This is a genomic window from Streptomyces spiroverticillatus (assembly GCA_014650415.1).
GTDB lineage: Bacteria > Actinomycetota > Actinomycetes > Streptomycetales > Streptomycetaceae > Streptomyces > Streptomyces spiroverticillatus.
Genome location: BMUX01000016.1, coordinates 55289 through 169073 on the forward strand (window position 1 = coordinate 55289; position 113785 = coordinate 169073).

General features: G+C 71.3%; 103 protein-coding genes, 2 tRNA genes and 1 pseudogene (1 of these 106 only partly in view). 65 read left to right on the forward strand and 41 right to left on the reverse strand.

Annotated elements, in window-relative coordinates; translation table 11 throughout:
* The 4 genes from IE269_RS32570 to IE269_RS32585 all read left to right on the forward strand — a co-directional run.
* Positions 1-310, forward strand: partial view of a serine/threonine-protein kinase gene (locus IE269_RS32570; RefSeq protein WP_189826997.1) — the final stretch only. 1754 nt of this gene lie to the left of the window's left edge; only the last 310 of its 2064 coding nucleotides appear in the window; its start codon lies off the left edge, out of view; it ends in the stop codon at positions 308-310.
* A gap of 280 nt (positions 311-590) precedes the next feature.
* Positions 591-1952, forward strand: a complete 1362-nt coding sequence (locus tag IE269_RS32575; RefSeq protein WP_189826846.1) for an aspartate aminotransferase family protein — start codon at positions 591-593, stop codon at positions 1950-1952.
* A gap of 107 nt (positions 1953-2059) precedes the next feature.
* The gene (locus tag IE269_RS32580) at positions 2060-2791 is read left to right on the forward strand and encodes a GntR family transcriptional regulator (protein WP_189826847.1); all 732 of its coding nucleotides are present in this window, start codon (positions 2060-2062) and stop codon (positions 2789-2791) included.
* Positions 2792-2948: 157 nt separating this feature from the next.
* Complete coding sequence (locus IE269_RS32585; protein WP_189826848.1) at positions 2949-3596, forward strand: hypothetical protein; 648 nt, start codon at positions 2949-2951, stop codon at positions 3594-3596.
* 41 nt (positions 3597-3637) lie between these two features.
* Here the strand turns inward: IE269_RS32585 and IE269_RS32590 are convergent, their stop codons facing one another.
* Positions 3638-4417, reverse strand: coding sequence for an SLATT domain-containing protein (locus IE269_RS32590; RefSeq protein WP_189826849.1), 780 nt, complete (start codon positions 4415-4417; stop codon positions 3638-3640).
* A 346-nt stretch (positions 4418-4763) separates the two neighbouring features.
* Here IE269_RS32590 and IE269_RS32595 point away from each other — a divergent pair, with 346 nt between their 5' ends.
* The 3 genes from IE269_RS32595 (at position 4764) to IE269_RS32605 (ending at position 6441) form a co-directional block, all read left to right on the forward strand.
* Entirely contained in the window at positions 4764-5099 is a 336-nt protein-coding gene (locus IE269_RS32595; RefSeq protein ID WP_189826850.1) for a YbaB/EbfC family nucleoid-associated protein, read from the forward strand.
* A gap of 75 nt (positions 5100-5174) precedes the next feature.
* The gene (gene recR / locus IE269_RS32600) at positions 5175-5774 is read left to right on the forward strand and encodes a recombination mediator RecR (protein ID WP_161248166.1); all 600 of its coding nucleotides are present in this window, start codon (positions 5175-5177) and stop codon (positions 5772-5774) included.
* On the forward strand, positions 5767-6441 hold the full coding sequence (locus IE269_RS32605) for a DUF5063 domain-containing protein (protein ID WP_189826851.1): 675 nt from the start codon (positions 5767-5769) through the stop codon (positions 6439-6441). Before recR ends, IE269_RS32605 begins: the two co-directional genes overlap by 8 nt.
* Positions 6442-6535: 94 nt before the next feature.
* Here IE269_RS32605 and IE269_RS32610 read toward each other — a convergent pair whose 3' ends face one another.
* Positions 6536-7120 carry a hypothetical protein gene (locus tag IE269_RS32610; RefSeq protein ID WP_189826852.1) on the reverse strand — a complete coding sequence of 195 codons (585 nt, stop codon included), beginning with the start codon at positions 7118-7120 and terminating at the stop codon, positions 6536-6538.
* 276 nt (positions 7121-7396) lie between these two features.
* Here IE269_RS32610 and IE269_RS32615 point away from each other — a divergent pair, with 276 nt between their 5' ends.
* The 4 genes from IE269_RS32615 (at position 7397) to IE269_RS32630 (ending at position 12425) form a co-directional block, all read left to right on the forward strand.
* Positions 7397-8668, forward strand: a complete 1272-nt coding sequence (locus tag IE269_RS32615; RefSeq protein WP_189826853.1) for an aspartate kinase — start codon at positions 7397-7399, stop codon at positions 8666-8668.
* The gene (locus IE269_RS32620; protein ID WP_189826854.1) at positions 8665-9726 is read left to right on the forward strand and encodes an aspartate-semialdehyde dehydrogenase; all 1062 of its coding nucleotides are present in this window, start codon (positions 8665-8667) and stop codon (positions 9724-9726) included. The genes IE269_RS32615 and IE269_RS32620 overlap by 4 nt, the downstream gene beginning before the upstream one ends.
* A gap of 501 nt (positions 9727-10227) precedes the next feature.
* A complete protein-coding gene (locus tag IE269_RS32625) occupies positions 10228-10971 on the forward strand; it encodes a SigE family RNA polymerase sigma factor (protein WP_438817652.1) in 744 nt (247 codons plus the stop codon).
* Positions 10968-12425, forward strand: a complete 1458-nt coding sequence (locus IE269_RS32630; RefSeq protein ID WP_189826856.1) for a hypothetical protein — start codon at positions 10968-10970, stop codon at positions 12423-12425. Before IE269_RS32625 ends, IE269_RS32630 begins: the two co-directional genes overlap by 4 nt.
* Here the strand turns inward: IE269_RS32630 and IE269_RS32635 are convergent.
* Entirely contained in the window at positions 12395-13198 is an 804-nt protein-coding gene (locus IE269_RS32635; protein ID WP_189826857.1) for an SURF1 family protein, read from the reverse strand. The two genes, IE269_RS32630 and IE269_RS32635, sit on opposite strands and share 31 nt — an antisense overlap.
* A gap of 56 nt (positions 13199-13254) precedes the next feature.
* Positions 13255-15063 (reverse strand): S9 family peptidase, encoded by a 1809-nt coding sequence (locus IE269_RS32640; RefSeq protein ID WP_189826858.1) that lies wholly within the window; start codon positions 15061-15063, stop codon positions 13255-13257.
* A gap of 83 nt (positions 15064-15146) precedes the next feature.
* Here IE269_RS32640 and IE269_RS32645 point away from each other — a divergent pair, with 83 nt between their 5' ends.
* Positions 15147-15545, forward strand: coding sequence for a nuclear transport factor 2 family protein (locus IE269_RS32645; RefSeq protein ID WP_189826859.1), 399 nt, complete (start codon positions 15147-15149; stop codon positions 15543-15545).
* Here IE269_RS32645 and IE269_RS32650 read toward each other — a convergent pair.
* Positions 15539-15868: a DUF6191 domain-containing protein gene (locus IE269_RS32650; protein ID WP_189826860.1), complete on the reverse strand. Its 330-nt coding sequence runs from the start codon at positions 15866-15868 to the stop codon at positions 15539-15541. The genes IE269_RS32645 and IE269_RS32650 overlap by 7 nt on opposite strands.
* 317 nt (positions 15869-16185) lie before the next feature.
* Between IE269_RS32650 and IE269_RS32655 the strand changes: the two genes are divergently transcribed.
* On the forward strand, positions 16186-17148 hold the full coding sequence (locus IE269_RS32655; RefSeq protein ID WP_189826861.1) for a hypothetical protein: 963 nt from the start codon (positions 16186-16188) through the stop codon (positions 17146-17148).
* Between the two features lie 140 nt (positions 17149-17288).
* Here IE269_RS32655 and IE269_RS32660 read toward each other — a convergent pair.
* The 3 genes from IE269_RS32660 to IE269_RS32670 all read right to left on the reverse strand — a co-directional run bounded on the left by IE269_RS32660 (position 17289) and on the right by IE269_RS32670 (position 19190).
* Positions 17289-17362 (reverse strand) — tRNA-Pro (locus tag IE269_RS32660).
* A gap of 30 nt (positions 17363-17392) precedes the next feature.
* Positions 17393-18121: a Pr6Pr family membrane protein gene (locus IE269_RS32665; protein WP_189826862.1), complete on the reverse strand. Its 729-nt coding sequence runs from the start codon at positions 18119-18121 to the stop codon at positions 17393-17395.
* Between the two features lie 139 nt (positions 18122-18260).
* Positions 18261-19190 carry a metallophosphoesterase gene (locus IE269_RS32670; RefSeq protein ID WP_189826863.1) on the reverse strand — a complete coding sequence of 310 codons (930 nt, stop codon included), beginning with the start codon at positions 19188-19190 and terminating at the stop codon, positions 18261-18263.
* Between the two features lie 89 nt (positions 19191-19279).
* Here IE269_RS32670 and IE269_RS32675 point away from each other — a divergent pair, with 89 nt between their 5' ends.
* Positions 19280-19756, forward strand: coding sequence for a GatB/YqeY domain-containing protein (locus IE269_RS32675; protein WP_189826864.1), 477 nt, complete (start codon positions 19280-19282; stop codon positions 19754-19756).
* A gap of 332 nt (positions 19757-20088) precedes the next feature.
* Here IE269_RS32675 and IE269_RS32680 read toward each other — a convergent pair whose 3' ends face one another.
* Positions 20089-22386 carry a transglycosylase domain-containing protein gene (locus IE269_RS32680; protein WP_189826865.1) on the reverse strand — a complete coding sequence of 766 codons (2298 nt, stop codon included), beginning with the start codon at positions 22384-22386 and terminating at the stop codon, positions 20089-20091.
* 497 nt (positions 22387-22883) lie between these two features.
* On the opposite strand from IE269_RS32680, the gene IE269_RS32685 reads away from it, so the two are divergent.
* The gene (locus IE269_RS32685) at positions 22884-23231 is read left to right on the forward strand and encodes a WhiB family transcriptional regulator (RefSeq protein ID WP_189826866.1); all 348 of its coding nucleotides are present in this window, start codon (positions 22884-22886) and stop codon (positions 23229-23231) included.
* Between the two features lie 244 nt (positions 23232-23475).
* On the opposite strand, the gene bagB is transcribed toward IE269_RS32685, so the two are convergent.
* Together bagB and bagA are read right to left on the reverse strand one after the other, a co-directional pair.
* The gene (bagB, locus tag IE269_RS32690) at positions 23476-24843 is read right to left on the reverse strand and encodes an ATPase BagB (RefSeq protein WP_189826867.1); all 1368 of its coding nucleotides are present in this window, start codon (positions 24841-24843) and stop codon (positions 23476-23478) included.
* A complete protein-coding gene (bagA, locus tag IE269_RS32695) occupies positions 24840-25838 on the reverse strand; it encodes an ATPase BagA (protein WP_189826868.1) in 999 nt (332 codons plus the stop codon). Before bagA ends, bagB begins: the two co-directional genes overlap by 4 nt.
* Positions 25839-25953: 115 nt before the next feature.
* Between bagA and IE269_RS32700 the strand changes: the two genes are divergently transcribed.
* The 4 genes from IE269_RS32700 to IE269_RS32715 all read left to right on the forward strand — a co-directional run bounded on the left by IE269_RS32700 (position 25954) and on the right by IE269_RS32715 (position 28426).
* Complete coding sequence (locus tag IE269_RS32700; RefSeq protein WP_189826869.1) at positions 25954-26118, forward strand: Sp36 family protein; 165 nt, start codon at positions 25954-25956, stop codon at positions 26116-26118.
* Positions 26115-26582 carry a RidA family protein gene (locus IE269_RS32705; protein WP_189826870.1) on the forward strand — a complete coding sequence of 156 codons (468 nt, stop codon included), beginning with the start codon at positions 26115-26117 and terminating at the stop codon, positions 26580-26582. Before IE269_RS32700 ends, IE269_RS32705 begins: the two co-directional genes overlap by 4 nt.
* Positions 26583-26690: 108 nt before the next feature.
* Positions 26691-27599: an NUDIX hydrolase gene (locus IE269_RS32710; RefSeq protein WP_189826871.1), complete on the forward strand. Its 909-nt coding sequence runs from the start codon at positions 26691-26693 to the stop codon at positions 27597-27599.
* A complete protein-coding gene (locus tag IE269_RS32715; protein ID WP_189826872.1) occupies positions 27596-28426 on the forward strand; it encodes an MBL fold metallo-hydrolase in 831 nt (276 codons plus the stop codon). The genes IE269_RS32710 and IE269_RS32715 overlap by 4 nt, the downstream gene beginning before the upstream one ends.
* A 95-nt stretch (positions 28427-28521) precedes the next feature.
* On the opposite strand, the gene IE269_RS32720 is transcribed toward IE269_RS32715, so the two are convergent.
* Entirely contained in the window at positions 28522-29337 is an 816-nt protein-coding gene (locus IE269_RS32720; protein WP_189826998.1) for a nucleotidyltransferase domain-containing protein, read from the reverse strand.
* Between the two features lie 87 nt (positions 29338-29424).
* Here IE269_RS32720 and IE269_RS32725 point away from each other — a divergent pair, with 87 nt between their 5' ends.
* Positions 29425-30297 (forward strand): prohibitin family protein, encoded by an 873-nt coding sequence (locus tag IE269_RS32725; RefSeq protein ID WP_229898405.1) that lies wholly within the window; start codon positions 29425-29427, stop codon positions 30295-30297.
* A gap of 126 nt (positions 30298-30423) precedes the next feature.
* On the opposite strand, the gene IE269_RS32730 is transcribed toward IE269_RS32725, so the two are convergent.
* On the reverse strand, positions 30424-31098 hold the full coding sequence (locus IE269_RS32730; RefSeq protein ID WP_185033934.1) for a Crp/Fnr family transcriptional regulator: 675 nt from the start codon (positions 31096-31098) through the stop codon (positions 30424-30426).
* Between the two features lie 261 nt (positions 31099-31359).
* Here IE269_RS32730 and nth point away from each other — a divergent pair, with 261 nt between their 5' ends.
* The 4 genes from nth (at position 31360) to IE269_RS32750 (ending at position 35889) form a co-directional block, all read left to right on the forward strand.
* Complete coding sequence (gene nth, locus IE269_RS32735; RefSeq protein WP_229898406.1) at positions 31360-32331, forward strand: endonuclease III; 972 nt, start codon at positions 31360-31362, stop codon at positions 32329-32331.
* A 90-nt stretch (positions 32332-32421) separates the two neighbouring features.
* Positions 32422-33201 (forward strand): NUDIX hydrolase, encoded by a 780-nt coding sequence (locus IE269_RS32740; RefSeq protein WP_189826875.1) that lies wholly within the window; start codon positions 32422-32424, stop codon positions 33199-33201.
* 22 nt (positions 33202-33223) lie between these two features.
* Positions 33224-34429, forward strand: coding sequence for a MarP family serine protease (locus IE269_RS32745; RefSeq protein WP_189826876.1), 1206 nt, complete (start codon positions 33224-33226; stop codon positions 34427-34429).
* A gap of 47 nt (positions 34430-34476) precedes the next feature.
* Positions 34477-35889: a 6-phospho-beta-glucosidase gene (locus tag IE269_RS32750; protein ID WP_189826877.1), complete on the forward strand. Its 1413-nt coding sequence runs from the start codon at positions 34477-34479 to the stop codon at positions 35887-35889.
* Positions 35890-35925: 36 nt separating this feature from the next.
* Here IE269_RS32750 and IE269_RS43425 read toward each other — a convergent pair whose 3' ends face one another.
* From IE269_RS43425 to IE269_RS32775, 6 genes are all read right to left on the reverse strand, one after another.
* Entirely contained in the window at positions 35926-36114 is a 189-nt protein-coding gene (locus IE269_RS43425) for a hypothetical protein (RefSeq protein WP_229898407.1), read from the reverse strand.
* 167 nt (positions 36115-36281) lie between these two features.
* Positions 36282-37256 (reverse strand): alpha/beta fold hydrolase, encoded by a 975-nt coding sequence (locus tag IE269_RS32755; protein ID WP_189826878.1) that lies wholly within the window; start codon positions 37254-37256, stop codon positions 36282-36284.
* Complete coding sequence (locus tag IE269_RS32760) at positions 37253-37732, reverse strand: phage holin family protein (protein WP_189826879.1); 480 nt, start codon at positions 37730-37732, stop codon at positions 37253-37255. Before IE269_RS32760 ends, IE269_RS32755 begins: the two co-directional genes overlap by 4 nt.
* A gap of 75 nt (positions 37733-37807) precedes the next feature.
* A complete protein-coding gene (gene nhaA, locus IE269_RS32765; RefSeq protein ID WP_438817650.1) occupies positions 37808-39295 on the reverse strand; it encodes a Na+/H+ antiporter NhaA in 1488 nt (495 codons plus the stop codon).
* 185 nt (positions 39296-39480) lie between these two features.
* A complete protein-coding gene (gene acs, locus IE269_RS32770; protein ID WP_189826880.1) occupies positions 39481-41451 on the reverse strand; it encodes an acetate--CoA ligase in 1971 nt (656 codons plus the stop codon).
* 208 nt (positions 41452-41659) lie between these two features.
* Positions 41660-44050: a bifunctional SulP family inorganic anion transporter/carbonic anhydrase gene (locus IE269_RS32775; RefSeq protein WP_189826881.1), complete on the reverse strand. Its 2391-nt coding sequence runs from the start codon at positions 44048-44050 to the stop codon at positions 41660-41662.
* A gap of 324 nt (positions 44051-44374) precedes the next feature.
* On the opposite strand from IE269_RS32775, the gene IE269_RS32780 reads away from it, so the two are divergent.
* On the forward strand, positions 44375-45652 hold the full coding sequence (locus tag IE269_RS32780) for a polysaccharide deacetylase family protein (protein WP_189826882.1): 1278 nt from the start codon (positions 44375-44377) through the stop codon (positions 45650-45652).
* 194 nt (positions 45653-45846) lie between these two features.
* On the opposite strand, the gene IE269_RS32785 is transcribed toward IE269_RS32780, so the two are convergent.
* Positions 45847-46839, reverse strand: coding sequence for an ATP-binding protein (locus tag IE269_RS32785; protein ID WP_189826883.1), 993 nt, complete (start codon positions 46837-46839; stop codon positions 45847-45849).
* A 112-nt stretch (positions 46840-46951) separates the two neighbouring features.
* Here IE269_RS32785 and IE269_RS32790 point away from each other — a divergent pair, with 112 nt between their 5' ends.
* Positions 46952-47779, forward strand: a complete 828-nt coding sequence (locus IE269_RS32790) for a Fic family protein (protein WP_189826884.1) — start codon at positions 46952-46954, stop codon at positions 47777-47779.
* Between the two features lie 365 nt (positions 47780-48144).
* On the opposite strand, the gene IE269_RS32795 is transcribed toward IE269_RS32790, so the two are convergent.
* The gene (locus tag IE269_RS32795; protein WP_189826885.1) at positions 48145-48993 is read right to left on the reverse strand and encodes an HAD family hydrolase; all 849 of its coding nucleotides are present in this window, start codon (positions 48991-48993) and stop codon (positions 48145-48147) included.
* A gap of 464 nt (positions 48994-49457) precedes the next feature.
* Here IE269_RS32795 and ssd point away from each other — a divergent pair, with 464 nt between their 5' ends.
* The 7 genes and pseudogenes from ssd to IE269_RS43435 all read left to right on the forward strand — a co-directional run.
* Positions 49458-50561, forward strand: a complete 1104-nt coding sequence (ssd, locus tag IE269_RS32800; protein ID WP_189826886.1) for a septum site-determining protein Ssd — start codon at positions 49458-49460, stop codon at positions 50559-50561.
* The gene (locus tag IE269_RS32805; protein WP_189826887.1) at positions 50558-51709 is read left to right on the forward strand and encodes a TadA family conjugal transfer-associated ATPase; all 1152 of its coding nucleotides are present in this window, start codon (positions 50558-50560) and stop codon (positions 51707-51709) included. The genes ssd and IE269_RS32805 overlap by 4 nt, the downstream gene beginning before the upstream one ends.
* A gap of 29 nt (positions 51710-51738) precedes the next feature.
* Positions 51739-52569, forward strand: a complete 831-nt coding sequence (locus tag IE269_RS32810; RefSeq protein ID WP_189827000.1) for a type II secretion system F family protein — start codon at positions 51739-51741, stop codon at positions 52567-52569.
* Entirely contained in the window at positions 52566-53354 is a 789-nt protein-coding gene (locus IE269_RS32815; RefSeq protein WP_189826888.1) for a type II secretion system F family protein, read from the forward strand. Before IE269_RS32810 ends, IE269_RS32815 begins: the two co-directional genes overlap by 4 nt.
* A 40-nt stretch (positions 53355-53394) precedes the next feature.
* Positions 53395-53625, forward strand: coding sequence for a DUF4244 domain-containing protein (locus IE269_RS32820; RefSeq protein WP_189826889.1), 231 nt, complete (start codon positions 53395-53397; stop codon positions 53623-53625).
* 43 nt (positions 53626-53668) lie between these two features.
* Entirely contained in the window at positions 53669-53998 is a 330-nt protein-coding gene (locus IE269_RS43430; protein ID WP_438817651.1) for a TadE family type IV pilus minor pilin, read from the forward strand.
* A gap of 38 nt (positions 53999-54036) precedes the next feature.
* Positions 54037-54270, forward strand: a pseudogene (locus IE269_RS43435) (Rv3654c family TadE-like protein); the annotation flags it as partial.
* Positions 54271-54366: 96 nt separating this feature from the next.
* Here the strand turns inward: IE269_RS43435 and IE269_RS32830 are convergent.
* Positions 54367-56745: a DEAD/DEAH box helicase gene (locus IE269_RS32830; RefSeq protein ID WP_229898410.1), complete on the reverse strand. Its 2379-nt coding sequence runs from the start codon at positions 56743-56745 to the stop codon at positions 54367-54369.
* A 163-nt stretch (positions 56746-56908) separates the two neighbouring features.
* On the opposite strand from IE269_RS32830, the gene IE269_RS32835 reads away from it, so the two are divergent.
* From IE269_RS32835 to IE269_RS32880, 10 genes are all read left to right on the forward strand, one after another.
* The gene (locus tag IE269_RS32835; RefSeq protein WP_189826890.1) at positions 56909-57262 is read left to right on the forward strand and encodes an STAS domain-containing protein; all 354 of its coding nucleotides are present in this window, start codon (positions 56909-56911) and stop codon (positions 57260-57262) included.
* A 116-nt stretch (positions 57263-57378) separates the two neighbouring features.
* Positions 57379-57828 carry an ATP-binding protein gene (locus IE269_RS32840; RefSeq protein WP_189826891.1) on the forward strand — a complete coding sequence of 150 codons (450 nt, stop codon included), beginning with the start codon at positions 57379-57381 and terminating at the stop codon, positions 57826-57828.
* Positions 57829-58007: 179 nt separating this feature from the next.
* Positions 58008-60464 (forward strand): sodium-translocating pyrophosphatase, encoded by a 2457-nt coding sequence (locus IE269_RS32845; protein WP_189826892.1) that lies wholly within the window; start codon positions 58008-58010, stop codon positions 60462-60464.
* Between the two features lie 212 nt (positions 60465-60676).
* The gene (locus IE269_RS32850) at positions 60677-61198 is read left to right on the forward strand and encodes a hypothetical protein (RefSeq protein ID WP_189826893.1); all 522 of its coding nucleotides are present in this window, start codon (positions 60677-60679) and stop codon (positions 61196-61198) included.
* A gap of 73 nt (positions 61199-61271) precedes the next feature.
* Positions 61272-62804 carry a DUF7059 domain-containing protein gene (locus IE269_RS32855; RefSeq protein ID WP_189826894.1) on the forward strand — a complete coding sequence of 511 codons (1533 nt, stop codon included), beginning with the start codon at positions 61272-61274 and terminating at the stop codon, positions 62802-62804.
* 537 nt (positions 62805-63341) lie between these two features.
* Positions 63342-66173: a type I DNA topoisomerase gene (topA, locus tag IE269_RS32860; RefSeq protein ID WP_189826895.1), complete on the forward strand. Its 2832-nt coding sequence runs from the start codon at positions 63342-63344 to the stop codon at positions 66171-66173.
* 208 nt (positions 66174-66381) lie between these two features.
* Positions 66382-69471, forward strand: coding sequence for a dTMP kinase (gene tmk / locus IE269_RS32865; protein ID WP_189826896.1), 3090 nt, complete (start codon positions 66382-66384; stop codon positions 69469-69471).
* A gap of 314 nt (positions 69472-69785) precedes the next feature.
* On the forward strand, positions 69786-70991 hold the full coding sequence (locus IE269_RS32870; protein ID WP_189826897.1) for a DNA polymerase III subunit delta': 1206 nt from the start codon (positions 69786-69788) through the stop codon (positions 70989-70991).
* A 114-nt stretch (positions 70992-71105) separates the two neighbouring features.
* Positions 71106-72671, forward strand: a complete 1566-nt coding sequence (locus IE269_RS32875) for an alpha/beta hydrolase (RefSeq protein ID WP_189826898.1) — start codon at positions 71106-71108, stop codon at positions 72669-72671.
* 133 nt (positions 72672-72804) lie between these two features.
* Positions 72805-72878: transfer RNA gene (locus tag IE269_RS32880), tRNA-Thr, on the forward strand.
* A gap of 60 nt (positions 72879-72938) precedes the next feature.
* On the opposite strand, the gene IE269_RS32885 is transcribed toward IE269_RS32880, so the two are convergent.
* From IE269_RS32885 to IE269_RS32905, 5 genes are all read right to left on the reverse strand, one after another.
* Positions 72939-73520: a hypothetical protein gene (locus IE269_RS32885; protein ID WP_189826899.1), complete on the reverse strand. Its 582-nt coding sequence runs from the start codon at positions 73518-73520 to the stop codon at positions 72939-72941.
* Between the two features lie 60 nt (positions 73521-73580).
* On the reverse strand, positions 73581-73988 hold the full coding sequence (locus IE269_RS32890; RefSeq protein ID WP_189826900.1) for a VOC family protein: 408 nt from the start codon (positions 73986-73988) through the stop codon (positions 73581-73583).
* Positions 73989-74019: 31 nt separating this feature from the next.
* Positions 74020-74655, reverse strand: coding sequence for a GNAT family N-acetyltransferase (locus IE269_RS32895; protein ID WP_189826901.1), 636 nt, complete (start codon positions 74653-74655; stop codon positions 74020-74022).
* Between the two features lie 109 nt (positions 74656-74764).
* Positions 74765-75394 carry a DsbA family protein gene (locus IE269_RS32900; protein ID WP_189826902.1) on the reverse strand — a complete coding sequence of 210 codons (630 nt, stop codon included), beginning with the start codon at positions 75392-75394 and terminating at the stop codon, positions 74765-74767.
* A gap of 113 nt (positions 75395-75507) precedes the next feature.
* Positions 75508-75999 (reverse strand): Dps family protein, encoded by a 492-nt coding sequence (locus IE269_RS32905; RefSeq protein ID WP_189826903.1) that lies wholly within the window; start codon positions 75997-75999, stop codon positions 75508-75510.
* A 181-nt stretch (positions 76000-76180) separates the two neighbouring features.
* Here IE269_RS32905 and IE269_RS32910 point away from each other — a divergent pair, with 181 nt between their 5' ends.
* Together IE269_RS32910 and IE269_RS32915 are read left to right on the forward strand one after the other, a co-directional pair.
* Positions 76181-76693, forward strand: coding sequence for a SigE family RNA polymerase sigma factor (locus IE269_RS32910; RefSeq protein WP_189826904.1), 513 nt, complete (start codon positions 76181-76183; stop codon positions 76691-76693).
* A 72-nt stretch (positions 76694-76765) separates the two neighbouring features.
* Positions 76766-78082: a hypothetical protein gene (locus tag IE269_RS32915; RefSeq protein WP_189826905.1), complete on the forward strand. Its 1317-nt coding sequence runs from the start codon at positions 76766-76768 to the stop codon at positions 78080-78082.
* Positions 78083-78116: 34 nt separating this feature from the next.
* Here the strand turns inward: IE269_RS32915 and IE269_RS32920 are convergent, their stop codons facing one another.
* Positions 78117-79814 carry a bifunctional 3'-5' exonuclease/DNA polymerase gene (locus tag IE269_RS32920; protein WP_189826906.1) on the reverse strand — a complete coding sequence of 566 codons (1698 nt, stop codon included), beginning with the start codon at positions 79812-79814 and terminating at the stop codon, positions 78117-78119.
* 58 nt (positions 79815-79872) lie between these two features.
* Complete coding sequence (locus IE269_RS32925) at positions 79873-81183, reverse strand: helix-turn-helix transcriptional regulator (RefSeq protein WP_189826907.1); 1311 nt, start codon at positions 81181-81183, stop codon at positions 79873-79875.
* 141 nt (positions 81184-81324) lie between these two features.
* Between IE269_RS32925 and IE269_RS32930 the strand changes: the two genes are divergently transcribed.
* From IE269_RS32930 to IE269_RS32940, 3 genes are all read left to right on the forward strand, one after another.
* The gene (locus IE269_RS32930) at positions 81325-82236 is read left to right on the forward strand and encodes an NADP-dependent oxidoreductase (protein ID WP_189826908.1); all 912 of its coding nucleotides are present in this window, start codon (positions 81325-81327) and stop codon (positions 82234-82236) included.
* A 160-nt stretch (positions 82237-82396) separates the two neighbouring features.
* On the forward strand, positions 82397-83236 hold the full coding sequence (locus IE269_RS32935) for a nitrilase-related carbon-nitrogen hydrolase (protein ID WP_189826909.1): 840 nt from the start codon (positions 82397-82399) through the stop codon (positions 83234-83236).
* Between the two features lie 63 nt (positions 83237-83299).
* The gene (locus IE269_RS32940; RefSeq protein WP_189826910.1) at positions 83300-84514 is read left to right on the forward strand and encodes a DUF2786 domain-containing protein; all 1215 of its coding nucleotides are present in this window, start codon (positions 83300-83302) and stop codon (positions 84512-84514) included.
* Between the two features lie 13 nt (positions 84515-84527).
* Here the strand turns inward: IE269_RS32940 and IE269_RS32945 are convergent, their stop codons facing one another.
* The 3 genes from IE269_RS32945 to IE269_RS32955 are packed head-to-tail and all read right to left on the reverse strand — an operon-like array spanning position 84528 to position 87270.
* Positions 84528-85034 carry a hypothetical protein gene (locus tag IE269_RS32945; protein WP_189826911.1) on the reverse strand — a complete coding sequence of 169 codons (507 nt, stop codon included), beginning with the start codon at positions 85032-85034 and terminating at the stop codon, positions 84528-84530.
* Positions 85031-86542, reverse strand: a complete 1512-nt coding sequence (locus tag IE269_RS32950; protein WP_189826912.1) for a sensor histidine kinase — start codon at positions 86540-86542, stop codon at positions 85031-85033. Before IE269_RS32950 ends, IE269_RS32945 begins: the two co-directional genes overlap by 4 nt.
* A 35-nt stretch (positions 86543-86577) precedes the next feature.
* Positions 86578-87270 carry a response regulator transcription factor gene (locus IE269_RS32955; protein WP_189826913.1) on the reverse strand — a complete coding sequence of 231 codons (693 nt, stop codon included), beginning with the start codon at positions 87268-87270 and terminating at the stop codon, positions 86578-86580.
* A gap of 133 nt (positions 87271-87403) precedes the next feature.
* On the opposite strand from IE269_RS32955, the gene IE269_RS32960 reads away from it, so the two are divergent.
* The 5 genes from IE269_RS32960 (at position 87404) to IE269_RS32980 (ending at position 93447) form a co-directional block, all read left to right on the forward strand.
* Entirely contained in the window at positions 87404-88048 is a 645-nt protein-coding gene (locus IE269_RS32960) for a hypothetical protein (protein ID WP_189826914.1), read from the forward strand.
* A complete protein-coding gene (locus tag IE269_RS32965) occupies positions 88045-89127 on the forward strand; it encodes a peptidoglycan-binding protein (protein ID WP_189826915.1) in 1083 nt (360 codons plus the stop codon). The genes IE269_RS32960 and IE269_RS32965 overlap by 4 nt, the downstream gene beginning before the upstream one ends.
* On the forward strand, positions 89124-89855 hold the full coding sequence (locus tag IE269_RS32970) for an ABC transporter ATP-binding protein (protein ID WP_189826916.1): 732 nt from the start codon (positions 89124-89126) through the stop codon (positions 89853-89855). Before IE269_RS32965 ends, IE269_RS32970 begins: the two co-directional genes overlap by 4 nt.
* Positions 89856-89941: 86 nt before the next feature.
* Positions 89942-91135, forward strand: coding sequence for an ABC transporter permease (locus tag IE269_RS32975; protein ID WP_189827002.1), 1194 nt, complete (start codon positions 89942-89944; stop codon positions 91133-91135).
* Between the two features lie 104 nt (positions 91136-91239).
* The gene (locus IE269_RS32980; protein WP_189826917.1) at positions 91240-93447 is read left to right on the forward strand and encodes an FUSC family protein; all 2208 of its coding nucleotides are present in this window, start codon (positions 91240-91242) and stop codon (positions 93445-93447) included.
* A gap of 18 nt (positions 93448-93465) precedes the next feature.
* Here the strand turns inward: IE269_RS32980 and IE269_RS32985 are convergent, their stop codons facing one another.
* Complete coding sequence (locus tag IE269_RS32985; protein WP_189826918.1) at positions 93466-93978, reverse strand: hypothetical protein; 513 nt, start codon at positions 93976-93978, stop codon at positions 93466-93468.
* 284 nt (positions 93979-94262) lie between these two features.
* On the opposite strand from IE269_RS32985, the gene IE269_RS32990 reads away from it, so the two are divergent.
* Positions 94263-94502 carry a DUF397 domain-containing protein gene (locus tag IE269_RS32990; protein WP_189826919.1) on the forward strand — a complete coding sequence of 80 codons (240 nt, stop codon included), beginning with the start codon at positions 94263-94265 and terminating at the stop codon, positions 94500-94502.
* A gap of 72 nt (positions 94503-94574) precedes the next feature.
* Here the strand turns inward: IE269_RS32990 and IE269_RS32995 are convergent, their stop codons facing one another.
* Complete coding sequence (locus IE269_RS32995) at positions 94575-95066, reverse strand: ATP-binding protein (protein ID WP_189826920.1); 492 nt, start codon at positions 95064-95066, stop codon at positions 94575-94577.
* Between the two features lie 340 nt (positions 95067-95406).
* Between IE269_RS32995 and IE269_RS33000 the strand changes: the two genes are divergently transcribed.
* The 3 genes from IE269_RS33000 to IE269_RS33010 all read left to right on the forward strand — a co-directional run bounded on the left by IE269_RS33000 (position 95407) and on the right by IE269_RS33010 (position 98425).
* Positions 95407-96270 (forward strand): helix-turn-helix domain-containing protein, encoded by an 864-nt coding sequence (locus IE269_RS33000; RefSeq protein WP_189826921.1) that lies wholly within the window; start codon positions 95407-95409, stop codon positions 96268-96270.
* Positions 96271-96338: 68 nt separating this feature from the next.
* Positions 96339-97796 carry an aldehyde dehydrogenase family protein gene (locus IE269_RS33005; RefSeq protein ID WP_189826922.1) on the forward strand — a complete coding sequence of 486 codons (1458 nt, stop codon included), beginning with the start codon at positions 96339-96341 and terminating at the stop codon, positions 97794-97796.
* A gap of 104 nt (positions 97797-97900) precedes the next feature.
* Complete coding sequence (locus IE269_RS33010) at positions 97901-98425, forward strand: DinB family protein (protein ID WP_189826923.1); 525 nt, start codon at positions 97901-97903, stop codon at positions 98423-98425.
* Between the two features lie 28 nt (positions 98426-98453).
* Here IE269_RS33010 and IE269_RS33015 read toward each other — a convergent pair whose 3' ends face one another.
* On the reverse strand, positions 98454-99170 hold the full coding sequence (locus IE269_RS33015; protein ID WP_189826924.1) for a bleomycin resistance protein: 717 nt from the start codon (positions 99168-99170) through the stop codon (positions 98454-98456).
* Between the two features lie 162 nt (positions 99171-99332).
* On the opposite strand from IE269_RS33015, the gene IE269_RS33020 reads away from it, so the two are divergent.
* On the forward strand, positions 99333-100091 hold the full coding sequence (locus tag IE269_RS33020; protein ID WP_189826925.1) for a MerR family transcriptional regulator: 759 nt from the start codon (positions 99333-99335) through the stop codon (positions 100089-100091).
* Positions 100092-100184: 93 nt separating this feature from the next.
* Here the strand turns inward: IE269_RS33020 and IE269_RS33025 are convergent, their stop codons facing one another.
* Positions 100185-100550, reverse strand: a complete 366-nt coding sequence (locus IE269_RS33025) for a YbjQ family protein (RefSeq protein ID WP_189826926.1) — start codon at positions 100548-100550, stop codon at positions 100185-100187.
* Between the two features lie 175 nt (positions 100551-100725).
* Between IE269_RS33025 and IE269_RS33030 the strand changes: the two genes are divergently transcribed.
* Positions 100726-101544 (forward strand): DedA family protein, encoded by an 819-nt coding sequence (locus tag IE269_RS33030; RefSeq protein WP_189826927.1) that lies wholly within the window; start codon positions 100726-100728, stop codon positions 101542-101544.
* Between the two features lie 150 nt (positions 101545-101694).
* Here IE269_RS33030 and IE269_RS33035 read toward each other — a convergent pair whose 3' ends face one another.
* Entirely contained in the window at positions 101695-103416 is a 1722-nt protein-coding gene (locus IE269_RS33035) for a threonine/serine exporter family protein (protein ID WP_472941469.1), read from the reverse strand.
* Positions 103417-103983: 567 nt separating this feature from the next.
* Positions 103984-104478, reverse strand: coding sequence for an inorganic diphosphatase (locus IE269_RS33040; protein WP_185034151.1), 495 nt, complete (start codon positions 104476-104478; stop codon positions 103984-103986).
* A 180-nt stretch (positions 104479-104658) separates the two neighbouring features.
* Here IE269_RS33040 and dacB point away from each other — a divergent pair, with 180 nt between their 5' ends.
* From dacB to folE, 6 genes are all read left to right on the forward strand, one after another.
* Positions 104659-106071 carry a D-alanyl-D-alanine carboxypeptidase/D-alanyl-D-alanine endopeptidase gene (gene dacB / locus IE269_RS33045; RefSeq protein ID WP_189826928.1) on the forward strand — a complete coding sequence of 471 codons (1413 nt, stop codon included), beginning with the start codon at positions 104659-104661 and terminating at the stop codon, positions 106069-106071.
* A gap of 86 nt (positions 106072-106157) precedes the next feature.
* The gene (locus tag IE269_RS33050; protein ID WP_189826929.1) at positions 106158-107297 is read left to right on the forward strand and encodes a zinc-dependent metalloprotease; all 1140 of its coding nucleotides are present in this window, start codon (positions 106158-106160) and stop codon (positions 107295-107297) included.
* 187 nt (positions 107298-107484) lie between these two features.
* Positions 107485-108504 (forward strand): tRNA lysidine(34) synthetase TilS, encoded by a 1020-nt coding sequence (gene tilS / locus IE269_RS33055; protein WP_189826930.1) that lies wholly within the window; start codon positions 107485-107487, stop codon positions 108502-108504.
* A 29-nt stretch (positions 108505-108533) separates the two neighbouring features.
* Positions 108534-109094, forward strand: coding sequence for a hypoxanthine phosphoribosyltransferase (hpt, locus tag IE269_RS33060; RefSeq protein ID WP_189826931.1), 561 nt, complete (start codon positions 108534-108536; stop codon positions 109092-109094).
* A 230-nt stretch (positions 109095-109324) separates the two neighbouring features.
* A complete protein-coding gene (gene ftsH / locus IE269_RS33065; RefSeq protein ID WP_189826932.1) occupies positions 109325-111358 on the forward strand; it encodes an ATP-dependent zinc metalloprotease FtsH in 2034 nt (677 codons plus the stop codon).
* A 120-nt stretch (positions 111359-111478) separates the two neighbouring features.
* Positions 111479-112084 (forward strand): GTP cyclohydrolase I FolE, encoded by a 606-nt coding sequence (folE, locus tag IE269_RS33070; RefSeq protein ID WP_189827004.1) that lies wholly within the window; start codon positions 111479-111481, stop codon positions 112082-112084.
* A 26-nt stretch (positions 112085-112110) separates the two neighbouring features.
* Here folE and IE269_RS33075 read toward each other — a convergent pair whose 3' ends face one another.
* The 3 genes from IE269_RS33075 to folB all read right to left on the reverse strand — a co-directional run bounded on the left by IE269_RS33075 (position 112111) and on the right by folB (position 113639).
* Positions 112111-112596 carry a DUF3180 domain-containing protein gene (locus IE269_RS33075; protein ID WP_189826933.1) on the reverse strand — a complete coding sequence of 162 codons (486 nt, stop codon included), beginning with the start codon at positions 112594-112596 and terminating at the stop codon, positions 112111-112113.
* An 87-nt stretch (positions 112597-112683) separates the two neighbouring features.
* Positions 112684-113283, reverse strand: a complete 600-nt coding sequence (gene folK / locus IE269_RS33080) for a 2-amino-4-hydroxy-6-hydroxymethyldihydropteridine diphosphokinase (RefSeq protein ID WP_189826934.1) — start codon at positions 113281-113283, stop codon at positions 112684-112686.
* The gene (folB, locus tag IE269_RS33085; RefSeq protein ID WP_189826935.1) at positions 113280-113639 is read right to left on the reverse strand and encodes a dihydroneopterin aldolase; all 360 of its coding nucleotides are present in this window, start codon (positions 113637-113639) and stop codon (positions 113280-113282) included. Before folB ends, folK begins: the two co-directional genes overlap by 4 nt.
* Between the last annotated feature and the right edge of the window lie 146 nt (positions 113640-113785).

A 113785-nucleotide genomic window follows, 5' to 3' on the forward strand; every position in this document is an offset into this window, starting at 1 on the left:
GTGGCACGGGACGGTGAGCGGGGACTCGGGGTCGAGCACCCGGGACCTCACGCTGCGGCAGGGGCGGTCGGGGGAGACCGTGATGTCGCTCGTGGCCGAGGGCACCTCCTTCCGCTGCCTCTTCGAGGCGGAACTCGCGTCGGACCCGTCGCCGGACGGTCCGGTCCGGCTGGGCCCCTCCCGGGTGGTCACCGGCCCGGCCACGTCCTGCTCCCCGGGCAAGGCCTCGGAGGTGACCCTCCTGCCGGACGGCCGTCTGCGCCGCACGACGCCGGACAACAAGTCCGTGACCTATACCCGCTCGGGGTGACCCTGTGGGGCAATTGTGGGGTTCCGTGCGGGTGCGTCGTGGCTGGTCGCGCAGTTCCCCGCGCCCCTGAATGCCTGCCCTTCGGGCGGCATGTCAGGCTGGGCCAGGCATCTCAGCCCGTCCGGCGTTTGAGGACGCGCGGCGAAGCCGTGCAGGGGGCAAGGGGCGCAGCCCCGTCGGGAACGGCGACCCCACCGGTCGACACCCTGCCGACCCCCGCGCCCCATCCCGTACAGGATGGCCATATCCCCTCCCACCTGCACCGATCTACCCTGCCCCCATGACCCCTCACTTCACCCCCGACCCGGCCCAGGGCGCAGCCGTCAAGGCCGCCGACCGGGCGCACGTGTTCCACTCCTGGTCCGCGCAGGGCCTGATCGACCCCCTGGCCGTCGCCGGTGCCGAGGGCTCGTACTTCTGGGACTACGAAGGCAACCGCTTCCTCGACTTCACCAGCGGCCTCGTCTTCACCAACATCGGCTACCAGCACCCCACGGTCGTCCAGGCGATCCAGGAGCAGGCCGCCAGCATGACGACCTTCGCGCCCGCCTTCGCCGTCGAGGCCCGTTCCGAGGCCGCACGCCTCATCGCCTCCCACACCCCCGGCGACCTCGACAAGATCTTCTTCACCAACGGTGGCGCCGAGGCCATCGAGAACGCCGTCCGCATGGCCCGCCTGCACACGGGCCGGCACAAGGTCCTGGCCGCCTACCGCTCGTACCACGGCGCCACCAACACGGCGATCAACCTCACCGGCGACCCCCGCCGCTGGGCCTCCGACAACGGCTCGTCCGGCACGGTCCACTTCTGGGCGCCGTTCCTCTACCGCTCCGCCTTCTACTCCTCCACCGAGGAAGAGGAGTGCGCCCGCGCCCTCCAGCACCTCGAGGACACCATCGCCTTCGAGGGCCCGGCGGCCGTCGCCGCGATCGTCCTGGAGACCGTCCCCGGCACGGCCGGCATCATGACCCCGCCCCCGGGCTACCTCAAGGGCGTCCGCGAGATCTGCGACCGGTACGGCATCGTCTTCGTCCTGGACGAGGTCATGGCGGGCTTCGGCCGCACCGGCAAGTGGTTCGCCGCCGAGCACTTCGACGTCGTACCGGACCTCATGACCTTCGCCAAGGGCGTCAACAGCGGTTACGTCCCGCTGGGCGGCGTTGCCATCTCCGGCGAGATCGCCGAGACCTTCGAGAAGCGGCCCTTCCCGGGCGGCCTCACCTACTCCGGGCACCCCCTCGCCTGCGCCGCCGCCGTCGCCACGATTCAGGTGATGGAGGAGGAGAAGGTCGTCGAGAACGCCGCGCACATCGGCGCGACCGTCATCGGCCCCGGCCTCCGCGACCTCGCCGAGCGCCACCCGAGCATCGGCGAGATCCGCGGCACCGGCATGTTCTGGGCCCTCGAACTGGTCAAGAACCGCGAGACCCGCGAGCCGCTCGTCCCGTACAACGCGACCGGCGCGGACGCCGCCCCCATGGCGGCCTTCGGTGCGGCCTGCAAGAAGAACGGCCTGTGGCCCTTCATCAACATGAACCGCACCCACGTCGTCCCGCCGTGCAACGTCACCGAGGCCGAGGCCAAGGAGGGCCTGGCCGCCCTCGACGAGGCGCTGACCGTCGCGGACGAGCACACCGCGTGACACTCGCCCCGTCCGCGGACTCGGCTTCGTAACGGAATGTGATCTTCCCCCTTGTCCTGCCCCGAACGCCCCATAAGGTGTCCGGAGCGGACGAAGGGGGAGACACCATGCCCGCGAGCGGAGCCGGTGCGCGCGGGATCGTGCACCGCAGCACCCTGCGCCAGCAGCTCGCCGACGCGCTGAGCGACGAGGTGCTGGCGGGGCGGCTGCCGCCCGGTCACGCCTTCACGGTCAAGCACATCGCCGAGCAGTACGAGGTCTCCGCGACCCCGGTGCGCGAGGCCCTGTTCGACCTCGCGGCGCAGGGGCTGCTGGAGTCCGACCAGCACAAGGGCTTTCGCGTACGGGAGTACAGCGTCGCCGAATTCCGGGGCATGGTCGAGGCCCGCGCGCTCGTCGTCGCCGGAGTGCGCGGCAAGCTCGCCGTCGCCGCGAGCGACCTGCCGCCCGACCGTCTCGCTGTGCTGCGCCGTCGTGCCGAAGAGGCCTCCCGGGCAGCGGGGGCAGGGGACTTGGACGTCCTCATCGGGTACGACCTGCGCTTCTGGGGCGAGCTGGCCACCATGGTCGGCAACCCGCACATAGCGGCCTTCCTCCATCAAATCCGCGTCCGTTGCTGGGTGTTCTCCATTTCGCGTCTGCGTGCGGAGCTGCTGCTGCGCGAGCCGGGCAGCCGTGCGGGCGGGCTGTGGAGCCGCCACGAGGAGGTCGTCGCGGCCCTCGCGCGCGGCGACGAGGAGGCCGTGTACGAACTCCTCGCCGAGCACGACGAACGCGCCCTCGGCTGGGCCGACCGCCTGGAGGGCCACGGCGCATACGCGGGCCCCCCGGGCTTCTGAGCCCGTGTCCGCCCCGCAGTCCCACCGCTTCTGACCGGCGGTCTTCGCGCGACGTACACATGGCATTACGCTGCCTGGACCGACCGGTCGCCGACCCCGGGGACCGGGAACGCACGACAACTCCGACGACGCCCCGGACCGTGGAGGAGCGCACCCCTTGGCCTGTGACCTGTGGCTGGTCCCCCTTGTCGACATCCTCTGCCAGAGCCCCGACAACCCCTTCGCCGAAGAGATCGCCGCCTACGACAAGGCACTGACCGACGCCGGTCTGCCGACGGTCCCGATCTTCCCGTACATGCCGGGCCTGTCCGGCGACGTGGCCCCGGTCGCGGGCTTCGACTACGACGCGCTGCACCTGCTGCGCCGGGCCTACATGCTCCAGGCGCGCGGCCTCGCGGTGACCCCGGTCGACGAACTCGGCGGGGACTACGAGCAGTTGCTGGAGATCTTCGAGGAGACGGCGCTCCAGTCCCATCTGGTCTGGCACTTCGACCACGCCGGGGCGTACGTCCCGGTGGACTTCCCCGCACCCCTCTCCAACGAGGAACTCCTCGCCGGTGGCGGCCCGTTGGGCTCCGCGCAGGGTCTGCTGCGGGAGTTGGAGTACGTCGCCCCCGCCATCGGCATCGACCCGGCCAACCCGCCCGCCCCGCCGCTGCCCCCGGCGGGCCCCACCGCCCTGGACGAGCCCGCCGCGCCGGTGACGGACCCGTCCCCCTTCGCGAGGGAGCGGCATGTCTGGCTGGGGCTGCACGCGGCCACCACCCGGAGCCTGGGGCAGGGCTCCATGATCGTTTTCAGCTAGGTCCCTGGGGCCTCTTCTGCCAGGGCCCCGGGTCTCCGGCCCTAGCGAGGAGACTCCGGGGGCCGCTGGCGCGGCATGTTCGGCCGGGTCCCCGGCGGGAGCGGGACCCGGTTCGGATAGCCGTGGGTCCCCTCGGGGCGGGCCGGGGCGGCGCCCAGGGTCTGCATGACCAGCGGCGCAGGACCCGACCGGAATTCCACCATCCAGTCCGTCGTCTCGACCCGGATCAGCTCGGTGATGTCCTCGGTGAAGCGCCGCAGGACGCCCAGGCACCGCTCCGCCGCCTCGCTGGCCGTCCCCTCGGTCGGGCCGAGGATCTCCCGCACGCTCTCCGACGCCCAGTCGAACTGGAGCGCCGTGAGCCTGCGCTGCACCGCCTGCGCGGTGGCCATGTCCCGCATCCACCCCGACGTCAGCCCGAAGTACCGGTCGCAGCCCAGGCAGGCCGCGCCCGCCAGCAGTGCCAGATACCCCCACCCGGCACCCCCCGACACCGTCCCGGTCAGGTCGAGCAGCGGCAGGGAGGCCCCGACGACGACCCCCACCGCCGTACCGATCCGCAGTGCCCGTGCGCCCCGGCGCTTCCAGCCCCGGTCGGCGAGGTACCAGCGGGCCGTGCGCAGCGCCCCCGCCTCCACCCACCGGTACAGCTCGTCCAGCCGTTCCGCGGGCTCGCCCCAGTCGCCGAGCGGGAAGGGCCGGCCGGTGAGGTCCTCGGCGTCCCAGCCCCACTCCTCACCGCCGTTGCCCGCGAAATCGTGACCGGAACCGGCGTCGTGCCGGGCCGGCGGCCCCTCGGGCTGCATCTCCGGCTGACTCACCGGGCACTCCTCTGCTCTTCTGCTCTGAGAGATCCGCGCTTCCTGAGCTCCGCGCTTCTTGCGATCCGCGCTTCCTGGGATCCGCTCCTGGGCTCCGCGGCAAACTGCTCCGTACGGGTGCGCTTGCCCTTCCTACCGCCGAATGGCGTGCCATGGGGCCGTTGTCCCGGTATTTCCCCCCGTACGAGGCCGTGATCAGGAGGAGGAGCCGAAGCCCTCTCACTCGAAAGAGTCACTTGGTACGGCGTGCGGCAGGCCGTCGGGCGACCACGTAGGCTCGGATTGACCGACCTCTCGACCCGTGGACGAACCCCGTCGACGACCTAGACGACCTAGGAGACATGCCGTGATCCCCGGTGGTGGCCAGCCCAACATGCAGCAGCTGCTCCAGCAGGCCCAGAAGATGCAGCAGGACCTCGCCCAGGCGCAGGAGGAGCTCGCCCGCACCGAGGTCGACGGCACCGCGGGCGGCGGCCTGGTCAAGGCGACCGTCAACGGCTCCGGCGAGCTGCGCGGCCTGGTGATCGACCCGAAGGCCGTCGACCCGGAGGACACCGAGACCCTCGCGGACCTCGTCGTCGCCGCCGTCCAGGCCGCCAACGAGAACGCCCAGACCCTCCAGCAGCAGAAGCTCGGCCCCCTCACCCAGGGCCTCGGCGGAATGCCGGGCCTGCCTTTCTGAGGCTGACCGGCTCTTCTGCGCAGCCCCTCGCAGCAACTACCGTACGAACCAAGCAGAAACAGGAAGGCACACTCCGTGTACGAAGGCGTGGTCCAGGACCTCATCGACGAATTGGGCAGGCTGCCCGGCGTCGGTCCCAAGAGCGCGCAGCGGATCGCCTTCCACATCCTCCAGGCCGAGCCGACGGACGTCCGCCGGCTCGCGCACGCCCTGCTGGAAGTCAAGGACAAGGTCCGCTTCTGCGCGGTGTGCGGGAACGTGGCGCAGGAGGAGCGGTGCAACATCTGCCGCGACCCGCGCCGCGACCAGACCGTCATCTGTGTCGTGGAAGAGCCCAAGGACGTGGTCGCGATCGAGCGGACGCGGGAGTTCCGGGGGCGTTACCACGTGCTGGGCGGCGCGATCAGCCCCATCGAGGGCGTCGGTCCGGACGATCTGCGGATCAGGGAACTGCTCGCCCGCCTCGCCGACGGCACCGTCACCGAGCTCATCCTCGCGACGGACCCGAACCTGGAGGGCGAGGCCACGGCCACGTACCTGGCCCGGATGATCAAGCCGATGGGTTTGAAGGTCACCCGGCTGGCCAGTGGTCTCCCTGTAGGGGGAGACCTTGAGTACGCCGACGAGGTCACGCTCGGGCGTGCCTTCGAGGGGAGACGATTGCTGGATGTCTGACGCCACTGCTGTCGCCGCCGCGCGCGACGACTTCGCCGAAGCCGAACCGGACGACTTCGCCGTCCAGATCGCCGACCAGATCGAGAGCTTCATCCTCACCGTCACGGAAGTGGCGAAGGGTGACGAGCCGGACAGCGCGGTGCCGTTCCTGCTCCTGGAGGTGTCCCAACTCCTCCTCGCGGGCGGCCGGTTGGGCGCGCACGAGGACATCGTGCCGGACGAGCGGTACGAGCCGGACCTCGGCCCCGAGCCGGACGTCGACGACCTGCGCATCCGCTTCGCGCGCATGCTGGAGCCGATCGACGTCTACTCCGAGGTCTTCGACCCGTACGAGCCGCGCAAGGCGCCCGTCGCCTGCCGGATCTCCGACGACCTCGCCGACATCATCACGGACCTCCGGCACGGCCTCGCGCACTACCGCGCGGGCCGCACCTCGGAAGCCCTGTGGTGGTGGCAGTTCTCCTACTTCTCCAACTGGGGCTCCACCGCCTCGGCCTGCCTGCGCGCCCTCCAGTCCCTGGTGGCGCACGTCCGCCTCGACCAGCCGCTCCAGGAGCTGGACGGCCTGGACACGGACGAGGACCTGGGCGAGAAGGACCTGGAGGAGGAGGCGGGCCGCGTGATGCTGGAGGAGATCGCGGGGCCGCTGGGGCTGAAGACCACGTAAGGCCTTTTCGTACGGAGTTCGTACGGAGTTCGTACGGAGAAGGGGGCGTCCCGCATCGCGCGGGACGCCCCCTTCCTCGTACCCCCGCACGCGCTCAGTCCAGTTGGGCCTGCGGTGCGTACTCCACGCTCACCGGCACGCCCGTCGCCTTCTCCAGGCGCTCCCGGAACTCCCGGGAGGCCGCGCCCTCGCGGGTCGTGCCGACGGAGATGCCCGAGGCGTCCTCCAGCGCGCTCGACTCCCGGACGGGGAAGCCGTAGTCGACCTTCTTGCGCTTGCCCATGGCGGTGTCGACGAGCTTGTCGACACGGGCTTCGAGGTCCGTCCGGCTGTACCGGCTGACGTACAGGTCGAGCCGGGAGGTGTCGGCCTTCGGGTCGCGCTTCTTCACCGCCGCGCTGATCTCCGGGAAGCCGGCGGGGTCGCTGAGGCAGAGGGCGAGGCGGCCCCGCTCCGGGTGGTCGACGACCATCGCGCCGTACACCTTCTCGTACGTGCCGCCCCTCTCCACCAGCGGTTCGAGCGCGGCGGCCAGCCGTTCGGCCTCGTCGGAGGAGGGGCTGCCGGTCTGCACGGGGCAGGGCGCCGGGTCGCTGCGGTGGTTCGCGCCGGAGTCGGAGCCGGAGCACGCGGTGAGCAGCGCGAGGGCGGCCGCGCAGGCGGGCAGGCGAAGGCGCATGGTTCCTCCGGAGTGCGGTGGCGACGCGTGGAGTTCCTGTGGCGGCGGTGTGACGCCGGACACCCCCGCCCGGTTCCCGTGTGAGCCAGGACACCTTTCGCGTACCCCTGCACGACCGGGGCAGCATCCACGTCGAGCAGGCAGGACGCCGGCGGCGGGACCACAGCGTGAGCGAGACGTCTCACCATGCGATACCCCCCTGGCGTGAGAGGCCCGCTCGTTAAACTGACCCGAGCGCAGTAATGAACTGCCGCAATGGACTAACGAGGAGCGCACGTGGGCCTTGTCGTGCAGAAGTACGGAGGCTCCTCCGTCGCCGATGCCGAAGGCATCAAGCGTGTCGCCAAGCGAGTCGTCGATGCCAAGAAGGCCGGCCATCAGGTCGTCGTCGTGGTGTCCGCGATGGGCGACACCACGGATGAGCTGATCGACCTCGCCGGGCAGGTATCTCCGATCCCTGCCGGGCGCGAATTCGACATGCTGCTGACCGCAGGAGAGCGGATCTCCATGGCCCTGCTGGCCATGGCGATCAAAAACCTGGGCCACGAGGCCCAGTCCTTCACGGGCAGCCAGGCCGGAGTCATCACCGACTCGGTCCACAACAAAGCGCGGATCATCGACGTCACCCCGGGCCGCATCCGGACCTCGATCGACGAGGGCAACATCGCCATCGTCGCCGGGTTCCAGGGCGTCAGCCAGGAGGGGAAGAACATCACGACCCTCGGTCGCGGTGGTTCCGACACGACGGCCGTCGCGCTGGCCGCCGCCCTCGACGCCGAGGTCTGCGAGATCTACACGGACGTGGACGGCGTGTTCACCGCCGACCCCCGTGTGGTGAAGAAGGCGAAGAAGATCGAGTGGATCTCCTTCGAGGACATGCTGGAGCTGGCCGCGTCCGGCTCCAAGGTGCTGCTGCACCGGTGCGTGGAGTACGCACGCCGCTACAACATTCCGATCCACGTCCGCTCGTCCTTCTCCGGACTGCGCGGCACCTGGGTCAGCAACGAGCCGCAGGGAGACCAGCAGGTGGAGCAGGCCATCATCTCCGGAGTCGCCCACGACGTCTCCGAGGCGAAGATCACGGTCGTCGGCGTCCCGGACAAGCCGGGCGAGGCCGCGGCGATCTTCCGCGCCATCGCGGACGCCGAGATCAACATCGACATGGTCGTGCAGAACGTGTCCGCCGCCTCGACGGGGCTCACGGACATCTCCTTCACGCTGCCCAAGACCGAGGGCCGCAAGGCCACCGACGCGCTGGAGAAGGCGCGCTCGATCATCGGTTACGACTCGCTGCGCTACGACGACCAGATCGGCAAGATCTCCCTGGTCGGGGCCGGCATGAAGACGAACCCGGGCGTCACGGCGGGCTTCTTCGAGGCTCTGTCCGACGCGGGCGTGAACATCGAGCTGATCTCGACCTCCGAGATCCGCATCTCGGTGGTCACCCGCGCCGACGACGTCAACGAGGCCGTCCGCGCCGTGCACACCGCCTTCGGACTCGACACGGACTCCGACGAGGCCGTGGTCTACGGAGGCACCGGAAGGTGACGCAGAAGCCGACGCTCGCGGTCGTCGGGGCGACCGGGGCGGTCGGCCGGGTCATGCTCCAGATCCTGTCGCAGCACGCCGACGTCTGGGGCGAGATCCGACTCCTGGCCTCCCCGCACTCGGCCGGCGCCAAGCTGGCCGTGCGCGGGGAGGAGTCCGAGGTCCACGCACTCTCCGAGGAAGCTCTGGAGGGCGTGGACGTCGCGCTGTTCGACGTGCCCGACCAGGTGGCCGCCCAGTGGGCGCCCGTCGCCGTCGCCAAGGGCGCGGTGGTGGTGGACAATTCGGCCGCTTTCCGTCAGGAAGCGGATGTTCCGCTCGTGGTCCCCGAGGTCAATCCGCACTGTGTACGGGTGAGGCCGCGCAGCATCGTCGCCACCCCCAACTGCACCACCCTCTCGATGATCGTGGCGCTCGGCGCCCTGCACGCCGAGTTCGGCCTGACCGAGCTGGTGGTCTCCTCGTACCAGGCGGCCAGCGGGGCCGGACAGCGCGGCATCGACACCCTGCGCGCCCAGCTCTCGCTGCTCGCGGCCGAGCCGGACGCGGGCACCACCCCGGGCGGGGTGCGCCGTGCGGTCGGCGACGACCTGGGGCCCTTCCCGGCGCCGCTCGCGCTGAACGTCGTGCCCTGGGTCGGCGAACCGCAGGACGGCGGCTGGTCCTCCGAGGAGCTGAAGATCCGCGAGGAGTCCCGCAAGATCCTGGGCCTGCCCGACCTGCGGGTCACCGCCACCTGCGTACGCGTACCCGTCATCAGCACGCACTCCGCGTCCGTGCACGCCCGCTTCCAGTCCGAGGTGACCGTGGAGCGGGCCGAGGAGATCCTCGCCACCGCCCCCGGCGTGGTCCTCTTCGACGACCCTGCGGCCGGCGACTTCCCCACCCCCGCCGACGTGGTCGGCACCGACCCCACCTGGGTCGGCCGGGTGCGCCGCTCGATGGACGACCCGCAGGCCCTGGAACTCTTCGTCTGTGGCGACAATCTCCGCAAGGGATCTGCCCTGAATACGGTGCAGATCGCCGAATTGGTCGCTTCTGAATTCGCTCCGAGCTGACCGGAATTCTTTGTAGGATCTGTGAAAGCCCTGTGCATGTGTAACAGGTCCGGACCACAGAGGATGGACTGTCGGCAGGGCGTTGTCGTGCCGAGTTCCCGTCGTACGGGGGTGTCGTACGGGAAATCGTGCGGGGGTGCGGGCGGAACGGGGGAGTCCGGGGGGACCGGAGGGCCGGGGGAATTCGGGGGAATTGCCTACGGCCTTGTGGGAACCGGCAGTTGGGCCCCCGGCGTCTCTGTCGACGCCCTCGGACGAGGCCGCGGAAATATCGGGGTAAACCCGGCCAAAAGGGGAGGGGCGGTTGCGCATGGGACACGTCGATGCGGCGCACGGGGTGCGAGGTGCGGCGCACCTGTCGAGCACGCCGTCAAAGGCGGCGTCCCACGCGTACAACCCTGACGGGGAGAAGTGTGTCCAACAGGCGTGGCAGCAGAGGTTCTCGACATCACGGCGGTCTCGCTGCGCGGCGCGTCAGTGCGCCCGCGGCGCGCGTCCCGCATGCCCGGCGGCATGCCGGTGATCGCCCCCATGCCCGCGGCGCGTCCGGTGCGCCTGCCGGTCCAGCAGGCGCTCACGTCTGTCCCGCCGATGGTGGTGCCCGCCGCGGCGGAGTTCGCCGGACGCGTCCCGGACCGGCCCGCGACACCCACGGGGCCCGTACTCGTGGCCGCTGACGAGAGGACCCTCGCCGGGCGCACGGCCGAGGGCACGCAGAGCGCCGTGGCCTCCGGGGGCACGCAGGCCGCCGAAGGCACCACCGTCGACCACCTCACCGAGACCTACCGCGCGCACTACCGCTCGCTGCTGGGCCTCGCCGCGCTGCTCCTGGACGACCTGGCCTCCTGCGAGGACGTGGTCCAGGAGGCGTTCATCCGGGTCCACTCGGCGCGCGGCCGGGTCCGCGAGCCCGAGAAGACCCTCGCCTATCTGCGCCAGACGGTCGTCAACCTGTCCCGCTCGGCGCTGCGCCGCCGCATCCTGGGCCTGAAACTCCTCTCCAAGCCGATGCCGGACATGGCGAGCGCCGAGGAGGGCGCGTACGTCAGCCTGGAGCGGGACGCGCTGATCAAGGCGATGCGCGGCCTCCAGCGCCGCCAGCGCGAGGTGCTGAGCCTGCGCTACTTCGCCGACATGACGGAGGCGCAGGTCGCCGAGGTGCTCGGAATATCCCTGGGCTCGGTGAAGGCGTACGGTTCACGCGGGATCGCGGCGCTGCGCGTCGCGATGGAGGCGACCGCATGAGCGGGAGCGACCACGAGAGGTACGGGCCGGACGGGCCGCGCAACGACCGGACTGGAAAGAACAACGCTGTGAACGACGGGCGCGACGGGCGCGAGGAGCGCCACGGGCGGGAGAACCCGGCGAATCCCTTCGGGGGACCTGCTGGTGCCGGTTCTGGTGCCGGGCAGCCCCACCGGGGCGCCTCCTGGGGTTCCGACGGCGGTACGTACCCGGGCGCACCCGGCGGCGGCCCCTTCCCCGGCCCCCGCGCCCCGCAGGGACCCCACGGATCCCAGGGCCCGCACGGCTCCCAGGGCCCGCACGGCTCCCACGGCTCCCGGCAGGGCGGCGGCACCACCCTCCCCTTCCCGTCCCCCGCCGCGCAGGCCACCCCCGACCTCAGCCCCGACGAGCTGGCCGTCCGGCGCCTCATGCAGGGCGCCGTACAGGATCTGGAGCCCTCCGACGGCGCGCTGGACCACCTGCGCCGCGCGGTGCCGCTGCGGCGCACCCGCAGGCGGCAGGCGGTGGTCGGGGCGGCGGCAGCGGCGCTGCTGATAGGCACGGCGATCCCGGCCTTCCTGCACGTCTCCCGCTCCGGCAGCACCACCACCGCGAACTCCGCCAACGCGGGCCACTCCGAGAGCACCGAGGGCTCCGACGGGGGCACCTCCGGCACGGGCAGCGACGGCACCGGCCAGGGGCCGGCCGACCCGCAGGACAAGACGCCGGGCAAGACCACGGGCAAGGGCCCCGACGGCAAGACGGAGGCCCCCGTTCCGGGAGTGCCCGACACGGGTCAGGGCGACACCGACGGGGCCGACGCGCACCGTCCGGACGCGTACGAACAACCCAGCGACGAGCCCGAGAAGCCCGCCTGCGACGGCAGCCAGCTGGAGGTCGTGAAGGCGACCACGGGCGCCCCGGACTCGACGGGCAAGGTCTACGGGGCCTTCCGCATCGCCAACAAGTCCGGCGCGGAGTGCGCCGTTCCGGGCGAGGGCCGGATGAAGTTCCAGGCGATGGGCGCGGCCGACCAGAACCGCATCAAGGTCGTCGAGCACAAGCAGGGCGACCCGGCGGTGGGCCTGCCCGACCCGGCGAAGGAGGCGCGCAGCCTGGTGCTGCCGCCGGAAGCGGCGTACGAGGTGCAGTTCGCCTGGGTCCCGCAGGACACCTGTCCCAGCACGGGGGCCACCCCGAAGCCGACCCCCACGGGCGAGAACCCGGGCGCCGGCGGCACGGAAGGCGGCACTCCGGGCGGCGAACCGGGCGGCAAGGTCCCCGAGACGGGCCCCCAGGACGAGAAGTCGACCGGCACCACCACCCAGCTCCTCACCGGTGACGGCGACCCGGCGGACGGCAAGGTGGCGGTGACGCACACGCCGGAGGAGGGCGCACCGAGCGCCGCGACGACCATCCCCAACGCGTGCGCGGGCACGATCTACCGGACAGGCGTGCTGGACGCTCCCTGATCCGCGCTCTGCTCCTCCGAGGGAATCCCGAGCGCGAGGTCCCGGGCGGCCTCGACCTCGCGGCGCACCAGCCGGAACCACATGAAGAGCACGAATCCGGCGAACACGAACCACTCACCGGTGTAGCCGAGGTTCTGGAACGCCTTCAGATCCAGTCCACTGCCCTGCGGGGCCACGGCAGGCACGGCCTTCATGCCGCCCGTCTGCCCGGAACTCTGCGTGATCCAGGCGTCGTACACGTCGTACGGCACCAGATTCACGAGCGTCGCGGAACTGATCATCCCGACCTGCCCGCGCGGCAGCCCGCCGGCCGCATTGACCCCGTCGGTCTGCGCGTTCTCCGACGCCTGAAGCGCTCCGACGACGGTCACCCGCCCCTGCGGGGCGGCCGGCGGGGTGGCCCCCCCGGCCTCCCCGGCGACCCACCCCCGTACGACGGGAATGGCCTTCCCCGCCCCGGTCTTCAGCATCCCGAGGACGTAGTACCCGTCCCGGTCGTCGAGCCGGCGCCCGGGGACCAGGAACTGCTCCCCGTACGTGCCCTCGACCTCGGCCTGCTTGCCGGAGGTCTCCGTCGTCACCGGCAGCAGCGACGCCAGCGGTGCGGCAGCCTGCCGGGCGGGATCGGGGGCGGACTCGGCGCTGCGGTGCGAGTCGACCCGGTCCTCGAAGCGGCCGAGCTGCCAGGACCCCATGAAGATGCAGAAGGGGATGGCCAGCACGACGAACAGGTTGATCCCCCACCAGCGCGGGGTCAGCAGAAACCGGTACACGCCCTCAAAGGTACGTTCCCGTCCGGTCCCTCCCGCCGCCGCCCCCGCCCGAGCCCTCAGCCCAGGTGCCGCTTCACGAAGTCGATCTCCAGCCGCACCTGCTTGATCCGCTCCTCCACCACCAGCGACCCGTGCCCGGCCTCGTACCGGTACACCTCGTGGACCGCCCCGCGTGCCGCCAGCCGGTCCACGTAGTTCTCGACCTGCTGGATCGGGCATCGCGGGTCGTTCATCCCCGCCGAGATGTAGACGGGCACGCGCACCTCGTCGACGTACGTCAGCGGCGACGACGCCTCGAACCTCTCCGGCACCTCCTCGGGCGTCCCCCCGAACAGGGTCCGGTCGAGCGCCTTGAGCGCCTCCATCTCGTCCTCGTACGCCGTCACGTAGTCGGCGACGGGCACCGCCGCCACGCCCAGCGCCCAGGCCTCGGGCTGCGTCCCGACCCCGAGCAGCGTGAGGAACCCGCCCCACGACCCCCCGGACAGCACGATCCGCTCGGGATCCGCGAGCCCACTGCTGACGGCCCACTCCCGGACCGCCCCGATGTCCTCCAGCTCGATCAGCCCGACCCGGTGCTTGAGCGCGTCCGTCCACTCACGCCCGTACCCGGTGGACCCCCGGTAGTTCACCCGTACAACAGCGAACCCGTGATCCACCCAGGCCGCCGGCCCCGACGCGAACGCATCGCTGTCGTGCCACGTCGGCCCGCCGTGCACCTCGAAGATCGTCGGATACGGGCCGTCCCCGGCCCCCTCCGGCCGCTGCACCAGCGCGTGCACGCGCCCGCCGGGCCCGTCCACCCACACGGTCTCCACGGGCACGGACTTCGGCGCCTTCGCCCCCGGCGGATCCAGCACGACCCCGCCCGCCGTCGACCGTACGACCGGCGGCTCGGCGGCCGACGACCACATGTACTCGACCGACCCGTCCGGCCGCGCGGTGGCCCCGCTGACCGACCCGACCGGCGTCTCGACCTGCTTCAGCTCGCCACTGGCGATCTCGTACCGCCACAGCTCGCCCCGTGCCTCGTAGCTGTGCCCGATGACCAGCGCGGTCCCGTCCGGGTACCAGTCCGCGTCCACGTCGCCCGGCAGGTCGATCGCCAGCTCGGTCTCGGTCCCGGCGACGGGGTCCCAGATCATGGGCTCCCACCGCCCGCGCCGCTGATGCCCGACCAGCAGCCGGCTGTCCCCGTCCACGGGCGAGAACCCGAGCACGGCGAGCCCCAGCTCCTCCGTCCCGCCCTTCGAATCGTCCAGCTCCCCGACGACACCCCCATCACTCACCCGCACCACCCGCAACGACGAATGCATGGCATCCCCGTGCTCGGTGTGCTCGATGGCCAGCAGCGCGGAGTCATGGCTCAGATCCCCGACCCCGGCCGACTCCCGGTGCCGGTAGATCTCGACGGGCGCACCCTTTCCACCTCGTACGACATGAACGGTCGACCCCTCCTCATCGGTCGACCGCCCCACCACGACAGTCCCGTCCACCCCCAACGCCAGCCCGGCCGGATACGACGCCTCCAGCCCCTCCACGGCCAGCACGTCCGCCCCGCCCCCGAACGGCTGCCGCATCCAGACCCCGAACTCGTCCCCGTCCGTGTCGCTGAACCACCACACGGACTCCCCGTCCGGCGTCAGCACCCCGTCCGTGGTCCCGTTCGCCCGATCGGTGACCTGCCGCTGCTCCCCGCTCTCACGGTCCCAGGCATACAGCTCGTACGTCCCCGTCGCGTTCGACACGAACAACGCCCGCTCAGGAGCCTCCTCGGCCCAGTCGGGCAACGAAACCCGCGCCGCCCGAAACCGCTGCTCCCACAGGGGAACGTCCGTCACCGTGGTCTTCTCGTCGCTGCTCATCCCCCCATCAAACAGGACCACCCCCCACCCTCAAACGGAATCGTCCCCCCTCATTTGTCAGACCCGCCCCCCACACTCCCCTCATGACGGAAAACCTCTCTCCCACGCCGCCCCTCCCCACCCTGATCGCCACCTACTGGAAGGCGGTGAACGACCACGACTGGGACCTCTTCGACACGACCCTGGCGGACGACGTCGTCTACGACCTCCCCCAGACCCGCGAACGCATCCGCGGCAAGGAGGCCTACTCCCGCTTCAACCGCGAATACCCGGGCGCCTGGCAGACCCGCGTCCTGCGCACGGTCGTCGAATCCCCCCAGGCCGCCACCTGGACCCACACCACCTCCGGCCTGACGGAACTGCACGCCCAGACCTTCTTCACCACCGACCCGCGCACGGGCCTGATCACCGAGATCACCGAATTCTGGCCCGAACCCTACGAACCCCCGACGGGCCGCGAACACCTGGTGGAGCGCTACTGACGGCCGCCCGTCCCCCGGGGCAGCCGCACCACCGCGGTCCCGCCCCGCAGATCCACACTGGTCCGATGCGGCGGCGCCCCGTCCTCCTCGTCGTCCCGCATGACGAGCGAACTCTGCCGCTCCTTCAGCTCGTTCTGCTTCCCCGGCGAGAAACTGGCGTGCAACTGCTCGAACCCCGTCGCCGACACCTGCCCCCGAGTCCCCCGCCCCCGCCAGGGCAGCACCCCGGCCCGCCCCATCCTGAGCAACATCTGATCCACGAACGCCACCACGGTCAACGCGATGACCAACCCCGGCAAAGTGAGCAACACGGCAAACCCCATACCCCCAGCATCCCGCGCCACCGTCACGCAAACCAGTCGAACGGAGTCGCTTTCCCACCATGCGGAAACCCACGGTTGTCACCGTCGTAGCCCTTGCTCTCGGCCTGGTCGGCTGCACACAGGAGAAGGGTGGTGCTTCCCCGTCTGCCCGAGGAAGCACCACCGCTCCCGGCACGCAGCCAAGCGCCACGGCCACCTCGAAGGCCCAACCAGCCTTATCGGGGGCCCAGTTCGACAAGCGCATGACCGTTACGGGAGTTGCACCCGGCGGCCACCACCGCAGTGTTCTGGACGTTACCGCCGACGGTGCGCTTGTCGTGGCCGAGAACCCCGCCCCCGCCATGGAAGGGGACCAGGTGAGGATCGGTCAGAGCAGGGTCGGCCTGCAGAGCGCGTCGGGCTTCCGGGCCTTCCCCCGGCCGACGGAGCCGTGCGGCAACCGCCCCCGGCAGGCAGACCAGGCCGACGCGCGCAGCGGCTCGGTGGCGTGGAACGAGACGTCCAGCACCAATCTGTACGAGTCCGACTGGTGCGTCTTCTTCTACGACCCGACCGCGAACACGACGCGGTTGCTGGGGAGTTCTGCGTCTGTGGGTGCGAAGCTTCCTCCGCCCCCCGGGCAGACCGTACCGACGATGGGCCGGAGCGACGTCTTCTGGGCGACCACTCATCCGACGCGGGACGAGCGCAAGTTCGGGGTCAAGATCGTGTCGCGGCCGAAGTCCGGTGAAGGGAAGGTCGCGGACGCGGTAACGAAGGCGAAGCTGCCCAAGGCGGACGGGGGCACCCTCTACTACGTCCGCTCCGAGGACGTGGCCCCGGGCTTCCCCAAGAACCGCTACGAGATCCGCAAGATCGACGAGACCGGACACGATGCACTCGTGACCGCCGGCTCACTGACCACCGACCAACAGGTTTCCGTCCTCGCGGTGAGCGGCCCCCGCATCACCTGGGTGGTGTCCAACCCTCACCAGGAACGGGCGAAGCTGTACTCCCTCGCCCAACCCGGCGGCAAGACGATCTCCTTCGGCCTGTCTCACCCCGGGGCCCCGACGATGGCACTCTCCGTCACCCCGAAGCTCATCGCTTGGGGCAGCGGGACCTCGGCGGGGGACGGCGGCGAGTACGTATTCGACATCGCCAAGCAGAAGCTGTGGAGGGTCGATTCCCAAGAGGGATACAGCGCCGTGTACGCCAAGGGCGACTTCATCGCCTGGTCGAAGATCCCTGCTGCGCACCCCGAGGGGGCGGTGTCCTTCCATACGGCGCGATGGAAGTAGGGGCAGGGGGCAGGCGGTGCCGAGCCGACGCACGCGTATGGCCCCCGCCCACTCCCCACTCACTCCCGAGCACCCGCCCAACGCAAATCAGGCCTGGTCTTCCCAGAAGGAAGACCAGGCCTGACCTGGTGTTACGGCTGTCGGGGTGGCGGGATTTGAACCCACGACCTCTTCGTCCCGAACGAAGCGCGCTGCCAAGCTGCGCTACACCCCGATGTCCACCGCGTTGCCGTGGCGACATCGATTACTTTAGCCCACCCGCGCGCTCAGGCGAAATCCGGTTTTCGCGGCGGCGCAGGTCGGGGCGTACGCGGTCCAGGGCGACCAGGGCGAGGGCCAGCGCGTAGAAGGCGAGGCCCAGGACCAGGGCGGTCACGGCGGTGCTCGCGTAGCCGTGGGCGGCGACGTCCAGGAAGGGGTACGGGTAGCGGGCCTCGGCGGTGGAGGAGAGGAGGGCGCCGCGGATCAAGGCGAAGGCGAAGTAGGCGGCGGGGTAGAGGAGCCACTGGGCGGCGTACCGGAAGAGGAGGCCGCCGGGGGCGGTGAGGAGGAGCCAGTCCAGGGCCGCGCCGAGGGGGGTGACGGTGTGCAGGAGCTGGTTGGAGAGGGCGCGGGGGCCGGTGAGGGCGTCGCCGGTCATGGAGAAGCCGCTGGAGTCGTTGGCCAGGATCAGGTGGTAGACGAGGCCGGTGATGGCGATGAAGAGGAACGCGCCGCCGGTGAGGCGCGGGGAGAGCGGTGGCCGGCCGGTCCAGGCGCGGTGGGCGGACCAGCCGAGGACCACGGCGAGCAGGGCGTTCGACTGGATCGTGAAGTAGATCGGGACCCGGAGCGGGTCGCCGACGACCATGTCGATCACGATGCCGGTGACGGCGGCCGCGCAGAGCAGGGCGCGGAAGACGGCTGCGTACGGGCGACGGCGGGGCGGCACGACCGCTGCGGCGGGTACACCCGGGGAGGTCGGGGCGATCATGGCTCCCACGGTAGGGTAGTTCGTCCGGGTTTGGGCGGGTGGGGTGCCATCCCGGCTGGGGAGGGGGCTTCTCCGGCCGGGGAGAGGCGCGGGCCCGGGCCTCGTGTGTGGGGAGGCCCGGACCGTACGACTGGGGCTGTCAGGCCTTCGGTGTCAGCGTCAGCAGGGTCGCCTCCGGGGGGCACGCGAAGCGGACCGGGGTGTAGCGGTTGGCGCCGCAGCCCGCCGAGACGTGCAGGTGGGAGCGATGGCCGCCGGAGGTGTGGGTGGAGAGGCCCTTCACGCGGCCGGTGTCCAGGTCGCAGTTGGTGACCAGGGCGCCGTAGAAGGGGATGCAGACCTGGCCGCCGTGCGTGTGGCCGGCCAGGATCAGCGGGTAGCCGTCGGCGGTGAAGGCGTCGAGGGCGCGGAGGTACGGGGCGTGGACGACGGCGAGGGTGAAGTCGGCGGAGGCGGAGGGGCCGCCCGCGACCTCGGCGTACCGGTCGCGCTTGATGTGGGGGTCGTCCAGACCGGTGAAGGCCAGGTCGAAGCCGTCGCGGAGCTTGAGGTTGCCGCGGGTGTTGGTGAGGTTGAGCCAGCCCGCGGCGTCGAAGCCGTCGCGGAGGTCTTCCCACGGGTTGTGGACGGCGCCGACCACGGGTGGGTTGCCGTTCAGGCCGTGCTTGCCCTGGACCTTTTCGAGGAGGTAGCGGGCGGGGTTGCGCGGCTTGGGGCCGTAGTAGTCGTTGGAGCCGAAGACGTACGCGCCCGGGAACTGCATCAGCGGGCCGAGCGCGTCCAGCACCTCCGGCACGCCCTCCGGGTCGGAGAGGTTGTCGCCCGTGTTGACGACGAGGTCGGGGCGCAGCCCGGCCAGCGACTGGAGCCAGCGCTGCTTCTTGCGCTGGCCGCTCACCATGTGGATGTCCGAGACCTGGAGCACGCGCAGAGGCCTGGCGCCCGGCGGGAGGACGGGGACGCTCACGCGTCGGAGTCTGAAGGAGCGGGCCTCGAAACCGGCCGCGTAGGCGAGTCCGGCCGCGCCAACGGCCGTGATTCCCAGGGGTACTCCGTAACGTGCGCGCATGTCCCCCATCGTTGCAGATGGGGGAGGGGGCGGGCGCCGCGGCGGAAATCGGCGGGCGGCGGACCCGTACGACCTGCCACACTTGCGTCATGACCACGCTCAAGTCCCAGCTCAAGTCGCAGTTGAAGGAAGACCTCACCGCCGCCATCCGGGCGCGCGACGAGCTCCGCTCCTCCACGCTCCGGCTCACCCTCGCCGCCGTGCAGGTCGAGGAGGTGTCGGGCAAGGAGGCCCGCGAGCTCTCCGACGCCGAGGTCGAGAAGGTGATCGCCAAGGAGGCGAAGAAGCGCCGCGAGGCCGCGGACGCCTTCGCCAAGGGCGGCCGCGCCGAGCAGGCCGAGCGGGAGAAGGCCGAGGGCGAGATCCTCGCGACGTACCTGCCGCAGCAGCTGAGCGACGACGAGCTGAAGGCGATCGTCGCCGAGGCCGTCGCCGAGGCGCAGGCGGCGGGGGCCGAGGGCCCGCGCGCCATGGGCGCCGTCATGAAGATCGTCAACCCGAAGGTCGCGGGCCGCGCCGAGGGCGGGCGTGTCGCGGCGACGGTGAAGGGGCTGCTGGCGGGCTGATCCGCGGCGGCGGGTGGATCCGGGCCGCCGGGTAGGTCCGGGTCGTCGGGTAGGTCCGGGTCGTCGCCGGGACGTGCCGGCGGGTAGGTCCGGGGCACCGGTCCGGGCCGGCGGAGGTGCCGGTCGCGCAGGCCGCCGGTCGGTGCCGGTCCGTACCCGTGGAGGTGCGGGTCGCGTGAGTCGCCGGTGCACGCCTGGAGATGTACGAGTGAGGGCGCCACCCCCGTCGGGGTGGCGCCCTCACTCGTTGTTCACGCGCTCGTCGCGGTCGTCGCGGTCGTCGCGGTCACCGGTCACCCGTCCAGACTCACGCGGTCACCGGTCGCTCCGGCTCACGGCCCGTTCCCGCCGAAGATGTCGCCCCAGCCGCCGCCGTCGTTGTTGCCGTCGCCGTTGCCGTGGTCGCCGCCGTTCCCGTTTCCGTTCCCGCCGCCGTTCCCATTGCCGCCGCCGTTGCCGTTCCCGTTCCCATTGCCGTCCCCGTTGCCGGGGGGCTTGTTGTCGCCGCCGGGACGGTTCTTGTCGCGGTCCTTGTTCTTGTCCTTGTCCTTGTCCTTCTCGGGCTCAGGGATGTGGACCGTCTTGAACTGCGGCGAGTCCTTGCCTTCGAGCGCCCCGGACATTGCGTCCCGCCAGATGGGCCCCGGGACCTGCCCGCCGAACACCTTGGCCTCGTAACGGCCGCCGATGGTGATGTTCTCCATCTTCACCTGCTGGGAGGGGCTGCCCACCCAGACGGCGCCCGAGAGGTTCGGGGTGTAGCCCACGAACCAGGCGTTCTTGCGGAAGTCGGTGGTACCGGTCTTGCCCGCGTTGTCACGGCCGTTCTGGAGTCCGGCCTGCCTACCCGTACCGGAGTCGACCACTCCGCCCAGCAGCGTGTTGACGGTGTCCGCGGTCTGCTCGGCCATGGCCGCCGTGCACGAGGTCTTCGGCACCGGCAGCGACTTCTTGCCGGGGGCGGTGATCGACTCGATGGCGATCGGGGTGCAGTACGTGCCCCGGTTGGCGAAGGCCGCGTACGCACTGGCCATCCGCAGCGGCGAGATGCCTTCGGAGCCGAGGGTCAGCGCCGAGGGCTCCTCGGAGAGCTTCTTGCCGTGGCCCTGGACGAGGCCGAGCTTCTCGGTCATCTTGGCCACCGGGCACATCCCGATGTCTTCGAGCATCTGAACGAAGTACGTGTTGACGGACATGTTCATCGCTTCACTGAGCGGATACGGGCCCTTCTCCTTCTCGTTCTCGTTCTCCAGCTTCTGCTTCATGCCGACGTTCACCCACGGCTTGCCGCTGCACGTCTCGATCCGGGCCGGGTACGGCATCTGGTACGGGGAGGAGTAGACCTGCGTCGGCGGCCTGCCCTCCTCCAGCGCGGCCGCGGTCAGGAACGGCTTGAAGGTCGAGCCGGTCGGGAAGCCGAAGTTCGAGCCGCCCATGTTCTTGTCGACCGAGTAGTTGATCTGGGTCTCGTTGTTCCCGAAGCCGTACGGCTTGGACTGGCCCATCGCGAGGACCTTGCCGGTGCCGGGCTCCACCAGGGTCACGGCCGTGGCGACCTTGTCGCTCTTGTAGACGTGGTCCTTGATGGAGGCCTGCGTCGACTGCTGCGCCTTCGGGTCCAGGGTCGTGCGTACGGTCAGACCGCCCTGGTTCCAGACCTTGGCCCGGTCCTCCTTGGTCTTGCCGAAGACCGGGTCGTTGAGGAAGATCTCGCGGACGTAGTCGCAGAAGAACCCGGCGCCGCTGACGGCGGTGATGCAGCCGTTCTTCGGCTTGCTGACCTTCAGCTTCAGCGGGGCGGCCTTGGCGCGCTCGGCCTCGGCGGGCGAGATCTCGCGGATGTCGGCCATGCGCGTCAGCACGATGTTGCGGCGCTTGGTGGCCTCGGCGGAGTCGTTGACCGGGTCGTACCGGGTCGGCGACTGGACCAGGCCGGCCAGCAGCGCGGCCTCCTCCAGCTTCAGGTCCTTGGCGTGCTTGCTGAAGTACCGCTGGGACGCGGCCTCGACCCCGTACGCCTGCTGCCCGAAGAAGGTGATGTTGAGGTAGTTCTCCAGGATCTTGTGCTTGCCGAGTTCCTTCTCGACCTGGATCGCGTACTTCAGCTCGCGGATCTTGCGCCCGAGGGTCTGCTGCGTGGCCTCGGCGACCTTGTCGGGGTCGTCGCCCGCCTCCTCGACGAACACGTTCTTCACGTACTGCTGCGTCAGCGTCGAGGCGCCCTGCGCGGTGCCGCCCGCCTGCACGTTGCGGTTGAGGGCACGCAGGATGCCCTTCATGTCGACCGCGCCGTGCTCGTAGTAGCGGTTGTCCTCGATCGCGACGATCGCCTTCTGCATGTACGGCGAGATGTCCTTGAGGTCCACCACCGTGCGGTCGCGGGAGAACACCGTGGCGATCTTGCCGCCCTGGCTGTCCAGGATCGTGGTGCGCTGGCTCAGCGGCGGGCGCTTGAGGTTCGCCGGGATGGTGTCGAATCCCTCGACCGTCCCCTTGGCCGCGAGACCGAGCGCGCCGGCCGCGGGCAGGGCGATGCCGGCCAGGACGGCTCCGGAGAGCACGCTGACACCGAGGAACTTGGCGGCCTGCTGGGTCCGCGTGAGACCCCCGCCCGAACGCGTTTTTGCCATGGGGCGAAGCCTAATCCGTAGAGTGGGACGTTCCGTAGGAGCAGGTGCTTCTCGGGATGTTCGAGTACCAGGTTGTGACATCCGGGCGAAGCCGGGCCGGTCGGACGGCCCGCGTGAGAAACCTGGGACGGCTACGTTCCCATTCGCCGGACACACGTCAAGGCTCTGGCCTAAGCTGCTCTCAGCTGTCACACCAGTACGGTTCCGTCTCACGTCGGCGGGGCCGGACCGAGTGGTCCCCCGCTCGTCCCCACGGTCGGTCCCGAGCCCCCCTCGGTCCCACTGAACTGTCCCGTTTCTCCGGGTAGATGACGCATGTCCCCAGCTCACTCCCCTGGGTGATCTGCCGCATACGCATAGTCCGTTCGGGCCATTCAAGATTGGGCCCGAAGGGGGTGTTGCGCTGTGCCCACCTTCCGTAACGTCCTCAACTGGCAGCGGTGAATATGCCGCTGCCGCCGTGGGGGAGCCTCGATTCGGGAGAGGACGGCGCCGGGATGGGCTGGGTAACCGACTGGAGTGCGCAGGCAGCCTGCCGCACTACCGATCCGGATGAACTGTTCGTACAAGGAGCGGCGCAGAACCGGGCGAAGGCGGTGTGCACCGGATGTCCGGTGCGGACCGAGTGCCTGGCGGACGCGCTGGACAACCGCGTCGAATTCGGCGTGTGGGGTGGCATGACGGAGCGGGAACGCCGTGCGCTGCTGCGCAGGCGTCCGACGGTCACCTCGTGGCGCAGGCTCTTGGAGACGGCGCGCACGGAGTACGAGCGCAGTGCGGGAATCCTGCCCGCGGTGCTCGAGGACACCGAGGTTTACGAGGAGACGTACGCCGCGGTGGGCTAGGCCGATCGTGGCGGGACTGGGCCGATCGTGGCAGCCCAGGCCGGACGTGGCGGGACCGAGGGTGACGACGTGCAGGGCGACGGGTGCGGACGGGGATGTCCGGACCGGCCGCCGGTCGCTCACCGACGGGCAATGCCGACGGACGGCCCGTGGCTCACCGACGGCTCGCGGCTCACGGAGGCCCCGTGGTTCACGGACGACTCGTGGTCCGCGCAAGGCCCATGGCCCACGGACGACTCGTGGTTCACCGGTGGCTCAGGCGCTCACCGATGTCCCGCAGGCCGGCCAGGTCGTGCACGTCTCCGGGCAGGGCGGCGACTTCGGTCACTGCCACCTCGGGGTGGAGTGCGGTGAAGCGGTCGCGCGTTCGCTGTTCACGCGCGAGGACCTGCATGCGTTCGGCATGCAGCCGCAGCAGACCTGCGGTCAACTGCGCGACGTCGTCGGCGACTTCACCGTCGCCCTCGGCATGCGTGTCTTCGGGCTGCGTGCCTTCGGACTGCGTGTCCTCGGTACGGGTGTCCTCCGCGCCGCCGCGTGCGGTGGTGCGGGGTGTCTCGGGAGATGCGGCCGTGGAGGAGCCACGAGGACCAGCATTCCCGTCCCCCTGATCCACAATGCCGCGCTGTCCAAGATTTTCCGCGGCGGCCAGCGCCCGCTCGGCGGACAGCTGGGGGGCGCCGCTGCCGTGCACCCGGTTGAGTACGAGACCGGCCAGCGGCATCTCCTCGGCGGCCAGGCGCTCCACGAAGTACGCCGCCTCGCGCAGCGCGTCCCGCTCCGGGGCGGCGACCACCAGGAACGCCGTCCCGGGCGCCTGGAGCAGCCGGTACGTGGCGTCCGCGCGCGTGCGGAACCCGCCGAACATCGTGTCCATCGCCGCCACGAACGTCTGCACGTCGCGCAGGAGTTGACCGCCCATCAGCTTGCTGAGCGTGCCCGTCATCATCGACATGCCGACGTTGAGGAACTTCATCCCGGCCCGGCCGCCCACCTTCGCCGGCGCCATCAGCACCCGGATGAACTTCCCGTCCAGGAACGACCCCAGCCGCTTGGGCGCGTCCAGGAAGTCCAGCGCGGACCGGCTCGGCGGGGTGTCCACGACGATCAGGTCCCACTCGTCCCGCGCGCGGAGCTGCCCCAGCTTCTCCATCGCCATGTACTCCTGCGTACCGGCGAACCCGGCCGACAGGGACTGGTAGAAGGGGTTCTCCAGGATCGCGCGGGCCCGGTCCGGGGCGGCGTTCGCCTCGACGACCTCGTCGAAGGTGCGCTTCATGTCGAGCATCATGGCGTGCAGCTCGCCGCCCGCACCCTCGTCGATGCCCTTCACCCGGCGCGGCACGTTGTCCAGGGAGTCGATGCCCATCGACTGGGCGAGCCTGCGCGCCGGGTCGATGGTCAGCACCACCGCCCGCCGCCCCCGCTCCGCCGCCCGCACGCCCAGGGCCGCCGCGGTGGTCGTCTTCCCGACGCCTCCGGAGCCGCAGCACACGATGATGCGGGTCGCCGGGTCGTCCAGCAGCGGATCGACGTCCAGCACCGGCACCGTGTCCAGTACCGGCACCGTGTCCAGCCCCGTCTCCCGCGCCCGGCGTTCCTGCGAGCTCATGCCGCTCCCTGTGCCCGGTCCGCCCCGAGGTGGGTGCGGAGTGCCGCCGCCAGCCGGTAGAGCCCGGCCAGGTCCAACCCCTCGCCCAGCATGGGCAGTTCGTACGTATCCAGGCCGATCCCGGCGAGCGCCTCCCGCTGCTCCCGCTCCAGCTCGACCCGCTGCGCGTGCTCCGCCGCCTGCTCCAGGAGCGGGTCCACCAGGCGCTCGGCGTGCCCGCCGCGCCGGGCGCCGCCCAGACCCGCCGCGGACAGCGCCTGTGCGACCGCCGTCCGCCGCTCGCCCGCCGCCGCCCGCAGCGCCTCCTCGTCCAGCAGCTGCGGCCGGACCATGTTCACCAGCACCTTGCCCACGGGCAGCTCGGCGGCCCGCAGCTCGGCGACCCCGTCGGCGGTCTCCTGGACCGGCATCTCCTCCAGCAGCGTCACGAAGTGCACCGCTGTCTCAGGGGACTTGAGGACCCGCATCACGGCCTGCGCCTGGTTGTGTATCGGCCCGAACTTCGCGAGCCCGGCGACCTCGTCGTTCACATTGAGGAACTTGGTGATGCGCCCGGTGGGCGGCGCGTCCATCACCACGTAGTCGTAGACGTACGCGCCCTTCTTGTCCCGGCGCCGGACGGCCTCGCAGGCCTTGCCGGTCAGCAGGACGTCCCGCAGTCCCGGCGCGATGGTCGTCGCGAAGTCGATCGCGCCGAGCTTCTTCAGCGCCCGCCCGGCGCTCCCCAGCTTGTAGAACATCTGGAGGTAGTCCAGCAGCGCGCGTTCGGCGTCGATCGCGAGGGCGTACACCTCCCCGCCGCCCGACGCGACGGCGATCTTGCGTTCCTCGTACGGAAGGGCTTCCGTCTCGAAGAGCTGCGCGATGCCCTGCCTGCCCTCCACCTCCACCAGAAGGGTGCGTTTGCCCTCGGTGGCGAGGGCGAGCGCGAGTGCCGCGGCGACCGTGGTCTTGCCGGTACCGCCCTTGCCACTGACGACCTGGAGCCTGCTCACGCCTTCGAGCCTAACCAGTCGTCCCGCGGGCCAATCAGGAGGCCGCCCATCCCGTACGTTCCGACGGGGCTTCCCGTGCGTTCCCCCGCACTTTCCACCGGCTAGAGTCGGCCGCATGAGTACAAAGTGGGAGTACGCGACTGTCCCCCTCCTCGTCCACGCGACGAAGCAGATCCTGGACACCTGGGGCGAGGACGGCTGGGAGCTCGTCCAGGTCGTGCCGGGTCCGAACAACCCCGAGCAGTTGGTGGCCTACCTCAAGCGGGAGAAGACCGCATGAGCGCGGTCGAGGAGAAGATCGCCTCGCTCGGCCTGACCCTGCCCGAGGTCGTCCCGCCGCTCGCCGCGTACCAGCCGGCCGTGCAGTCCGGTGTGTACGTCTTCACCGCGGGCCAGCTCCCGATGGTGGACGGCGCCCTGCCGGTCACCGGCAAGGTCGGCGCGGAGGTCACCGCCGAGGAGGCCAAGGACCTGGCGCGGATCTGCGCGCTGAACGCCCTGGCGGCCGTGAAGTCCGTCGCCGGTGACCTGGACCGCATCGCGCGCGTCGTGAAGGTCGTCGGCTTCGTGGCCTCGGCCACCGACTTCACCGGCCAGCCCGGCGTCGTCAACGGTGCCAGCGAGCTGCTCGGCGAGGTCCTCGGCGACAAGGGCGTGCACGCCCGCAGCGCCGTCGGCGTCACCGTCCTGCCGCTGGACGCCCCGGTCGAGGTCGAGATCCAGGTGGAACTCACCGAGGCGTGACACCGGGGCCCGGTGCCCGGCGCGAGTCCGTGTGAACTCCCGGTCAAAGGTGAGTGCCGGCTACAACTGCCTCTCGAACATCGAGGCGGTTGGCCGTAGCATCCGGCCATGTCCAATGGTCAGTGGTACCCGCCCGAATGGCCCGACCGGATTCGCGCACTGGCGAGCGGCGAGCTCGTGCCCGCGACCCCCAAGCGGGCCGCGACCGTGCTGCTGCTGAGCGACGGTACCGCCTCCGACCAGGACGGACTCTCCGTCCACATGCTGCGCAGACGCGCCTCCATGGCTTTCGCCGGAGGCGCGTACGCGTATCCGGGCGGCGGCGTCGACCCCCGGGACGACGACTCGCTGGTGCGCTGGGCGGGTCCCGGCCTGGCGGAGTGGGCCGAGCGGCTGGGCCTCGCGGACGATCTGGGCGCGGCCCAGGCGGTGGTCTGCGCGGCCGTCCGCGAGACCTTCGAGGAGGCGGGCGTCCTCCTCGCCGGGCCCACCGAGGACACCGTGGTCGGCGACACCACGGGCGCCGACTGGGAGGCGGACCGGCAGGCCCTGGTGGCCCGGGAGCTGGGCTTCGCCGAGTTCCTCGACCGGCGCAAGCTGGTGCTGCGCTCGGACCTGCTGGGTGCGTGGGCGCGCTGGATCACCCCGGAGTTCGAGCCCCGGCGGTACGACACCTGGTTCTTCGTGGCCGCGCTGCCGGCCGGGCAGCGGACCCGCAACGCCTCCACGGAGGCGGACCGCACCGTGTGGATCTCCCCGACGGAGGCGGCCGCCGGGTACGACCGGGGCGAGCTGCTGATGATGCCGCCCACCATCTCCACGCTGCGCCGGCTCCAGCCGTACCGGACGGCTGCAGAGGTCCTGGCGGGCGCACCCGCCCAGGACATGACCCCCGTACTCGCGCAGGCCCGGCTCGTCGGCGGCGAGCTGGAGCTCAGCTGGCCGGGCCACGACGAGTTCACCAAGCACATCCCGGCCGCCTCCGGGCAGGCCGACCCGGCGGGAGGCAGCCGATGACGGACGCAGCGGCCCTTCCCGGGCAGCCGCGCGGCGGAGTCCTCTCCGGGCGGGCCACCGCCCGAGCGGTCAACGTGCTGGCCCCGAACCCTTCCGCGATGACCCTGGACGGCACGAACACGTGGATCGTGTCCGAGCCGGACTCCGACCTGGCCGTCGTCGTGGATCCGGGTCCCTTGGACGACGTACACCTGCGGGCGGTGATCGACACCGCGGAGAAGGCGGGCAAGCGGGTCGCGCTGACCCTGCTGACGCACGGGCACCCGGACCACGCGGAGGGCGCCGCGCGGTTCGCGGAGCTGACCCGGACCAAGGTGCGGGCGCTGGACCCGGCGCTGCGGCTCGGGGACGAGGGGCTGGGCGCCGGGGACGTGATCACCACCGGCGGAGTCGAGATGCGGGTGGTGCCCACGCCGGGGCACACCGCCGACTCCCTCTGCTTCCATCTGCCCGCCGATCAGGCCGTGTTGACGGGGGACACGGTCCTGGGGCGGGGCACCACCGTGGTGGCCCATCCGGACGGCCGGCTCGGGGACTACCTGGACTCGCTGCGGCGGCTGCGGTCGCTGACGGTGGACGACGGGGTGCGGCTCGTGCTGCCCGGGCACGGGCCCGTCCTGGACGACGCGCAGGGCGCGATCGAGTTCTACCTGGCGCACCGGGCGAGCAGGCTGGCGCAGGTGGAGACGGCGGTGGAGAACGGGCACGTGAGTGCGTCCGAGGTGGTGGCGCATGTCTACGCGGACGTGGACCGGTCGTTGTGGCCGGCGGCGGAACTCTCCGTGCGGGCGCAGTTGGCGTATCTGCGCGAGCACGGCCTGATCTGAGCCGAACCGGCGTTCCTTCCCTGTGCAGTTCACAAGCTGCGAGGGCTCAAAGGCCCACCGACCTGCGTAACTCCGGTACTGCGCACTGCGGTTCCTCAGTACGGCCGAGGGGTCTTCCTGCCGTGGACTGCGATGTATTCGGTCGCCAGCCACGGGCCGAAATCCTCGGTGTACATACGGAGAACGGCCGGGTCCGCCGAAGGGTTCCCGGCCGCCTCCGCTATTTTCCGCATCGTGTCTCCCCGCTCCGGGTAATACCGGGCGAAAACCTCGGCGGATTCGGCGAGTTCGCTGGTGAAGCGGCCCCAGCGGGGCATGACGAGGGTCAGGCCGGTACGTACGAGACGACGGGAGAAATTCCGGTCGAGCCGCCGGAATTCCTCCTCCGAACGGGCCGAGGCCAGAAGTTCCCGCCAGCGCGGCAGCACGTCGATCAGGTCCCCGTTGGTCTCCCGGGCCAGCAGCCCGTCGGGCCGGTAGCGGGGCAGCCGTTCGCCGAGGTCGGGCCCGATCAGCGGTGTGCAGAGGCAGGCGACGAACCAGCCCATGTCGTACCGCTCCAGCTCGCTCGTCAGCACCGCCTCGCCGAAGAGCAGCTCGCCCACGCCGTCGATCTGCGGGAACCGTGCGTCGAGCGCCTCGCCGATCCGGCGCGCGTCCGCCCGGTCGGCCTCCGTCGGCTCGGCGTGCAGGGCCAGCAGGACGTCCAGGTCGGACCGGCCGGGGCGGGCCGTGCCGCGCGGTACGGAACCGTACAGATAGGCACTGTGCAGCCGGTCCGGGCCGAATTCCGTCGCCACGCGCGCGCGGAGTGCCGCGACGACGGGCCGGAACTCCTCCTGGACCCGGTCCAGGGAGCCTTCGCGCTCGATGTACGGGTGGCCGGGACGAGGTCCCCCGAATTCCCCCATGCTCGCCATGTGCATGCCTTACGCTCCGCCTACATCGGGCCTACAGAGGCATGATGACCGCTGTTCCTGGGGGGAACCACTGTGTTTGTGCTGTCCATCCTGCTCGTCCTCACCGCCGTGGTGCTCTATTTCGTGGGCCGCGCGCAGGGCACCCGAGGCCTGAAGGTCGGTGCGGCGGGTGCGCTGCTCGCGGGGCTGATCGCGGGGATTTCGAGCTGTCTGTACGTCATGAGCGCGTACGAGGTCGGAGTGCCGGTCACCTTCGGCAAGGTCGGCGGGCCGATGGTGTCGGGGATGCACCTGCGGTCGCCCTTCACGACCGTCACGTCCTTCTCCACCCGGCCCGTCGACCTCAACCTGTCCGACAAGGACGTCGTCGAGGTCCGCTCCTCGCAGGGCGGGGTCATGGAGGTCGAGCTGACCGTGAAGTGGGCGGTGACCCCGGACAAGGTCGTCGAGCTGTACCGCCTCGCGGGCAGCGAGGAGTCCGTGCAGACGCGTCTGGTGCAGCCGGACAGCCGGGAGATCATCCGCAACGTGTTCGCCCGGCACACGAGCGAGCAGGGCTACTCCTCGGCCCGCGAGAAGATCAACGCCGAGATCGGCGAGCTGATCAAGGAAAGGCTCGCCCCGCGCGGCATCGCGGTCGCCGCCGTCAACCTGCGCAACGTGAAGCCCTCCACGCAGCTCCAGAGCCAGATCGACCGCAAGATCCAGCAGCAGCAGGCCACCGAGCGGGCCGAGGAGGCGACCAAGACGGCCACCGCCGAGGCCAAGCGCCGCAAGATCGAGGCCGAGGGCATCGCGCAGGCCAACCGCATCCTGAACAACTCGCTCAGCGACAAGGTGCTCGCGAACCAGTGCATCGAGGCCTACAAGGAGGCCGCCCAGAAGCACCCCGTGTACGCCGTCCCCTGCGGCTCCGGCAGCAAGACACCGGTGATCGTGGGCAAGGACTGAGCACCGTCGGGAGCCCGCACCGCCGAAAACGGGGCACTGTCGCTCGCGAAAACGGGGCACCGTAACGCCGGAACGGGCGGCACCCTCGGTGAGGGTGCCGCCCGTTCCGTACAAACAGCTACAGCGTCAGCGCGAGCGCTTCGCCAGCCGCTCCACGTCCAGCAGGATCACGGCCCGCGCCTCCAGGCGCAGCCAGCCGCGGCCCGCGAAGTCCGCGAGCGCCTTGTTGACCGTCTCGCGGGAGGCGCCGACCAGCTGGGCCAGCTCTTCCTGCGTCAGGTCGTGCACCACGTGGATGCCCTCCTCGGACTGCACGCCGAAGCGGCGCGACAGGTCCAGGAGCGCACGGGCCACACGGCCGGGCACGTCGGAGAAGACCAGGTCGGACATCTGGTCGTTGGTCTTGCGCAGCCGGCGGGCCACCGCGCGCAGCAGCGCGGTCGCGACCTCCGGGCGTACGTTCAGCCAGGGCTGGAGGTCGCCGTGGCCGAGGCCCAGCAGCTTGACCTCGGTCAGCGCCGTCGAGGTGGCGGTGCGCGGGCCCGGGTCGAACAGCGACAGTTCGCCGATCAGCTCACCGGGGCCGAGGACGGCCAGCATGTTCTCCCGGCCGTCGGGGGAGGTGCGGTGCAGCTTCACCTTGCCCTCGGTCACCACATAGAGGCGGTCACCGGGGTCGCCCTCGTGGAACAGGGCGTCACCGCGTGCGAGGGTCACCTCGCTCATGGAGGCGCGCAGCTCCGCGGCCTGCTCGTCATCGAGCGCCGCGAAGAGCGGGGCGCGCCGCAGAACGTCGTCCACGTGTTCTCTCCTTGTCGACCTGCTCAGGGGAACCTGGGTCCCCATGATGCCGGACGGTAAAACAGTGCGATCAATCACTTCAATCACCAAGGATGACTTACAACCGGGCCAGGTCGCGCTTCAGGGGGCTGATTGGGTACGCATTGGGCTGCGGCCCGGGCGGATGTCAGTGGCTGCGCCTAGGCTGGACGGGTGTCCAACAAGCCGGTGAGAGCGCAGGTCAAGGGGGCCGGGCAGGTGGCAGCAAGTCGTAATTCCGCTGTGGGCGAACAGGCTGCGGCGAGGCCTCGGAAGGCCGCCGAATCGGTCGGCGCGACGCCGTCCGGACCGGCCGCGGCGAAGAAAGCGCCGGTCAAGAAGGCGGCCGCCGCCAAGGCTCCGGCCAAGAAGGCGGCCGCCGCCCCAGCTCCGGCCACCAGGCCCCCCGCCAAGAAGCCCAAGCCCAAACCCGAGTCCCACCTCGCCATGGTCCGCCGCGCCCGCAAGATCAACCGCGAGCTGGCCGAGGTCTACCCGTACGCCCACCCCGAGCTGGACTTCGAGAACCCCTTCCAGCTCCTGGTCGCCACGGTCCTCTCCGCCCAGACCACCGACCTGCGCGTCAACCAGACCACCCCCGCCCTCTTCGACGCCTACCCGACGCCCGAGGACATGGCCGCGGCGGTCCCCGAGGAGCTGGAGGAGATCATCCGGCCGACGGGCTTCTTCCGCGCCAAGGCGAGGTCCCTGCTGGGCCTCTCCACGGCCCTGCGGGACAACTTCGGCGGCGAGGTGCCCGGCCGCATCGAGGACCTGGTCACCCTGCCGGGAGTGGGCCGCAAGACCGCCAACGTCGTCCTCGGCAACTACTTCGGCGTCCCCGGAATCACCGTCGACACCCACTTCGGACGCCTGGTGCGACGCTGGAAGTGGACCGACGAGGAGGACCCGGTGAAGGTCGAGGCGGTGGTCGCCGAGATCTTCCCGAAGAGCGAGTGGACGATGCTCTCGCACCGGGTCGTCTTCCACGGCCGCCGGATCTGCCACTCCCGCAAGCCCGCCTGCGGCGCCTGCCCGATCGCCCCGCTGTGCCCGTCGTACGGAGAGGGCGAGACGGACCCGGAGAAGGCCGAGAAGCTCCTGAAGTACGAGAAGGGCGGCTACCCGGGACAGCGGCTGAAGCCCCCGCAGTCCTACCTGGACGCGGGCGGCAAGTCGGCGCCGCCGATGGGAGCGGCCCCGGCCGGAAAGTGACCTTCGCCGGTCCCCGGATTGAGGGAACGACGGCTGAATGCGGAACGATCGTGACGGGGGCGGACGTTGGGAGAGCACGGGGGTGTGGCGATGACACGGACGGATGCGGCGGGAGCCGCGAGTGAGACGTACGGCAAGGCGTACGCAAAGGGCCCAGCGGCCGGCAAGGCGTACGCGAACGGCTCGACGGAGGCCACCGGCCAGCCCGTCGTCGTCAGCGACCACGGACTGCCCGGCTGGCTCGATCCGGTCGCCGAGGTGGCCCGCAGCGTCCGCCCCGAGCAGCTGAGCGCGTTCCTGCCGCCCAAGAGCGGCGACGGGCGCCAGTCGGCCGTCCTGGTCCTCTTCGGCGAGGGTCCGCAGGGGCCCGAGCTGCTGCTGATGGAGCGGGCCGGCAGCCTGCGCTCGCACGCCGGGCAGATCTCCTTCCCCGGCGGCGCCCTCGACCCCGAGGACGGCGACCCGGAGACCACGGGCCCGCTGCGGGCCGCCCTCCGGGAGGCCGAGGAGGAGACCGGGCTCGATCCCTCGGGCGTCCAGGTCTTCGGGGTGCTGCCGCGCCTGTACATCCCCGTCAGCGGCTTCGTGGTGACCCCGGTGCTGGGCTGGTGGCGCGAGCCGAGCCCGTTCGGCGCCGTCGACCAGGGCGAGACCGCGCACGTCTTCACGGTCCCGGTGGCGCAGCTCACGGACCCGGCGACCCGGGCCACCAGCGTGCACCCGCGCGGCCACCGCGGCCCGGCCTTCTTGCTGGAGCACGGGCTGCTGTGGGGTTTCACGGCCGGAGTGGTGGACAAGGTCCTGCACTACGCGGGCTGGGAGCGGCCCTGGGACCGTTCCCGCGAGGTCCCGCTCGACTGGCACGCATGACGGACATGACAGGGTGGCGGGCGTGAACGTCCTGGACATTGTGTTGCTGGTCGCTGCCGTGTGGTTCGCGATCATCGGGTACCGCCAGGGATTCGTCGTCGGCGTGCTGTCGGTGATCGGGTTCCTCGGCGGCGGTCTTGTCGCGGTCTATCTGCTGCCGGTCATCTGGGGGTGGTTCGACGAGGGCTCCTCCCTCGGCGACTCCACCACCGGAATCCTGGTGGCGGTCGTGATCGTGATCGTCTGCGCCTCCGTGGGGCAGGCCTTCACCACCCACCTGGGCAACAAACTCCGCAGACACATCACCTGGTCGCCCGCCCGCGCCCTGGACGCGACCGGCGGTGCGCTGGTCAACGTCGTGGCGATGCTGCTGGTGGCCTGGCTGATCGGCTCCGCCCTCGCGGGCTCCTCGCTGCCCACCCTCGGCAAGGAGGTGCGCGGCTCCAAGGTGCTCCTCGGGGTGGACCGGGTGGTGCCCGGCCAGGCCGCGAGCTGGTTCGACGACTTCAGTTCCGTCCTCGCGCAGAATGGTTTCCCGCAGGTCTTCAGCCCGTTCTCGAACGAGCCGATCACCGAGGTCCTGCCCCCCGACCCGAAGCTCGCGGGCAGCCCGGTGGCGGCCCGCGCCAAGCAGTCCATCGTGAAGGTCGTCGGTACGGCGCCGAGCTGCGGCAAGGTCCTGGAGGGCACCGGCTTCGTGTTCTCCGAACGCCGCGTCATGACGAACGCGCACGTGGTGGGCGGCGTCAGCGAGCCGACCGTACAGATCGGCGGCGAGGGCAAGCTGTACGACGCGAAGGTCGTCCTCTACGACTGGCAGCGCGACATCGCCGTCCTGGACGTTCCCGAGCTGCAGGCCAAGCCGCTGGAGTTCATCGGCAAGGACGCCCGCAGCGGCGACGGCGCGATCGTCGCCGGCTTCCCCGAGAACGGCTCGTACGACGTCCGCTCGGCCCGCGTCCGCGGCCGGATCAACGCCAAGGGCCCCGACATCTACCACCGCGACACGGTCCGCCGCGACGTCTACTCGCTGTACGCGACGGTCCGCCAGGGCAATTCCGGCGGCCCGCTGCTGACCCCCGAGGGCAAGGTGTACGGCGTCGTCTTCGCCAAGTCCCTGGACGACCCGGAGACCGGTTACGCGCTGACCGCCGACGAGATCAAGGACGACATCCGCCAGGGCCGCACGGCCAACCAGCAGGTGGACAGCCAGGGCTGCGCGCTCTGACCGGCCGCCGCCCCAGCCCGAGACGTACGACCCGAAAGGCCACGAGCATGCGTCTGACGATCCTGGGCGGTGGCGGCTTCCGCGTCCCGCTGGTGTACGGAGCGCTGCTGCGCGACCGTGCCGAGGGCCGCGTCACCCACCTCACCCTGTACGACCTGGACCCGGCCCGGCTGGCCGCCATCGCCCGGGTGCTGCGGGACCAGGCGGCCCGCGCCCGCGCCGAGGGCGTCCTTGACGCCCCCGAGGTCACCGTCACCACCGACCTCGACGAGGCGCTGCGCGGCGCCGACTTCGTCTTCTCCGCGATCCGGGTCGGCGGGCTCGAAGGCCGGGCCGCCGACGAGCGGATCGCGCTGGCCGAGGGGGTGCTGGGCCAGGAGACCGTCGGCGCGGGCGGCATCGCGTACGGACTGCGGACGATCCCCGTGGCCGTCGACATCGCCCGCCGGGTGGCCCGCCTGGCGCCCGACGCCTGGGTCATCAACTTCACCAACCCGGCCGGCCTGGTCACCGAGGCCATGGCCCGCCACCTGGGCGAGCGCGTCATCGGCATCTGCGACTCCCCGGTGGGCCTCGCCCGCCGCGTCGCGCGCACCCTCGGCGTCGCCGACCCCGCCTCGGCGCGCATCGACTACGTCGGCCTCAACCACCTGGGCTGGCTGCGCGGACTGTACGTCGACGACCGCGACGTACTGCCCGGTCTCTTCGCCGACGACACGACGCTGACCTCCTTCGAGGAGGGCCGCCTCTTCGGCGCGGACTGGCTGCGCTCCCTGGGCTCCGTCCCCAACGAGTACCTGCACTACTACTACTTCAACCGCGAGGCGGTCACCGCCTACCAGCAGGCGAAGCAGACCCGCGGCGCCTTCCTCCGCGACCAGCAGGCGCGCTTCTACGAGGCCCTGGCGACCGGGGCGGACCAGGCGACCGGGGCGGACCAGGAAAGGCCCGGAGCCGCCTGGGACGCCTGGGACCGCACGAGGGCCGAGCGCGAGGCCGCGTACATGGCGGAGAACCGGGAGGCGGCGGGCGCGGGCGAGCGCGCCGAGGACGACCTGGAGTCCGGTGGGTACGAGTACGTGGCGCTGGCCCTGATGCGGGCCGTCGCGCGCGACGAGAGCACCACGCTGATCCTCAACGTCCGCAACGCCCGCCCCGGCGGCGGCCGCGTGCTCGACGTACTCGACGAGACAGCCGTGGTCGAGGTCCCGTGCCTGGTCGACGCGACCGGGGCCCACCCTCTGGCGGTCTCGCAGCTCACCGGGCACGAGGCGGGCCTGGTGGCCGCCGTGAAGGCCGTGGAGAGGTGCGTGCTGGCCGCGGGGGAGAGCGGATCGCGCCGGGAGGCGGTGAAGGCGTTCGCCCTGCACCCGCTCGTCGACTCGGTCCAGGTGGCGCGCAGGCTGCTGGAGGGCTACCGGGGCGCTCACCCGGGACTCGGCTATCTCCGGAAGGACTGACGCGAAAGCGCCGGACCGACCGAGGACTCCGAGGTGTCAGCTCCGCTGATGCCTCAGCCGCGCCGACATCCACCGGGCGCGGCGCCGCAGGATACGGGGAATGCCGATCGCCGTGCCGGGGTGTTGATGGCCCTCATTGTGGGGGCGTCCCCTCTCGTAGGCGATCGGCGTCGTTGCCGAGCGGCGGTTGCGTGCTGCGTCACCGTAGTCGTGCGTCCAGCCCATACCTCGACGTCTGCCCGGGCCCCAAGGTCGATAATCGCCTGACGGTCCGCCAATTGGCCTATGCGGGAGGCAATTGGCAGTTCGTAGGACAAGTGTTCCCCTGTGGTCCCCGGCAGTCCCCCGTGGTCCCCGGCAGTCCGCGGCAGCCCCCGCAGGGGGTCCCGGTTCTACCGGTCGGGCTCGGGGTCCTTCAGCCAGTTGACCAGCTCGGCCGAGAAGGCGCCAGGGTCCTCCTCGTGGGGGAAGTGCCCGAGCCCTTCGAGCAGCCGCCACTGGTAGGGCGCATCGACGTAACTGCCGGAGCCCGCGGCACTGCGGGTGCGCATCACCGGGTCCAGCGAGCCGTGCAGGTGCAGCGTCGGCACCCGTACGGGGGTCTTCATCCGCCGGTTGAACTGGAGGCCGTCGGGGCGCGCCATCGACCGCACCATCCACCGGTACGGCTCGATCGAGCAGTGCGCCGTCGAGGGGATCTGGATCGCCCGCCGGTAGGTGTCGACCGTCTTGTCGTCGGGCTGCCGGGGTCCCGACCAGTCCCTGATCAGGCGGCCCGTCAGCGCCGCGTCGTCCGCGACGAGCTGACGCTCCGGCACCCACGGCCGCTGGAATCCCCATACGTACGATCCGGCCTTCGACTGCGCGAAGTCCGACAGCATCGCCGAGCGCCACCGTCTGGGGTGCGGCATGGAGGAGACCACCAGCCGGCGCACCAGCTTGGGGCGCATCGCCGCCGCCGTCCACGCCAGGTACCCGCCCAGATCGTGCCCGACGAGCGCGGCGTCCGGCTCGCCCAGGGACCGTACGACGCCGGTGATGTCGAGCGCGAGGTTCGCCGGGTCGTAGCCCCGGGGCGTACGGTCGCTGCCGCCGACCCCGCGCAGGTCCATCGCCACCGCCCGGTACCCGGCTTCGGCGAGCGCCGTCAGCTGGTGCCGCCAGGTCCACCAGAACTGCGGGAAGCCGTGCAGCAGCAGGACCAGCGGCCCTTCCCCCAGCTCCGCGATGTGGAAGCGCGCACCGTTGGCCGCCACGTCCCGGTGCGTCCACGGGCCGTCGATGTGTACGACGGACTGGGCGGAGGCCGGTGCTGCGGCGGGCGGGGCGGGCGTACCCGAGGAGCCGTTGGTATCAAGGGCTGTCATACGGACGAGCGTGCCACAACGGACGTGTTGTCCTGCACCTGACGGGGGTGCGGCTTCGCGTTTCCGAGAACGGCAGCGGTCTCCTTGGCGGAGGCGGCGACCTTCTGCGGGCCCTTGCCCTTCTTGGCCTTCTTGGCGAAGAGCAGGCCGATCAGCCCGAGCAGGGCCGCGAGCACGACGTTCGCCGCGAAGGAGAGCACGAAGCAGACCGAGAGGTGCCAGCCGCTCCAGGCGTGGATGCCGTACGCCAGCGCGAAGCTCAGCATCGGCAGGGAGAAGACCAGCACCATGCCCGCCAGGCTGAACAGCCCGCCGCTGGTGGCCCCGCGCCGCACGTCCTGCTTGAGCTGGATCTTCGCCAGCGCGATCTCGTCGTGCACGAGCGCCGACATCTCGGTGGTCGCCGTGGCGACCAACTGGCCGAGGCTGCGCTCGGCGCTCTCGACGCCGTGGACGTTGCGCGCGGGGTCGCTCATCGCTTACTCCCTCTTTTGTTCAAGCTCTGCGAGTTTTCGACAATTGTCGGAACACTCGTCGGATCTGAAGTCAGATCATGCCGGACCGCCGCTGTCGTCGCGCGCCGCCCCCGGCACTTCTCCGTCGTTCCCGGCGCCGGTGTGCACGGTGCCGTTGTTGCCGCTACCCGCGCACTGCGCGGCCAGCCGTCGGTGTTCGGCTGCCTTCGCGTCGTGGATGTCGGCCATCCGCAGGTGGTAGTCCGGCTTGCCGACCTCGTAGATGTCCGGGATCCCGTCCATGTCCTCGTCGCGCTCTTCCTCGTCGTACAGCGCACGGTACTTACGGACGCGCAGTTTCAGCAGTACGCCGGAGAGGATTGCCGCGATCAGCGAGCCGATGAGCACCGCCGCCTTGACCTCGTCGGCCAGTTCCAGGTCGTCGGTGAAGGCGAGTTCGCCGATCAGAAGGGAGACGGTGAAGCCGATTCCGGCCAGCGAGGCGATGGCGAAGACGTCCGGCCAGACCAGGTCCTCGTTGAGTTCCGCCTTGGTGAAGCGGGCCGCCAGCCAGGTGCCGCCGAAGATGCCGAGCGCCTTGCCGACCACCAGACCCAGCACCACACCGAGCGTCTCCGGCTTGGTGAAGACGTCCGCGAGCGCGCCGCCCGACACCGAGACGCCCGCCGAGAACAGGGCGAACAGCGGCACCGCGAGCCCCGCCGACAACGGCCGCACCAGGTGCTCGATGTGCTCGCCCGGCGAGTGCTCCTCGCCCTCGCGCCGGGTGCAGCGCAGCATCAGACCCATGGCGACACCGGCGATGGTGGCGTGGACGCCGCTGTTGTACATCAGGCCCCAGATCACCAGGGCGAGCGGTACGTAGACGTACCAGCCGCGGACGCCTGCGCGCAGCAGCAGCCAGAAGACGGCCAGTCCGACGACGGCCCCGCCGAGGGCCGCGAAGTTGATGTCGCTGGTGAAGAAGACCGCGATGATCAGGATCGCGAAGAGGTCGTCGACGACGGCCAGGGTCAGCAGGAAGGCCCGCAGCGCGGACGGCAGCGAGGTGCCGATGACCGCGAGGACCGCGAGCGCGAACGCGATGTCGGTCGCGGTCGGCACCGCCCAGCCGCCGGTGTCCCCGTCGCCGATGACATTGACGAGTACGTAGACGAGGGCCGGCACCGCCATGCCGCACAGGGCGGCGATCACCGGGAGCGCGGCGGCCTTCGGGTCGCGCAGTTCGCCCGCGACGAGTTCACGCTTGAGCTCGATGCCGGCGACGAAGAAGAAGATGGCGAGCAGCCCGTCGGCCGCCCAGTGCTGCACGGACAGGTCCAGCCCGAGGAAGCCGGGCCCGAAGTGCAGGCCGCGGAACGCCTCGTAACCGGAACCGAAGGTGTTCGCCCAGATCAGCGCCGCGACGGCGGCTATGAGGAGCAGGACTCCGCCGACCGTTTCGGTGCGGAGCGCCTCGGCGACGTAACGCCGCTCGGGGAGCGGGAGCCGTCCGAGGAACTTGCTCTTGGTGGGGGGAGTGGGCGCGGCCACGGGTGAATACCTCCGGTCGGTGGGCAGCATGAAGCACATTGCCGACCAGACTTCCCGGCGCACCTGTTGAGTTTTGACGCGTTCCTGACGCGATCGACAACTCTACCGGTGGTGCGCAAGGGCGTATCCGGCGAATTTCACCTTACGAGCGAAACGGGCACCCGGCGCGGGGAGCGCAGGGTGCCCGTGGGCCGTTCAGGGGAGGGGCGCGGGGATCAGCCCTCGCTGCTCTCCGAGCTCGGCAGCTTCGTCTGGATGAGGCCCATCACGGAGGCGTCGGTGAGCGTCGAGACGTCGCCCAGCTCCCGGCCCTCGGCGATGTCGCGCAGCAGACGGCGCATGATCTTGCCGGAGCGGGTCTTCGGCAGCTCCACCACCGGCAGGATGCGCTTCGGCTTGGCGATCGGGCCGAGGGTGGCGCCGACGTGGTTGCGCAGGTCCGCGACGAGCGAGTCCGTCTCGGACGCGGTGCCGCGCAGGATCACGAACGCCACGATCGCCTGACCGGTCGTCTCGTCCGCAGCGCCGACCACGGCCGCCTCGGCGACCGACGGGTGCGAGACGAGCGCGGACTCGACCTCGGTGGTGGAGATGTTGTGGCCGGAGACCAGCATCACGTCGTCGACCCGGCCCAGCAGCCAGATGTCGCCGTCGTCGTCCTTCTTCGCGCCGTCACCGGCGAAGTACCTGCCCTCGAAGCGGGACCAGTAGGTGTCGATGAACCGCTGGTCGTCGCCCCAGATCGTACGGAGCATGGAGGGCCACGGCTCGGTCAGCACCAGGTAGCCGCCCCCGCCGTTGGGGACCTCGTTGGCCTCGTCGTCGACGACGGTCGCCGAGATGCCCGGCAGCGCGCGCTGGGCGGAGCCCGGCTTGGTCTCGGTGACGCCCGGCAGCGGGGCGATCATCATCGCGCCGGTCTCGGTCTGCCACCAGGTGTCGACAATCGGGCAGGTGTCGCCGCCGATGTGCTTGCGGTACCAGATCCACGCCTCGGGGTTGATCGGCTCGCCGACCGACCCGAGCACCCGCAGCGAGGACAGGTCGAACTTCGCGGGGATGTCGTCGCCCCACTTCATGAACGTACGGATCGCGGTCGGCGCGGTGTAGAGGATCGTCACGCCGTACTTCTGCACGATCTCCCAGAAGCGCCCCTGGTGCGGGGTGTCGGGGGTGCCCTCGTACATGACCTGCGTCGCGCCGTTCGCCAGCGGCCCGTACACGATGTACGAGTGGCCGGTCACCCAGCCGATGTCGGCGGTGCACCAGTAGACGTCGGTCTCGGGCTTCAGGTCGAAGACCGCGTGGTGGGTGTAGGCCGCCTGGGTGAGGTAGCCGCCGGAGGTGTGCAGGATGCCCTTGGGCTTACCCGTGGTGCCCGAGGTGTAGAGGATGAACAGCGGGTGCTCGGCCTCGAACGCCTGCGGGGTGTGCTCGGTGGACTGGCGGCCGACGATCTCGTGCCACCACACGTCGCGGGACTCGTCCCACGCCGTCTCCTGCTTCGTGCGCTGTACGACCAGGACGTGCTCGACCTGCGGGCACTTGGCGACGGCCTCGTCGATCGCGGGCTTCAGCGCGGAGGGCTTGCCGCGCCGGTAGCCGCCGTCGGAGGTGATGACGAGCTTGGCGTCGGCGTCCTGGATGCGGGAGGCGACGGCGTCGGCGGAGAAGCCGCCGAAGACCACCGAGTGCGCTGCGCCGACGCGGGCGCAGGCCAGCATCGCGATGGCGGCCTCGGGAATCATCGGGAGGTAGACGGCGACCCGGTCGCCCTTGCCGACGCCCAGCTCGGCGAGCGCGTTCGCGGCGCGCGACACCTCGTCCTTCAGCTCGGCGTAGGTGATGGCGCGGCTGTCGCCGGGCTCGCCCTCGAAGTGGATGGCGACGCGGTCGCCGTTGCCGGCCTCGACGTGGCGGTCCACGCAGTTGTACGCGACATTCAGCTCGCCGTCCGCGAACCACTTCGCGAAGGGCGGGTTCGACCAGTCGAGCGTCTCGGTGGGCTCGGTGGCCCAGGTGAGCCGGCGTGCCTGCTCGGCCCAGAAACCGAGTCGGTCGGTCTTGGCCTGCTCGTACGCCTCCGCAGTGACGTTGGCGTTCGCGGCCAGCTCTGCGGGAGGAGCGAAACGACGCTCTTCCTTCAAAAGATTGGCCAGGCTTTCGTTGCTCACGACATCTCCCATTCCCAGGGCGTCCGATGTGTCCCGGGGCCTAGCTCATCAGTCATGGGCCCAGGTGACAAGAGCCATCCGGGAATTGGTTTAGACCTGTGAGCTGGTGCGACACCGGGACGGCCCCCTCCGCGGGCATGCGGAGGGGGCCGTACGGTCACACGGACGCGAACCCGGAAAGGTTCACGCTGCACCTGTCAGGCGCCGAGGTGGTGCGGGGTCAGGCGCTCAGGTCTTCCAGTTCGGTGTGTGCCGAGGGCGCGACCCGGTCGAAGACCTCGATGGTCTCGCCGACCCGTGCCCCGTCGACCAGCAGATATGCCTGGGCCTCGCCCACGTGGAAGTACATCCCGTGCAGCTCCAGCGTCCCTTCGGCGAGGCGGCGCTTCACCGATTCGTGGCTGCGCAGATGCTCCAACTGCTGCACCACATTGGTCAGGCACAGCTGCTCCACCACATCGGTGGGCAGCCGCCCGGAGATCCGCGCCCAGGAGTGGTGGCGGCTCTTCATCCGCTTCAGGCTCGGCGCGCCGTGCCGCAGCCAGCGGCGCAGCGGGGTGTTCGCGCCGCCCTCGGCGGGTCCGTTGAGCAGGGCCTGCATCGCCCCGCAGCCGGAGTGACCGCAGACGGTGATCGACTCGACCTTCAGCACGTCCACCGCGTACTCGATGGCGGCGGCCACCGAGTCGTCCCCGCTCTCCGAGCCGGGCGGCGGCACCAGATTGCCCACGTTGCGCACGGTGAAGAGGTCGCCCGGGCCGCTGGACGTGATCATGCTCGTGACCAGCCGGGAGTCGGCGCAGGTCAGGAAGAGCTGCGAGGGGCTCTGGCCCTCGCGGGCGAGCCGGGCCAGTTCGTCGCGGACCAGCGGCGCGGTGTTGCGCTGGAACGCGCTGAGTCCGCTGGCCAGTTGACGTGTACCGGTCGGGCGCGACACCGCCTGGGGGGTGTGGTCGGCGGCGGCGTGCTCGTCGCAGTGGTGGTTGCGCCAGGGCGTCCAGGGACGGCAGCAGGTGTGCGCGGCGCTGGTCACGGGTCCGGCGAGGCGGATGCCCGAACGGCCGGTGACCTCGACCTTTCCGCCCTGCGCGACATGGGCGTCCTGCCAGGTCTGCAGGGTCTCGTACGCCGCGTGGTCCATGAAGGAGCCGTCCAGCTCCACCACCGTGTGCGCCCCTTCGGGCACCTGGCCCAGTGTCCGGCTCAGCCGGGGGACGGCCAGGAAGGTCAACTGCCCGCGTGCCCGTACGTGGTGGACACCGTCCGGTGTGGTCTCGGTGACGATGCGGGTCTTGGCCAGCCGGTGCAGGGCGACCGCGACCGCGACGGCGATCCCGAGGGCCACGCCCTGGAGGACGCCGAGCACGACGACACCGGCGACCGTGGTGACGTACACCAGGAATTCGCGGTGCTTATGGACGTTGCGGATGTGCGCGAAACTCACCATCTGGATGCCGACCATCATCACCAGGGCGGCCAGTGCCGCCAACGGAATCCACTCCAGTACGCCGACGAGCAGCACGGAGGCGAGCAGCACCCACACTCCGTGCAGCACGGTGGCCGCCCGACTGACCGCACCGGTGCGGACGTTGGCCGTGCTGCGGACGGCGCCTCCGGAGAGCGGCAGGCCGCCGAGCAGTCCGGAGATCATGTTCGAAATGCCCTGGCCGCGCAGCTCGCGGTCCAGGTCGGAGCGTGGTGCGGGCGCTCCGGGCCGATCGGCGGCCAGCTTGTCCACGGCGACCGCGGACAGCAGCGACTCCAGGCTCGCCACCAGCGTCACCGTCAGCACCGCCGCGATCAGCCCCAGCACCGGGCCCTCGGGCATCTCCGGCAGGGCGTGACTGCTCCAGGACGGCAGGTCGACACGGGTGATCGAGGGCGCGGCCACGGCGGCGACCGCGGTGGCGATCGCGACGGAGGCCAGTGCGGCGGGGGTCTTGCGCAGGATTCTTCCCGTACGTCCCGGCAGGCGCGGCCAGAGGACGAAGACGGCGATGGTGAGCGCGCCGATCAGCGGCGCGGCCGGCCCGAGGTGCGTCAACTGCGCGGGCAGGGCGAGGGCGTTGGCCGTGGCGGAGCTCTCCGGGGAGCCGCCGAGCACGATGTGCAGTTGGGCGAGCGCGATGGCGACGCCGATGCCGGCGAGGGTGCCGTGCACGATGGCCGGGCTGACGGCGAGGGCGCTGCGGGCGGCCCGCAGCGAGCCGAGCAGGATCTGCACGAATCCGGCGCAGATGACGATCCCGCAGGTGGTGCGCCAGCCGTACTGCTGGATGAGGCCTGCGGTCACGACGGTCAGTCCGGCGGAGGGGCCGCTGACCAGGAGGGGCGAGCCGCCGAGGAGTCCGGCGACGATGCCGCCGACGGCGGCGCCGATCAGGCCCGCGGCGAGCGGCGCGTCGATGGCGACGGCCAGGCCGAGCGACATGGGCACGGCGATCAGGAACACGGTGATCGAGGCGGCGAAGTCACCACCGGCGATCTTGAATCGGGCCCGGTGGGGCTTCTCGCCGTGGTCGCCGGACGGCGGGCTGTGCGGGCGGTTGAACCGTGAGGCTCGGGTGGTGCGAGAGGTGTGTTCGGGGCGAGTGGGTACGCAAGCAGACATTGCTTTTGTCTCCTCCGGGGCAGCGCGGTCGCGGAACTGAGGTGTCGCGGCCGTGGGTCACGGCGTGCAGCGGGGGACTCGTAAAACTCTCGGTAAACGAATCGTAATTCAGAGTAAAGATCCGCGGGTTGGTTTGCGGGCAAATGGGCTAATCGTTCATCCGAATCAGTGAATAAGCATTTCGGGCGGCTTGTCGCATCTAGCGGTGTGTGGGTGCATGCGAGGTTTGCCGCGCCGTTTCGGCCGACGCGGAATCAGACCGGCAGAGCCAGGAATGCCCGGAAAGTCAAGAAAGCCAAGAAAGTCAAGAAAGAGGGTGGGCGGATGATGGCCGCCACGAAGAGAGCTGCCTTCGGCGTCACTGCCGCCGCACTGACCCTGACCGCCCTCGCCGGGTGCTCCGGCCAGGAGGCCCCGGAGCGGGAGGGGGCGCACGGTGCGAAGAAGGCGCCCGCGGCCGCTCCCAAGAGCCCGGTCCGGCTGATCGGCGACGGCTCGACGGCGTACACCGGGGCCCAGCCGCTCCAGCCCGTGCCGAAGAAGCTGGCGCCCGGCGAGAAGCCGCCGCAGTTCGTGGTCTTCTCCTGGGACGGCGCGGGCGAGGACAGCCAGCGGCTGTTCTCCCACTTCCGCAAGGTCGGGCAGCAGTACAACGCGACCATGACCTACTTCCTCAGCGGCGTCTACCTCCTGCCCGAGGACAAGAAGGACCTCTACACCGCGCCCAGGCACTCCTCCGGCCGCTCCGACATCGGCTTCAACGACGTCAAGGGAATCAAGGACACCGTGGAGCAGATCCGCGGCGCCTGGTTCGAGGGCAACGAGATCGGCACCCATTTCAACGGCCACTTCTGCGGCAATGACGGCGGAGTCGGCACCTGGTCGAAGGAGGAATGGAAGAGCGAGATCGCCCAGGCCAAGTCCTTCGTCAAGAACTGGAAGTCCAACGCGGCCCTCAAAAACCTCAAGCCGCTGCCCTTCGACTACGAGAAGGAACTGATCGGCGCGCGCACCCCCTGCCTGGAGGGCCGCAAGAACTTCATGCGGGCCGCCTCCGAAATGGGCTTCCGCTACGACACCAGCGGCGTCAACGACCAGATCTGGCCCGAGAAGCAGGGCAAGCTCTGGGACCTGTCGATGCAGCTGGTGCCGGTGCCGGGGCGGGCCTTCCAGACCCTCTCCATGGACTACAACTTCTACATGAACCAGTCGGGCGCGACCCGCGGCGACGAGGACAAGCACGAGTACTGGGGCAACCAGATGCGCGACGGCCTGGTGCAGGCCTTCGAGCGCTCGTACCAGGGCAACCGCGCCCCGCTGATCATCGGCAACCACTTCGAGTCCTGGAACGGCGGCACCTACATGCGCGCCATCGAGGACACCATCAAGACGGTCTGCACCCAGAAGGACGTGAAGTGCGTGTCCTTCCGCCAGCTCGCGGACTGGCTGGACGCCCAGGACCCGCAGGTCCTGGCCAAACTCCGCACCCTGAAGGTCGGCCAGGCCCCGAAGACGGACTGGGCGACCTTCCTGAACCCGGCGGCCCCCGCCCAGCCCGCTGCGGCGCACGCTCCGGGAACTACGCCGGCTGAGCGGCACTGACCGCCAGGCGCTCGTCGAGGACGAAGGCCGGGTCGACCTGGGCAGCCAGGGCAGATCCGCCGTCTGCGCCCCTCGCGCCGTTCGGCGCCTGGGGCGCCTCTCGGGCTTCGGGGCGCTGCGCCGGACTCCGTCCGTCGGGTTCGCCGTCGGCAGGGGCGCAGACGGGCGGGCCCGATCACCGGTTGCTGCGGCGGTTACGCCGGCTGAGCGGCACTGACCGCCAGGCGCTCATCGAGGACGAAGGCCGGGTCGACCTGGGCAGCCAGGTCGGCGCCGGTCTTCGCGTTTCCCCAGCTCTCGGCGTTCTTCAAGTGGAAGTGGACCATCTGGCGGGTGTAGCGCTCCCAGTCGCGGTGCGCGTAGCTGTCCTCGGCGGCGTCCTGGAGGGTCTGGAGGGCGAGGCGGTTGTCGGCCTCCAGGAGTTCGAAGCGGGAGGGGCGGCCCTTCTCCATGGCGCGCACCCAGTTCGAGTGGCCCATGGTGACGAGGAGGTCGTCGCCGACCTCGTCGCGCAGGAAGTCCAGGTCGTCCTGGCCCTGCACCTTGTTGCCGACGACCTTCAGCGCGATGCCGAAGTCCCGTGCGTACTCCTTGTACTGGCGGTAGACGGAGACGCCCTTGCGGGTCGGCTCGGCCACCAGGAAGGTCATGTCGAAGCGGGTGAACATGCCGGAGGCGAAGGAGTCGGAGCCCGCCGTCATGTCGACGACGACGTACTCGTCCGGGCCGTCGAGCAGGTGGTTCAGGCACATCTCGACCGCGCCGACCTTGGAGTGGTAGCAGGCCACCCCGAGGTCCGACTCGGTGAACGGGCCCGTCGCCATCAGCCGGACCTCCCCGTCGTCGAGGGCCACCGGGCGCGCGCACGCGTCGTACACCGGGTTGTCCTCGCGGACCCGCAGCAGGCGGGAGCCCTCGCCGGGCGGGGTCGTCTTGATCATCGTCTCGGCGGAGGCGATGCGGGGGTTGGTGCCGCGCAGGTAGTCCTTGATGAGGGGCAGGTGCGAGCCCATCGCGGGCATCGCGGCCGACTCGTCGTCCGAGAGGCCGAGCGCCGCGCCCAGGTGCTGGTTGATGTCGGCGTCGACGGCGACGACCGGGGCTTCGTTGGCCACGAGGTGGCGGATGAACAGCGAGGACAGCGTGGTCTTGCCACTGCCGCCCTTCCCGACGAAAGCGATCTTCATGTTCACCAAGGGTAGGCGCACGGATGCGGTGCGTGTGCAACCGAAGTGAAGAAGACCACTCCAAGGTGGGGCAGGAGGGGGCGCGGCGGAACGGTGCGTACGCTCCTTACTTATGAGTACGAACGCTGATCCGCTCGCGGCGCTGGGCGCCCTGCCCGGCGTGCCCGAGGCCGTCGACTCCGTGCGCAAGGCCGTCGACCGGGTGTACGGGCACCGCGTCATGCGGCGCAGGAGCAACGCGATCACCGGCGAGGCGGCACTGCGCGGCTCGCGCGGCTCGGCGGCCCTGTCGGGTGCGGACTGGGCGCTGGAGGAAGTGCGTCGGCGCACCGACTTCAGCGGGGACGACGAGGCCCGGGTGGTCGGCGGGGCGCTGCGGCTCACCGCCGAGGCGGGTCAACTCCTGTCCATCTGGCGGCAGTCGCCACTGCGGGTGCTGGCGCGGCTGCACCTGGTGGCGGCCGGTGGCGCGGGCGTCCAGGACGAGCTGGTGGGCCGGCCGAGGCTGGCCGGTGAGCCGGTCGACGAGCCGCTGATCGAGCTGCCGCTGCCGGGCGCGACCGAGGTCGCGGGGCGGTTGGAGGGGCTTTCGGAGCTGATCATCGCGGGTGGGGCGGCGGCTCCGGCGCTGGTCACGTCGGCGATCGTGCACGGCGAGCTGCTGGCACTGCGGCCCTTCGGCTCGCACAACGGTCTCGTCGCGCGCGCCGCCGAGCGCATCGTGCTGATCAACAGCGGCCTCGACCCGAAGTCGGTCTGCCCGGCCGAGGTCGGCCACGCGGAACTGGGGCGGGCGGAGTACGTCGCGGCCCTGGAGGGTTACGTGTCCGGCACCCCGGAGGGCGTCGCGGCGTGGATCACGCACTGCGGGCGGGCGGCGGAACTCGGTGCGCGCGAGTCGATGGCGGTCTGCGAGGCGCTCCAGCGCGGCGCGGCCTGAGCTGACTGCCCTGCTCGGGAAGGCACCCGGAGAACAAAGATGCGGCGGTACCGGAATCGGTACCGCCGCTGGCATGTCCGTCGAGTTACCAAGCGCCTCGGATTTTTGCCCATCAGGTCGGGATCTTCGCCCGTGGCCTGGTGCGGCTGGCCCGTAATCGACGGGTCGACGTCGCGTGGGTGCTCGGCTTCCATGCTCGGTCCGTGGGGCCGTGATGCGTAGCAGGTGATCCTCTCGGATGTCCTTGGTCTCGCGGGCCGTTGAATCCTTTGTACTCCCGTTCCCGGGGAAGCGGAACCCCTGGGCACGCTTCTTTACTTTTACTCTCAAATACGGGCAAAACATCCGCCGTGGAGCGGTGCGGGTCAGCCCGTGACGGCCGCCCGGCGGCGGCTGGCGTACCAGACGAGACCGGCGGTGGCCGCCGCCGCTCCCACCGCTGCCGCCGCCATCAGTGCGGGACGCGGCGGCATCGAGAGAGTGGGCAGCCGCTGCTTGAGGCGGACGGGGCGGCTGAAGACGAGAATCGGCCATTCCCGGGCGGTCGCCTCGCGGCGCAGCGCGCGGTCCGGGTTGACCGCGTGCGGGTGGCCCACGGACTCCAGCATCGGTACGTCGGTCGCCGAGTCGCTGTAGGCGTAGCAGCGCGCCAGGTCGTACCCCTCGGAGGCGGCGAGCTCCTTGACGGCCTCCGCCTTGGTCGGGCCGTACGCGTAGTACTCCACCTCCCCGGTGAAGCAGCCGTCGTCGCCGACGACCATCCGGGTGGCCACCACCCGGTCGGCGCCCAGCAGTTCACCGATCGGCTCGACCACCTCCGCGCCGGACGTCGAGACGATCACCACGTCGCGGCCGGCCGCGTGGTGCTCCTCGATGAGGGAGGCGGCCTCGTCGTAGATGATCGGGTCGATCAGGTCGTGCAGGGTCTCGGCGACGATCTCCCGCACCTGCTGGACGTTCCAGCCTTTGCAGAGGGCGGAGAGGTATTCGCGCATCCCCTCCATCTGATCGTGGTCCGCGCCGCCCGCCAGGAAGACGAACTGTGCGTAGGCCGTTCGTAGAACGGCACGGCGGTTGATCAGTCCGCCTTGGTAGAAGGACTTGCTGAAGGTCAGCGTGCTCGACTTCGCAATGACGGTCTTGTCCAGATCGAAGAAGGCAGCGGTGCGGGGCAGCGAGTGGTTTTCCACGAGCCGAGCATAGAACCCCGCCATTCGGCGTACGCTGGGGCGCGTGGGTTTGCCTGAGAAGGCTCTCGGGTACACCATGGAAGTCACGGATCGTTCGCGACCGTGCTACCCCGGTTCGGCTCCTCCCCCCCCCGAGTCGAACCGTGGCAGACGACCCCCGCTCTCCCCCCCGGCGGGGGTCGTCGCATGTCCGGATGCTTTTTCCGGGCCCCCGGCGGCCTCTGGTCCCTGTGCATCGCATGACTCCTCCGCTGGTCCTCGCGTGTCGACGACGCCCTCATGACCTCTCAACTCGTGACTGTGCGTAGTCGTTCCGTTCCCCTTGGAAGTCACTGGTATGGGTGAGTGGAATATTCACAACCGATGAGTTGTCCACAGTTTTCGAGCAAGATCCACATGATTTCCCGGATCGCTGCACGGTGATTCCCCACCGCGAACTTCGCGGATGTCGGAATCGCTTGAGATCGCAGTGAGAGGGGGCGGAGATCGTGGCTGGACCGATCACACCCGACCGCTTGTCGGCCGCCGAAGCGGGGCGGGGCGGACCGCTGATCGTCACCGAGGATGTGGAACTCCTCGACGATCTGCTGAGATTGTGCGCCGCGGCCGGCGCGGAACCGGAAGTCCATCACGGATTGCCCCCGCGGCAAGGGAGTTGGGAAGCCGCCCCGATCGTGCTCGTCGGCGACGACGCGGTTTCCCGGGTGCGCGGCGCGGTGCGCAGACGCGGCGTCATGCTCGTCGGGCACGACCAGGACGACCCGGACGTCTGGCGGCGGGCGGTCGAGATCGGCGCGGACTACGTGCTGCGGCTGCCCGACGCCGAGAACTGGCTCGTGAACCAGCTCGCCGACGCGGCGGAGGGCGTCGGCGGGCAGGCGCTCACCGTCGGGGTGATGGGCGGGCGCGGCGGAGCCGGAGCTTCAACCCTGGCGTGCGCCCTGGCCGTCACGGCGGCGCGCACCGGCCGCCGCACCGTGCTCGTCGACGGCGACCCGCTCGGCGGAGGCCTCGACGTCCTGCTCGGCGGCGAGAGCGCGCAAGGCATGCGGTGGCCGGATTTCGCCGCCTCCCGGGGCCGGGTGGCGAGTGCCGCGCTGGAGGAGTCGCTGCCCCGGCTGCACGACCTGCGGGTGCTCAGCTGGGACCGCAGCGACACCGTGACGATCCCGCCCGAGGCGATGCGGGCGGTGCTGGCCGCGGCGCGCCGCTCCGGCGGAGTGGTCGTCGTGGACCTGCCGCGCCGGGTGGACGAGAGCGTCGCCGAGGCGCTGGCACAGCTGGATGTGGGGCTGCTCGTGGTGCCCGGTGAACTGCGGGCGGTCGCCGCCGCACGCCGGGTCGCCGCCTGCGCCTCGATAGTCCTGGGCGACCTGCGGACCGTGGTGCGAGGGCCCTATACGACGGGGCTCGACGAGGAGTGGGTGGCGAAGGCGCTCGACCTGCCCCTGGTGGGCGAACTGCCCGCCGAACCGGGGCTGTGGGACGCGCTCGCGGACGGGGAGCCGCCGGGCGGCAGTCCGCGCGGGCCGCTGTCCAGGTTCTGCACGGCCTTCTGGGAGCGGGCGCTGGTCGGGGGTGGTGCGGGATGAGCGCGACCGTACTGCTGAACGCCGTGCGCCAGCGGCTCGCGGAGTCCGGGGCGGAGCCGACGCCCGCCAGGGTGGCCGCCGCGCTGCGGGCCCAGGGGAGGCTGCTGGGGGATGCGGAAGTGCTGGGCGCGGCAGCCGAGTTGAGAAACGAGTTGGTGGGCGCGGGGCCCTTGGAGCCGCTGCTCGCCGACCCCTCGGTGAGCGATGTTCTGGTGTCGGCGCCGGACCGGGTGTGGGTGGACCGTGGCGCCGGGCTGGAGTCGGCCGATGTGGTCTTCGCGGACGAGGCGGCGGTGCGCAGGCTCGCCCAACGCCTCGCGGCCGTCGCCGGACGCAGGCTGGACGACGCCAGGCCCTGGGTGGACGCCCGGCTGCCGGACGGGACGCGGATGCACGCCGTGCTGCCGCCGGTCGCCGTCGGCGGGACCTGTCTGTCGCTGCGGGTGGTGCGGCCGAAGGCGTTCCGGCCGGAGGAGCTGGTGGCGGCGGGGACCGTGCCGCCCGGCGGCGACGTGCTGCTGCGGGCGCTGGTCGAGGCCCGGCTGTCGTACCTGATCAGCGGGGGTACGGGCGCGGGCAAGACGACGCTGCTGTCGGCCCTGCTCGGACTGGTCGGCAGGCAGGAGCGGATCGTGCTCGCCGAGGACTCGGCCGAGCTGCGGCCGGACCACCCGCACGTGGTGCGGCTGGAGTCCCGGCCGCCGAACCAGGAAGGGGCCGGCCGGGTCACCCTCCAGGACCTGGTGCGCCAGGCGCTGCGGATGCGGCCCGACCGGCTGGTGGTCGGGGAGGTGCGCGGGGCCGAGGTGACGGACCTGCTGGCCGCCCTGAACACCGGCCACGAGGGTGGCGCGGGCACGCTTCACGCCAATGCGGCGGCCCATGTTCCGGCCCGGCTGGAGGCGTTGGGGACGGCTGCCGGGCTCGACCGGGCCGCGCTGCACAGCCAGGTGGCGGCCGCGCTGTCGGTGGTGCTGCATCTCGTACGGGACCGGGACGGGCGGCGCAGGCTCGCCGAGATGCACGTCCTGGAGCGGGATGCGGCGGGCCTGGTGGTGACGGTGCCCGCGCTGCGGTGGGGGCCGGAGGGGTTCGTACGGGAGCGGGGCTGGCCCAGGCTGCGCGAGCTGATCGGGGGTGCGTGGTGAACCCGTGGGGACCGGCCGCGTATGCGGCGATGGTGTGCGCCGGACTGGCGGCCTGGCTGCTGGTCGGCTGGGAGCAGGGGCTGCGCAGGGCCCGGCTGGTGGTGGCCGGGGGCGCGGCCGAGGAGGTGCGGCCCGCGCCCTGGGAGCGGCTGCGGGATCTCGTACGGGAGCGGGGCCGGCCGGAGTGGTGGTGTCTGCCGGTGGCGGGCGTCGTGGCGGTGCTCGGGGAGTCGGTGATTCCGCTGGTGATCGGGGCGGTGGCCGTGCCGGTGGTCGGACGGCGGCTGCGGGCGCGGGAGTTGAAGCGCGCGCGGGAGTCGCGGGGGGAGCGGGTGATCGCGTTGTGCGGGGCGGTGAGCGGGGAGTTGCGGGCCGGGAGCCAGCCGAGACAGGCGTTGTACGTCGCGGCGGCGGACACCGGGGGACTGGGGGCGGCGGAGGCCGAGGTGCTGGCGGCGGCCCGGTTCGGGGGCGATGTGCCCACCGCGCTGTACCGGGCGTCGCGGGAGCCGGGGGCCGAGGGGCTGGTCGGGGTCGCCGTGTGCTGGCAGCTGGCGGTGGAGAGCGGGGCGGGGCTCGCCGCCGGGCTGGAGCGGCTGGAGGCGGCGCTGCGGGCCGAGCGGGAGCGGCGGGAGCTGTTGCGGGCCCGGTTGTCCGGGGCCTGGTCGACGGTCGGGCTGCTCGCCCTGTTGCCGGTGGTGGGCGTGCTGATCGGGAGCGCGATGGGCGCGGACCCGCTGCGGGTGCTGCTGCACACGCCGTTGGGGCTCGGCTGCCTGGTGGTGGGCGGGGTGTTGGAGGCGGCGGGCCTGCTGTGGGCGCGTCGGATCGTACGGGGCGGAGAGGGGGAGGGCGCGTGAACGGGGACGTTGTCCACAGGCTGGGGGTAGTGGTGTCGGCTGCGGCGGCCGTGGGGTGTGTGGCCTTCGCGGTGGCCGGAAAGCGCCGGGAGCAGGAGGCCAGGCGGCGGCTCGTGACGCTGCTGGCGGTCGAGGCGGCGATGGCGCGACGGCGGCGCGGGGACTTCCGGGCCGGTGCGGCGTGGGCGCGCGGCTGGGGCGGGTCCGTGGCGGCGGTGGTGGCCGGCTGGGTGCTGGTCGGTGGGGTGTGGGGATGCCTCGTCGGGGCGATGGCCGGGGTCGGGGTGCGCAAGTGGCTGCGGGGGCGGCAGGTGAAGGGGGCCGCGGCGGCGGAGGATGCGGCGGCGTTGCGCCAACTGCCCCTCGCGGCAGACCTCATGGCGGCCTGCGTGGCTGCGGGGGCGGGGCCGGGGGAGGCGGCCAGGGCGGTGGGCGAGTCACTCGGCGGGCCGGTCGGGGAGCGGCTGGCGCGGGCGGCGGCGGAGCTGCGGCTCGGGAGTGAACCGGCGCAGGCGTGGGGGCGGTTGGGGGCGATACCCGGGGCCGCCGGGCTGGCCAGGTGTCTGGCGCGGAGCGGTGTCAGCGGGGCTCCGGCGGCCGGTCCGGTGGCCCGGATCGCGGACGGGCTCCGCGCGGAACGCGCCCGCAGGGCCGAGGCCGGGGCGAACAGGGCGGCCGTGCTGATCGTCGCGCCGCTGTCGCTCTGCTTCCTGCCCGCCTTCCTGGTGGTGGGCGTGGTTCCGGTGGTGATCGGGCTGGCGGACGGACTGCTGGCCGGGGCGTGATGCAAGTGACTCAAGTGGTGTGTGACTTCGGGAGGTTGAGATGTGGAAGCCGGTGCGGGTACGGGTGGCGTGGGGGCTGGTCCGGGCGCGGACGCGGGTGACGCGGATGCGTGGGATGGCCGGGGACGCCGGGATGAGCACGTCGGAGTACGCGGTCGGGACCATCGCCGCGTGTGCCTTCGCGGCGGTGCTCTACAAGGTGGTCACCAGCGGCGCGGTCTCGGGGGCGTTGCAGGCGGCGGTGGAGAGGGCCCTCGATGTGCAGTTCTGAGGGGCAGCGAAGGCCGGTCAGGGGGCGTGCGGATGGGGGGTATGTGACGGCCGAGGCGGCGTTGGCGCTGCCGGTGCTGGTGCTCCTCGGGACGGCGCTGGTGTGGGCGCTGATGGCGGCCGCCGCGCAGATCCAGTGCGTGGACGCGGCCCGGGCGGGGGCGCGGGCCGAGGCCCGGCAGGAACCGCGGGCGGCGGCCGAGGCGGTGACCCGGCAGGTGGCGCCGGACGGGGCGACGGTCGGGTTCCGGCGGGAGGGCGATCTGGTGCGGGTGGTGGTGGAGGCCCCCGCGCCGGGGCCCGGCCCGCTGGGGCTGACCCTGCGGGCCGAGGCGGTGGCGTTGGCGGAGGAGACGGTGGGGGTGGGGGTGTGAGGCGGCGGGGGCGGGATGCGGATCGCGGGTCGGCGACGGTGTGGGTGCTGGGCGTGGTGGCGCTGCTCGGGGTGGTGTGTGCGGGGGTGCTGGCGATGGGCCAGGCGGTGGTGGCGCGGCATCGGGCCGGGGGCGGTGCGGACCTGGCGGCGCTGGCGGCGGCGACCGAGTGGGCTCGGGGCGAGCGGGCGGCGTGCGGGCGGGCAGCTGAGGTGGCTCGGGCGCAGGGGGTGCGGGTGGTGCGGTGTGCGGTGCGGGGGGAGGTGGCGGACGTGTCGGTGGGGGCGGGGACCGGTCCGTACGAGGTGGTGGTGAGGGCGCGGGCGGGGCCGGGGGCGGACGGAGCCCGGGACCGGGGTCGGCCGGGGTCAGGCGGAGTCCGGGGCCGCGTTCAGGAGGGTGGTGAGGAGGCGGAGGGCGCCGCGTTTGTGGAGGGGGTCGTTGCCGTTGCCGCATTTCGGGGACTGGATGCAGGAGGGGCAGCCCGCGTCGCACTCGCAGGAGGCGATGGCTTCGCGGGTGGCGGCGAGCCAGGCGCGGGCGGTGTGGAAGCCGCGTTCGGCGAAGCCCGCGCCGCCCGGGTGGCCGTCGTACACGAAGACGGTGGGGAGCAGGGTGTCCGGGTGGAGGGGGATGGAGACGCCGCCGATGTCCCAGCGGTCGCAGGTGGCGAAGAGCGGGAGGAGGCCGATGGCGGCGTGCTCGGCGGCGTGCAGGGCGCCCGGGAGGATTTCCGGGGTGAGGCGGGCGGTGTCGAGGTCGTCCTCGGTGAGGGTCCACCAGACGGCGCGGGTGCGGAGTTTGCGGGGCGGGAGGTCGAGTTTGGTCTCGCCGAGGACCTCGCCGGTGACGAGTTTGCGGCGGAGGAAGGAGACGACCTGGTTGGTGACCTCGACGGAGCCGTAGTGGAGGCGGGCGGTGCCCCAGGGGACGGTCTCGTCGGTGGAGAGGATCGAGATGGCGGTGGTGTCGCGGGCGGTCGTGGAGTAGGGCGGGTTGGCCTCCTCGACAAGGGCGGCGGAGTCCTCCAGGTCGAGGCGGCGGACCAGATAGGTGCGGCCCTGGTGGAGGTGGACGGCGCCCTCGTGGACGGAGGTGTGGGCTGCCTCGGCGTCGACCGTGCCGAGCAGGCGGCCGGTGGACTCCTCGACGATCTGGACGGGACTGCCGCCCCCGCCCCGGATGTCGGCCAGGTCGGCGGCCCGCTCCCGGCGGGTCCAGTACCAGGACTTGCCGCGCCGGCGCAGGAGGTTGGCCGCTTCGAGGGACGGGAGGAGGGGTTCGGCGGCGGGGCCGAAGAGGGTGAAGTCGGAGGAGGTGAGCGGGAGTTCGGCGGCGGCCGCGCACAGGTGCGGGGCGAGGACGTAGGGGTTGTCGGGGTCGAGGACGGTGGATTCGACGGGCTGGTCGAAGAGGGCCTCGGGGTGGTGCGCGAGATAGGTGTCGAGCGGGTCGTCGCGGGCGATCAGGATCGCGAGGGCGCCGTCGCCGGAGCGGCCCGCGCGGCCCGCCTGCTGCCAGAGGGAGGCGCGGGTGCCGGGATAGCCGGCGATGAGGACGGCGTCCAGGCCGGAGACGTCGATGCCGAGTTCGAGGGCCGTGGTGGCGGCCAGACCGAGGAGCTCGCCGGAGTGCAGGGCCGCTTCCAGGGCCCGGCGTTCCTCGGGGAGATAGCCGCCCCGGTAGGCGGCCACCCGGCGGGGGAGGGTGCGGTCGCTGTAGTCGGCGAGGCGTTCCTTGGCGATCAGGGAGATCAGCTCGGCCCCGCGCCGGGAGCGGACGAAGGCGACTGTGCGGGTGTTGTGGAGAACCAGGTCGGTGAGGAGGTCGGCGGTCTCGGCGGTGGCGGTGCGCCGGACGGGGGCGTTGTTCTCGCCGTGGAGTTCGGTGAGGGGAGGTTCCCAGAGGGCGAAGACCAGCTCGCCGCGGGGTGAGGCGTCGTCGGCGACCTCCTTGACCGGCAGGCCCGTCAGACGGCTCGCGGAGGCGGCCGGTTCGGCGGCGGTGGCCGAGGCGAGGAGGAAGACCGGGTTCGCGCCGTACCGCTCGCACAGGCGGCGCAGGCGGCGTACGACCTGGGCGACGTGGGAGCCGAAGACGCCCCGGTAGGTGTGGCACTCGTCGATGACGACGTAGCGCAGGGCCTTGAGGAAGGAGGACCAGCGGGGGTGGGACGGGAGTATCCCCCGGTGCAGCATGTCGGGGTTGGTGAGGACCAGGTTGGCGTACTGGCGCACCCACTCGCGTTCCTCGACGGGGGTGTCGCCGTCGTAGACCGCCGGGCGCACCGCGTTGCCCAGCGGGGCAGCGAGGGACTTCACCGCGCGGCGCTGGTCGGCGGCCAGGGCCTTGGTGGGGGCCAGGTAGAGGGCGGTGGCGCCCCGGCCGTTGGGGGCCTCGGAGCCGTCGAGGAGGGCGCTGAGGACCGGGGCGAGGTAGGCGAGCGACTTGCCCGAGGCGGTACCTGTGGCGATCACCACTGATTCGCCGTCCAGGGCGTGCTCGGCGGCCTGTGCCTGGTGGGTCCAGGGGTCCTTGATGCCGGCCGCCTCGATCGCCGCGATCACTTCGCTGCGGATCCGGTCGGGCCATACCGCATGGCTGCCCTGTCGCGCGGGCAAGTGCTCCGTATGAGTGACGCGAGCGGCCCGGCTCTCCCCTGCGGAGAGACGGGCGAGGACCTCGCCGGGAGACGGGGTCTGGGCCCTGCTCTGGGGAGGTCGTCCGGGACGGGGATTCTTGGCCATCACCGCCGAGTGTGTCACTGGCGTGACGGACAATGGTCCCAAGGCGTCGTGCTCGCCTGCTGGTAAGTGATTGAATGCGTTTCGCGGCTGGCGTTCCGTCCTCTGGCTCCGCCGGGGAGACCTCAGGGGGGCGGCCGCTCGATAGCAAGGTGCTGGAGGATCCGTGGACCTGTCCCTGTCGACTCGCAACGTGAACGGCCCCAACGGCGACCGTACGGTCGTCGAGGTCGGTGGCGAGATTGATGTGTATACCGCGCCCAAGCTGCGCGAGCAGTTGGTCGAGTTGGTGAACGACGGCAGTTACCACCTGGTCGTCGACATGGAGGCCGTGGACTTCCTCGACTCCACCGGCCTCGGCGTGCTCGTGGGCGGACTGAAGCGTGTGCGTGCCCACGAGGGCTCGCTGCGTCTGGTCTGCAACCAGGAGCGCATTCTCAAGATCTTCCGGATCACCGGTCTGACCAAGGTGTTCCCCATCCACACGACGGTCGACGAGGCCGTCGCGGCGGCCGACTGACCCTCTGCCGGTCGGTCGGAAGTCAACAACAAGCTCAGAGCAGTACGACGCGGGGTGCCGGGCTCATCGCCCGGTCCCTCGCGGATGCACGCCCGTACGTCCGAGGGGGATGCGCAATGGCCACCGTGGAACTCCGTTTCAGCGCCCAGCCCGAGCACGTCAGGACGGCCCGCCTGGTGGCGGCCGCCGTGGCGCGTCGGGCCGGGGTCGACGAGGCGGTGCTGGACGAGGTCCGGCTCGCGGTGGGTGAGGCGTGCTCCCGGGCCGTGGGCCTGCACCGTACGAACAACATCGCGGCGCCGGTGAAGGTGGCGCTGACCGAGGAGGAGAAGACCTTCTCCATCGAGGTCAGCGACGAGGTGCCGGCACCGGCCGGCTCGATCCCGGGCGCGCGCAGCGCACCCGAGGCGGGCTCGCGGGGAGTGGACCTCGAAGCGGACGGCGAGGACGACATGGGTCTCGCCGTCATCAGCGGACTCGTCGACGACCTTGAGGTCGTCGGCGGGGAAAACGGCGGTTCGATCCGGATGAGCTGGCCCACCGCATCCGCGGTGGTAATGCCCTGAAGGCATTCCCCGAGTCGATATTCGTGAGGCCCTGCTGAGCAGGGCCTTTCGTCTTTCCCGGATCACTTCGCCGTCATTTTCCGGGATTTGTAAAAGATCCATTTAACGGCGGTCTGTTGAGATCAGCTTCCGCTCCCTAGAATCCGTCCATCTTGAGCTCTGCGCGTCAAGGAGGACGAATGGCGGGACTCTTCAACTCCCCACAGTCCGAACACTTCACGAACCTCGCGGTCTCACTCACCGACGACAACCGACTCATCGTGATCGTCATCGCGGCCGTCGCGGTCGCCGCACTGATCGTCGCCCGGCTGCTGGTGCGCCAGGTGCTGGCGGCCGACGAGGGCACCGACTCCATGAAGGAGATCGCCGCCGCCGTGCAGGAAGGCGCGAATGCCTATCTGATGCGGCAGTTGCGCACTCTGGGGATCTTCGCGGTAGTGGTGGTATTCCTGTTGCTGCTGCTACCGGCGGACAACACGTCGCAACGGATAGGGCGTTCGCTGTTCTTCCTCGTGGGCGCGATCTTTTCCGCGGCCACCGGATACATCGGAATGCGGCTGGCCGTGCGCAGTAATGTGCGCGTCGCGGCTGCCGCGCGGGAAGCGACTCCTGCGCCCGGTGAGGCGGAAAAGGATCTGAAAGTCGTCTCCCACAAAGCGATGAAGATCGCTTTTCGTACGGGCGGCGTCGTCGGAATGATCACCGTGGGCCTCGGCCTGCTCGGTGCGGCCGTCGTCGTCCTCGTGTACGCCGACCACGCCCCCAAGGTTTTGGAGGGCTTCGGTCTGGGGGCGGCCCTCATCGCGATGTTCATGAGGGTCGGCGGCGGCATCTTCACCAAGGCCGCCGACGTCGGCGCCGACCTGGTCGGCAAGGTGGAACAGGGAATTCCGGAAGACGATCCGCGCAATGCCGCCACCATCGCGGACAACGTGGGCGACAACGTCGGCGACTGTGCGGGCATGGCGGCCGACCTCTTCGAGTCGTACGCCGTCACGCTCGTGGCCGCACTGATCCTCGGCATGGCCGCCTTCGGCGACGCGGGGCTCACGTTCCCGCTGATCGTCCCGGCGATCGGCGTGATCACCGCCATGATCGGCATCTTCGCCGTCGCACCCCGGCGGACCGACCGCAGCGGCATGACCGCCATCAACCGCGGGTTCTTCATCTCCGCGGTGATCTCCCTGGTGCTGGTCGCCGTCGCCGTCTTCGTCCACCTGCCTTCCTCGTACCGGGAACTGGACGGGGCCGACGAGGCGGTGGCCGGGCACGGGGGCGACCCGCGGCTGCTGGCGCTGGTGGCCGTCGCCATCGGCATCGTGCTGGCGGCGCTGATCCAGCAGCTCACCGGGTACTTCACGGAGACCACCCGGCGCCCGGTGCGCGACATCGGCAAGTCGTCGCTGACCGGGCCGGCGACCGTGGTGCTCGCGGGCATCTCGATCGGGCTCGAGTCCGCCGTCTACACCGCGCTGCTCATCGGGCTCGGTGTGTACGGGGCCTTCCTGCTCGGCGGTACGTCGATCATCCTCGCCCTCTTCGCGGTCGCCCTGGCCGGGACGGGGCTGCTCACCACGGTCGGCGTCATCGTCGCCATGGACACCTTCGGGCCGGTCTCCGACAACGCGCAGGGCATCGCCGAGATGTCCGGCGACGTGACGGGCGCGGGCGCGCAGGTGCTCACCGACCTGGACGCCGTCGGCAACACGACGAAGGCCATCACCAAGGGCATCGCCATCGCGACGGCCGTGCTGGCGGCGGCCGCGCTCTTCGGCTCGTACCGGGACGCCATCCTGGGCGCGGCGAAGAAGGCGGGGCTGCTGGGCGAAGGAGCGACCACCCCGGTCAACCTCTCCATGGACATCTCGCAGCCCAACAACCTGGTCGGGCTGATGCTCGGCGCCGCGGTCGTCTTCCTCTTCTCGGGGCTGGCGATCAATGCGGTGTCGAGGTCCGCGGGCGCCGTGGTCTACGAGGTGCGGCGGCAGTTCCGCGAGCATCCCGGGATCATGGACCGTACCGAGAAACCGGAGTACGGGCGGGTCGTCGACATCTGCACCAAGGACGCGCTCAGGGAACTGGCGACGCCCGGACTGCTGGCCGTCATGGCCCCGATCGCCGTCGGCTTCACCTTCGGCGTCGGCGCGCTCGGCTCCTACCTCGCGGGCGCGATCGGTGCGGGCACGCTGATGGCGGTCTTCCTCGCGAACTCCGGCGGGGCCTGGGACAACGCCAAGAAGCTCGTCGAGGACGGGCACCACGGCGGCAAGGGCAGCGAGGCGCACTCCGCGACGGTGATCGGCGACACGGTCGGCGACCCCTTCAAGGACACCGCGGGCCCGGCCATCAACCCGCTGCTGAAGGTGATGAACCTGGTGGCGCTCCTGATCGCGCCCGCCGTGGTGCAGTTCAGCTTCGGCGTCGACGCCAGTCCGTGGGTGCGGGCCGTGGTCGCGGTCATCGCCTTCGGAGTGATCGTCGGTGCGGTGTACGTGTCCAAGCGGCGCGGCATCGTGATGGGCGACGAGGCGGGCGGCGACACGGCCGGCGGCGGTGCGGCCGGTGGTGACGAAGGCAACTCGGCGGCCGTTCCGGCGCAGGCCGAGCCTTCCGTGACGACGAAGGCGGTGCCGTAGACGATCACGTAACGGCTGGTCAGAGAGCGGGCGGGCGGCGCGTGCTGACGCGCCGTCCGTTCGTGCGTCCGGGGGCACGGGAGGGGGCGCGCACCCGGCGCACTCTTGGTGCAAATGGCTTCAATGCCGGATGAATGGGAAGCCCGACACGCGGGAGTAGGCCACTTGGCGTGTATGTTCCGGGGCCGAGAACCTTGGAAGGGACCAATCCGGTGAACAAGAAGCTTGCAGCCGCGCTGTCCGGCGGTGCGGTACTCGTGATGATGGCGACCCTCTCGGGCTGCGGGGACGACGCCGAGGACAAGGCCAAGGAATGGTCCAAGTCGTACTGCCCCAAGGAGAACGCGGCCGTCGAGAAGGCCACCAAGGCCGAGAAGCTGATCAGCTCCGTCGCCGCCGACGGCAAGCCCGAGGAGCTGAAGAAGGTCGACATCCAGGCCTTCCAGATGTACGGCGACGCCGCCCGGGACAGGATCAAGGCGCTCAAGGAGGCCGGGGTTCCGCCGGTCGAGAACGGTGAGCGCGACCACAAGGAAATGATTCTGAACCTGGACGCGAAGGCGAAGGCCTACGACGAGCTGAAGAAGCAGGCCGAGGCGCTGGACCCGGCGTCGAAGGAGTTCCCGAAGGCGCTGGACAAGATCGGCGCGGACCTCGGCAAGGCGGACAAGCTGCCCGCGCCCAAGATCTTCTGCCCCAGCTCGAACGCGGGAGCTTCGACGAGCCCGTCGTAAGCGGTTCTGCGGGGGCTCGGGCCGCCGTGACGGGCGTACCGCGATTGTCAGTGGCAGCGGCGACAATGGCCGGGTGAGTCAGACCAGCCTTTCCGCGCCCCTGCCCGAGTCCCTGCCCGCCGCCGGGAGTGCCGCCCGCCTCAGGGAGGCCCTGCTCGCGGCGGCCTTCACCGCCGACGGGCTGCTCGACCTGCTCGGCGCGCCCGCCTACAGCGCGCTGGCGCGGGGCGAGACCGTACCCGCACTGCGCGCGACCAGGGCGGACGGGGCGCTTTCTGCTCTCGTACGGGTCTTCCTGCTCCAGGAATCGGTCCCGGCGGACCGGCTCGCCGGGGTGCTCCCGGTGGACCTGTGCGTGGCCGACCGGTGGCTGGTCCGCGAAGGTCGCGAAGGCGACGTGCTGCGGGCGAGCGTCGATGTGCGGCCGTACGGCGGGGACGAGGGCCAGGACTGGTTCATCGTGTCCGACCTGGGGCGCGCGGTCGGCGGCGCCGGCGGCATCGGCACCCGCCAGGAGGGCGTGGTGCTCGGCGTCGGCGGCGCGTCCACCACGCTCGCCGGAATCACCGTACGCACGCCTGTCGGCTCCGCCCTCGACCTCGGTACGGGCTCGGGCATCCAGGCGCTGCACGCCGCGCAGCACGCGGTGCGGGTCACCGCCACCGACCTCAACCCCCGTGCGCTGGACTTCACCCGGCTGACCCTCGCTCTGTCGGGGGCGGCGGAGGCCGAGCTGGTGGAGGGGTCTCTCTTCGAGCCGGTGGGGGAGCGCACGTACGACCTCGTCGTCTCGAATCCGCCGTTCGTGATTTCGCCCGGTGCCCGCCTGACGTACCGCGACGGCGGCATGAGCGGCGACGACCTGTGCCGGACGCTCGTCCAGGGGACGGGGGCACGGCTGAACGAGGGCGGGTACGCACAGTTCCTGGCCAACTGGGAGCACGTCGAGGGCGAGGACTGGAAGGACCGCATCCGCGCCTGGGTGCCGCGCGGCTGCGACGCGTGGATCGTGCAGCGCGAGGTCCAGGACATCACGCAGTACGCGGAGTTGTGGCTGCGGGACGGGGGCGACCACCGCAGCGATCCGGCCGAGTACGCGGCGCGGTACGAGGCGTGGCTGGACGAGTTCGAGGCGCGCAAGACGGTGGGGGTCGGCTTCGGCTGGATCACCCTGCGGAAGTCAGCGGCGGCGTGGGACGAGCCGTCGGTGGTGGTGGAGGAGTGGCCCCATCCGGTCGAGCAGCCGTTGGGGGATGTGATCCGGCAGCACTTCGAGCTCCAGGACTACCTGCGGGCGCACGACGACGCGGCCCTGCTGGCCGGGCATTTCGTGCTGGCCGACGAGGTCGTGCAGGAGCAGATCGGGGCGCCGGGGACGGAGGATCCGGAGTACGTGGTGCTGCGTCAGCACCGGGGGATGCGGCGGGCGACGCGGGTGGACACGGTGGGGGCGGGCTTCGCGGGGGTCTCCGACGGGGCGCTGAGTGCGGGGCAGATTCTGGATGCGATCGCGCAGCTGCTGGGGGAGGACGGGGTGGTCCTGCGGGACCGGACGCCGGAGGCGATTCGGGGGCTGGTGGGGGAGGGCTTCCTGCTGCCCCGTTAGGGGCGCGGGGAACTGCGCGAGCAACCCCCCACCCAGCCGCGCGGCCGAGCGCTTTAGGTGAAGGGGCGGGGCTGGGGACCCCTTGGCCCGGCGGGCCGGGGCTTCACGTGCCCGGTGCCGGGAGGCGTCCCGAGGGCCCTGGGCTGCGCGTGCCCGGTGTCGGGGGTGCGGGCAGGGCCGGTGCCGGGGTGGGCCCGGATCGGGCGTACCGCCCCCTTGCCCGCCCGTTCCGCCCCCGGGGGCGGCCCCGCCGCCCAAGGGGGCTACGGGGAAGGGAAGGGGCGCCGCCCACGGGGGGCTACGGGGAAGGGAAGGGACCCGTACGGGGGCGGTGAGGTGGTCCGGGCGGCAGGAATGGCGATTGTCGGGTTACCGTCTCTCAGGTGGCCGTTGCGGGCTTTCGGGCTTTTGCCGTTTGACACGAGGACGGGATGTACCGTCACACTCCGCAGCGTTGAGCGTCCGGACGGGTCGGTCCGGCGGACGCCCACGACCACGACTGTGATCACTGAGTGTCGACCGGAGAGAAGAGCCAAGTTGTCCCCGACCAGCGAGACCGCACAGGGCGGCCGCCGACTCGTCATCGTCGAGTCGCCTGCCAAGGCGAAGACGATCAAGGGCTACCTCGGCCCCGGATACGTAGTCGAGGCGAGCGTCGGGCACATCCGTGACCTCCCGAACGGCGCCGCCGAGGTGCCCGACAAGTACACGGGCGAGGTGCGCCGCCTGGGCGTGGACGTCGAGCACGACTTCCAGCCCATCTACGTCGTGAACTCCGACAAGAAGGCGCAGGTCAAGAAGCTCAAGGACCTGCTGGCCGAGTCGGACGAACTCTTCCTCGCCACCGATGAGGACCGCGAGGGCGAAGCCATCGCGTGGCACCTGCAGGAAGTCCTGAAGCCCAAGGTTCCGGTCCACCGGATGGTCTTCCACGAGATCACTAAGGACGCGATCCGCGAGGCGGTGTCGAACCCGCGCGAGCTGAACAAGCCGATGGTCGACGCCCAGGAGACCCGCCGCATCCTCGACCGGCTGTACGGCTACGAGGTCTCGCCGGTCCTGTGGAAGAAGGTCATGCCGAAGCTCTCGGCGGGCCGTGTCCAGTCCGTCGCGACCCGGCTTGTCGTCGCCCGGGAACGCGAGCGCATCGCTTTTCGTTCTGCTGAGTACTGGGACCTCACCGGTACGTTCTCCACCGGACGCGCCGGGGATGCCTCCGACCCGTCCTCTCTGGTCGCCCGCCTGACGACGGTCGACGGCAGGCGCGTCGCCCAGGGCCGCGACTTCAACGCGGCCGGACAGCTGAAGAGCGACGTCCTGCACCTGGACGAGGCGAACGCCCGCGCCCTGGCCGCCGCGCTCGCCGACTCCTCCTTCGCCGTGCGCTCGGTCGAGTCCAAGCCGTACCGCCGCTCGCCGTACGCCCCGTTCCGTACGACGACCCTCCAGCAGGAGGCGTCCCGCAAGCTCGGGTTCGGCGCGAAGTCGACCATGCAGGTGGCCCAGAAGCTGTACGAGAACGGCTTCATCACCTACATGCGTACGGACTCCACGACGCTCTCCGACACGGCGATCAGCGCCGCCCGCGCCCAGGTGACGCAGCTCTACGGCGCCGAGTACCTGCCGGACAAGGCCCGCACGTACGCCGGGAAGGTCAAGAACGCGCAGGAGGCGCACGAGGCGATCCGCCCGTCGGGTGATCGTTTCCGCACCCCCGCCGAGACGGGTCTGACCGGCGACCAGTTCAAGCTGTACGAGCTGATCTGGAAGCGGACCGTCGCCTCCCAGATGAAGGACGCGGTCGGCAACTCGGTCACGGTCAAGATCGCGGGCCAGGCCTCGGACGGCCGTACCGCCGAGTTCTCCGCCTCCGGCAAGACGATCACCTTCCACGGCTTCATGAAGGCGTACGTCGAAGGCGCCGACGACCCGAACGCCGAGCTGGACGACCGCGAACGCCGGCTGCCGCAGGTCGCCGAGGGCGACGCGCTGGGCGCCGAGGAGATCACGGTCGACGGCCACGCGACGAAGCCGCCGGCCCGCTACACCGAGGCCTCGCTGGTCAAGGAGCTGGAAGAGCGCGAGATCGGGCGCCCCTCGACGTACGCCTCGATCATCGGGACGATCCTGGACCGCGGATACGTCTTCAAGAAGGGCACGGCGCTCGTCCCGTCCTTCCTGTCGTTCGCCGTGGTCAACCTGCTGGAGAAGCACTTCGGCCGGCTCGTCGACTACGACTTCACCGCCAGGATGGAGGACGACCTCGACCGCATCGCGCGGGGCGAGGCCCAGTCCGTGCCGTGGCTGAAGCGGTTCTACTTCGGTGAGGGCGAGGCCACGGGCGCCGCCTCCGACGCCGGAAACGGCGACGGGGACCACCTCGGCGGGCTCAAGGAGCTCGTGACGGACCTCGGCGCGATCGACGCGCGGGAGATCTCGTCGTTCCCCGTCGGCGACGGGATCGTGCTGCGGGTCGGCCGGTACGGGCCGTACATCGAGCGTGGTGAGAAGGACGCCGAGGGCCACCAGCGCGCCGACGTTCCGGACGACATGGCTCCGGACGAGCTGACGGTCGAGTACGCGGAGGAGCTGCTCGCCAAGCCGAGCGGGGACTTCGAGCTGGGCCAGGACCCGGAGACCGGGCGGCAGATCGTCGCCAAGGACGGCCGTTACGGGCCGTACGTGACGGAGATCCTGCCCGAGGGCACGCCGAAGACCGGCAAGAACGCGGTGAAGCCGCGGACGGCCTCGCTCTTCAAGTCGATGTCGCTGGACACGGTGACGCTGGCCGACGCGCTGAAGCTGATGTCGCTGCCGCGCGTGGTCGGGACCGACGCCGAGGGCGTCGAGATCACCGCGCAGAACGGGCGGTACGGGCCGTACCTGAAGAAGGGCACGGACTCGCGGTCGCTGGAGACCGAGGACCAGCTCTTCTCGATCACGGTCGAGGAGGCCCTCGCGATCTACGCGCAGCCCAAGCAGCGCGGGCGCGCCGCCGCCAAGCCGCCGCTCAAGGAGCTGGGCACGGACCCGGTCAGTGAGCGTCCGGTCGTGGTCAAGGACGGTCGTTTCGGACCGTATGTGACCGACGGCGAGACGAACGCGACGCTGCGGTCCGGCGACAGTGTGGAGGAGATCACTCCGGAGCGCGGGTACGAGCTGCTGGCGGAGAAACGGGCGAAGGGGCCGGCGAAGAAGACGGCCAAGAAGGCCGCGAAGAAGGCTCCGGCGAAGAAGGCTGCTGCCAAGAAGACGGCGGCGAAGAAGACGGCCTCTTCGTCGACTGCGGCGAAGAAGACCGCTGCGGCGAAGAAGGCGCCGGCCAAGAAGGCACCCGCGAAGAAGGCGACGGCGGCACCGGCGGAGTAGGGCGCGGCCCCTCGCGGGGTGCGGGCAAGGGGCGGAACCGGGGCGGGCCCGGATCGGGCGTACCGCCCCCTTGCCCGCCCGTTCCGCCCCCGGGGGGCGGCCCCGCCGCCCAAGGGGGCGGGGGGGCAGTGCCCCACCCCACCCCGCATGCACACGTCCGTTCGAAGACCCGCGCATGCGCCCCACGCACTGCGGATAGGCTGGCGGGATGACGCGAGCCGAGCAGCCAACGGTCGTGAGCCCCACCTCCGACGCACTAGCCGCAGACTCACGCGAGCGAGCCGTACGGGCTCTTCTGCGCCACCAGCCGTTGAAACGGCTGTGGAGCGCACAGCTCGTCAGCGGTGTCGGGGATGCTCTCGCCCTTCTTGTACTTGTCCTGCTGACGCTGGAGGCTGCCGGGCCCCGGGCGGTGTTCGGCGGTGACTATCGCGGTGCCGCCTTCGTGGTCGCCGCGGTCTTCGGCGCGCGTCTGCTCGCGACGCTGCTGTTCGGCGCCGTCCTGCTCGGCCCCGTCTCCGCGCTCGTCGCCCCCGGCGGGCCGCTCGACCGGCGCTGGGCCATGCTGGCCGCCGACGGGCTGCGGCTCGCGCTGCTGGTGGTCGCGCCGCTGTGGATCGGCTGGATGCCGGACAGGGCGACGCCGATGCTGCTGGTCACCGTGTTCATCGCGGGCGTCGCCGAACGGTTCTGGTCGGTGGCGCACGAGAGCGCCGCCCCGGCCCTGCTGCCCACGCCGCCCATCGAGGGCGATGCGGTGCGTCCGCTTCCGGATCACCTGGGGGCGCTGCGCAGGCTGACGCTCCGTACGAACTTCGCGGCAATCCCCCTCGCCGCGGCCGCGCTCCTCGTCGCGACGCTGCTCGGACGGCTGCTCGGCACCGGGCTCGGGTGGTTCTCCACCCACCAGGCGGCCCTTGCCTCGTACGTCGCTGCGGGCCTCTTCGCGGCCTCCGTCTCCACCCTCGTCTTCCTGGAGCTGCCCGACGCGCACACCCCGCGTCCGCGCTCCCCGCTGGAGGGCCTGCGCAGGCCCAGCACCGGCAACGGACCCGACAAGGGCCGCACCGGCGCCATTCCGCTTCTCGTGCTGGCGGGCGGTGCCGTGACCGGGGCGATCGCCGCCGCGGCCGCCGTCTCCGTACTGCACGCGCAGGACCTCGGTGGCGGGGGCGCGACCTTCGCGCTGCTGGTGCTGGCGCTCGCCGCGGGCACCGGGCTCGGCATCCGTACGGCTGCCAAGGTCCTTCCGGCGTTCTCGCGCCGCCGACTGCTGTCACTGGCCGTGGCCGTTTCCGGGGTCGCGCTGCTGGCCATGGGCCTGGTCCCCGACACCACCACCGTCCTCCTCCTCGCGCTGCTCGCGGGGTACGCCGCCGGGGTCGCCGCCAACAGCGCGCACACCCTGCTCGACCTGGAGACCGAGGACTTCCGGCAGGCCCGCACCACCGAGCACCTCCAGGCGGTCGTACGGGTCAGCGGGGCGCTCGGCATGCTCGCCGGGCCGCTGCTGGCTGCCGCAATCGGGCTGCACCGGCTGGAGAGCGGAAGCTTCGTCTTCGTACAGGGCGGCGGGGCCGGGTACACGTTGATGCTGGTCGGGGCGCTGCTGCTGCCCGTGGCCGCGCTCGTACTCGCGAAAACGGACGACCGGCAGGGCGTCCCGCTGCGGCGGGACCTGCGGGAGGCGATCCGGGGCGGCGAGCCCGAGCAGGCGCCGTCGGCGACTGGTTTCTTCATCGCTCTGGAGGGCGGTGACGGGGCCGGAAAGTCGACACAGGCGAAGGCGCTGGCCGAGTGGATAAGGGCCAAGGGGCACGAGGTCGTCGTCACCCGGGAGCCGGGCGCGACGCCGATCGGCAAGCGGCTGCGGTCGATCCTGCTGGACGTGTCGAGTGCGGGCCTCTCCAACCGCGCGGAGGCGCTGCTGTACGCCGCCGACCGGGCCGAGCACGTGGACTCCGTGGTGCGGCCGGCGCTGGAGCGCGGTGCCGTCGTCATCACCGACCGGTACATCGACTCGTCGGTGGCCTACCAGGGCGCGGGCCGCGATCTGGCGCCGACCGAGATCGCCCGCATGTCGCGCTGGGCGACCCACGGACTCGTACCGCATCTGACGGTTCTGCTGGACGTGTCGCCGGAGACGGCGCGCGAGCGGTTCACCGAGGCGCCGGACCGGCTGGAGTCGGAGCCGCCGGAGTTCCACGCGCGCGTGCGCGCCGGATTCCTGACGCTGGCGGCGTCCGACGCCAGCCGCTACCTCGTCGTCGATGCAGGTCAGGAGCCTGAGGCGGTCACGACGGTCGTACGTCACCGGCTCGACCGGATGCTGCCGATGTCCGAGCAGGAGATCGCCGCCGCCGAGGCCGCGCGCAAGGCCGCCGAGGAGGAGGCGCGACGCCTCGCCGAGGAGGAGGCCGCGCGCAAGGCCGAGGAGGAGCGCATCGAGCGCGAGCGGCAGGAACAGCTCGCCCGGCTGCGCGCCGAGGAGGAGGAGCGCAAGCGCCGCGAGATCGAGGAGGCGCGTCGCCGCGAGGCCGAGCGCCAGGCCGAGGAGGCCAGGCAGCGTGCCGAGGAGGCACGCCGGCAGGCCGAGGAGGAGCGCGTACGCCGAGAGGCCGAGGCCAAGGCGCGGGCCGCCGAGCAGGAGCGCTTGCGCAAGCAGGCCGAGGAGGAGGCGCGGCTGCGGGCCGAGGCGGAGGAACGCCGCCGGGAGAAGCAGCGCAAGGCGGAGGAGGCGCTGCTGAAGGCGGAGGAGGCGCGGGCGGCGGCTGCGGCGGCCGCGGCGGCTTCTGCGGCGGCGGCCACGGCATCGGCTACGGCTTCCGCTGTGGCCTCGCGCAGTCAGGACCGTGCGCCGGAGACGGACAACGAGACGACCGTGCCGACGCCGATCGTGCGGCTGGACCTGACGAAGGGCCCCGCTTCCCGTTCCACTGACTCCTCCGTCGACGAGACGACGGTGCTTCCTGCGGTACGGGAGGGGAGTGCGGCGTACGAGACGGCGGTGATTCCTGCGGTACGGGAGCAGGGCCCGGCGGCGGACGAGACGGCCGTGCTGCCGCCCGTACGGGACGGGGGCCCGGCGGACCGGGTGCCCTCGGGGTACTTCCGGGACGAGCCCGAGGTGGACCGTACGAGGGAGCTGCCGCAGGTCGACCCGGACGAGGCGGCCCGGCGCCCCCGGCGGCGCTCGGACTGGGCGGAGGAGACACCGCTGGACGACCTGCCGACCCTGGCGGACGAGCTGCTCGGGTCTCCGGAGGAGGACGAGGGCAAGGGGCGCGGGCGGAGGTAGGCATCTCAGCCCGTCCGGCGTTTGAGGACGCGCGGCGAAGCCGTGCAGGGGGCAAGGGGCGCAGCCCCATCGGGAACAGCACCCACCAACAGCCCCGCGGGTTTAGGTGAAGGGGCGGGGCTGGGGCGAAACCCGCCCCGGCACCGGGTGCCGACCTGCCCCGGGCCCCGCCCAGCACCCCACCCGGCACGGGGGACCCGTAAAACCCCCTTGCCCCGCGCCCAAGCGGCAGGCGGCCGGTCCCCGATTGTCAGTGGGCTCGCCCACAATAGGAACCCAGCCCCACCCGGGGCCCGCAAGTGCAGGGAGCGGCCATGACCGTATGGGACGACCTCGTCGGCCAAGAGCGCGTCCAGAAGCAGCTGGCCGGCGCGGCCAAGGACGCCGACGCCCAGGTCACCGCCCAGTCCGCCGGCGAAGAAGCCGCCGAGGCGTCGAAGATGACGCACGCCTGGCTGTTCACCGGCCCCCCCGGCTCCGGCCGCTCCACCGCCGCCCGCGCCTTCGCCGCCGCCCTCCAGTGCACGAGCCCCGACCGCGCCTTGGGCGCCGACCCGGGCTGCGGGTTCTGCGACGGCTGCCACACCACCCTCGTCGGCACGCATGCGGACGTGGAGATCGTCCGCACCGATCTCCTCTCGATCGGTGTGAAGGAGACCCGCGACCTGGTCCGCCGCGCCCAGCTCTCCCCGGCCGTGGGCCGCTGGCAGGTCATCGTCCTGGAGGACGCCGACCGCCTCACCGAGGGCGCCGGCAACGTACTGCTGAAGGCCGTCGAGGAGCCCGCCCCCCGCACGGTGTGGCTGCTCTGCGCGCCCTCCCTCGAAGACGTGCTGCCCACCATCCGCTCCCGCTGCCGCCACCTCACCCTGACCACCCCCTCCGTCGCCGCGGTCGCCGACGTCCTGGTCCGCCGGGACGGCATCGAGCCCGAGGCGGCCATGACCGCGGCCCGCGCCACCCAGGGCCACATCGGCCGCGCCCGCCGCCTCGCCACCGACGAGCGCGCCCGCACCCGCCGCGCCACCGTCCTGCGCCTGCCCCTGCGCGTGGACGACATCGGCGGCTGCCTCAAGGCGGCCCAGGAACTGATCGACGCGGCGGGCGAGGACGCCAAGCAGGTCGCGGAGGACGTCGACGAGAAGGAGACCGAGGACCTGAAGGCCGCACTCGGCGCGGCCGCCGGGGGCCGGATGCCGCGCGGCACGGCGGGCGCGATGAAGGAGCTGGCCGACCGCCAGAAGCGCCGCTCGACCCGTACTCAGCGCGACAGCCTCGACCTGGCCCTCTCCGACCTCACCGGCTTCTACCGCGACGTCCTCGCCCTCCAGCTGGGCTCCTCGGTCGCCCTCGCCAACGAGGACGTACGCGAATCCCTGGACCGCATCGCCCGCGACTCCACCCCCGAGCGCACCCTCCGCCGCATCGAGTCGATCATCGCCTGCCGCCGGGCCCTGGACCGCAACGTCGCCCCTCTCCTCGCCGTCGAAGCCATGGCGGTGTCCCTGCGGACGGGCTGACCCCCGGGCGCGGGGCCCGCCCGCCATCGCACCCCCGGTTGACCACCTCACTCGTACGGGCAACTGCACGCATCCGACTCACACCGCACGTAACAATCCCACTACGCTCCGAACATGAACTCCAGGCGCCTGCTCCGTTCCTCCGCCACCCTGTTCGCCGCGACCGGTCTGCTGGTCGCGGGCTGTTCCACCGGGTCGGGGGCCTCGTCGCCGCCGAGCCGGACGGTGTCGACCGCCGCGCAGAGCAGTGCGGGGAAGCCCGTCGACCGGGCGGCCCTGGGCCCGTACTACTCCCAGAAACTGAGCTGGCGGGAGTGCGGCGCCCCCGGTTTCGAGTGCGCGACGATGAAGGCGCCGCTCGACTACGCGAACCCCGCCGCCGGCGACATCAAGCTGGCGGTGGCCCGCAAGAAGGCCACCGGGCCGGGCAAGCGGATCGGATCGCTGCTGGTCAACCCGGGCGGACCGGGCGGTTCCGCGATCGGGTACCTCCAGGCGTACGCCGCTCTCGGCTACCCGGCGCCGGTCCGCGCCCGCTACGACATGGTGGCCGTCGACCCCCGGGGCGTCGCCCGCAGCGAGCCCGTCGAGTGCCTGACCGGCCCCGAGATGGACGCGCACACGCAGGTCGACCAGACGCCGGACGACGCGGCCGAGGTCAGCAAGCTGACGGCGGCGTACGAGAAGTTCTCCAAGGGCTGCGAGGAGCGCTCCTCGCGCATCCTCCCGCACGTCTCCACCGTCGAGGCGGCCCGCGACATGGACGTCCTGCGCGAGGTCCTGGGCGACGAGAAGCTCCAGTACGTGGGCGCCTCGTACGGCACCTTCCTCGGCGCCACGTACGCCGAACTCTTCCCCGACCGCACCGGCCGCCTCGTCCTCGACGGTGCGATGGACCCCTCACTGGCCTCCCGGGACATGAACCGCGACCAGACCGCCGGGTTCGAGACCGCCTTCCAGTCCTTCGCCGCCGACTGCGTCAAGCAGAAGGACTGCCCGCTCGGCACCGGCACCCCCGCCGAGGCCGGCACCCGCCTCAAGGCACTCTTCAAGGCCCTGGACGCCAAGCCCGTACCCACCAAGGACAAGAACCGCCCGCTCGGCGAGGCCCTCGCCACCACGGGCGCGATCGCGGCGATGTACGACGAGGGCGCCTGGCCCCAGCTTCGCGACGGCATCGCCGCCGCCCAGCAGGGCGACGGCAACGGCCTCCTGGCCCTCGCCGACAGCTACTACGAGCGCGACGGCAGCGGCAAGTACGCCAACCTCATGTACGCCAACACCGCCGTTAACTGCCTCGACCTGCCCCCGGCCTTCACCTCCGCGGCCGACGTCCAGTCCGACCTCCCCGCCTTCGAGAAGGCCTCCCCGGTCTTCGGCAAGGGCCTCGCCTGGGCCTCCCTGAACTGCGCCTCCTGGCCGATCCGCCCCACCGGCAAGGCCCACCGCATCGAGGCCAAGGGCGCCGCCCCGCTGGTCGTCGTCGGCACCACCCGCGACCCGGCCACCCCCTACAAGTGGGCCGAGTCCCTCGCCGACCAGCTCGCCACCGGCACCCTCCTCACGTACGACGGCGACGGCCACACCGCGTACGGCCGGGGCAGCGACTGCATCGACACGGCGATCAACACCTACCTCCTGGAGGGCACCCCTCCGAAGGACGGCAAGCAGTGCTCCTGACCCGTCGGTGACCTGACACTGCCCCGTCACTGACCTGCGCGGAGCCCTCCATTCCGGGGGTGTGCGGAGCACCCCCGGAAACTGTGTAGACTTGGGCCCGCTGCTGATCGCACCATGGTGTGGACGCAGCGGTGCCGCCTTAGCTCAGTTGGCCAGAGCAACGCACTCGTAATGCGTAGGTCTCGGGTTCGAATCCCGAAGGCGGCTCAGAAGAACCCCAGGACACGTACTCCGTGGCCTGGGGTTTTCTGTTGTGTGCGGGGTGGGTCAGGGGTGGGGCGGGCCGGCCAGTTCCTGGAGGGCGTGGAGGTAGTGGTCGGCGAAGTCGATGCGGGTGAGGTTGGGGTGGGGGTATGTGGTGGGGGTGCTGTGCCAGTGGGCGTTCGGGGTGACTTCCAGGAGGGTGGACTCGGTCGGGTCGGTGGAGGTCAGGGTGCCGATGTGGCAGATGTTCGGGTCCAGGTCCTCCTCGAAGAGGGCGAGGAGGGGGTGGTGTGCGGCGACGGAGCGCAGGAGGTTCTCGGTGCTGCCGAGGCGGATGCGGCCGGTGGGGGTGGGTGGGGGCCAGGAGCCCTGGGTGCGGAGCCAGCGGGTGGTGAGGGTTTTCGGGCCCTGGAAGAGGACGGTCTCCACGTCGTGGGTGCGTACCGCGGTGAAGCCGTCGAAGCGCATGTCGGAGATTGAGGCGACCAGGGTCCAGGTGCGGCCGGCGCGCAGGACGAAGCCCTCGATGGGGTCCGCGCCGGGCAGGCGGCGCTCCAGGCGTGTGTGGAGGAGGGATGCGGCGGCCTTCTTCAGGCGGGGGCGCAGGGGGGCGTCAGGGGTGCGGGTGTTGTTGTGGTCAGGCATGAGGGCATGGTGTGGGGTGGGAGGGGTGGGCGCATCCGGGTTTCGGGTGGGGGGGGATTTTTAGGGGTGGGGTTGGTCTTGGGGGTACCAGCGGAGTTCGACTGTGTTGTCGTCCGGGTCTTTGATGTAGATGGACTGGGCGTCGCCGCGGGCGCCGAAGCGGGGGAAGGGGCCGGCCACGGCTTCGAAGAGGTTGGAGTCGATGACCTCCTGCCAGTCCAGTGGGTCGACGGTCAGGCAGAAGTGGTCGACGTTCGCCTTGCCGCGGGGGTGGGCGAACAGGTCGATGATCGTGGTCGGGGTGACCCGGACCGAGGGGAACGGGACCTTGCCCGCCCGCCATTCCTCGACGCGGAGCGGTTCCAGGCCGAGCACGCCCGTGTAGAACGCCAGGGAGCGTTCCACGTCGTGGACGTTGAGCACCAGGTGGTCGAGGTCCTTCACGCGCAGGGGCAGGGGCAGTGGCATGTTCGGAATGAAGCAAGGGGGAGGGGGCGTGTCAATGCTGTGCGCGGGGGCGGGCCGGGCGGCTCCAGACTTCCAGTGCGGGGCGGCCGTTGGCGGCGGGGAGGGTGTCGGTGGGGTGCCAGTTCCAGGACTCGTAGGCCGCTTTGGCCACCGTGTTGGTGGGTTCGATGAGGGTGGTGACGAGCTCGGCGTCGACCCGGACGAGAAGGCGGTCCTGGAGTTCTTCGGCGACGCCCCGGCGGCGGTGCGAAGGGGCGACCATCAGTTCCGCGACGTTGAAGATCCGTCCGGAGTCGGCGAGTTGGCCGAGTGCGGCGGGGGCGATGTCGTGGCGGCCGTACCACCAGGAGCCCTGGCGGTCCGGCAGATAGCCGTAGATGCAGCCGACCAGCACGGTCGCCGAGCTGGCGATCAGCATGTCGAAGCCGGGGCGTTGGACGTCCGCGGCGAAGCGGTCGAGGAACGCGGTGCGGTCGTGGAAGGCCTGGGTGGGCGCCGCTTCCCGCGTGCGCTTGTCGTATGAGATGCGGGTGCCTGTGGACGACGGGCGGGGCGGGGGGTCGGCCTCGCGGTACGTTTTCTCGTACAAGTCGGCGATGGATTCCCGCTGTTGGTCCGCCTGCCACCTGCTCAGCCGACGGAAGAAGACCTCTGCCACTGCTGCCATGTACACAGAGTGTCAGGGGGCGGCGGGGAGTGGAACAGGCTGAAGGCCCTCTGCCTGTTGCCGGTCCGTGCCGCGCCGGTGCCGGCTCCTACTGCGCCAGTGCCGGCTCCTACTGCGCCAGTGCCGCCTCGATCTGGTTGCCGACCTCGGTGGCCGGGAGCGGGCGGCCCGTGCGGTCGAAGCCGTGGATCGAGACGTCGCCCAGGCGTACGGTCGGCGTCCCGCGCACCCCGCTGCGGCCGAAGGCCTCGGCGACGGACGCGGCCCAGGGGGCGTACGTACCGGACGTCACGGCCTCGCGGAAGGCAGGGGCGGTCAGGCCCGCCGACTCCGCGACGCGCAGCAGCACGGCCGGGTCGCCGTAGGAGTCGACGCTCTCGTCGGGCTGCTGGGCGTAGAGGGCCTCGTGCAGGGTCTTGAAGTCGGCCTGGCTCTCGTTGACCGCGGCGCCCGCCGCGCTCAGGGCCGTGGCGGAGCCCCTGCCGCCGAGCATCCCGTCCAGGAACGCCGCGAAGTGGTACTCCAGGCGCAGCCGCCCCGCGTCCGCGAAGCCCCGGACCACCTGGCCCGAGGTCTGCTCCAGCGCTGCGCAGTACGGGCAGCGGAAATCCTCGTACAGGGAGAGAACCGGCAGGTCACCTGCCTCCCCGTACGGGATCACCAGGCCGGATTCGCCCGTGGTGTGCGCGGGGACCAGCGGCTGCTGCGGCAGGGGCTGCGAAGACGTCTGCTGCGACATGGGGCGGGCTCCTTTTCCGTCCCTCCCAGGTACGCACAGGGGCGTGGGCCGCGCATCTTCAGCGGGGGCGGCTCCACGCCCCGGGCCTCGTCGGGCCCTTTCCGGGGTGGGTGTCAGTGGTTCTCCGCCTGGAACATCCAGTGCTGCTTCTCCAGCTCCGCGGTCAGGGAGATGAAGATGTCCTGGGTCACCGGGTCCGGCTTGTCGGTGGCGGCGATGCGCTCCCGCATCCGACCGATGGTGCCGCCCAGCGCCTCGACCAGCAGGGACACCACGTCGTCGTCGGCTATCCAGCCGGCTTCGGGCTGCGGCAGCTTGGTGCACGCGGCGACGGTGCCCGCCCGGCCGTCGGGGGTGATGCCGATGGCGGAGGCGCGTTCGGCGACGGTGTCCGCGTAGGAACGTGCCGTGGTGACGATCTCGTCGAGCTGGAGGTGCAGCGAGCGGAAGCGCGGGCCGACGATCGTCCAGTGCGCCTGCTTCGCCAGCAGCGAGAGGTTCAGCAGGTCGACCAGTGCGCCCTGGAGGGCGATCCCGGTGATCTGGCGGGCGGTCTCGGGCAGCGTGCTCCGGATGGCGGGGGTGGTGGGGGTGGCGGTGGCCATGGTGGGTCCTCCTGTTGGTTCGCGTCGGACGGGGTGGGCGTGGCCTGTTTAGATGCTTTCGGTGTTGTGTGCGTACATGCGTCCCGCGTACCCCACACGTCGCCACGAATGCGGGTGAAACATTCCGGCGGGCCCATCGCGTCAATGAGGTGTGGGCGGGGGCGAGGAAAGGGCGGGACCGATGCGGGGGACGCGGCGCGACGCGGAGTACCTGGAGTTCGCGACCGTCAGGAGCGGTCACCTCTACCGGTCGGCCTGCCTGCTGACCAGCGGTGACACCCACTTCGCCGAGGACCTCACCCAGGAGACGCTGGGGCGGATGTACGCCCTGTGGGGACGGATCTCGCGGATAGACAATCCCGCGGCGTACGCCCAGACCGTTCTCGTACGGACCTTCCTCAGCCAGCAGCGACGGCGCTCGGCGACCGAGCGTCCGGTGGGCGAACTCCCGGACGGGGCGGGCCCTCCGGGCGGTGATCCGGAGCTGCGGCTGACCCTCCTTGAGGCGCTGGAGCGGCTCGCGCCGAAGGACCGGGCGGTGATCGTGCTGCGGTACTGGGAGGACCGCAGCATCGAGGAGACCGCCGACGTGATGAACGTGAGCTCGGCGGCGGTGCGGACCCGGTCCGTACGGGCGCTGGCGAAACTGCGCGAGCAACTGGGCGGCAGCCTGCCCGCATTCGCCTCGGGGTGACGGAACCCGCCCCATCCACTTCCCGACCGCGGCTTTTCCATGACGACACGACACCCATGACGGGGGTTTGCCATGCCACCTTTCGAGGACGAACTCGGTCAGGCGCTGCGGCGCACCGGCGACAGCTTCTCCACCGATCAGCAGCGGCTCGCCGACACCGGCCTGGTCAAGGGGCGGCGCACGCTGCGCCGCCGCCGGGCCGGCGCGATCACCGGCAGCGTGGCCGCGCTGGCGCTGGTCGGTGTGGGCGGGGCGTGGGCGGGCGGGCTGCTGGGCGGAACCGGCGGCGGCCGGGGGGACGTGGCGGCACCCGTGCCGTCGGTGGAGCGGACCTCCGGCAAGGGCAGCGCCGAGGGCGACGGCCGCAACGAGACCGGCAAGGCCGAGGGGGCGGGCAAGGGGGACGGCAACAGGAAGGCGGAAACGGCGACCGGGACCACGCACCCCATCACCGCCGCCTGGATGACCGACACCTTCAAGCGCCTGATGCCGCGCGGCGAACTGACCCAGGTGGAGGCCAGGGGGACGGAAGCGAAGCACGGGTTCCCGAACAGCCCGATGGTCTCCGCGATCTTCGACGACGGGAAGGGCAAGGCGGCCGTCCTGCTCGGCATCTCGCGGACCGCCCCCAAGAGCCAGATGGCCCGCGAGCTGGTCACCTGCCCGGCCCGAGCCTATGTGCGCTTCGACGCGTGCAACAGCGAGAAGCTCTCCGACGGTTCGGACTTCATGCTGCTCCAGCGGTACGTGCGCAACACCGGAAAGGCCAAGGAGTGGCGGGCCACCCTGGTCACCCCGGACGGTCTGGTCGTCGACGTGAGCGAGCACAACGCGCCCGCCGAGAAGGGCAAGCCGGTCAGCCGCGTCGACCCGCCCCTGGACCCGCACCAGTTGAAGAAGCTGACGACGGACGGTGCGTGGCGCACTGTCACGGGCGCCCTCCCCGAGGAGAAGCCCGCCGACGACGTCGGCATACCGGGTGAGCCGGGCGTCGAGGAGATGCAGAAGGATCTGGCCGCCCTGCTGCCGAAGGGGCTGAAGCTCAGTGACAAGTCCGGCCAGGCCGGGTTCGCCAGCCTGGTCGTCAACGACGGCAAGGGCGGCAGCCTCGTCGAGGTCAACGCACAGCTCGGTATGAGCGACCTGCTCGGCGGAAAGACGCCGACCGAACCGGACGGCACCGTGGTCACCGTGTCCCGGAGCGGCGGCGACAAGGACGTCCCGGGGATTGTGATGCTCACCGTCGACACGGTGAAGCCGGACGGGCGGCGTGTGGTGATCTCCGCCTTCAACTCCGACACCCAGCACTCCGCGCCCACCCGCAAGCAGCCCGCCCTCACGGCCGAGCAGCTGAAGGCGATCGCGCTCGACCCCACCTGGTGGAAGTGACGCCCCGGGTAAGGCATTTCGCCGCGGTACGGGCTCACTTGGCGTCGGCATAGCACTCCACCTCCGCCACCGTGAACGGGAACCGTGCCGGGGTTTCCCCGAAGGCGATCCGTCCGGCCAGGTCACCGGCCGCGCGGATCGCCTCGGCGACCGCGGCGGCCTCCTCGGCGGGGCAGTGCACGATCACCTCGTCGTGCTGGAAGAAGACCAACTGCGCCTTCATCCCCGCCTGGTGCAGCGACCGGCGCAGCGCCGCGAGCACCAGCAGCATCCAGTCCGCCGCGCTGCCCTGGACGACGAAGTTGCGGGTGAAGCGGCCGCGGGCCCGGTTGTTCCGGGAGGCGTATCCCGGGGCGAACTCCGGCTCACCCGCAGCCGGTTCCGGGCCGTCCTCCTGGGGCAGGCCCGCCTCGCCGAAGTCCTCGTCCGCGCCCACCGCCGGAGGGCAGGTCCGGCCGAGCCAGGTCCGTACGAGACGGCCCTCCTCGCCCGCGCGGGCCGCCTCGTCCACGTAGTCGACGGCGCGCGGGAACCTGCGGCGCATCGCGGCCAGGTTCTTCAGGCCGTCGCCCGAGGTCTGGCCGTAGATCGCGCCCAGCACCGCGATCTTGGCCGCCTCTCGGTCGCCGGAGAAGGCCCGGTCGGAGACCGCCTTGTAGAGGTCGCCGCTCTGGCCGGCCACGTCCATCAGGCCGGGGTCGCGGGAGATCGCGGCCAGCACGCGTGGCTCCATCTGGTCGGCGTCGGCCACCACCAGCCGCCAGCCCGGGTCGGCGATCACCGCCCGGCGGATCACCTTGGGGATCTGGAGGGCGCCGCCGCCGTTGGTCACCCAGCGGCCGGTGACCGTGCCGCCCGGCAGGTACTCCGGGTGGAAGCGGCCGTCGCGCACCCAGTCCTGGAGCCAGCCCCAGCCGTGCGCGGTCATGATGCGGTAGAGCTTCTTGTACGCGATCAAGGACTCCACGGCGGGGTGGTCGACGGACTCCAGCTCCCAGCGGCGGGTCGACTTCACCTTGATGCCGGCCTGCCCGAACGCCTTGATCACGTCGGCGGGCAGTTCGGGCCGCACCCGGCGGCCGAACGCCTGCGACACCTCGTCCGCCAGCTCCGCCATCCGGCGGGGGTCGCCGCCGCCCGCGTACCGCTCGCCGAGGAGTTCGTCCAGGAGGGCCCGGTGGACGTCGGCCCGCCAGGGCAGGCCGGCCCGGTTCAGCTCGGCGGCGACGAGCATCCCGGCGGACTCCGATGCGGTCAACAGGCGCATCCTGCCCGGATGTTCGGTCTCGTTGTGTCTTCGGTGCTGGTCGGCGTAGACCTCCAGGAGGGCGTCGAAGGGTACGTGCACGGGCTGCGGCTCGAAGAGGGAGGACTGCGAGCCGGGGTCGACGGAGCGCACCGGCGGGTCGGGCGGCACCGGGCGGTGGTGCAGCCGGGCGTGCGCGGCGGCGGCCGAACGCGGCTCGCCCCAGCGGCCCGCGTGCCCGAGGAGGAGGAGCTCGGCGTCCTCGATGTCGTAACAGCGGTCCACCCGCACCCCGGCGTCGAGCAGGCGCGGATAGATCTCGGCGGTGGACCGCCACACCCAGCGGCCGACCTCCGGGCGGGAGCGGACCGCCTCGGCGAGGTCGGGCTCGTGGCGCACCTCGGCGGCGGGGCGGCCGTCCCGGTCGAGCGGGACGAGCAGTGCCCCGCCACCCTCTGCCGCGGCGACGGCCCACCGGTCGTTCATACGGGCGAGTGTGGCAGGGGGGTCTGACAATCCGGCCGAAGCGCGGTGTCTGCGCAGGTCAGGCGACCACGTGGAGCGTGTGGGCGAGGGCCGCAGCCTCGCCGCGGGTCGCCACGCTCAGCTTGCTGAGGATGTTCTTCACATGGAATTTCACCGTCGACTCGCTGATGTGCAGCGCCTCGGCGATGGCCCGGTTGCGGTGGCCCCGGGCCAGCTGCGCCAGGACCTCCAGCTCGCGCGGGCCGAGCGCGGCCAGCGGGTCGGACTCCGGCAGGCCGGGCGTGCCCAGCGGCAGTGCGGCGGTCACCGTGGTGCCCCAGCCCGGCACCGCGTCCACCTCCAGCCGGCCGCCGAGCGCGGTCAGCCGCTCCTCCGCCCGGCGCACCGCGAACGCCTCGCGGCCGAGCGTGCCGGGCCCGTCGTCCCGTACCGTCGCCCGCAACTCGTCGGTGCCGGCGTCCAGGTGCCAGCCGACCTGCACCCGGGTCACGGGATCCTGCTCCAGTGCCACCAGCAGCACCGTGCGCATCACCGCCCGCGCGGTGCGGGCGATGTCGGCCGGCAGCGGGCGGTCCTCGGCGGGCGGTGCCAGTTCCAGCCGTACCGGACCGTGCCGCAGCAGCGGGCGCAGCGAGTCGGCGAGCCGGTCGAAGGCCTGCACCGCGGGCTCCTCGGTCAGGGCCTGGTCGCGTTCGGCGACGGTGCGCAGCTCCACCAGGGAGTCCACGGCCAGTTCGACGGCACGCGCGCGTGCCGTCGCGTCGTCCAGGGCGCGACTGCGCAGGGTGCCCAGCAGTCCGGTCAGCGCCGCCGTGTGCACCTCGCTCAACTCCGCGATGGCGCGCGCCCGTTCGCCCGCCACCGCCCGCGACTGCGACATCATCCCCGGCAGCGCCTCCGTGGCCACCCGGTCCAGGTGCGCGGTCACCACGTCCCACAGCGCCTGTACGAGGGCGAGCGTCCCGGCGGGCAGGGGCGGGGCCTCCTCGGGCAGCACCAGGGTGAGCAGGGTGGGCCGGTAGCTCGTCAGGGCGCTGCTGACCGCCAGCACCGGATGCACGCCGCCCGCGAGGTGCGCGGTGCCCTGCCAGGGGTGGCCGGGGCGCACCGTGGCGGCGAGGGCGTCCAGCTCCGCACCGGTGATGCGGGAGGCGAGCGTGTCCTCGCCGTGCGCCTTGACGGGGGAGTGCGCACAGTGCGCGGACATCTCCGCGACGGCACGGTGCGGCACCAGGGGGCGCAGTGCCGCCGACAACCGGTGCTGGAGCTCGTACAGCGGGCCCTGGATCACCTGCGCGGCGCAGGCGAGGGCGGTGTGGACGGCGGACGATTCCGCCTCCGCGACGGTGAAGCGCTCTGTCTCCGGCATGGAGCCAGCGTACGTACGGATGCGGTACGAGGACGGCCCTCCCTTCGGGCAGGTGGAACTGTCCGAAGGGAGGGCCGGGCCGGGGCGGCGACCGGACCAGGCTGGGAGCAGCCAGAACGGCACGACGAAGGAGAAGCAACTGTGGAAGCGATCGTTTTTGACCGGTTCGGTGGTCCGGAAGCACTGGCCCCTCGCACTGTCGCGGACGTCCACGCCGGGCCCGGACAGGTGCGCATCAAGGTGGCGGCCGCCGGGGTGAACCCGATCGACGGCAAGATCCGCAGCGGTGCGATGCAGCAATTCATCCCGACGCAACTGCCGGCGGTACCGGGCATCGACGTCGCGGGTGTCGTCGACGAGGTCGGCGAGGGCGTCGCGGATGTCGTGGTCGGCGACGAGGTACTGGGGTGGGCCGAGAGCGGCTCGTACGCCGAGTACGCGGTGGCCTCGCAGGTGGTGCGCAAGCCCGCCGGGCTGTCCTGGGAGCAGGCGGCCGCGCTGCCCGTCGCGGGCGAGACCGCCCAGCGGGTCCTGGACCTGCTCGGGGTGACCGCCGGGGAGACACTGCTGGTCAACGGGGCGGCCGGGGCGGTCGGCTCGCTCGCCGTGCAGCTCGCGGCGGCGGCGGGCGTCACCGTCGTCGGCACCGCGTCCGAGGCCAACCACGCGTACGTCCGCGAGCTGGGCGCGAGCGCCGTCGTGACGTACGGGGAAGGGCTCGCGGCCCGGGTGCGCGAGGTCGCACCGCAGGGGGTGGACGCGGTCTACGACACGGCGGGGCACGGGGCGCTGCCGGACGCGATCGAGCTGCTCGGCGGAACCACCGACCGGGTGATCACCATCGCGGACCAGGCGGCGGAGTCCCTCGGCGTGGTCTTCTCCGGCGGCGGCACGGTCGAACCGCGACCGGCCCTGGCCGAGCAGGCGCGACTGGTCGCCGAGGGGCGGCTGCGGGTGCGGGTGGCGGAGGTGCTGCCGCTGGGACAGGCGCAGAAGGCCCACGAGATCAGCGACGGCGGCCACGCGCGCGGCAAGCTGGTGCTGACGCCGTGACGTCCGGTCCCGGTGCGAGGCCGTGACGTCCGGTTCCGGCGCGAGGCCGTGACGTCCGGTCCCGGTGCGAGCCCGTGACACCTTGACGCCGCTTCCCCGGGCGACGCCCTGACGCCCGTTCCGGATGCCGACCCCGGGGACCGCTGGCAGGCTCGACCCCATGCGAGTGGCACTGGCACAGACCGACTGCGTCCTCGGTGACGTCGACGCCAACCTGGAGCACGCCCGGGACCAGATCCGGCAGGCCGTCGCCCAGGGCGCCGACCTCGTCGTGTTCCCGGAGCTGAGCCTGCACGGCTATCACCTGGGGGCGCTGAAACAGGACACCTCCGTGGAGGCGCGCGACCCGCGGCTGATGGAGCTGAGCACCCTCGGCGCGGACGTCGTGGTGGGCTTCCACGAGTACACCTCCATGCGGGCGTACAACACCTCCGCGTACTACACCGCCGGCACCCTCCTGCACGCCCACCGCAAGCTGTACCTCCCCAACTACCTCGCCTGGGAGGAGCGCAAGCACGTCAGCCCCGGGCAGTCGCTGCGCGCCTACGACCTCCCCGGCGGGCGGGGCCGGGCCGCCACCCTGGTGTGCAACGACGCCTGGCAGCCCGTGCTGCCCTGGATCGCCGTCCAGGACGGTGCGGAGGTCGTCGTGGTGCCCGCGAACAGTGCCGCCTCGCTCGACCCCGACGCCATGGACACGGGCCTGTACTGGGACAGCCTCCTCGCGTACACCGCACGCATGCTCCAGTGCTGGGTGGTGTTCGTGAACCGGGTGGGCAGCGAGAACGGTGCGTCCTTCTGGGGCGGATCACGGGTGGTCGACCCGCGCGGGATGGTCGTCGCACAGGCGCCCAAGTGGGAGAGCGCCCTGGTGACGGCGGACATCTCCGTGCACGAGGCACGGCGGCAGCGGCGTGCGGTGCCCCTGGTCGCGGAGGCCAGGCTCGGGCTCGTGGCACGCGAGGTGGGCAGGCTGATCGAGGAGGGCGGGGACAGCTGAGCGACGGCTCCGCGGCCGGGCGAGGTATACCAGGGGGGTGAGCCCGACCGAGGAGATACGACGGTGACCGAAGAGGCCTTTGTGGGGGCGGACCAGGCGTTCTCCGCCCTGTACGGCACCGGCGACGACGACCTCGACCTCGGGGCGTCCCTGCTGGCCGCAGCCCCCTGGCCGGACGCCGGGCGCGAAGTGCTGCGCCGGGGCGAGGAGTTCGTACGACGGGCCTGGGACCGGGGCTGGCAGCCCGCCGACGTCGCCCGTCTCGTACGCCGTGATCTCGACGACGTCCATGTGCGGCTGCTGGGGGACCTGATCGCCGCCGAGCTGCGCCGGCACCCCGAGGAGCAGCTGCCGCCGCGCTGGCGCGCACAGGTGGGCGAGCTGGGCGCCGATGCCGTCTGGTGGAAGCGGGACGAGGCGTACGGGGACGCGCTCGCCCGGCGCGAGAAGGCCGACCGGTTCTCCCTGGCGACGGCGGCCCTGGAGCTGCTGCGGCTGCTGATCCGGCTGCCCTCGATCGAGCCCGTCGGCCCTGCGCCCGGTGCTGGTGCTCGCGTACGACAGGCGCAGGCGTCGCCCGACGAGCCGCGCATGCTCACCCGCATCCGCGCCCTGCTCGCCAAGGCGGAGGCCACCGACTACCCGGAGGAGGCGGAGGCGCTCACCGGGAAGGCGCAGGAGTTGATGGCCCGGCACAGCATCGACGAGGCCGTCCTCGCCGCACAGGGGGCGACTGCGACCGGCCCCGGTGCGTGCCGGATCGGCGTGGACGCACCGTACGAGACGGCGAAGGCGATCCTCCTGGACGCCGTCGCGACGGCCAACCGGTGCAGGGCGGTGTGGAACAGCGCATTCGGGTTCTCCACAGTGGTCGGTTTCGAGGCCGACCTGGATGCGGTGGAGCTGCTGTACACCTCCCTGCTGGTGCAGGGGACGGCCGCGATGACCCGTGCGGAGGCGGCACAGCGCGCGGGCGGCAGGAAGCGCACCAAGTCCTTCCGGCAGTCCTTCCTGACGGCGTACGCCAGCAGGCTCGGCACCCGCCTGGCGGAGGCCACCGAGCATGTGGTGGAGGAGACGGCCGGGGCCCTGCTGCCGGTGCTGGCGGCCCGGGACGTCGCCGTGACGGACCGCGCGGAGCAGATGTTCCCGCGCACCACGTCCACGCGGGTGCGCGGGGTGAACGACCTGGCGGGCTGGGAGCACGGGACGGCCGCCGCCGACCGTGCGTCGGTGCCGGGGCGCCAGACGCCGCAGCGGGGGCGCATCCGGTCGTGAAGGCGTGGCGCGGTCACCGGTTCAGATAGGAGCCGCAGCGGTACGGCCCGGCTGTCTCCTTGCCCTCGAACGTCACCTGTACGTCGTCCGGGCGCACGCCCTTCGCCAGCAGTGACTGGGCGCGTGCAAGGGTGCACACCAGCTGTCCGGTCGCCAGGTCGTCGCGCCCGTAGGCGATGTCGTTCCCCGGACTGCGCAGGACGACCTTGGCGCCGGTGCCGGTCACGTCGAAGGACTGCGGCATCCCCACCGGTGACGTGAGACCGCGCCTGCGCTCGTCGTCGTCGGGGCCCACGCCGAGGAGCTTCAGGACGCCCGGGAGGTTGTTGAGCGGCTGGGCGTCCGGCCGCGACACCCCTTCCAGCCGCCCCGACTTCGACACGAAGTACAGGCGCAGGCCCTTCGTCAGCCCCGTCGCCGGTTCGCCCGCCCCTATGACACCGGTCGGCTGCACACCACAGGCGGTGAGCAGGAGCCCGCAGACGGCAGTCGCAGCAAAACGAGCACCGGTGCCGGTCACGGCGTGAGCTCCTCTTTGTGGTGGCGGTGCGGCAGGCGCAGCGTGAACACCGCACCGGTGACACCGTCCGTCCGGTTGGCCGCCTCGACGGTGCCGCCGTGCAGGCGTGCGTTCTCCAGGGCGATGGCGGTGCCCAGGCCGCTGCCGCCGTCGCCCCTGGTGCGGGTGCGGGAGGCGTCCGCCTTGTAGAAGCGCTCGAAGACGTGCGCCAGCACCTCGGGCGGCAGCCCGGGGCCGGAGTCGGTGACGGTCACCGTCACCCAGTCCCACTCCGCGCCCACGGCAACCGTCACCGGGGGAGCGCCGTGCCGCAGCGCGTTGCCCACCAGATTGGCGACGATCACGTCGACGCGGCGCCGGTCGGCCACGGTCCTTACGCCTTCGGGGAGTTCGAGCCGTACCGCCTCCGTCCAGCCGCGCAGGGCGAGCGAGGCCCGTACGGTCTCACCGAGGTCGATCTCGCCGGCGTTCAGCGCGGCGGCGCCGGAGTCGAAGCGGGACATCTCCATCAGGTCGTCCACCAGGCGCGACAGCCGGGCCGTCTCCGCGCTGACCGTGCGGGCCGCGTGCGCGGCGTCCGGGGGCAGCCGGTCGGCGTCCTCGTCGAGGACGGTCGCCACCATCGTCATCGCGGCCAGCGGGGTGCGCAGTTCGTGGCTGACGTCCGCGACGAAACGGCGGGCGCGTGCCTCCTGGTCGCGCAGTCCGCCCACGGAGGCGCGCAGTTCGTCGGCCGTGTGGTTGAAATCCCTTGCCAGGTCGGCGAGTTCGTCGCCGCCGCGGACGGCGACCCGGCTGTCGAGGTCGCCCTCGGCGAGCCTGCGGGTGGCCCGCCCCAGTTCCCGTACCGGACGCAGCACCGTGCGCGCCGCCAGCAGCGCCAGCAGGGCGGCCAGCAGCACCACCGGCACGATGCCGCCGCGCACGGCGTCCAGGACGCCCGTGGTGGCCTCCTGCTCGGGGCGCAGGGAGGCGACGCCGTACACCTCCAGGCCGGAGGTCTGGCCGTTCTCGTACGTCACCGGGGTGCCCACCACGAGATACGGCTCGCCCGCGTGCTCGACCCGCTGGAAGCTCGTGCGGTCCAAGGTGGAGACGGCGGACCGCAGTTGCGGGCTGATCCGGGAGTCGTCGGCCAGGGAGTCGGAGGTCGCTTTCAGGTCCTGGTAGCGGGCGACGACCAGGGGTGCGCCGCTCAGCCCCTCGGAGACACGGGTGGCGAGGGAGGCGAGGGACTGGGTGTCGGGCGGCATGTCGACGTTCGGGACGACCGTCTCGATGCGGGCCAGGAAGTCCTTCTGGAAGGAGTCCTGGGCGCGTTGGAGGACGGCGGTGCGCGACTCTCGGTAGGCGAGCGCCGTTGCGGTGACCGCGCTGACGAGGGCGACCAGCACGAAGGCGACCACCAGCCGGGTGCGCAGCCCGCCGATGAAGTGCAGCCGCCTCTTCGAGGAGGGGGCAGGCGCGGGTTCCGTGTGCAGAGGCGTGCTGTGGTCGTGCACGGGCATGCTGTGTTCGTGCACGGGTGTGCCGTTTTCGCGCGTCACAGTGGCCCGAACCGGTAGCCGAAACCGCGCACCGTCTGCACGTACCGCGGTTTCGCCGGTACGTCCTCCAGCTTGGCGCGCAGTCTGCCGACCGCCGCGTCCACCAGCCGGGAGTCGCCCAGGAAGGTGTGCTCCCACACCGAGGCGAGGAGCTGCTCGCGGCTGAACACCCGGCCCGGTGACGCCGACAGCTCCAGCAGCAGCCGCAGTTCGGTGGGCGGTAGCGCGACGGGTGCGCCGTTCTTGGTGACGGTCAGCCCGGCCCGGTCGATGTGCAGGCCCCCCTGGTCGGCCGCCTCCGGCACCGGCGCCGACGGCTCCGCACGCCGCAATGCGGCCCGGATGCGGGCCTCCAGCACCGGTGCGGTGACGGGTTTGACCACGTAGTCGTCGGCGCCCGCCTCCAGGCCGTTGACGATGTCCTGGTCGTCGCCGCGTGCCGTCAGCATGATGACCGGCAGCGTCGTCGTACGGGTGCGGATGCGGCGGCACACCTCGAAGCCGTCCATGCCGGGCAGCATCAGGTCCAGTACGGCCAGTTCGATCCGCTCGCCCCGCTCGCCGTCCAGCAGGGCGAGGGCCTCCTCGCCGGTGGCCGCCGCGTCCACGTCGTACCCGTGACGGCGCAGCACCAGCTCCATCCCGTCCCGTACGGACGCGTCGTCCTCGATCAGAAGCACATGCGGCATGGGCCGATCATGCCGCACACCAGGGCCGGCGACAGGCCCTCGCACCGGGCGTGGGCGCAGGTCACAAGCATTGTTACGTTCCCATCATGTGGCCATGGACAGGTCATCATGTGGGCCTTCGACCGTGGTGTGCATGACCTTCCCCAGGACGAATTCCCGCACCGCGGCCAAGCTGCGTCTGGCCTCCCTCGTGGCCGCCCCCGTGCTCGCCCTCTCCGTCGCCTGCGGCGGCGCCGCGGACGCCCCGAAGAAGGACGAGGCCATCGCCGACGTACCGGCCGCCCCCAGCGCGAGCGAGACCAAGGGCGAGAGCAGCCCGAGCGCCAAACCGGCCGCCAAGAGCGCCTTCTACGACGCGCAGATGAAGTACATCCAGTGCATGCGCGCCAAGGGCGGCTACCCGGACTTCCCCGACCCGCACCTCGACGGCTACATGGACTGGGACAAGGTCAACGCGATCGGCGCCCAGCCCGGCCGCAACGACGGCATCAAGGGCGGCAAGAACCGCGCCTGCGTCAAGGAGCTCCAGGACGCCATGACGGCGGAGCCCAAGCGCGACCAGCAGAAGGACTACGAGTCGATGCTCGCGCACGCCAAGTGCATGCGCGACAACGGCGTCTCCCGCTTCGCCAACCCGCAGATGAGCGGCGGCAACGCCCAGCCCGGCGGCGAGCCCAACCCGGCCAGCCCGGTGCTGGACGAGAAGTCCCCGGCGTACACGAAGGCCCGGAAGACCTGCGCGCCGAAGCTGCTCCCCGGTCTGGACGGCATGCAGTGACCAAGCGCCGCACCGCCCTCCTCGCCGTCGGCACGCTGAGCGCCGCCGCTGCCGTTACCGCGGGCGTCCTCGTCCTCGGCGACGGCGGCGGCGCGGACGCCAAGACCGGTCCCTCGCTGCCGGGTGCCACCGCCACCGTCGTGCGCACCGACCTGGTGCAGTCCAAGACCGTCGACGGGAAGCTGGACTTCGCCCAGCGCCGCCCGGTCAAGGCGGTCGTCGAGGGCACCGTCACGGTGGCGGCGAAGGAGGGCCGCGTCCTCGGCCTCGGTGACGCCCTCTACGAGCTGAACGACAAGCCGGTGACGCTGCTGTACGGGCCGGTGCCGATGTTCCGGGAGATGAAGGCAGGCGACAGGGGCAGCGACGTGCTCCAGCTGGAGCGCAACCTGCGCGACCTGGGCTTCGGCGCCAAGCTCTACGTCGACCCCCGGTACGACAAGGACACCGAGGCCGCCGTCAAGCGGTGGCAGAAGTCCCTCAACCGGGAGCCCACCGGCAGGGTCGGCATGGGCGACGTCGTCTTCCAGCGCGGCAAGGTCAAGGTCGTCGCCGCCGACGCGGCACTCGCCGACCAGGTCGCCCCCGGCAAGGCGGTGCTCACCGTCGCCTCCACCAAACCTGTCGTACGGGCCCAGCTCGACCAGAGCGACGGGGCACTCGCCGCCGACGGCACCCGGGTGGAGATCACCCTGCCGAGCGGAAAGAGCGCCCGGGGCCGGGTGCTGGGAACGGTGCGCCCCGAGGAGGACGACGCGAGCACCGGCGCCGGTGCGAGGGCGGACGGCATCACCGTGGAAGTCGAGCTGACCGGCGGCGCCACGGAGGCGTCCGGGGAGGACCCCCGGGCGACGGCCAGCGTGAAGTTCGTCAGCGAGAGCCGCAAGGGCGTCCTCGTGGTGCCCGTCGAAGCGGTGCTCGCACTGCGCGGCGAGCGCGGCGGCTACGGATTGCAGGTGGTCGAGGGCGACACCTCGAAGATGGTGCGCGTCGAGACAGGCATGACCGCCGACGGGCAGATCGAGGTCACCGGCGCCGGTGTGCGCGAGGGCCTCAAGGTGGGAGTGGCGAAGTCATGACCACGTCGCCCGCCCCCGTTGCGCCGCCCGCCCCGGTTGCACCGGTCGTTGAGCTCAGGGGTGCCACCAAGTCGTATCCCGGCGGTGTGCACGCCCTGCGCGGGGTCGATCTGACCGTCCGCGAGGGCGAGATGCTGGCCGTCGTCGGCCCCTCCGGCTCCGGCAAGTCCACGATGCTCCAGATCATGGGCACCCTCGACAAGCCCACCTCGGGAACGGTCAGGGTCGCGGGTTACGACGTGGGCGAGCTGACCGACGCCCAGCTGTCCGCCCTGCGCGCCCGCCACATCGGCTTCGTCTTCCAGCACTTCCACCTGGCGGCGGGCCGCGACGCCGTCGACAACGTCGCCGACGGACTGCTGTACGCGGGCGTCCCCCTGCGCGAGCGCAGGGCGCGCGCCCGCGAAGCGCTCACCAAGGTGCGCCTCGACCACCGCTTCTCGCACACCCCGAACGAGCTCTCCGGCGGCGAGAAGCAGCGCGTGGCCATCGCCCGCGCCCTGGTGGGCGACCCGCGGCTGCTGCTCGCGGACGAGCCGACCGGCGCGCTGGACACCGCCTCCGGAGAGGTCGTCATGGAGCTGCTGCACGAGCTGCACGCGGGCGGCACCACGGTGTGCGTCATCACGCACGACAACGAGATCGCGGACGCGCTGCCGCGCAGGGTGCGGTTCAGGGACGGGGAGATCGTGTCCGACACGTGCGCGGGGCGGGTGGAGTGCCTGTGAACACCAAGGCGGATGCCCGTAAGGGCCTCGGGAAGGACCCCAGGAAGGGCCTCGGGAAGGACCTCAGGAAGGACCTGAGGAAGGACCTGAGGAAGGACCTGAGGCCGTCCCGGCTGACGCCCCGCGACGTCCTGCGCGTCGGCGCCGTCGGCCTGCGCGCGCGACGCGCGCGCGTGGTGCTCTCCGCGCTCGGCATCGCCATCGGCATCGCGACGATGGTCGCCGTCGTCGGACTCTCCGAATCGAGCCGCGCCGACCTGATGGCCCAGCTCGACCGGCTCGGCACCAACCTGCTGACCGCCAGCGCCGGTGAGGACGTCGGCGGCAAACCGGTCAAGCTGCCCAAGACCGCCGTCGCCATGGTCGAGCGCATCGGCCCGGTGCAGCACGCCACCGCCACCGCCGAGGTCGACGCCCGCATCCGGCGCAGCGACGTCGTGCCCAAGGAACGCACCGCCGGTGTCACCGCCCAGGCGGCCCGCACCGACCTGCTGAGCACCCTCGGCGGCCGGGTCGCCCAGGGCGTGTGGCTGAACCCGGCCAACGAACGGCTGCCGGTGACGGTGCTCGGTTCGGTGGCCGCCGAGCGGATCGGCGTCACCCGGCCGGGCGAGACGATCATGATGAATGACGTACGGGTCGTGGTCGTCGGCATCCTCGAACCCATCGAGCTGGTGCCCAACCTCGATCGCGTCGCCCTGGTCGGCTTCCCGGCCGCCGAGCGGCACTTCGGCTTCGACGGGCACCCCACGACGGTCTTCGAGCGGTCCACGGACGCCTCCGTGGAGGACGTACGGGCGATCCTGGCCCGCACCATCAGCCCCGGCGCCGAGGCCGGCGTGAAGGTCTCGCGGCCCTCCGACGCGCTGGCGGCCAAGGCCGCCACGGACGAGGGCCTGACGACGCTGATGCTGGGACTCGGGGCGGTGGCGCTGCTGGTGGGCGGCGTCGGGGTCGCTAACACCATGGTGATCTCCGTGCTGGAACGGCGGCAGGAGATCGGGCTGCGGCGGTCCCTGGGGGCGACGCGCGGGGCGATCCGGGTGCAGTTCCTGACGGAGTCGCTGTTGCTGTCGGCGCTGGGGGGCGGGGCGGGGGCGGTGCTCGGGGCGGCGGCGACGTACGCCTTCGCCCGGGCGCAGGGGTGGACCGCCGTGGTGCCTGCCTGGTCCCTGGCGGGAGGTCTGGGGGCGACGCTGGTCATCGGTGTGCTGGCGGGGCTGTATCCGGCGATCCGGGCGGCACGGCTGCATCCGACGGTGGCGTTGAACGCGGGGTGAGGGCGGGGAGGGCACGGGCCGCACACCGACACAGCCCCGCGCCCCTGACGGGGAGCTCCTCGCCAACCCGGTAAAACGCCCCTGACCAGCTAGTCTCGATCACTATGAGCTGGCTCCACGCCCTGAAGCACACCGCCCGCTCCGGACTCAAAGTCGAACGGCAGCGCCTCGACCCCCTCGTCGCCGTCCGGGCCGCCCTCGGGCTCGCCCTGGTCGTCGGGGCCGCCCTGTACCTCTTCGGGCCCGCCGTCGCCGCCAGCTCCGCCTTCGGCGCCTTCCAGGCCGCCCTGGCGACCTTCCAGCGCTCCTGGCGCACCCGGCCCGTCCTCGCCCTCGCCTCGGGGGCCAGCCTCGCCGTCACGACCTTCGTGGGGTACCTGACGGGGGCTCATCCGGTGCTGTTCATCAGCCTGCTGGCGCTGTGGACCTTCCTGGCGGGGCTGGCGTGGGCGGTCGGGCCCACAGCGGGCATGATCGCCAGCTCCAACGTGGCGATCATGCTGGTCACCGTCACCCTGCCGACGTCCGTGGCCGCCGCCGCCCAGCACGCCGGGATGATCATGGTCGGCGGGATCGTGCAGGCCGCGCTCATCGTGCTCTTTCCGGTACGCCGCTGGGGCGCCCAGCGCGACGCCCTCGCCGACGCGCTCGCCGCCGAGGCCGACTATGCCCGCCGGCTGCGGCACGACCCCGTCGCCCCGTTCGACCCCGAACCCCTCATGCACGCCCGCAACGCCGCCGCCATCACCCCCCGGCAGGCCCGCCGCCGGCCCGCCGAACTCCACGGCGCCCGCGGCCTCGCGGAGCGCATCCGCCCCGTGCTGGCCTCCCTCGCCGACCCGGCGCTGGGCGTCCCCGCCGAGGGCGAGCAGCGGGCCCGGGTGCGCGAACTGCTCGCCGCCGCGGCGTCCACCCTGGACGCCGCCGCCCGCGCGGTGCGGCACGGGGAGCCCGTCACCATGTCGCCCGCCGCCCGCGCGGTGCTCGCCGTGCCCAAGGAGGGCGCGGTGCTCACCGGGCCCGCCCGGCGCGCCGAGTCCCGGCTCATCAGCCTCCTGCGGGACGTCATCGAGACCGCCCAGGGCAGCGGCACCGACAACGCCAAGCGCACCGGCCCCGGCCGCAGCCCGCACGAGGACACCGCCTACCGCACCGCCCGCCGCCTCGCCCGCAGCGCAGCGCGCAAGGTGGCACGGCGTCCCGAGCACCGCGCGGACCCGCACGACCACCTGCACCGGCCCACCGTCCCCGGGCTGATCCCCGTCGCGCTGCGCGCGATGCGCGCGGAACTGCGCCGCGACTCGCCGGTGTTCCGGCACGCCGTGCGCGTCGCCGTCGTCGCCGCCACCGGGTACGCCGTCGGAGCCTCCCTTCCGCTCGGCCACGGCTACTGGGCGCCCATGGCCGCCGTCATGGTGATGCGGCCCGACTTCTCCCAGACGTACTCCCGCGCGGTGGCCCGTTTCGGCGGCACCCTGCTGGGCGTCGCCCTCGCGACGGGCCTGGTGCAGCTCACGCACCCCGACACCCGGCTGTCCGCCGCGCTCGCCGTCGGATGCGCGTTTTTGATGTTCCTGCTGCTGCGCACCGGTTACGCCGTCACCCAGGTGTGCGTCTCCGGGTACGTCGTCTTCCTGCTCGGCATGGGCGGCCTCCAGTGGACGCAGACCGTCCCCGAACGCGTCGTGCTCACCCTGGCGGGCGGACTCCTGGCCATGCTGGCGTACGCCGTCTACCCGGCCTGGGAGACCCCGCGCCTGCGCACCCGGCTCGCCGACTGGCTGATCGCCGACGGACGGTACGCCACCGCCGTCCTCCAGCGGTACGCCGACCCCGCGGGCGCCCCTCGCGACGCCGTACGGGAGGCACTGCTGGCCACCCGGGAGGCCCGGGTCGCCTGGCAGGACGCCCTGGAGCGGGCCGCCAACGAGCCCGTACGTAGCCGGGGCCTGTCCCGCAGCGCCGCCGACGACGCCCCGCACGCGCTGGCCCAGCTCGCCCGGGTGGCGATGCTGATGGAGGCCCACCTCCCGGCCCGCGACACCACCCCGGTGCCGGCCGCCGCCGCCCTCGCGGAGGCGCTGCGTACCGACACCGAGGCGGCCGCCCGTGCCGTACGGGAGCGGCGCACCCCGCGCTGGGACGCCTTCCGGGCCGCCCTGGACGCCTGGGACGCCGAGGATGCGGCGGGCGACGACAAGGTGGTGCGCAAGGGGGCGGGCCTCCTCGTGGAGGCGCTGGACGAGCTGACGCACGCCCTGGACGCGGAAGGGCCGCGCCCCCGGGGGAGCGCGGCCCGTACTGCCGCCTGACGCACGAGGCGCCCGGAGCTACAGCTTCGGCAGGTCCGAGGGCAGCTTGGTCGGGATGCCCGACGGCAGCCCGTTCGACGGCGCCTTGGTGAACTTGTCCTCGATGCCGCTGCCCTCCCACTTCACCGTGAGGGTCTTGCCGTCGGCGCCGGGCGTCACCGTGCCCTTGGCGCGGTCGGTGTTGCCGTTCGCGCACTTGAGGTTCAGCGTGACGACACCCTGCCGGGCCACCGTGCCGGTGCAGATGTTCTCGCCCGCGATGCCCGCCATTCCGTCGTGGATGGACAGCGCGACCATCTTGCCGCCCGTGGTGGCCGCCCAGTCGCCGTCGACGGAACCGGCCCCGGCGTCACCCGCGGGCGGCGTGCTGCCGCTTCCGCTGTCACCGGCGCCGGTGCTCGGCGCGCTGCTCGGAGCCTTCCCCTTGTCGGCGGCGCCGTCGCCCTTGCCGCTGTCGCTGCTGCAACCGGTCAGCAGGAGCGCCGCTGCGAGAGCGGCCGTTCCGGCGGCGGTGCGTACGTAACTGTGCACTCCGGTTTCTCCCCATGTGCTTGCGTATGGCGGCCAATTGGCCGCCGGAAGGAACGGGTCAAGCTACCAGGGCGTCTACAGAAGGAGTTCGCACGGCAGGGGCGCCATTACGACCCACCGGTTCTGTAGTCAAGAGGACACCCCGCGTGCACGTGCATCTGCCCATGCATCAGCAAGTGAACGAAGCTATGATCCGGGTCAGTTGACAGTTCGGCAGAGGTTGACGGTTCAGCAGCAGTTGACGGTTCGGCAGTAGTTGACACCAGCACATCCGGGAGCGACCTGTGCACCACGCGTACAACGGCATGGCGGCCACAGAGCTTCACGGGGTGGTCTGGCAGAAGAGCAGGCACAGCAACTCGCAGGGCACCTGCGTGGAGTTCGCGAAACTGCCCGGTGGCAACGTTGCCGTGCGCAATTCGCGGCACCCGGAAGGGCCCGCGCTCGTCTACACGCCCGCGGAGATCGAGGCCATGCTCCTCGGCATCAAGGACGGCGAGTTCGACCACCTCATAGGGAACTGAGCCACCTCACAGGGAACCGAGCCACCCCGTAGGGCGATGCGAGGGCCGTCCCCCTCGCGCACCGCACCGTGCCTAGCGCTCGTCCCGCAGCAGGAACAGCGCCCACACGACCTTGCCGTGCAGCGTGCCCGCGAGTGGGTGCCAGCCCCAGCTGTCGCTGAAGGAGTCCACCAGGAACAGCCCGCGCCCGGACTCGGCCGAGAAGTCGTCGCTCGCCCGCGCCGCCGGACCCTGGTGACTGGGGTCGCGCACCGCGCACACCAGCCGTCCGTTCCAGTGCATCAGGTGCAGCCGCACCGGTGGCTCGTTCTCGCGCAGGGTGTCCGCCGGCAGGGCGTGCCGCAGCGCGTTGGTGACGAGTTCGGAGACGACCAGGGCGACGTCGTCGAAACGGCTCTCCAGGTTCCACTGGCACAGCGTGCTGCGGGTGAACTTCCGTGCCCCGCGCACCGCTTCGTACCGCGGCGGCAGTGCGCACGAGGCCGAGGAGGACGCGTCGTCGGGTCCGACGGGGGGAAGGCCCTGCCGTAACGGCACGAGCATGGTCGATCCATTCGTCCCCATGCGGGCACTCCCGGGTGTCGCGGTCGCGGCGAACAGCGGCGGCCGAACGCCGGCGTCCACGAAGGACGGAAGCGAGGGACGAACGCTGGTGGTCATACGTGCGCGCGGACCATGGTTCCGAATGCGTACAGCAGATGCAAGGGCAGATGCACGTGCACGCGCCTGACTTGGACAACAGAGTGCCGTTTCTTGCTCATTTCTTCCTCCGGCCACTTTCGGACCCCTGCCATTTCCGTAACCGAATGCGTACAGGGTGAAGCGTTTTGGTGGCAGACTTCGCCCTCTCGGGACCCTGGGGGAGGGCCTCGCGCACAGATGACCGAGAGGGAGGGCCGGAGAGGTGACCGCAGGCGAGTCGAGCGGATCGGTGGTCCGACGCATCCTGTTGGGCTCACAGCTCAGGCGCCTGCGCGAATCGCGCGGCATCACCCGTGAGGCGGCCGGCTACTCGATCCGTGCATCCGAATCGAAGATCAGCCGCATGGAGTTGGGACGGGTGAGCTTCAAGGCCAGGGACGTGGAGGACCTCCTCACGCTGTACGGCGTGACGGACGGAACGGAGCGCGAGTCGCTGCTCGCGCTGGCGCGAGAGGCCAACCTCGCGGGCTGGTGGCACAGTTACGGCGACGTCCTGCCCGGCTGGTTCCAGACATACGTCGGCCTGGAGGGCGCGGCGTCCCTGATCCGCATCTACGAGGTCCAGTTCGTCCACGGCCTGCTCCAGACCGAGGCGTACGCGCACGCGGTCGTCTCGCGCGGCATCCCGAACGCCACCGCCGCCGAGATCGACCGCAGGGTGGCGCTGCGCCTGGACCGGCAGAAGGTCCTGGTCGCCGAACGCTCCCCGCACTTCCACGCCGTACTGGACGAAGCGGCCCTGCGCCGCCCGTACGGCGACCGCAGCCTCATGCGGGGGCAGTTGCAGCACCTCATCGACATCTCCGAGCGGGAGAACGTCACGCTCCAGGTGATGCCGTTCAACTTCGGCGGCCACGCGGGCGAGTCCGGCGCCTTCACCCTGCTGCGCTTCCCCGAGTCCGACCTCTCCGACCTCGTGTACCTGGAGCAGCTCACCAGCGCGCTCTACCTGGACAAGCGCGAGGAGGTGGCCCAGTACGAACGCGTCATGGACCGCCTCCAGAACGACTGCCCGAGCCCCTCCGAGACCCGGGACGTCCTGCGCGGACTCCTCCAACTGCTCTGATCCAGATGTACGTTGACAGGAACGCGCGGCGGCGACGCGACGGAGCGGAAGCAGAGCTAAGGGATCACATGTCCTTCTTCACCGACCTGGCCCACCAGTACATCGACGGCGCGTGGCGGCCCGGCAGCGGCTCGTGGGACATCATCGACTTCAACCCGTACAACGGGGAGAAGCTCGCTGCCATTACCGTCGCGTCCGTCGCCGAGGTGGACGACGCCTACCGTGCGGCGGAACGTGCCCAGCGCTCCTGGGCGGCCGTGAACGCGTACGCGCGCAGGGACGTGATCGAGCGGGTGCTGCGCCTGGTGGAGCAGCGCGAGGACGAGATCGTCGCCGCGATCACCGAAGAGGTCGGCGGCACCCTGGTGAAGGCCCGCTTCGAGGTGGGTCTGGCGAAGGAATTCCTGCGCGAGGCAACACAGTTGGCGACCCTCCCCGAGGGGCGCATCCTCTCCTCCCCGATCCCCGGCAAGGAGAACCGCGTCCACCGGATCCCCGTCGGCGTCGTCGGTGTCATCAGTCCCTTCAACTTCCCCTTCCTGACCGGCATCAAGGCCGCGGCGCCGGCGCTGGCGCTCGGCAACGCCGTCGTCATCAAGCCGAATCAGAACACCCCCGTGGTCGGCGGCGGACTCGTCGCGCACCTCTTCGAGGAGGCGGGGCTTCCGGCGGGATTGTTGAACGTTCTGATCACCGACATAGCGGAGATAGGCGACGCTCTCCTGGAGCACCCGGTCCCGAAGGTCATTTCCTTCACCGGCTCCGACCGCACCGGCCGCCATGTGGCCGCCGTCGCCGGAGCCCGTTTCAAGCGCACGATCCTCTCCCTCAGCGGCAACAGCGCCCTGGTGGTCCTGGACGACGCGGACCTCGACTACGCGGTCGACGCGGCCGTCTTCAGCCGCTTCGTCTCCCAGGGCCAGGTCTGCATGGCGGCCAACCGGATCCTCGTCGACCGGTCCGTGGAGCAGGAGTTCACCGAGAAGTTCGTCGCCCGCGTACGCGCCCTGCGCACCGGCGACCCGGCCGACCCCGCCACCCAGCTCGGCCCCGTCATCAACACCTTCCACGCCGACGCCCTCACCGGCCTCGTCGACCAGGCCCTCGCCGCGGGCGCCACCGCTCTCGTACGGGGCGCTACGCGCGGCAACCTGGTCGAACCGACAGTGCTCGCGGGCCTCCCCGAGGGCTCGCCGATCCTGGAGCAGGAGATCTTCGGCCCCGTCGCCCTGCTGCTGGCCTTCGACGGCGAGGAGGAGGCCGTACGCATGGCCAACGACAGCCCGTACGGCCTCAGCGGCGCGGTGATGACCCGCAACGTGGAGCGCGGCGTGCGCTTCGCCCAGCGCATCGAGACCGGGATGATGCACATCAACGACTCCACCATCCAGGACGACCCCCTGGTCGCCTTCGGCGGCGAGAAGGCCTCCGGCCTCGGGCGCATGAACGGCGAGTCGACCGTCGACGTCTTCACCACCCAGAAGTGGATCTCGGTGCAGCACGGCCGCTCGGAATTCCCCTTCTGAGGTGCCGCGTTGCGGACAGAAGTTGTCCGCAAGGGTTCCTAACGTAGTCCTTGTTCCGCACAGAGCCCCGCTCAGCACAGTGACTCCACGAAGGACGGCCCGCCATGGTCCTGCACGTCAGCGCCGAAAACTGCACCGACGAGGTCTCCACCCTCCTCGCCTTCCTGGACGAGCAGCGCCAGGGCATCCGCAACGCCCTGGGCGGCCTCACCGACGCGCAGGCCGCCACCACCCCCAGCGCCAGCGAGCTGTCCCTCTCCGGGCTCCTCAAGCACGTCGCCGAGGTCGAGCAGAACTGGCTCGCCCTGGCCGGCTGCGACATCGCGCCGATCGAGCGCACCGAGGCCGACTGGGACGAGAGCTTCCGCCTCGTCGCGGACAAGGGCGAGACGGTCGCCTCGATGCTCGACCAGTGGGCCGAAGTCGCCCGCAAGGGCGCCGAGTTCAGCCGCGCCAGCGACCTGAACGCCACTTTCTCGCTGCCCGACGCCCCGTGGTTCCCCAAGGAGGACGTCTCGCTGCGCTGGGTGCTGCTGCGCCTGATCACCGAAATGGGCCGCCACGCGGGCCACGCCGACATCATCCGCGAGTCCCTGGACGGCAAGAACTCCTACGAACTCGGCGAGTAAGCGAGGAGCGGAGGCTGTTGGCGGCTCCTCACGGGCCGAGGAGCGCCTCGCGCAGCTCCTCGGCCCGCCGCAGGTCGTCGGTCACTGCCTCCCGCTCGTCGTCGGTGAGCACCACCGCCTGCGCCCGCTCCAGCAGCGCCGTCGCCGCTTCGGGGTGACCGGTCCGCTGTGTCACGTCCGCACGCAGCACCAGCAGTTGTACGAGCTGGGCGGGCGTCGGCGTCTCGTCGGTGACGGCCAGCGCCCGGTCCAGCACCTTCGCGGCGCCCTCCAGGTCCTCCTTGGAGTCGACGAACAGCGCCGCGTGGTGCAGGGCGCGGGCGAAGGTCTCCGAGGGCGCCCTGCGGTGGCTCTGGTCCTCGCTGATCTGCTGCCCGATCCGGATCGAGTTCCCGCCGGGGTCGGTCATCAGGAACTGCCGTACGCCGTAGCTCATGTTCTTCAGCGGCCCGATGCGCGGCAGCCCGCGCGCCGGGATCTTCCCGTACGCCGCCTTCAGGCGCGCCCGGAAGTCCGCGAAGAGGGACTCCACGTCGTCGGTCAGGACGTACACCCCGGAGTAGGACACGGCGGGGTCGTACGCCTTCATTCCGAAGAACTGGAGCTCGATGTCGCCGCGCTCCACCACGGCGTACGGATACGGGCTCTTCTGGAGGAACGTCGTCGCGAAGCCCAGCGCGGTGTAGAAGTCCACCACCGGCTGGATCGTCTGGCAGGGCAGCAGCGGAATCGTCTTCTCGGCCATGCCCGGCACTCTAGTCAAATTTGAGGAGAGGTGCCTATGGGGTGCGACGGACCTCTCGGACGGTGCCCTCGCGGTGTCGGGCTTGCACCTCACGCGACGTGAGGACGCAGGCTGAGGGCGTACCGAAGGAAAACCCACCGCAAGAGAGGGCAGCGGGCAGTCATGAGTCATTCCGTGGGGAAGGTCGCCGAGGTCGCCGGCGTGACCGTGCGCACCTTGCACCACTACGACGCCATCGGCCTGCTCTCCCCGAGCGAGCGCAACAGTGCGGGGCACCGCCGCTACAGCGACAGTGACCTCGACCGGTTGCAGCAGATCCTGTTCTACCGGGAGCTCGGCTTCCCTCTCGACCAGGTGGCGGCACTCCTGGACGATCCGGCGACCGATCCGCGGGAACACCTGCGGCGGCAGCACACCCTGCTGACCGACCGGATCGAAAGGCTCCAGGAGATGGCCGCCGCCGTCGAAACGGCCATGGAGGCACGGAAGATGGGCATCAACCTCACGCCCGAGGAGAAGTTCGAGGTCTTCGGCGACTTCGACCCCGACGACCACGCGGAGGAGGCCGAGCGGCGCTGGGGCGACACCGACGCCTGGCGCGAGTCGCAGCGGCGCACCGCTGCGTACACCAAGGAGGACTGGAAGCGGTTCACCGAGGAGTTCGACGCGATCCACCGCCGGATGGCCGACCTGCTTGCCGAGGGCGTCCCGGCGAGCGACGAGCGGGCGATGGACGTCGCCGAGGAACACCGCAGGTTCATCTCCGGCAGTCAGTACGAGTGCGGATACGAGATGCACACGAACCTCGGGGAGATGTACGTCGCCGACGAGAGGTTCACAGCCACCTACGAGGCGATCCGGCCCGGACTCGCCGTCTACATGCGCGACGCGATGCTGGCGAACGCGCTGCGGCACGTGTGACCGGTTACCTGTGACAGGCACCTGTGACAGGCACCTGTGACAGGTAAGGGGCGGCCACCAGGCGGCCGCCCCTTACCTGTCACCGCAGGGGATTCAGATCCTGCTGATGACGGCCGCCGTGCCGTACGCACACACCTCGGTGCCCACGTCCGCCGCCTCCGTGACGTCGAAGCGCATCATGAGCACGGCGTTCGCACCCCGGGCCCGGGCCTGCTCGACGAGCCGCTCCATGGCCTGGTTGCGGGTCTCCACCAGGGTCTTGGTAAGGCCCCTCAGCTCGCCGCCGACGAGCGATTTCAGGCCCGCGCCGATCTGGCTGCCCAGATGGCGCGACCGGACGGTGAGGCCGAAGACCTCGCCGATGACCTGGTCCACCCGGTAACCAGGGACGTCATTGGTCGTGACGACCAGAATGTCCGCCTTGGTGCTCTGGCCGCCGCCGTACTCCTCAATGCCCATCGCTGTCTCCTCTTCCGGCCGACTTCGCTCCGGGACCCCTCGGGTTCCTACGGAGAGCTTTGCGCCGGTCTGGGCAGAGTGCACCCTGGGAGGGCCGGGGGAACCCGGAAGTACCCACGCGCGTTGATACTTTTGCCCAGCCCCCGCATCCCATCCCCCCAGGAGTCCGGAACCCGTGAATACGCTTGCGCTCGGACCGAGCTGGCTGGACCCGGACTATCTGCTCAACACGTTCGGACCGTGGGGCCTGCTGGCCATCGTCTTCGCGGAGTCGGGGCTGCTGATCGGCTTCTTCCTGCCCGGTGACTCCCTGCTGTTCACCGCGGGACTGCTGGTCACCACCGGCAAGCTGGACATGCCGCTGTGGCTGCTGTGCACGCTGATCGTGCTGGCGGCGATCCTCGGCGACCAGGTCGGGTACCTGTTCGGGCGGAAGGTGGGTCCGGCGCTGTTCCGGCGGCCGGACTCGAAGATCTTCAAGCAGGAGAACGTCCAGAAGGCGCACGAGTTCTTCGAGAAGCACGGGCCGAAGGCGCTGATCCTGGCCCGCTTCGTGCCGATCGTGCGGACGTTCACGCCGATCATCGTCGGCGTCAGCAAGATGAACTACCGGGTGTTCATCACGTACAACATCATCGGCGGCGTGCTGTGGGGCGCCGGGGTGACGCTGCTGGGTGCGGCGCTCGGCAATGTGGAGTTCGTGCACAAGCACATCGAGTTCATCCTGGTCGGCATCGTGCTGATCTCGGTCGTGCCGATCGTGATCGAGGTGCTGAAGGCGCGCAGCCAGGCGAAGAAGAACCCGGCGCCGGCGCCGGCCGTCGAGAATGCCGCCCCGGAGCACCCGGCCGCCCCGCCTGCGCCGTACGGCACCCAGGCTCCGTACGGCACCCAGGCTCCCTACGGGGCCGAGCAGGATCAGGCCACGCAGATTCTTCGGCCGCAGAACCCGCCGAACAATCCGCCGCAGCGGGGGCGGCACGCGAAGCGCTGACGCTGTCTGGAGGGGTGCTGTTCCTGCCGGGGGCTCCGCCCCCGGACCCCCGGTTTTCGCCCCGGTCCCGCCCCTTCACCTAAAGCGCTCGGCCGCGCGGCTTGTTGTTTGGTTGCTCGCGCAGTTCCCCGCGCCCCTGAAAGGGGTGCGTCAGAAGCCCCTCGTGCGCTTCGCCGCGCGGCGGGTGCTGCCGTCGCGGCCTGCGCCCGGGATGCGCAGGAAGAGGCGGGAGATCTCGCCACCCAGGTTCACGCCGATCGCGATGGCCAGGGCGATCGCGGCCGCCTTGGAGAGCGAGGCCAGGCCCGCGCTCAGGTTGTTCTGGGCGATGCCGAGGAGTCCGTAGTACGTCGCCGAACCCGGCAGCAGCGGCCCGATCGCCGCAGTGACGTATGGGAGCGCGGAGGCGTACTGGTAGCGCGAGAAGAGCTGGCCGAAGAGGCCCACCAGGCCGGCTGCGACCGCTGTGGCAGCGACGGCCGAGATCTTCCCCGTGGTGTTCATCGCGCCGAAGACGACCCAGGCCACACCACCGTTCAGCGCCACCATGATCACCGTGTTCCGCTCCTGCTGGAGCAGGATCGCGAAGGCGAAGCACAGGACGATCGAGGCCAGGATCTGGATCACCGGCCGCGACTGCACGTGCATCGTGGCGTCCGGGTGGAGGTTCGGGTTCAGCCCGGACCCCGCGTACAGCACGATCAGTACGCCCAGCACGATCGCGATGAAGAAGTACATGACTTCGAGCAGCCGGGCCGACGCGGTGATGTAGTAGCCCGTCAGGCCGTCCTGCACGCCCGCCACCAGCGCCCGTCCGGGCAGGAGGGCGAAGAGCCCACCGGTGATCACGGCGGACGGCAGGATTCCGCTCACCACGCTCTCGGGGACGAAGGCCAGCCCCACCCCCATCGCCGCCGGAGGCATCGCCGCCGCCACAAACTGGTAGAACTCCGGCAGCCCCCGCCCCGCGCACAGCCACGCCAGCCGGTCGCCCAGGACCGCCCCGAGCGCCGCCGCGATGAAGACGAGCACCCCACCGCCGACGAGGACGGACGCGGACCCCGCGAGCAGCCCGCTGGCCGCGGTCAGCGCCCAGCCCGGGTACGGGTGCCGGTTGCGCCGGATCTCCGCGAGGCGCCGGTACGCGTCCTCCAGGGTGACGTCGGTGTCCTCGGCCGTGATGTCCGCGATCAGCCGGTAGACGCCCGCCAGCCGGGTGTAGTCGGTGCCGCGGCGGCGGACGGTACGGCTCGCGGTGACCGGGTCGTCGATCAGGGAGGGCTGGTACGAGATGGACAGCAGCGTGAAGGTGACGTTCGGCTCGCAGCGGTCCAGCCCGTAGGCCCGGCACACCGCGAACATGGCCGCCTCGACGTCCTCGGCCCCCTCGCCGCCCGCGAGCAGCAGCTCGCCGATGCGCAGGGTGAGGTCGAGCACGCGGGGGACGGCGGGACCGGAGTCCTCGTCGTCGCCGTGCCGCTGCACGCTGTCCGGTACGGGACGGTCTCCCACCGGCATGCGCAGCAGTGTGCGCATCCGGTCCTGCCAGGGGGCCTCCTTGGTCAGCTTGACCATGGGTATCCCGTGCGCGGGCGTGAACGCCGGGGGCGAATGCCGTGCGCTGTACGTCCTCGGGGCGTCGAAGCCGCTCGCGCTGCGCTTCTGCGCCGCCGTCTTCGGCACGTCGAAGGCGGAACCTTCCTGCACCGGCGGCGCCTCGGGCGTCAGCCCCTGCGGAAGCTGGAACTCCGAGGTCGGCTGGTCCTCCTCGACCGGCGGAGCGGCCTTCAGCCCCTGCGGCAGCGCGAACTCCGACGTCACCGACTGGTCCTCGTCCGGCGTCACCACCGGAATGGCCTGGGTGGCCCCGATCCCGGAGGTGGTCACGGACGGGTTGCGCGCACCGCGCGGGACGGTGTCCGTCGGGGCCGCGGCGGCCGTTCGGGCCGCGGCGGGCTTCTTGGGCGCGGCACCGGCGCCGGAGGCCTTCGCGGTCGTCGTACCGGCCCCGGAGGTCTTCGCGGGCGCCTTCGCCGGCGCGGCACCGGCCCCGGAGGCCTTTTTCACGCCGGACGGCGGCGTGAACGCGCTCCGTGCCTCGTCCGACTGCGGCTTGCGGTCCTCGACCTCGTCGGACCCCGTCTCCCGGGGGCCGCCCTTGCCGCCTTCGCCGCCCTGCGCCTTGGCCACCACTCGCCTCGCTCCCGCCGCTCCAGGCTCCAACATTCCCGCCCGCCCAGTATGTCCACGTTCAACCCGATGCCGCCGGGCAAGGGGGAGGCTCTCCCCGTTCCCGGCCCACCCCGGCGCCCCTACCCCCGCACCCGCCCCGCTGCACCCCCCGGTCCCGCCCGGACCGGCCGCGTACAAGCAAACGGGCGGCCCCCTCACCAGAGGGAACCGCCCGCCGCACGGGACTGGCTAGCGCAAACGCGCAGTTCAGTGAGCCCCACCCTGCGCCTCAAGGCGCTTGTAGGAGGCCTCGATCTCGGCCTCGGCCTCGGTGCGGCCGACCCAGTCGGCGCCCTCGACCGACTTGCCCGGCTCCAGGTCCTTGTAGACCTCGAAGAAGTGCTGGATCTCCAGGCGGTCGAACTCCGACACGTGGTGGATGTCGCGCAGGTGCTCCACGCGCGGGTCCGACGCCGGGACGCACAGCAGCTTGTCGTCGCCGCCGGCCTCGTCCGTCATACGGAACATGCCGATGGCGCGGCACTTGATGACGCAGCCCGGGAACGTGGGCTCGTCCAGGATGACCAGCGCGTCCAGCGGGTCACCGTCCTCGCCGAGGGTGTTCTCGACGAAGCCGTAGTCCGCGGGGTAGCTGGTCGAGGTGAAGAGTCGACGGTCCAGGCGGATCCGGCCGGTCTCGTGGTCCACCTCGTACTTGTTCCGCGAACCCTTCGGAATCTCGATGGTGACGTCGAACTCCACGGGTGGCTCCTCCATGATCAACACAGTCTTCTGGGAATCTGCGTCCCCCCGGAGGAAACCGACCCCCGGAGCCCCGGCCGAATGGGTCGGAAGTGCCCCGCGGGGTGCCGTGCTCGCGCAAGACGCAGTGATTAAGTGTCCCTCACGCAGACCTGTGATCGCGAAAGGGGCTGGTCCGCAGTGCCCAAGCTCAAGACCTGGCAGCTCACGGCGGGCTCCGCCGTCGCCGGACTGGCGCTTGCGGCCGGTGCCGTGGCCGTGGCGGGGCCCTGGGACTCCGGTCAGCGTAAGGCCGAGCGGGACCTGGCGGCCGCACAGGACCGTACGGGTGGCGCACATCACGAATCCGTACGCCCCGACCCCGCCGAACCGTCCCCCGCACCCAGTGCGCGCGGCGTCCTGAGCGCACTCGGCGCTCCCTCCGGCGCCGGTGCTCAGTCCGAGCACCTCAAAGAGGTGCTGGAACCGCTGCTCGCCAGTGGTGCCCTCGGCTCCGTGCAGTCCGCCTCCGTCGTGGACGCCGCCACGGGCAAGCAGCTGTACGGAAGCGGGGAGCGGAACGTGATGACCCCCGCCTCCACGGTGAAGATCGCCACCACGGTCGCCGCCCTCTCCGCCCTCGGCCCCGACCACCGCATCGCCACCACGGTGCTCGCCGCCCCCGACGGCAGGAAGGTCGTCCTCAAGGGCGGCGGCGACCCCACCCTGGAGAAGGACGGCCTGCGCACCCTCGCCGCGGACACGGCACGCGCCCTGCGCGACAAGGGCGCCGGGCCGGTCTCCGTCGCGTACGACACGAGCCTGTACACGGGACCCGACATCCACCCCATCGGCAAGGGCAACGAGAACCTCGCCCGGGTCACCTCCCTGATGGTGAACGAGGGCCGCGTCGACGGCTCCAGCAGCGGCACCGCCGACCGCACCCCCGACCCGGCAGGGGACGCGGCCCGTGCTTTCGCCCGGGAGCTGCGCGGCGCGGGCGTCGAGGTGACCGGGGAGCCTGCCCCGGAGAAGGCCGCCCAGGACGCCGAGCCCGTCGCCAAGGTGCTCTCCGCACCGCTGTCGGCGCTGGTCGAGCGCACCCTCACCAACAGCGACAACGACATCGCCGAGGCCCTCGCCCGGCAGACCGCGCTCGCCGCGGGCGAGGAGGTCAGCTTCGCGGGCGCGGGCAAGGCCGTGCACGACCGGCTGGCGAAGCTGGACCTCCCGGCCGCCGGTCTGCTGAACGGGGCCCACTTCGCCGACGGCAGCGGCCTGGACCGCGCCGACAAGGTGTCCGCCGCGCTGCTCACGGGCCTGCTGGCGCGGGCCGCCGACCCCGCCCACCCCGAACTGCGCTCCGTCCTCACCGGCCTGCCGGTCGCCGGATTCAGCGGCACCCTGCGCACCCGGTACGCAGGGGCGGCCGGGCCCGGCCTGGTGCGGGCCAAGACGGGCACGCTCTCCGGGGTGAACACCCTCGCCGGGACCGCCGTCACCAAGGGCGGCCGCCTGGTCGCCTTCGCCTTCCTCGCGGGCGACACCGTCGACGCGGACGCCGCCCAGAAGGCCCTCGACACCCTGGCCTCGGCGCTGACCGTGGCTCCGTAGCCCGTAAGGACCGGACCGCCGGGCTCCACTTCGAGAGGGGCCCGCATCAACTCCCGCCGCACCACTCGGCAACGTACGGTTGACGCATGACGAGCCTCGGTGGTGCAGCCTCATCAGGGATGGTCGACTGGAAGCTCGCGGTCGCGACCGCGACCCGATTCGTACGGCCAGGACCGGACATCAGCCGGGACGAGGCGCGCGCCGTCGTCGCGGAGCTGCGCCGGCACGCGAAGGCCTCCGAGGAACATGTGCGTGCGTTCACCCGGATGATCCCCGAGGGGCACGAGCCCGAGGACACCCCGGTCCTGGTCGTCGACCGGGCCGGCTGGGTGAAGGCCAACGTCGCGGGCTTCAGGGAACTGCTCAAGCCGCTCCTGAAGAAGATGGAGGAGCGTCGCAGCTCCACCCCCGGCGGCGCGGTGCTCGGCGCGGTCGGCGGCAAGGTGACCGGCGTCGAGGTCGGGATGCTGCTGTCGTTCCTGTCCTCGCGGGTGCTCGGTCAGTACGAGACCTTCGCCCCCGCCACCCGCGACCTGCCCTCCGGCGAGAACGGCGGCGGACGGCTGCTGCTGGTCGCCCCGAACATCGTCCACGTGGAGCGCGAGCTGGAGGTCGATCCGCACGACTTCCGGCTGTGGGTGTGCCTGCACGAGGAGACCCACCGCACCCAGTTCACGGCCGTGCCGTGGCTGCGCGACCACCTGGAGGGCGAGATCCAGGCCTTCCTGAGCGAGACCGACGTCGACCCGATGACGCTCCTGGAGCGGGTCAGGGAAGCGGTGCAGTCCTTCTCGGGAAGCCGTCCGGAGGGCGAGGAGGACGAGGGCGGCCGCAGCCTGGTCGAACTGGTGCAGAGCCCGGCCCAGCGGGAGATCCTCGGGCGCCTCACCGCCGTGATGTCGCTGCTCGAAGGACACGCGGACTACGTCATGGACGGCGTCGGCCCGCAGGTCGTGCCCTCCGTCGCGGAGATCCGGGAGAAGTTCCAGCAGCGCCGCGCCAAGGGCGCCTCCCGGCTCGACCTCGCGCTGCGCAGGCTGCTCGGCATGGACGCCAAGCTGCGCCAGTACCGGGACGGCGAAAGGTTCGTCCGCGCGGTCGTCGAGGAGGTCGGCATGGACGGCTTCAACCGGATCTGGACCTCTCCGAACACGCTCCCGACCAAGTCCGAGATCGCCAAACCGGCGGACTGGGTCGCGAGGGTGCACCGTAAGGGAGAAGCGTGAAACCGGTGCGTGCGACGGCAGGAACGGTAAGAGAAACGCTCCCTAAATCACCCATCTGAGGGACCGTAAGCGCTGGGTAGGCGTGCAATGCTCGGGTAACCGCTCGTTTCTGTCACCATCTACGCACTCTCAGTGACAGAGGCGTCCTCCTCCCGAGGCACCCCAACTCCACCGAAGGGCACCGGACATGGGTCCCCATCCTGCGGTCGCGGCGATACGCCTGGCGGTCCGCCGCGTACTCCACGACGTACTCAACGACCACCGTGCACACCATGACCCGCACGAGACGGCCACCCCGCCGCTCGTGCTCGTGGCCTGCTCCGGCGGCGCCGACTCCATGGCGCTCGCCTCCGCACTCGCCTTCGAGGCGCCCAAGCTGGGCGTCCGCGCGGGCGGCATCACCGTCGACCACAACCTCCAGGCGGGCTCCGGCACCCGGGCCGCCGAGGTGGTCGCCCGCATGACCGCGCTCGGCCTCACCCCCGCCGAGGCCGTCTCGGTGACCGTGGGACGGGCGGGCGGCCCCGAGGCCGCCGCCCGCGACGCCCGGTACGCGGCCCTCGACGGCGCCGCCCAGCGGCACCAGGCGGCCGCGATCCTCCTCGGCCACACCCGCGACGACCAGGCCGAGACCGTCCTCCTCGGCCTCGCCCGCGGCTCCGGCACCCGGTCCCTGTCCGGAATGGCGGCCGTCTCGGGGGCGGCCGGCCGTTACCGCCGCCCCTTCCTCCAGCTCGACCGGCAGACCGCCCGCAAGGCCTGCATGGTCCAGTCCCTGCCCGTCTGGGACGACCCGCACAACGCCGACCCCGCCTACACCCGCTCCCGGCTCCGCCAGGAGGGCCTGCCCGCCCTGGAGAAGGCGCTCGGCAAGGGCGTCGTCGAGGCCCTCGCCCGGACGGCCCAGCTCTCCCGCGACGACGCGGACGCCCTCGACCACTGGGCGGCCGAGGCGGACCGTTCCGTCAGGGACGACACCGGCCGCCTGGAGTGCGCCAAGCTCTACGCGCTGCCGCCCGCGGTGCGCCGCCGGGTGCTCCGCAAAGCGGTCATCGAGGTGGGCTCGCCCGCCGGATCTCTCTTCGCCCGGCACATCGAGGAGGTGGACCGGCTGATCACCGGATGGCGGGGGCAGGGGGTCATCAACCTCCCCGGCCGGGTGGAGGCTCAGCGGCAGGGTGGCAGACTGGTCATTCGGCAGGGCTGATTCGGCAGGGCCGAAGTTCTACGAAAGTGATGCGGGTGGACGCGAACGACATGGGCACCGACCTCAAGTCGGTGCTCATCACCAAGGAAGAGATCGACGCGAAGCTGGCCGAGCTGGCGGCGCAGGTCGATGCGGAGTACGCGGGCAAGGACCTGCTCATCGTCGGTGTCCTCAAGGGCGCCGTGATGGTGATGGCGGACCTGGCGCGTGCGCTGTCCACCCCGCTCACCATGGACTGGATGGCGGTGTCCTCGTACGGCGCGGGCACCCAGTCCTCCGGTGTGGTCCGGATCCTCAAGGACCTGGACACCGACATCAAGGGCAAGCACGTCCTGATCGTCGAGGACATCATCGACTCCGGCCTGACGCTGTCGTGGCTGCTGTCGAACCTCGGCTCGCGCGAGCCGGCCTCCCTCAACGTGTGCACTCTGCTGCGCAAGCCGGAGGCCGCGAAGGTCGCCATCGACGTGAAGTGGGTCGGTTTCGACATTCCGAATGAGTTTGTCGTCGGATACGGCCTGGATTACGCCGAGAAGTACCGCAATCTCCCCTTCGTCGGCACTCTCGCGCCGCACGTCTACGGGGGCTGACACCCCGCAGGACCCCGTCGGCCGGGCCCCGTCCGGCCCCCCGGGACACCTCAGGGCCATATCGGGGAACCCTCGCGCAATTCCCGCCGTTGGAGCAGGGGAAGGCAGCTTTGTCAGCCGTCCCCTGCGGTCGCGGGTGACAATGCTGGGGTACCGTCCGAAGAACAGTCTTTTATTCAGCGGCATTTACCTACGGGCAGGAGGGACGGGGCGCAGTTCGCCCCGTATGGATGGACGTGAAGCGATACTTCCGTGGGCCGGTCATGTGGATCGTGCTGGCCGTCCTCGCCGTGGTCGTGCTGATGCAGGTCGTCGGCTCGTCTGGCGGCTACAAGACGGTCGACACCGGCAAGGTCATCCAGGCGATCGACACCGACAAGGTTCGTTCGGTCAAACTGACCACTGGTGACGAACAGATCATCAAGGTGGAGCTGAAGGACGGCCAGAAGGTCGACGACAGCACCAAGATCCAGGCGAGCTACATCGGGGACCAGGGCTCCAAGCTCGCCGCGAAGCTCGACCAGAAAATCGAACAGGGCAAGCTCGACAAGGGCTACACGGTCACCCCGACCAAGCAGAACGCCTTCGTCGGGATCCTGCTCTCCCTGCTGCCCTTCGTCCTGATCGTCGTCGTCTTCCTGTTCCTGATGAATCAGATGCAGGGCGGCGGCTCCCGGGTCATGCAGTTCGGGAAGTCCAAGGCGAAGCTCATCACCAAGGACACCCCGAAGACGACCTTCGCCGACGTGGCCGGGTCCGACGAGGCGGTCGAGGAGCTCCACGAGATCAAGGAGTTCCTCCAGGAGCCGGCGAAGTTCCAGGCCGTCGGCGCCAAGATCCCCAAGGGCGTGCTGCTGTACGGCCCGCCCGGCACCGGCAAGACGCTCCTCGCGCGCGCCGTCGCCGGCGAGGCGGGGGTCCCCTTCTACTCCATCTCGGGTTCCGACTTCGTCGAGATGTTCGTGGGTGTCGGCGCCTCGCGTGTCCGTGACCTCTTCGAGCAGGCCAAGGCGAACGCCCCGGCGATCGTCTTCGTCGACGAGATCGACGCCGTCGGCCGCCACCGCGGCGCCGGCATGGGCGGCGGTCACGACGAGCGCGAGCAGACGCTCAACCAGCTGCTCGTCGAGATGGACGGCTTCGACGTGAAGGGCGGCGTCATCCTGATCGCCGCCACCAACCGCCCGGACATCCTCGACCCGGCGCTGCTGCGCCCGGGCCGTTTCGACCGGCAGATCGCGGTCGACCGTCCGGACATGCAGGGCCGTCTGGAGATCCTCAAGGTCCACCAGAAGGGCAAGCCGGTCGCCCCGGACGTGGACCTGGGCGCTGTTGCCCGTCGTACGCCCGGCTTCACGGGCGCGGACCTGTCGAACGTGCTGAACGAGGCCGCGCTGCTCACCGCGCGCAGCAACCAGAAGCTGATCGACAACCACATGCTCGACGAGGCGATCGACCGCGTCGTGGCGGGCCCGCAGAAGCGGACCCGGATCATGTCCGACAAGGAAAAGAAGATCACCGCGTACCACGAGGGCGGTCACGCCCTGGTCGCGGCGGCCTCCCCGAACTCGGACCCGGTCCACAAGATCACGATCCTGTCCCGCGGCCGGGCACTGGGCTACACCATGGTCCTGCCCGACGAGGACAAGTACTCGACCACCCGCAACGAGATGCTCGACCAGCTGGCGTACATGCTGGGTGGCCGCGCCGCCGAGGAACTGGTCTTCCACGACCCGACCACCGGCGCCGCGAACGACATCGAGAAGGCCACCGGCACGGCCCGCGCGATGGTCACCCAGTACGGCATGACCGAGCGCCTCGGCGCGATCAAGTTCGGCGGCGACAACACCGAGCCTTTCCTGGGCCGGGACATGACGCACCAGCGCGACTACTCGGAAGAGGTCGCCGCGCTCGTCGACGAAGAGGTCAAGAAGCTCATCGAGACCGCGCACAACGAGGCGTGGGAGATCCTGGTCGAGAACCGCGACGTCCTCGACAACCTCGTTCTGGCCCTCCTGGAGAAGGAGACGCTGAACAAGGAGCAGATCGCCGAGATCTTCCAGCCGATCGTGAAGCGCCCGGCCCGCCCCGCGTGGACCGGTTCTTCCCGCCGGACGCCCTCCACGCGCCCGCCGGTGCTCTCGCCCAAGGAGCTGGCCCTCACCAACGGTGCGGCCAACGGCACGACGCCCGCGATCACCTCGGTGACCAAGGACGCCACGCCGGCCGAGGCGGTCCCGGAGGAGCGCCCGGAGAACAGCTAGTCCCGTTCCGTCGCCGGTGTCACACCGGCCCGGAATGGATGCCGCGACCCCCAGGTTTTAGCCTGGGGGTCGCGGCATTCTTGTATGCCTGCGCGGATGAACCACAGGAACGAGGCACTGATGACCGACCCGGTGACGCTGGACGGCGAGGCCACCATCGGCGAGTTCGACGAGAAGCGCGCCGAGAACGCGGTGCGCGAGCTCCTCATCGCCGTCGGAGAGGACCCCGACCGCGAGGGCCTGCGGGCGACTCCGGGGCGGGTGGCGCGGGCGTACAAGGAGATATACGCGGGCCTGTGGCAGAAGCCCGAGGACGTCCTGACGACGACGTTCGACCTGGGTCACGACGAGATGGTTCTGGTCAAGGACATCGAGGTCATGTCCAGCTGTGAGCACCACCTGGTCCCGTTCCACGGCGTCGCCCACGTCGGCTACATCCCGTCCTCCGACGGCAAGATCACCGGCCTGTCGAAGCTGGCCCGCCTCGTGGACGTCTTCGCACGCCGCCCGCAGGTGCAGGAGCGGCTGACCACCCAGGTGGCCGACTCGCTGATGGAGATCCTGGAGCCGCGCGGCGTGATCGTCGTCGTGGAGTGCGAGCACATGTGCATGACGATGCGCGGAGTCCGCAAGCCGGGCGCCAAGACCATCACCTCGGCGGTGCGCGGCCAGCTCCGCGACCCCGCCACCCGGGCCGAGGCGATGAGCCTGATCATGGCCCGCTGAGGATTTCTCCGTACGTACGAAGGGGCTCAGGCGGCGTCGGCCGCCGGGGCCCCTTCGTCGTCGTCCGGGAGGCGCAGGACGCGCTCCAGGAAGAAGGCGGCGGCGACCACCGCCGCGCCCGCCAGGACCGAGAAGCCCGCGTAGAGGGCCTGGTCGCGGCGGGCGGGGAGGTCGAGGGCCTCGGTGAGCAGGTGGACGCCCACGCCGCCGTACAGACCGGCGACGAGGGCGGCGACCAGGGCGCTGGCCTGGCCGAAGACGACCGCGCGGGCGGCCATCATCGGGTCGACGCCCTTGGCGCCGGGCCGGCGCTCGCGCTGGGCGCGCAGCCGGGAGCGCATGGAGAGGGCCGTCGCCAGCAGCACGGCGGCGATCAGTGCCAGCACGATCGGGGCCGCGACCGGCACGCCGGGCAGCGTGTCGATCGAGGCCCACAGCCGGGCGCCCGCCCAGGACAGCACCCCGGCCGCGGCGAACAGGCCGATCAGCACTCCGAGCCGTAGTTGCTTCACGAAGCTCCGCTTTCCGTCATGTCGTCGTCACCCGTGTCCGTACCTCGTCTGGGTCCGTACGACACCAGTGTCGTATGACATCAACGCTTACTCGGGCAGTCGGAGTTCCAGGTCGGCGCGGGCTTGTACGCCTTCGGTGGAGACGGCGGCCAGCAGCTCGGCGACCGTGCCGCGGCCGGGGAGCTGGGCCTCGGGGTCCACGTCGTGCCAGGGGGCCAGCACGAAGCCGCGCTCGTGGGCCCGGGGGTGGGGGAGGGTGAGGACCGGATCGTCGGAGACCACGTTGGCGTACGACAGGATGTCGATGTCGATCGTGCGCGGGCCCCAGCGCTCCTCGCGGACCCGGTCGAAGGCCTCCTCGATGGCCTGGCCGCGCTCCAGCAGGGAGGCCGGGGGGAGGGTGGTCTTCACCAGGGCGACCGCGTTGAAGTACGAGGGCTGGGAGCCGCTCTCGACGCCCCACGGCTCCGTCTCGTACACCGGGGAGACCGCCTTGACGCGGACGCCCGGGGTGTCCTCCAGGAGGTCCACCGCGCCCTGGAGGGTCTCCAGGCGGTTGCCGAGGTTGGAGCCGAGGCCGATCACGGCCCACTTGGGGTTGGAGAGGGTGATGTCGGCGGCGTCGACCTGCTCCGTGACCGAGGTGGGAACCGGCTGGACGGTGGGGTCGCTCTGCATGGGCTTCATACACGGCTCCGGGTGATGGTGATGGTCACGTCGTCGAAGGGGACGGTGATCGGGGCGTCGGGCTTGTGGACCGTCACCTCGACCTCCTCGACCCCGTCGTGCTTGAGGCACTGCTGGGCGATCCGCTCGGCGAGCGTCTCGATCAGGTTGACCGGCTCGCCCTGGACGACCTCGACGACCTCCTCGGCGACCACGCCGTAGTGGACGGTCTTCGTCAGGTCGTCGTCGGCTGCGGCGGGACGGGTGTCCAGGCCGAGGACGAGGTCCACGATGAAGGTCTGGCCCTCTTCGCGTTCCCTGGGGAACACGCCGTGGTGCCCACGGGCCTTGAGGCCGCGCAGCGCGACACGATCCACGCGAATCACTCCTGCTGTTCGTAGTCATCGGGGGTCCGTGCCGTATGCGGGCGGCACATCACCTGAGAACCGAATCTACCTGCGAGCACTGACAGACCCTGCCCGCGGGTCGCGTGGAGGGCGTGCCTCCGGTGGATTCTGTGGTG

Bases quoted from the DNA above. Each gene is read 5' to 3' on its own strand.
- IE269_RS32575 (WP_189826846.1), top strand. From the start codon at position 591: ATGACCCCTCACTTCACCCCCGACCCGGCCCAGGGCGCAGCCGTCAAG.
- IE269_RS32580 (WP_189826847.1), top strand. From the start codon at position 2,060: ATGCCCGCGAGCGGAGCCGGTGCGCGCGGGATCGTGCACCGCAGCACC.
- IE269_RS32605 (WP_189826851.1), top strand. From the start codon at position 5,767: ATGTCTGACGCCACTGCTGTCGCCGCCGCGCGCGACGACTTCGCCGAA.
- IE269_RS32610 (WP_189826852.1), bottom strand. From the start codon at position 7,120: ATGCGCCTTCGCCTGCCCGCCTGCGCGGCCGCCCTCGCGCTGCTCACC.
- IE269_RS32625 (WP_438817652.1), top strand. From the start codon at position 10,228: ATGCCCGGCGGCATGCCGGTGATCGCCCCCATGCCCGCGGCGCGTCCG.
- IE269_RS32630 (WP_189826856.1), top strand. From the start codon at position 10,968: ATGAGCGGGAGCGACCACGAGAGGTACGGGCCGGACGGGCCGCGCAAC.
- IE269_RS32640 (WP_189826858.1), bottom strand. From the start codon at position 15,063: ATGAGCAGCGACGAGAAGACCACGGTGACGGACGTTCCCCTGTGGGAG.
- IE269_RS32645 (WP_189826859.1), top strand. From the start codon at position 15,147: ATGACGGAAAACCTCTCTCCCACGCCGCCCCTCCCCACCCTGATCGCC.
- IE269_RS32650 (WP_189826860.1), bottom strand. From the start codon at position 15,868: ATGGGGTTTGCCGTGTTGCTCACTTTGCCGGGGTTGGTCATCGCGTTG.
- IE269_RS32665 (WP_189826862.1), bottom strand. From the start codon at position 18,121: ATGATCGCCCCGACCTCCCCGGGTGTACCCGCCGCAGCGGTCGTGCCG.
- IE269_RS32670 (WP_189826863.1), bottom strand. From the start codon at position 19,190: ATGCGCGCACGTTACGGAGTACCCCTGGGAATCACGGCCGTTGGCGCG.
- IE269_RS32675 (WP_189826864.1), top strand. From the start codon at position 19,280: ATGACCACGCTCAAGTCCCAGCTCAAGTCGCAGTTGAAGGAAGACCTC.
- IE269_RS32680 (WP_189826865.1), bottom strand. From the start codon at position 22,386: ATGGCAAAAACGCGTTCGGGCGGGGGTCTCACGCGGACCCAGCAGGCC.
- IE269_RS32685 (WP_189826866.1), top strand. From the start codon at position 22,884: ATGGGCTGGGTAACCGACTGGAGTGCGCAGGCAGCCTGCCGCACTACC.
- bagB (WP_189826867.1), bottom strand. From the start codon at position 24,843: ATGAGCTCGCAGGAACGCCGGGCGCGGGAGACGGGGCTGGACACGGTG.
- IE269_RS32700 (WP_189826869.1), top strand. From the start codon at position 25,954: ATGAGTACAAAGTGGGAGTACGCGACTGTCCCCCTCCTCGTCCACGCG.
- IE269_RS32705 (WP_189826870.1), top strand. From the start codon at position 26,115: ATGAGCGCGGTCGAGGAGAAGATCGCCTCGCTCGGCCTGACCCTGCCC.
- IE269_RS32710 (WP_189826871.1), top strand. From the start codon at position 26,691: ATGTCCAATGGTCAGTGGTACCCGCCCGAATGGCCCGACCGGATTCGC.
- IE269_RS32715 (WP_189826872.1), top strand. From the start codon at position 27,596: ATGACGGACGCAGCGGCCCTTCCCGGGCAGCCGCGCGGCGGAGTCCTC.
- IE269_RS32720 (WP_189826998.1), bottom strand. From the start codon at position 29,337: ATGGGGGAATTCGGGGGACCTCGTCCCGGCCACCCGTACATCGAGCGC.
- IE269_RS32740 (WP_189826875.1), top strand. From the start codon at position 32,422: ATGACACGGACGGATGCGGCGGGAGCCGCGAGTGAGACGTACGGCAAG.
- IE269_RS32750 (WP_189826877.1), top strand. From the start codon at position 34,477: ATGCGTCTGACGATCCTGGGCGGTGGCGGCTTCCGCGTCCCGCTGGTG.
- IE269_RS43425 (WP_229898407.1), bottom strand. From the start codon at position 36,114: ATGGGCTGGACGCACGACTACGGTGACGCAGCACGCAACCGCCGCTCG.
- IE269_RS32755 (WP_189826878.1), bottom strand. From the start codon at position 37,256: ATGACAGCCCTTGATACCAACGGCTCCTCGGGTACGCCCGCCCCGCCC.
- IE269_RS32760 (WP_189826879.1), bottom strand. From the start codon at position 37,732: ATGAGCGACCCCGCGCGCAACGTCCACGGCGTCGAGAGCGCCGAGCGC.
- nhaA (WP_438817650.1), bottom strand. From the start codon at position 39,295: ATGCTGCCCACCGACCGGAGGTATTCACCCGTGGCCGCGCCCACTCCC.
- acs (WP_189826880.1), bottom strand. From the start codon at position 41,451: ATGGGAGATGTCGTGAGCAACGAAAGCCTGGCCAATCTTTTGAAGGAA.
- IE269_RS32775 (WP_189826881.1), bottom strand. From the start codon at position 44,050: ATGTCTGCTTGCGTACCCACTCGCCCCGAACACACCTCTCGCACCACC.
- IE269_RS32780 (WP_189826882.1), top strand. From the start codon at position 44,375: ATGATGGCCGCCACGAAGAGAGCTGCCTTCGGCGTCACTGCCGCCGCA.
- IE269_RS32785 (WP_189826883.1), bottom strand. From the start codon at position 46,839: ATGAAGATCGCTTTCGTCGGGAAGGGCGGCAGTGGCAAGACCACGCTG.
- IE269_RS32790 (WP_189826884.1), top strand. From the start codon at position 46,952: ATGAGTACGAACGCTGATCCGCTCGCGGCGCTGGGCGCCCTGCCCGGC.
- IE269_RS32795 (WP_189826885.1), bottom strand. From the start codon at position 48,993: ATGGCGGGGTTCTATGCTCGGCTCGTGGAAAACCACTCGCTGCCCCGC.
- IE269_RS32805 (WP_189826887.1), top strand. From the start codon at position 50,558: ATGAGCGCGACCGTACTGCTGAACGCCGTGCGCCAGCGGCTCGCGGAG.
- IE269_RS32810 (WP_189827000.1), top strand. From the start codon at position 51,739: ATGGTGTGCGCCGGACTGGCGGCCTGGCTGCTGGTCGGCTGGGAGCAG.
- IE269_RS32820 (WP_189826889.1), top strand. From the start codon at position 53,395: ATGTGGAAGCCGGTGCGGGTACGGGTGGCGTGGGGGCTGGTCCGGGCG.
- IE269_RS32830 (WP_229898410.1), bottom strand. From the start codon at position 56,745: ATGGCCAAGAATCCCCGTCCCGGACGACCTCCCCAGAGCAGGGCCCAG.
- IE269_RS32840 (WP_189826891.1), top strand. From the start codon at position 57,379: ATGGCCACCGTGGAACTCCGTTTCAGCGCCCAGCCCGAGCACGTCAGG.
- IE269_RS32845 (WP_189826892.1), top strand. From the start codon at position 58,008: ATGGCGGGACTCTTCAACTCCCCACAGTCCGAACACTTCACGAACCTC.
- tmk (WP_189826896.1), top strand. From the start codon at position 66,382: ATGACGCGAGCCGAGCAGCCAACGGTCGTGAGCCCCACCTCCGACGCA.
- IE269_RS32870 (WP_189826897.1), top strand. From the start codon at position 69,786: ATGACCGTATGGGACGACCTCGTCGGCCAAGAGCGCGTCCAGAAGCAG.
- IE269_RS32875 (WP_189826898.1), top strand. From the start codon at position 71,106: ATGAACTCCAGGCGCCTGCTCCGTTCCTCCGCCACCCTGTTCGCCGCG.
- IE269_RS32885 (WP_189826899.1), bottom strand. From the start codon at position 73,520: ATGCCTGACCACAACAACACCCGCACCCCTGACGCCCCCCTGCGCCCC.
- IE269_RS32890 (WP_189826900.1), bottom strand. From the start codon at position 73,988: ATGCCACTGCCCCTGCCCCTGCGCGTGAAGGACCTCGACCACCTGGTG.
- IE269_RS32895 (WP_189826901.1), bottom strand. From the start codon at position 74,655: ATGGCAGCAGTGGCAGAGGTCTTCTTCCGTCGGCTGAGCAGGTGGCAG.
- IE269_RS32900 (WP_189826902.1), bottom strand. From the start codon at position 75,394: ATGTCGCAGCAGACGTCTTCGCAGCCCCTGCCGCAGCAGCCGCTGGTC.
- IE269_RS32905 (WP_189826903.1), bottom strand. From the start codon at position 75,999: ATGGCCACCGCCACCCCCACCACCCCCGCCATCCGGAGCACGCTGCCC.
- IE269_RS32910 (WP_189826904.1), top strand. From the start codon at position 76,181: ATGCGGGGGACGCGGCGCGACGCGGAGTACCTGGAGTTCGCGACCGTC.
- IE269_RS32915 (WP_189826905.1), top strand. From the start codon at position 76,766: ATGCCACCTTTCGAGGACGAACTCGGTCAGGCGCTGCGGCGCACCGGC.
- IE269_RS32920 (WP_189826906.1), bottom strand. From the start codon at position 79,814: ATGAACGACCGGTGGGCCGTCGCCGCGGCAGAGGGTGGCGGGGCACTG.
- IE269_RS32925 (WP_189826907.1), bottom strand. From the start codon at position 81,183: ATGCCGGAGACAGAGCGCTTCACCGTCGCGGAGGCGGAATCGTCCGCC.
- IE269_RS32935 (WP_189826909.1), top strand. From the start codon at position 82,397: ATGCGAGTGGCACTGGCACAGACCGACTGCGTCCTCGGTGACGTCGAC.
- IE269_RS32950 (WP_189826912.1), bottom strand. From the start codon at position 86,542: ATGCCCGTGCACGACCACAGCACGCCTCTGCACACGGAACCCGCGCCT.
- IE269_RS32955 (WP_189826913.1), bottom strand. From the start codon at position 87,270: ATGCCGCATGTGCTTCTGATCGAGGACGACGCGTCCGTACGGGACGGG.
- IE269_RS32960 (WP_189826914.1), top strand. From the start codon at position 87,404: ATGACCTTCCCCAGGACGAATTCCCGCACCGCGGCCAAGCTGCGTCTG.
- IE269_RS32970 (WP_189826916.1), top strand. From the start codon at position 89,124: ATGACCACGTCGCCCGCCCCCGTTGCGCCGCCCGCCCCGGTTGCACCG.
- IE269_RS32980 (WP_189826917.1), top strand. From the start codon at position 91,240: ATGAGCTGGCTCCACGCCCTGAAGCACACCGCCCGCTCCGGACTCAAA.
- IE269_RS32995 (WP_189826920.1), bottom strand. From the start codon at position 95,066: ATGGGGACGAATGGATCGACCATGCTCGTGCCGTTACGGCAGGGCCTT.
- IE269_RS33005 (WP_189826922.1), top strand. From the start codon at position 96,339: ATGTCCTTCTTCACCGACCTGGCCCACCAGTACATCGACGGCGCGTGG.
- IE269_RS33010 (WP_189826923.1), top strand. From the start codon at position 97,901: ATGGTCCTGCACGTCAGCGCCGAAAACTGCACCGACGAGGTCTCCACC.
- IE269_RS33015 (WP_189826924.1), bottom strand. From the start codon at position 99,170: ATGGCCGAGAAGACGATTCCGCTGCTGCCCTGCCAGACGATCCAGCCG.
- IE269_RS33020 (WP_189826925.1), top strand. From the start codon at position 99,333: ATGAGTCATTCCGTGGGGAAGGTCGCCGAGGTCGCCGGCGTGACCGTG.
- IE269_RS33025 (WP_189826926.1), bottom strand. From the start codon at position 100,550: ATGGGCATTGAGGAGTACGGCGGCGGCCAGAGCACCAAGGCGGACATT.
- IE269_RS33050 (WP_189826929.1), top strand. From the start codon at position 106,158: ATGACGAGCCTCGGTGGTGCAGCCTCATCAGGGATGGTCGACTGGAAG.
- tilS (WP_189826930.1), top strand. From the start codon at position 107,485: ATGGGTCCCCATCCTGCGGTCGCGGCGATACGCCTGGCGGTCCGCCGC.
- hpt (WP_189826931.1), top strand. From the start codon at position 108,534: ATGCGGGTGGACGCGAACGACATGGGCACCGACCTCAAGTCGGTGCTC.
- ftsH (WP_189826932.1), top strand. From the start codon at position 109,325: ATGGACGTGAAGCGATACTTCCGTGGGCCGGTCATGTGGATCGTGCTG.
- folE (WP_189827004.1), top strand. From the start codon at position 111,479: ATGACCGACCCGGTGACGCTGGACGGCGAGGCCACCATCGGCGAGTTC.
- folK (WP_189826934.1), bottom strand. From the start codon at position 113,283: ATGAAGCCCATGCAGAGCGACCCCACCGTCCAGCCGGTTCCCACCTCG.